Annotated in this window: 108 protein-coding genes, 3 tRNA genes, 1 pseudogene and 1 riboswitch (2 of these 113 cut by a window edge); of the genes and pseudogenes, 61 read left to right on the top strand and 51 right to left on the bottom strand. The window is 63.0% G+C overall.

Annotated elements, in window-relative coordinates; all coding sequences use genetic code 11:
• The 13 genes from SPICUR_RS06165 to acpS form a co-directional block, all read left to right on the top strand.
• Positions 1–182, top strand: the 3' portion of a protein-coding gene (locus SPICUR_RS06165) for an FAD assembly factor SdhE (protein ID WP_041381769.1). 82 nt of this gene lie to the left of the window's left edge; 182 of the gene's 264 nt are visible here — the last part of the coding sequence; the start codon falls outside the window, past its left edge; the stop codon is at positions 180–182.
• A gap of 22 nt (positions 183–204) precedes the next feature.
• Positions 205–561, top strand: coding sequence for a hypothetical protein (locus SPICUR_RS06160; protein WP_023367154.1), 357 nt, complete (start codon positions 205–207; stop codon positions 559–561).
• 84 nt (positions 562–645) lie between these two features.
• A complete protein-coding gene (rpoE, locus tag SPICUR_RS06155) occupies positions 646–1233 on the top strand; it encodes an RNA polymerase sigma factor RpoE (RefSeq protein WP_023367152.1) in 588 nt (195 codons plus the stop codon).
• Positions 1234–1238: 5 nt separating this feature from the next.
• Positions 1239–1829: a sigma-E factor negative regulatory protein gene (locus tag SPICUR_RS09565; RefSeq protein WP_023367150.1), complete on the top strand. Its 591-nt coding sequence runs from the start codon at positions 1239–1241 to the stop codon at positions 1827–1829.
• Positions 1813–2844 (top strand): MucB/RseB C-terminal domain-containing protein, encoded by a 1032-nt coding sequence (locus SPICUR_RS06145; protein WP_077176341.1) that lies wholly within the window; start codon positions 1813–1815, stop codon positions 2842–2844. The genes SPICUR_RS09565 and SPICUR_RS06145 overlap by 17 nt, the downstream gene beginning before the upstream one ends.
• Before the next feature lie 15 nt (positions 2845–2859).
• Entirely contained in the window at positions 2860–4302 is a 1443-nt protein-coding gene (locus SPICUR_RS06140; protein ID WP_023367146.1) for a DegQ family serine endoprotease, read from the top strand.
• 111 nt (positions 4303–4413) lie between these two features.
• Positions 4414–6210 (top strand): translation elongation factor 4, encoded by a 1797-nt coding sequence (lepA, locus tag SPICUR_RS06135; protein ID WP_023367144.1) that lies wholly within the window; start codon positions 4414–4416, stop codon positions 6208–6210.
• A 22-nt stretch (positions 6211–6232) separates the two neighbouring features.
• A complete protein-coding gene (gene lepB / locus SPICUR_RS06130; protein ID WP_023367142.1) occupies positions 6233–6970 on the top strand; it encodes a signal peptidase I in 738 nt (245 codons plus the stop codon).
• A gap of 16 nt (positions 6971–6986) precedes the next feature.
• A complete protein-coding gene (gene rnc / locus SPICUR_RS06125; RefSeq protein ID WP_418064540.1) occupies positions 6987–7685 on the top strand; it encodes a ribonuclease III in 699 nt (232 codons plus the stop codon).
• Positions 7678–8598, top strand: a complete 921-nt coding sequence (gene era / locus SPICUR_RS06120) for a GTPase Era (protein WP_041381768.1) — start codon at positions 7678–7680, stop codon at positions 8596–8598. Before rnc ends, era begins: the two co-directional genes overlap by 8 nt.
• Entirely contained in the window at positions 8595–9350 is a 756-nt protein-coding gene (gene recO / locus SPICUR_RS06115) for a DNA repair protein RecO (RefSeq protein WP_023367136.1), read from the top strand. The genes era and recO overlap by 4 nt, the downstream gene beginning before the upstream one ends.
• Positions 9325–10074 (top strand): pyridoxine 5'-phosphate synthase, encoded by a 750-nt coding sequence (gene pdxJ / locus SPICUR_RS06110; protein WP_023367134.1) that lies wholly within the window; start codon positions 9325–9327, stop codon positions 10072–10074. The genes recO and pdxJ overlap by 26 nt, the downstream gene beginning before the upstream one ends.
• A complete protein-coding gene (gene acpS, locus SPICUR_RS06105; protein WP_023367132.1) occupies positions 10071–10463 on the top strand; it encodes a holo-ACP synthase in 393 nt (130 codons plus the stop codon). The genes pdxJ and acpS overlap by 4 nt, the downstream gene beginning before the upstream one ends.
• Here acpS and SPICUR_RS06100 read toward each other — a convergent pair.
• A complete protein-coding gene (locus tag SPICUR_RS06100; protein ID WP_023367130.1) occupies positions 10460–13948 on the bottom strand; it encodes an FAD-dependent oxidoreductase in 3489 nt (1162 codons plus the stop codon). The genes acpS and SPICUR_RS06100 overlap by 4 nt on opposite strands.
• An 80-nt stretch (positions 13949–14028) precedes the next feature.
• Complete coding sequence (xseA, locus tag SPICUR_RS06095; protein ID WP_023367128.1) at positions 14029–15381, bottom strand: exodeoxyribonuclease VII large subunit; 1353 nt, start codon at positions 15379–15381, stop codon at positions 14029–14031.
• A gap of 116 nt (positions 15382–15497) precedes the next feature.
• Here xseA and guaB point away from each other — a divergent pair, with 116 nt between their 5' ends.
• The 6 genes from guaB to SPICUR_RS06065 are packed head-to-tail and all read left to right on the top strand — an operon-like array spanning position 15498 to position 22166.
• Positions 15498–16964 (top strand): IMP dehydrogenase, encoded by a 1467-nt coding sequence (gene guaB, locus SPICUR_RS06090; protein ID WP_023367126.1) that lies wholly within the window; start codon positions 15498–15500, stop codon positions 16962–16964.
• A 4-nt stretch (positions 16965–16968) separates the two neighbouring features.
• A complete protein-coding gene (gene guaA / locus SPICUR_RS06085; RefSeq protein ID WP_023367124.1) occupies positions 16969–18552 on the top strand; it encodes a glutamine-hydrolyzing GMP synthase in 1584 nt (527 codons plus the stop codon).
• Positions 18553–18555: 3 nt separating this feature from the next.
• On the top strand, positions 18556–19482 hold the full coding sequence (locus SPICUR_RS06080; RefSeq protein ID WP_023367122.1) for a glutathione S-transferase family protein: 927 nt from the start codon (positions 18556–18558) through the stop codon (positions 19480–19482).
• The gene (gene tadA, locus SPICUR_RS06075) at positions 19479–19970 is read left to right on the top strand and encodes a tRNA adenosine(34) deaminase TadA (protein ID WP_418064545.1); all 492 of its coding nucleotides are present in this window, start codon (positions 19479–19481) and stop codon (positions 19968–19970) included. The genes SPICUR_RS06080 and tadA overlap by 4 nt, the downstream gene beginning before the upstream one ends.
• Positions 19971–19978: 8 nt before the next feature.
• Positions 19979–21094 carry an alcohol dehydrogenase family protein gene (locus tag SPICUR_RS06070; protein ID WP_023367118.1) on the top strand — a complete coding sequence of 372 codons (1116 nt, stop codon included), beginning with the start codon at positions 19979–19981 and terminating at the stop codon, positions 21092–21094.
• The gene (locus SPICUR_RS06065; RefSeq protein WP_023367116.1) at positions 21081–22166 is read left to right on the top strand and encodes a proline racemase family protein; all 1086 of its coding nucleotides are present in this window, start codon (positions 21081–21083) and stop codon (positions 22164–22166) included. Before SPICUR_RS06070 ends, SPICUR_RS06065 begins: the two co-directional genes overlap by 14 nt.
• On the opposite strand, the gene SPICUR_RS06060 is transcribed toward SPICUR_RS06065, so the two are convergent.
• Positions 22125–23048: an HAD-IIA family hydrolase gene (locus tag SPICUR_RS06060; protein ID WP_023367114.1), complete on the bottom strand. Its 924-nt coding sequence runs from the start codon at positions 23046–23048 to the stop codon at positions 22125–22127. The genes SPICUR_RS06065 and SPICUR_RS06060 overlap by 42 nt on opposite strands.
• Before the next feature lie 72 nt (positions 23049–23120).
• A complete protein-coding gene (locus tag SPICUR_RS09920; protein ID WP_148291326.1) occupies positions 23121–23315 on the bottom strand; it encodes an ABC transporter permease family protein in 195 nt (64 codons plus the stop codon).
• 42 nt (positions 23316–23357) lie between these two features.
• Here SPICUR_RS09920 and SPICUR_RS06055 point away from each other — a divergent pair.
• A tRNA-Ser gene (locus SPICUR_RS06055) sits at positions 23358–23447 on the top strand.
• 203 nt (positions 23448–23650) lie between these two features.
• Here SPICUR_RS06055 and SPICUR_RS06050 read toward each other — a convergent pair.
• A complete protein-coding gene (locus SPICUR_RS06050) occupies positions 23651–24178 on the bottom strand; it encodes a YgjV family protein (protein WP_023367110.1) in 528 nt (175 codons plus the stop codon).
• A 462-nt stretch (positions 24179–24640) separates the two neighbouring features.
• Here SPICUR_RS06050 and SPICUR_RS06045 point away from each other — a divergent pair, with 462 nt between their 5' ends.
• From SPICUR_RS06045 to SPICUR_RS06025, 5 genes are read left to right on the top strand one after another with little or no spacing between them, the layout of a single operon-like run.
• A complete protein-coding gene (locus tag SPICUR_RS06045; RefSeq protein WP_023367108.1) occupies positions 24641–25708 on the top strand; it encodes an ABC transporter substrate-binding protein in 1068 nt (355 codons plus the stop codon).
• Positions 25709–25711: 3 nt separating this feature from the next.
• Positions 25712–26491: an ABC transporter ATP-binding protein gene (locus SPICUR_RS06040; RefSeq protein ID WP_023367106.1), complete on the top strand. Its 780-nt coding sequence runs from the start codon at positions 25712–25714 to the stop codon at positions 26489–26491.
• The gene (locus SPICUR_RS06035; protein WP_023367104.1) at positions 26488–27249 is read left to right on the top strand and encodes an ABC transporter permease; all 762 of its coding nucleotides are present in this window, start codon (positions 26488–26490) and stop codon (positions 27247–27249) included. Before SPICUR_RS06040 ends, SPICUR_RS06035 begins: the two co-directional genes overlap by 4 nt.
• Positions 27246–27656, top strand: a complete 411-nt coding sequence (locus SPICUR_RS06030; RefSeq protein WP_023367101.1) for a hypothetical protein — start codon at positions 27246–27248, stop codon at positions 27654–27656. Before SPICUR_RS06035 ends, SPICUR_RS06030 begins: the two co-directional genes overlap by 4 nt.
• Positions 27653–27991, top strand: a complete 339-nt coding sequence (locus tag SPICUR_RS06025) for a SaoD/DsrE family protein (protein WP_023367099.1) — start codon at positions 27653–27655, stop codon at positions 27989–27991. The genes SPICUR_RS06030 and SPICUR_RS06025 overlap by 4 nt, the downstream gene beginning before the upstream one ends.
• 58 nt (positions 27992–28049) lie before the next feature.
• Here SPICUR_RS06025 and SPICUR_RS06020 read toward each other — a convergent pair whose 3' ends face one another.
• Together SPICUR_RS06020 and SPICUR_RS06015 are read right to left on the bottom strand one after the other, a co-directional pair.
• A complete protein-coding gene (locus tag SPICUR_RS06020; protein WP_023367097.1) occupies positions 28050–29339 on the bottom strand; it encodes an NCS2 family permease in 1290 nt (429 codons plus the stop codon).
• Positions 29340–29442: 103 nt separating this feature from the next.
• Positions 29443–30351 (bottom strand): glycerophosphodiester phosphodiesterase family protein, encoded by a 909-nt coding sequence (locus tag SPICUR_RS06015; protein ID WP_051373299.1) that lies wholly within the window; start codon positions 30349–30351, stop codon positions 29443–29445.
• A gap of 173 nt (positions 30352–30524) precedes the next feature.
• Here SPICUR_RS06015 and SPICUR_RS06010 point away from each other — a divergent pair.
• Both SPICUR_RS06010 and SPICUR_RS06005 read left to right on the top strand, forming a co-directional pair.
• A tRNA-Arg gene (locus SPICUR_RS06010) sits at positions 30525–30601 on the top strand.
• A 205-nt stretch (positions 30602–30806) separates the two neighbouring features.
• On the top strand, positions 30807–31691 hold the full coding sequence (locus SPICUR_RS06005; protein ID WP_023367093.1) for an EamA family transporter: 885 nt from the start codon (positions 30807–30809) through the stop codon (positions 31689–31691).
• A 52-nt stretch (positions 31692–31743) separates the two neighbouring features.
• Here the strand turns inward: SPICUR_RS06005 and fsa are convergent, their stop codons facing one another.
• The 3 genes from fsa to SPICUR_RS05990 are packed head-to-tail and all read right to left on the bottom strand — an operon-like array spanning position 31744 to position 33274.
• Positions 31744–32394 (bottom strand): fructose-6-phosphate aldolase, encoded by a 651-nt coding sequence (gene fsa / locus SPICUR_RS06000; protein ID WP_023367091.1) that lies wholly within the window; start codon positions 32392–32394, stop codon positions 31744–31746.
• Between the two features lie 5 nt (positions 32395–32399).
• Complete coding sequence (locus SPICUR_RS05995; RefSeq protein WP_023367089.1) at positions 32400–32756, bottom strand: histidine triad nucleotide-binding protein; 357 nt, start codon at positions 32754–32756, stop codon at positions 32400–32402.
• 47 nt (positions 32757–32803) lie between these two features.
• A complete protein-coding gene (locus SPICUR_RS05990; protein WP_148291325.1) occupies positions 32804–33274 on the bottom strand; it encodes a hypothetical protein in 471 nt (156 codons plus the stop codon).
• A gap of 109 nt (positions 33275–33383) precedes the next feature.
• Between SPICUR_RS05990 and SPICUR_RS05985 the strand changes: the two genes are divergently transcribed.
• The 4 genes from SPICUR_RS05985 to katG all read left to right on the top strand — a co-directional run bounded on the left by SPICUR_RS05985 (position 33384) and on the right by katG (position 37068).
• Positions 33384–34046: a peroxiredoxin gene (locus SPICUR_RS05985; RefSeq protein ID WP_023367085.1), complete on the top strand. Its 663-nt coding sequence runs from the start codon at positions 33384–33386 to the stop codon at positions 34044–34046.
• Between the two features lie 142 nt (positions 34047–34188).
• Positions 34189–34521, top strand: coding sequence for a DUF1820 family protein (locus SPICUR_RS05980; RefSeq protein ID WP_023367083.1), 333 nt, complete (start codon positions 34189–34191; stop codon positions 34519–34521).
• Positions 34522–34557: 36 nt separating this feature from the next.
• Positions 34558–34640: transfer RNA gene (locus SPICUR_RS05975), tRNA-Ser, on the top strand.
• A gap of 250 nt (positions 34641–34890) precedes the next feature.
• Positions 34891–37068, top strand: a complete 2178-nt coding sequence (gene katG / locus SPICUR_RS05970; protein WP_041381764.1) for a catalase/peroxidase HPI — start codon at positions 34891–34893, stop codon at positions 37066–37068.
• Between the two features lie 81 nt (positions 37069–37149).
• Here the strand turns inward: katG and SPICUR_RS05965 are convergent, their stop codons facing one another.
• From SPICUR_RS05965 to rsgA, 6 genes are all read right to left on the bottom strand, one after another.
• Complete coding sequence (locus SPICUR_RS05965; protein ID WP_023367079.1) at positions 37150–38211, bottom strand: ATP-binding cassette domain-containing protein; 1062 nt, start codon at positions 38209–38211, stop codon at positions 37150–37152.
• 18 nt (positions 38212–38229) lie between these two features.
• Positions 38230–39249, bottom strand: a complete 1020-nt coding sequence (locus SPICUR_RS05960; protein ID WP_023367077.1) for an ABC transporter permease — start codon at positions 39247–39249, stop codon at positions 38230–38232.
• A 79-nt stretch (positions 39250–39328) separates the two neighbouring features.
• The gene (locus SPICUR_RS05955; RefSeq protein WP_041382344.1) at positions 39329–40291 is read right to left on the bottom strand and encodes a glycine betaine ABC transporter substrate-binding protein; all 963 of its coding nucleotides are present in this window, start codon (positions 40289–40291) and stop codon (positions 39329–39331) included.
• 239 nt (positions 40292–40530) lie between these two features.
• Complete coding sequence (locus SPICUR_RS05950) at positions 40531–41016, bottom strand: hypothetical protein (RefSeq protein WP_023367073.1); 486 nt, start codon at positions 41014–41016, stop codon at positions 40531–40533.
• A complete protein-coding gene (locus SPICUR_RS05945) occupies positions 41017–41511 on the bottom strand; it encodes a hypothetical protein (RefSeq protein WP_023367071.1) in 495 nt (164 codons plus the stop codon).
• Complete coding sequence (gene rsgA, locus SPICUR_RS05940; protein WP_023367069.1) at positions 41508–42395, bottom strand: ribosome small subunit-dependent GTPase A; 888 nt, start codon at positions 42393–42395, stop codon at positions 41508–41510. Before rsgA ends, SPICUR_RS05945 begins: the two co-directional genes overlap by 4 nt.
• Positions 42396–42468: 73 nt before the next feature.
• Between rsgA and orn the strand changes: the two genes are divergently transcribed.
• Positions 42469–43029: an oligoribonuclease gene (orn, locus tag SPICUR_RS05935; RefSeq protein ID WP_023367067.1), complete on the top strand. Its 561-nt coding sequence runs from the start codon at positions 42469–42471 to the stop codon at positions 43027–43029.
• A 13-nt stretch (positions 43030–43042) separates the two neighbouring features.
• On the opposite strand, the gene SPICUR_RS05930 is transcribed toward orn, so the two are convergent.
• Positions 43043–43879 (bottom strand): sulfurtransferase, encoded by an 837-nt coding sequence (locus tag SPICUR_RS05930; protein WP_023367065.1) that lies wholly within the window; start codon positions 43877–43879, stop codon positions 43043–43045.
• Positions 43879–46254, bottom strand: coding sequence for a phosphoenolpyruvate synthase (gene ppsA, locus SPICUR_RS05925; protein ID WP_041381761.1), 2376 nt, complete (start codon positions 46252–46254; stop codon positions 43879–43881). The genes SPICUR_RS05930 and ppsA overlap by 1 nt, the downstream gene beginning before the upstream one ends.
• A gap of 77 nt (positions 46255–46331) precedes the next feature.
• Here ppsA and ppsR point away from each other — a divergent pair, with 77 nt between their 5' ends.
• The 3 genes from ppsR (at position 46332) to SPICUR_RS05910 (ending at position 48124) form a co-directional block, all read left to right on the top strand.
• On the top strand, positions 46332–47153 hold the full coding sequence (gene ppsR / locus SPICUR_RS05920; protein ID WP_023367061.1) for a posphoenolpyruvate synthetase regulatory kinase/phosphorylase PpsR: 822 nt from the start codon (positions 46332–46334) through the stop codon (positions 47151–47153).
• A gap of 62 nt (positions 47154–47215) precedes the next feature.
• Complete coding sequence (locus SPICUR_RS05915) at positions 47216–47689, top strand: DUF1249 domain-containing protein (RefSeq protein ID WP_023367059.1); 474 nt, start codon at positions 47216–47218, stop codon at positions 47687–47689.
• A gap of 12 nt (positions 47690–47701) precedes the next feature.
• Positions 47702–48124, top strand: a complete 423-nt coding sequence (locus tag SPICUR_RS05910) for an Rrf2 family transcriptional regulator (RefSeq protein WP_023367057.1) — start codon at positions 47702–47704, stop codon at positions 48122–48124.
• 5 nt (positions 48125–48129) lie between these two features.
• On the opposite strand, the gene SPICUR_RS09915 is transcribed toward SPICUR_RS05910, so the two are convergent.
• The 5 genes from SPICUR_RS09915 to SPICUR_RS05885 form a co-directional block, all read right to left on the bottom strand.
• Entirely contained in the window at positions 48130–48804 is a 675-nt protein-coding gene (locus tag SPICUR_RS09915; RefSeq protein WP_023367056.1) for a response regulator, read from the bottom strand.
• A gap of 16 nt (positions 48805–48820) precedes the next feature.
• Positions 48821–49624 carry an amino acid ABC transporter ATP-binding protein gene (locus tag SPICUR_RS05900; protein ID WP_023367054.1) on the bottom strand — a complete coding sequence of 268 codons (804 nt, stop codon included), beginning with the start codon at positions 49622–49624 and terminating at the stop codon, positions 48821–48823.
• Between the two features lie 17 nt (positions 49625–49641).
• A complete protein-coding gene (locus SPICUR_RS05895) occupies positions 49642–50742 on the bottom strand; it encodes an amino acid ABC transporter permease (protein WP_023367052.1) in 1101 nt (366 codons plus the stop codon).
• Between the two features lie 4 nt (positions 50743–50746).
• Entirely contained in the window at positions 50747–51934 is a 1188-nt protein-coding gene (locus SPICUR_RS05890; RefSeq protein WP_023367050.1) for an amino acid ABC transporter permease, read from the bottom strand.
• A 90-nt stretch (positions 51935–52024) separates the two neighbouring features.
• A complete protein-coding gene (locus SPICUR_RS05885; protein ID WP_023367048.1) occupies positions 52025–53044 on the bottom strand; it encodes an amino acid ABC transporter substrate-binding protein in 1020 nt (339 codons plus the stop codon).
• A gap of 255 nt (positions 53045–53299) precedes the next feature.
• Between SPICUR_RS05885 and SPICUR_RS05880 the strand changes: the two genes are divergently transcribed.
• Genes SPICUR_RS05880 through SPICUR_RS05870 form a run of 3 tightly spaced genes read left to right on the top strand, consistent with a single transcriptional unit; the run spans position 53300 to position 56383 of the window.
• Positions 53300–54442: an iron-containing alcohol dehydrogenase gene (locus SPICUR_RS05880; protein ID WP_023367045.1), complete on the top strand. Its 1143-nt coding sequence runs from the start codon at positions 53300–53302 to the stop codon at positions 54440–54442.
• Between the two features lie 46 nt (positions 54443–54488).
• Positions 54489–55013, top strand: a complete 525-nt coding sequence (locus tag SPICUR_RS05875; RefSeq protein ID WP_041381759.1) for a TRAP transporter small permease subunit — start codon at positions 54489–54491, stop codon at positions 55011–55013.
• Positions 55013–56383 (top strand): TRAP transporter large permease, encoded by a 1371-nt coding sequence (locus SPICUR_RS05870; protein WP_041382337.1) that lies wholly within the window; start codon positions 55013–55015, stop codon positions 56381–56383. The genes SPICUR_RS05875 and SPICUR_RS05870 overlap by 1 nt, the downstream gene beginning before the upstream one ends.
• Positions 56384–56387: 4 nt before the next feature.
• On the opposite strand, the gene SPICUR_RS05865 is transcribed toward SPICUR_RS05870, so the two are convergent.
• Positions 56388–57470, bottom strand: coding sequence for a TRAP transporter substrate-binding protein (locus tag SPICUR_RS05865; protein ID WP_023367039.1), 1083 nt, complete (start codon positions 57468–57470; stop codon positions 56388–56390).
• Between the two features lie 116 nt (positions 57471–57586).
• Here SPICUR_RS05865 and SPICUR_RS05860 point away from each other — a divergent pair, with 116 nt between their 5' ends.
• Together SPICUR_RS05860 and SPICUR_RS05855 are read left to right on the top strand one after the other, a co-directional pair.
• Positions 57587–58150, top strand: coding sequence for a biotin transporter BioY (locus tag SPICUR_RS05860; protein ID WP_041381758.1), 564 nt, complete (start codon positions 57587–57589; stop codon positions 58148–58150).
• Between the two features lie 11 nt (positions 58151–58161).
• Positions 58162–59115, top strand: a complete 954-nt coding sequence (locus SPICUR_RS05855) for an MBL fold metallo-hydrolase (protein WP_023367035.1) — start codon at positions 58162–58164, stop codon at positions 59113–59115.
• Here the strand turns inward: SPICUR_RS05855 and SPICUR_RS05850 are convergent.
• The 4 genes from SPICUR_RS05850 to SPICUR_RS05835 are packed head-to-tail and all read right to left on the bottom strand — an operon-like array spanning position 59112 to position 62943.
• On the bottom strand, positions 59112–59909 hold the full coding sequence (locus SPICUR_RS05850; protein ID WP_023367033.1) for a hypothetical protein: 798 nt from the start codon (positions 59907–59909) through the stop codon (positions 59112–59114). The two genes, SPICUR_RS05855 and SPICUR_RS05850, sit on opposite strands and share 4 nt — an antisense overlap.
• Entirely contained in the window at positions 59906–60985 is a 1080-nt protein-coding gene (locus tag SPICUR_RS05845) for a flavin monoamine oxidase family protein (RefSeq protein WP_023367031.1), read from the bottom strand. The genes SPICUR_RS05850 and SPICUR_RS05845 overlap by 4 nt, the downstream gene beginning before the upstream one ends.
• Positions 60986–60996: 11 nt before the next feature.
• On the bottom strand, positions 60997–62541 hold the full coding sequence (locus tag SPICUR_RS05840) for a BCCT family transporter (protein ID WP_023367029.1): 1545 nt from the start codon (positions 62539–62541) through the stop codon (positions 60997–60999).
• 15 nt (positions 62542–62556) lie between these two features.
• Positions 62557–62943: a DUF2237 family protein gene (locus SPICUR_RS05835; protein ID WP_023367028.1), complete on the bottom strand. Its 387-nt coding sequence runs from the start codon at positions 62941–62943 to the stop codon at positions 62557–62559.
• Positions 62944–63047: 104 nt separating this feature from the next.
• Between SPICUR_RS05835 and SPICUR_RS05830 the strand changes: the two genes are divergently transcribed.
• Positions 63048–63410: a copper resistance CopC family protein gene (locus tag SPICUR_RS05830; protein WP_023367026.1), complete on the top strand. Its 363-nt coding sequence runs from the start codon at positions 63048–63050 to the stop codon at positions 63408–63410.
• On the top strand, positions 63411–64292 hold the full coding sequence (locus SPICUR_RS05825) for a copper resistance D family protein (RefSeq protein ID WP_023367024.1): 882 nt from the start codon (positions 63411–63413) through the stop codon (positions 64290–64292).
• On the opposite strand, the gene SPICUR_RS05820 is transcribed toward SPICUR_RS05825, so the two are convergent.
• Complete coding sequence (locus tag SPICUR_RS05820) at positions 64264–64857, bottom strand: YqiA/YcfP family alpha/beta fold hydrolase (RefSeq protein ID WP_023367022.1); 594 nt, start codon at positions 64855–64857, stop codon at positions 64264–64266. The genes SPICUR_RS05825 and SPICUR_RS05820 overlap by 29 nt on opposite strands.
• Positions 64858–64907: 50 nt before the next feature.
• Positions 64908–64998, top strand: a riboswitch (glycine riboswitch).
• 154 nt (positions 64999–65152) lie between these two features.
• On the opposite strand from SPICUR_RS05820, the gene SPICUR_RS05815 reads away from it, so the two are divergent.
• Positions 65153–66388 (top strand): D-amino acid dehydrogenase, encoded by a 1236-nt coding sequence (locus tag SPICUR_RS05815; RefSeq protein ID WP_023367020.1) that lies wholly within the window; start codon positions 65153–65155, stop codon positions 66386–66388.
• A gap of 6 nt (positions 66389–66394) precedes the next feature.
• Here the strand turns inward: SPICUR_RS05815 and SPICUR_RS05810 are convergent, their stop codons facing one another.
• Together SPICUR_RS05810 and SPICUR_RS05805 are read right to left on the bottom strand one after the other, a co-directional pair.
• Complete coding sequence (locus SPICUR_RS05810; RefSeq protein ID WP_023367018.1) at positions 66395–67108, bottom strand: glycosyltransferase; 714 nt, start codon at positions 67106–67108, stop codon at positions 66395–66397.
• Complete coding sequence (locus SPICUR_RS05805; protein ID WP_023367016.1) at positions 67101–68006, bottom strand: LysR substrate-binding domain-containing protein; 906 nt, start codon at positions 68004–68006, stop codon at positions 67101–67103. The genes SPICUR_RS05810 and SPICUR_RS05805 overlap by 8 nt, the downstream gene beginning before the upstream one ends.
• Before the next feature lie 129 nt (positions 68007–68135).
• Here SPICUR_RS05805 and SPICUR_RS05800 point away from each other — a divergent pair, with 129 nt between their 5' ends.
• The 3 genes from SPICUR_RS05800 to SPICUR_RS05790 are packed head-to-tail and all read left to right on the top strand — an operon-like array spanning position 68136 to position 71913.
• The gene (locus tag SPICUR_RS05800; protein WP_041382335.1) at positions 68136–69626 is read left to right on the top strand and encodes an aldehyde dehydrogenase family protein; all 1491 of its coding nucleotides are present in this window, start codon (positions 68136–68138) and stop codon (positions 69624–69626) included.
• Positions 69623–70804, top strand: coding sequence for an iron-containing alcohol dehydrogenase (locus SPICUR_RS05795; RefSeq protein WP_023367012.1), 1182 nt, complete (start codon positions 69623–69625; stop codon positions 70802–70804). Before SPICUR_RS05800 ends, SPICUR_RS05795 begins: the two co-directional genes overlap by 4 nt.
• Complete coding sequence (locus tag SPICUR_RS05790) at positions 70801–71913, top strand: mandelate racemase/muconate lactonizing enzyme family protein (protein ID WP_023367010.1); 1113 nt, start codon at positions 70801–70803, stop codon at positions 71911–71913. The genes SPICUR_RS05795 and SPICUR_RS05790 overlap by 4 nt, the downstream gene beginning before the upstream one ends.
• Here the strand turns inward: SPICUR_RS05790 and SPICUR_RS05785 are convergent.
• The 4 genes from SPICUR_RS05785 to recC are packed head-to-tail and all read right to left on the bottom strand — an operon-like array spanning position 71910 to position 81327.
• Positions 71910–72266, bottom strand: coding sequence for a thiol-disulfide oxidoreductase DCC family protein (locus tag SPICUR_RS05785; RefSeq protein WP_023367008.1), 357 nt, complete (start codon positions 72264–72266; stop codon positions 71910–71912). The two genes, SPICUR_RS05790 and SPICUR_RS05785, sit on opposite strands and share 4 nt — an antisense overlap.
• A 7-nt stretch (positions 72267–72273) precedes the next feature.
• Positions 72274–74172: an exodeoxyribonuclease V subunit alpha gene (gene recD / locus SPICUR_RS05780; RefSeq protein WP_023367006.1), complete on the bottom strand. Its 1899-nt coding sequence runs from the start codon at positions 74170–74172 to the stop codon at positions 72274–72276.
• The gene (recB, locus tag SPICUR_RS05775; protein WP_023367004.1) at positions 74165–77872 is read right to left on the bottom strand and encodes an exodeoxyribonuclease V subunit beta; all 3708 of its coding nucleotides are present in this window, start codon (positions 77870–77872) and stop codon (positions 74165–74167) included. Before recB ends, recD begins: the two co-directional genes overlap by 8 nt.
• Positions 77869–81327, bottom strand: a complete 3459-nt coding sequence (recC, locus tag SPICUR_RS05770) for an exodeoxyribonuclease V subunit gamma (protein WP_023367002.1) — start codon at positions 81325–81327, stop codon at positions 77869–77871. Before recC ends, recB begins: the two co-directional genes overlap by 4 nt.
• A gap of 222 nt (positions 81328–81549) precedes the next feature.
• Between recC and SPICUR_RS05765 the strand changes: the two genes are divergently transcribed.
• Positions 81550–82134: an IMPACT family protein gene (locus tag SPICUR_RS05765; protein WP_023366998.1), complete on the top strand. Its 585-nt coding sequence runs from the start codon at positions 81550–81552 to the stop codon at positions 82132–82134.
• A 20-nt stretch (positions 82135–82154) separates the two neighbouring features.
• Positions 82155–83048 (top strand): GIY-YIG nuclease family protein, encoded by an 894-nt coding sequence (locus tag SPICUR_RS09560; RefSeq protein ID WP_023366996.1) that lies wholly within the window; start codon positions 82155–82157, stop codon positions 83046–83048.
• Here SPICUR_RS09560 and SPICUR_RS05755 read toward each other — a convergent pair.
• Entirely contained in the window at positions 83018–84013 is a 996-nt protein-coding gene (locus tag SPICUR_RS05755) for an asparaginase (RefSeq protein ID WP_023366994.1), read from the bottom strand. The genes SPICUR_RS09560 and SPICUR_RS05755 overlap by 31 nt on opposite strands.
• Positions 84014–84133: 120 nt before the next feature.
• Between SPICUR_RS05755 and SPICUR_RS05750 the strand changes: the two genes are divergently transcribed.
• On the top strand, positions 84134–85129 hold the full coding sequence (locus tag SPICUR_RS05750; protein ID WP_041382330.1) for a helix-turn-helix transcriptional regulator: 996 nt from the start codon (positions 84134–84136) through the stop codon (positions 85127–85129).
• Positions 85130–85158: 29 nt separating this feature from the next.
• Here SPICUR_RS05750 and SPICUR_RS05745 read toward each other — a convergent pair whose 3' ends face one another.
• Genes SPICUR_RS05745 through SPICUR_RS05725 form a run of 5 tightly spaced genes read right to left on the bottom strand, consistent with a single transcriptional unit; the run spans position 85159 to position 92783 of the window.
• A complete protein-coding gene (locus SPICUR_RS05745; RefSeq protein ID WP_023366990.1) occupies positions 85159–86928 on the bottom strand; it encodes a response regulator in 1770 nt (589 codons plus the stop codon).
• Between the two features lie 25 nt (positions 86929–86953).
• The gene (locus SPICUR_RS05740) at positions 86954–87466 is read right to left on the bottom strand and encodes a putative pterin-binding protein (protein ID WP_202951824.1); all 513 of its coding nucleotides are present in this window, start codon (positions 87464–87466) and stop codon (positions 86954–86956) included.
• Entirely contained in the window at positions 87459–89597 is a 2139-nt protein-coding gene (locus SPICUR_RS05735; protein ID WP_023366986.1) for a response regulator, read from the bottom strand. The genes SPICUR_RS05740 and SPICUR_RS05735 overlap by 8 nt, the downstream gene beginning before the upstream one ends.
• A gap of 2 nt (positions 89598–89599) precedes the next feature.
• On the bottom strand, positions 89600–90721 hold the full coding sequence (locus SPICUR_RS05730) for an FIST signal transduction protein (protein ID WP_023366984.1): 1122 nt from the start codon (positions 90719–90721) through the stop codon (positions 89600–89602).
• Positions 90705–92783 carry an EAL domain-containing response regulator gene (locus SPICUR_RS05725; RefSeq protein ID WP_023366982.1) on the bottom strand — a complete coding sequence of 693 codons (2079 nt, stop codon included), beginning with the start codon at positions 92781–92783 and terminating at the stop codon, positions 90705–90707. Before SPICUR_RS05725 ends, SPICUR_RS05730 begins: the two co-directional genes overlap by 17 nt.
• Before the next feature lie 45 nt (positions 92784–92828).
• On the opposite strand from SPICUR_RS05725, the gene SPICUR_RS05720 reads away from it, so the two are divergent.
• The gene (locus SPICUR_RS05720) at positions 92829–93167 is read left to right on the top strand and encodes an Hpt domain-containing protein (RefSeq protein ID WP_023366980.1); all 339 of its coding nucleotides are present in this window, start codon (positions 92829–92831) and stop codon (positions 93165–93167) included.
• Here SPICUR_RS05720 and SPICUR_RS05715 read toward each other — a convergent pair.
• The 3 genes from SPICUR_RS05715 to SPICUR_RS05705 form a co-directional block, all read right to left on the bottom strand.
• Positions 93147–95849, bottom strand: coding sequence for a YhjD/YihY/BrkB family envelope integrity protein (locus SPICUR_RS05715; RefSeq protein WP_023366978.1), 2703 nt, complete (start codon positions 95847–95849; stop codon positions 93147–93149). The two genes, SPICUR_RS05720 and SPICUR_RS05715, sit on opposite strands and share 21 nt — an antisense overlap.
• 135 nt (positions 95850–95984) lie before the next feature.
• Positions 95985–97352, bottom strand: a complete 1368-nt coding sequence (locus SPICUR_RS05710; RefSeq protein ID WP_041381752.1) for a sigma-54-dependent transcriptional regulator — start codon at positions 97350–97352, stop codon at positions 95985–95987.
• Entirely contained in the window at positions 97349–98842 is a 1494-nt protein-coding gene (locus SPICUR_RS05705; protein ID WP_023366974.1) for a sensor histidine kinase, read from the bottom strand. The genes SPICUR_RS05710 and SPICUR_RS05705 overlap by 4 nt, the downstream gene beginning before the upstream one ends.
• Positions 98843–98994: 152 nt before the next feature.
• Here SPICUR_RS05705 and SPICUR_RS05700 point away from each other — a divergent pair, with 152 nt between their 5' ends.
• From SPICUR_RS05700 to SPICUR_RS10130, 5 genes and pseudogenes are all read left to right on the top strand, one after another.
• Positions 98995–99339: a DUF4168 domain-containing protein gene (locus SPICUR_RS05700; protein ID WP_041381751.1), complete on the top strand. Its 345-nt coding sequence runs from the start codon at positions 98995–98997 to the stop codon at positions 99337–99339.
• A 71-nt stretch (positions 99340–99410) separates the two neighbouring features.
• Complete coding sequence (locus SPICUR_RS05695) at positions 99411–99740, top strand: hypothetical protein (protein ID WP_023366970.1); 330 nt, start codon at positions 99411–99413, stop codon at positions 99738–99740.
• A gap of 152 nt (positions 99741–99892) precedes the next feature.
• Entirely contained in the window at positions 99893–100549 is a 657-nt protein-coding gene (locus SPICUR_RS05690) for a DUF3047 domain-containing protein (RefSeq protein WP_041381749.1), read from the top strand.
• 6 nt (positions 100550–100555) lie between these two features.
• Positions 100556–101992 carry a dihydrolipoyl dehydrogenase family protein gene (locus tag SPICUR_RS05685; RefSeq protein WP_023366961.1) on the top strand — a complete coding sequence of 479 codons (1437 nt, stop codon included), beginning with the start codon at positions 100556–100558 and terminating at the stop codon, positions 101990–101992.
• A pseudogene (locus tag SPICUR_RS10130) lies at positions 101989–102507 on the top strand (TVP38/TMEM64 family protein); the annotation flags it as partial. The gene SPICUR_RS05685 and the pseudogene SPICUR_RS10130, both read left to right, overlap by 4 nt.
• A 20-nt stretch (positions 102508–102527) precedes the next feature.
• Here the strand turns inward: SPICUR_RS10130 and SPICUR_RS05680 are convergent.
• From SPICUR_RS05680 to SPICUR_RS05670, 3 genes are read right to left on the bottom strand one after another with little or no spacing between them, the layout of a single operon-like run.
• On the bottom strand, positions 102528–103883 hold the full coding sequence (locus SPICUR_RS05680) for a bifunctional alpha/beta hydrolase/OsmC family protein (RefSeq protein WP_023366965.1): 1356 nt from the start codon (positions 103881–103883) through the stop codon (positions 102528–102530).
• Positions 103884–103911: 28 nt separating this feature from the next.
• Complete coding sequence (locus SPICUR_RS05675) at positions 103912–104577, bottom strand: TVP38/TMEM64 family protein (protein WP_023366963.1); 666 nt, start codon at positions 104575–104577, stop codon at positions 103912–103914.
• Positions 104574–106010: a dihydrolipoyl dehydrogenase family protein gene (locus tag SPICUR_RS05670; RefSeq protein WP_023366961.1), complete on the bottom strand. Its 1437-nt coding sequence runs from the start codon at positions 106008–106010 to the stop codon at positions 104574–104576. Before SPICUR_RS05670 ends, SPICUR_RS05675 begins: the two co-directional genes overlap by 4 nt.
• A 35-nt stretch (positions 106011–106045) precedes the next feature.
• Here SPICUR_RS05670 and abc-f point away from each other — a divergent pair, with 35 nt between their 5' ends.
• From abc-f to SPICUR_RS09880, 5 genes are all read left to right on the top strand, one after another.
• A complete protein-coding gene (gene abc-f / locus SPICUR_RS05665) occupies positions 106046–107902 on the top strand; it encodes a ribosomal protection-like ABC-F family protein (RefSeq protein ID WP_023366960.1) in 1857 nt (618 codons plus the stop codon).
• Between the two features lie 76 nt (positions 107903–107978).
• Positions 107979–108632, top strand: coding sequence for a MotA/TolQ/ExbB proton channel family protein (locus tag SPICUR_RS05660; RefSeq protein WP_023366959.1), 654 nt, complete (start codon positions 107979–107981; stop codon positions 108630–108632).
• Between the two features lie 47 nt (positions 108633–108679).
• The gene (locus tag SPICUR_RS05655; RefSeq protein ID WP_023366958.1) at positions 108680–109045 is read left to right on the top strand and encodes an ExbD/TolR family protein; all 366 of its coding nucleotides are present in this window, start codon (positions 108680–108682) and stop codon (positions 109043–109045) included.
• On the top strand, positions 109042–109449 hold the full coding sequence (locus SPICUR_RS05650; RefSeq protein WP_023366956.1) for an ExbD/TolR family protein: 408 nt from the start codon (positions 109042–109044) through the stop codon (positions 109447–109449). Before SPICUR_RS05655 ends, SPICUR_RS05650 begins: the two co-directional genes overlap by 4 nt.
• Positions 109446–110168: an energy transducer TonB gene (locus tag SPICUR_RS09880; RefSeq protein ID WP_077176331.1), complete on the top strand. Its 723-nt coding sequence runs from the start codon at positions 109446–109448 to the stop codon at positions 110166–110168. Before SPICUR_RS05650 ends, SPICUR_RS09880 begins: the two co-directional genes overlap by 4 nt.
• Positions 110169–110358: 190 nt before the next feature.
• Here the strand turns inward: SPICUR_RS09880 and panD are convergent, their stop codons facing one another.
• Positions 110359–110718: an aspartate 1-decarboxylase gene (gene panD / locus SPICUR_RS05640; RefSeq protein WP_023366952.1), complete on the bottom strand. Its 360-nt coding sequence runs from the start codon at positions 110716–110718 to the stop codon at positions 110359–110361.
• A 113-nt stretch (positions 110719–110831) separates the two neighbouring features.
• Between panD and SPICUR_RS05635 the strand changes: the two genes are divergently transcribed.
• Complete coding sequence (locus tag SPICUR_RS05635) at positions 110832–112574, top strand: ABC transporter transmembrane domain-containing protein (RefSeq protein ID WP_041381744.1); 1743 nt, start codon at positions 110832–110834, stop codon at positions 112572–112574.
• Here the strand turns inward: SPICUR_RS05635 and SPICUR_RS05630 are convergent.
• The 3 genes in view from SPICUR_RS05630 to crtI are tightly spaced (each overlapping or abutting the next) and all read right to left on the bottom strand, a layout consistent with a single transcriptional unit that may run on beyond the window.
• Entirely contained in the window at positions 112565–113719 is a 1155-nt protein-coding gene (locus SPICUR_RS05630) for a lycopene cyclase family protein (RefSeq protein WP_023366948.1), read from the bottom strand. The genes SPICUR_RS05635 and SPICUR_RS05630 overlap by 10 nt on opposite strands.
• The gene (locus SPICUR_RS05625; RefSeq protein ID WP_023366946.1) at positions 113716–114549 is read right to left on the bottom strand and encodes a phytoene/squalene synthase family protein; all 834 of its coding nucleotides are present in this window, start codon (positions 114547–114549) and stop codon (positions 113716–113718) included. The genes SPICUR_RS05630 and SPICUR_RS05625 overlap by 4 nt, the downstream gene beginning before the upstream one ends.
• Positions 114546–115343 carry the 3' portion of a phytoene desaturase family protein gene (gene crtI / locus SPICUR_RS05620; protein WP_023366944.1) on the bottom strand. 675 nt of this gene lie beyond the right edge of the window, so 798 of the gene's 1473 nt are visible here — the last part of the coding sequence; its start codon lies off the right edge, out of view — the gene reads right to left on this strand; its stop codon occupies positions 114546–114548. The genes SPICUR_RS05625 and crtI overlap by 4 nt, the downstream gene beginning before the upstream one ends.

The raw sequence follows: 115343 nt of genomic DNA, 5'->3' as shown, positions 1-115343 counted from the left end.
CGCCGCATGATGGTTGGGAAGGATTGGATGCCGATGGACGGGCCGATTTCGATCGTCTGCTCGCCTGTGAGGATGACCATCTGATTGACTGGCTGGTTAATGGCGAAAGGCCCACGGAGGGTGCCTTTGTCGACATCGTCAACCGAGTCCGGGGCGTCTCCGGTCTATCGACTCATACCTAGCCCAACGCTACGCATCCTGCTGTTGGCACTTCCCGGGTTCACGATCAGCGTGGTAGCGCTGACGGCAGGAATACCGGATGGCCTGCGATGGTCGGCCGTGCTGTTGACCCTGGTTGTGGCCGGCGAATCGATCCGGTCACATTGGCCGGGCCGGCCGGGTGCGGTCAGCGAGTTTGCGGTCCTGTCATCCGGCGATGTCTACCTGTGGCGGAATAACGGCGCTGAGGAGCGTCGGCGTCTCGAGGACGCCTTTGTTTCGCCGGCGCTCGTCGTTCTCTCACTCGGCGGTACGTTCCCGCGTCGGGCACTGGTCGTCCCGGCCGATGCGCTGGGTGGTGAGGGCCACCGTCGGCTGCGCCGCGATGTGGGCCGCCGCTGATGCGTTTGCCGGCTGACCGGGGATCGGATAGCCTCTCAGCGTCCCTGAACTTCTACCAGACTCACGAGTCAACGCGGAGGGTGAATGAGTACCGCTAATGCGGACAAGGAGTTGGTAGAGCGTGTTCAGGCGGGCGATAAGAAAGCCTTTGACCTGCTGGTCCTCAAATACCAGCACAAGCTCGTCAAGCTCATATCCCGCTATGTACACGATCACGCCGAAGCACTGGACGTCTCCCAGGAGGCGTTCATCAAGGCGTATCGGGCCTTGCCCCGTTTTCGTGGCGACAGCAGCTTCTACACATGGCTCTATCGAATCGGGATCAATACCGCCAAGAACTACCTGGTCTCGCAGGGCAGGCGGCCTCCCGATAGCGATATCGATGCCCAGGACGCTGAACGATATGACATCGAGTCGCGTCTGAAGGATCAGGAGTCGCCGGAATCGCTGGCGCAACGTGATCAGGTACAGGAGACGGTGGTGAGCGCGATTGAGGATCTGCCGGATGACCTGCGCACCGCGATCACGCTGCGCGAGTTTGAGGGACTCACCTATGAGGAGATTGCTGAGGCGATGGACTGCCCGATAGGAACCGTACGCTCGCGGATATTCCGTGCCCGCGAGTCAATTGACAAGCGGCTACGTCCGCTCGTATCCGGCACAGATGGGTGACAGTGATGCAGGACGATACATACCAACAGCTCTCCGCTTATGTGGATGGAGAACTTGGCCGAGACGAGCGCCGTTTTCTGGAACGTCGGCTTGATGCCGACCCAGCATTGAGGGAGGCGCTGGCCCGTTACCACTCGATCGGAGCCGCAGCGCGTCACGAGTTCATGCCAGAGGCCCTGGGGCTTGCCGACCGCGTTCGCGATCAGCTTGACGCCGAAGCCGCTCATGGCAGTGAGCAAGGCGGGTCATCCGCGAACTGGAAGCGCGCCTCGTTCATGGTGCAGCCCATTGCGGGTGTGGCAATCGCGGCCAGTGTGGCGCTCGCGCTGGTTGTTGCCTGGCCGATGGTCTCCGGTCCGTCCCGGCCCGATGCGGCGACTTCAACCGTTCAGATCGCCGCGGAGCCAACCATGGGGACGCTCTCGCGCGTCGGCGGACAGGCCGATCAGCCGGCGTTAAGCGGTGAGTCGATGGATGAACAGCTGCGCCGGCAGCTCCAGCCCTATTACATCGATCATAACGACCAGACCGCCACGCGGGCGCTCGGTGGCACGCTGGAGTCGGCCAGAATGATTGGTCATGACGCCGAACGCTAGTCCGGTCGGTTTATGCCGGTTGGTCTGCCGGCACATCGGGCTGGTGGCTGTGCTCGCGTTCATGGTCACGGAGGTGGCTGCACAACAGCCCCGGACCGCCGCGGACTGGATCGAAAAGGCGAGCCGCTCAGGTGAAAGCCACAGCTTTGTGGCTGACGTCGTCTACGAACAGGGCAGCCACATCGAAGCGCTGCGGCTCTGGCGCGAGGCCGGCGACAATACGCCCCTCCGTGAACGGCTCAGGACGCTCTCCGGCCCGCCGCGCGAAATACTGCGAACCGCTGACTCAACGACCTATTTGATGCCATCGGCGTCTGAGCCGCTCGCCCAGCGCTACTCGGCCCGCTCGCTTGATCTGCCTGGTCCCGATCAGATCGATCGCCTCGATGCACAGTATCGGCTCAACATCGAAGGCGAGGGACGTATTGCAGGCCGGCCCGTGCAGCGGATTCGGCTGATCCCCCGCGATCAGTTCCGTTATGGTTATGCGCTCTGGATCGACCGTCAGACCGCACTGGTGCTGCGCGCCGACGTCATCGATCAGGATGCCATGCCGGTCGAGCGCTTCATGATCGTTGACCTTGAGTTCTACGATGATCTGGATCCGGAATCACTGAATCCGGTGCTGGCGGATGACAGCGAATCGTTCGAACAGATCACCGACCGCAGGCGCGTGGACGGCGACCAGGCACTGGTTCACGCCGACTGGTCGGTGGGCGATCTCCCCGAGGGCTTTGAGCTCGAGAAAGACTGGGCGCAGATGCTTGCACAGCGGAGCACACCGGTTCGCCACATGCTGTTCTCTGATGGGATGGCAACGGTGTCCGTCTATATTGAGCGGCGCGACGCGTCAGAGCGAATCGAGGGGCCCATGAGTATGGGCGGCGTGAACATCTACGCCCGCACGCAGGGCAATGTCCAGGCCCTGGTGGTCGGACAGGTACCGATGGCGAACGTCCGCCGCATCGCAGACTCACTGGTACGTGCAAGCGACAGCAACGCTACGGGACAATAAGTTATGTCTACTCCAATGCCGACTCTACGTCCGCTCCGCGGGCTCATCGCCATCCTGACCACGGCCATGCTGATGGCAAGCACGGCGGCGGTCGCGCAGAATCTGCCCGAATTCACGGACATGGTGCGGGAAAACAGTCCGGCGGTGGTCAATATCAGTACCACGCAGTCGGTACCGGCCAATCACGGCGGGATGCGTGATATGCCCGGCATGCCCGATCCCGAGGATCTGCCGGAAGGGCATCCATTCCGGGACTTCATGGATCGCTTCGGGGGTGACGAGGGGCAACGCTCACCACGCCGCGATGCCCAGTCATTGGGTTCAGGGTTCATCATCTCAGAAGATGGTTACATCCTGACCAACAATCATGTCGTTGAGGATGCCAACGAGATCATTGTCCGCCTGAATGACCGTCGGCAGATGACCGCCGAGCTTGTGGGAGCGGATGATCGTGCGGACCTGGCGCTGCTCAAGGTGGATGGCGAGGACATGCCCACGGTCGAAACCGGGGAATCCTCGGAAATTGAAGTCGGTGAGTGGGTGCTCGCGATTGGTTCGCCATTCGGGTTCGAGTATTCAGTGACGGCCGGGATCATCAGCGCCAAGCAGCGTAGCCTGCCGATGGAGAACTACATCCCGTTTCTCCAGACCGACGTTGCCATCAATCCAGGCAATTCGGGCGGACCGCTGTTCAACCTCGATGGTGAGGTGATCGGCGTCAACTCCCACATTTACAGCCGTTCCGGTGGGTTTCAGGGCATTTCCTTCGCGATCCCGATTGAGCTCGCCATGGATGTCGCCGATCAGCTTCGCGACGGCGGTGAGGTGAGTCGTGCCTGGCTGGGCGTGGTCATTCAGGACGTCACCCGCGAGCTCGCGGAGTCGTTCGGGATGGATCGCCCCGAGGGCGCCCTTGTCGCGCAGGTTTTGCCGGATAGCCCAGCGGCCGCGGCTGGCCTTGAACCCGGAGATGTCGTGGTCGAGTTCAACGGGAATGATGTCGCCACTTCGGGCGCGCTGCCGCCGATGGTCGGTCAGGCGGCGGTTGGATCGACAGTGCCCGTGGTCGTGATGCGCGATGGCGAGCGCGAGACGCTCGATGTCACCCTCGCCCAGTTGCCTGAGGACATGGGAGAGGAAAGCAGTGAGCAGTCCCGTGCTCAGCCCGGTGTGTTCGAGGAGCTCGGCATGGCGGTCCAGCCGCTGGACGCGGAGCGTCGTGGGGCTCTCGGGCTGGATGAGGATGTGATGGGACTGGTCGTGGCCGGTGTCGATGGCGGGCCTGCTGCAGAAGCGGGTATCGAGGCGGGTGATGTCATCACCCGGATCAACCGCGAACCGATCGATGGCCTTGATTCGTTCAACGACATCATCGCCGGTCTGGAATCGGGGCAGAGTGTGCCGCTGCTGGTCCTGCGTGATCAGAGCCAGCGCTTTCTTGCCCTGCGGATACCGTGATGGGTATCGTACAGGGCTAATGGATCGGCGTTGCGCCGATACGGCCGCGGTGGCGTCGGGCTACCGCGGCTGATTTGTTTCCGCAACCGGCAAGCGCCGGATCAGGACCTCATGGACCAGATCAGAAATTTCTCCATCATCGCGCACATCGATCACGGCAAATCGACGCTTGCGGACCGGCTGATTGAGCGTTCGGCGCACTACCAGTCCCGGAAATCCAGCGAACAGATGCTCGATTCCATGGATCTTGAGCGTGAGCGGGGTATCACGATCAAGGCGCAGAGTGTGTCGCTCGATTACACGGCCGCCGATGGTCGGACCTACCAGCTCAACTTCATCGACACCCCGGGGCATGTGGACTTCTCCTACGAGGTCAGCCGTTCGCTCTATGCCTGCGAAGGGGCGCTCCTGCTCGTTGATGCCTCGCAGGGTGTGGAGGCTCAGAGCGTTGCCAACTGCTACACAGCGGTCGAACAGAACCTTGAAGTGATCCCGGTGCTGAACAAGATCGATCTGCCCTCCGCCGAGCCGGAGCAGGTGATCCAGCAGATCGAGGAGATTATCGGTCTGGATGGATCGGAGGTCGTGCCGATCAGTGCCAAGACCGGCGTTGGTATCGATGATCTGCTTGAGGCGCTGGTCGCCCATGTGCCGGCCCCGCAGGGCGATCCGGACGGGCCGCTTAAAGCGCTGATCATCGACTCCTGGTTTGACAATTATCTGGGTGTCGTCTGTCTGGTCCGGATTTTCGACGGTGTGTTGCGTAAAGGAGACCGGATTCGCGTCATGTCCACGGGGCGGGAATTCCAGGCGGATAATCTCGGCATTTTTACGCCCCAGCGGATGGCGTGGGATACGCTCGAGGCCGGTCGGGTTGGCTTTGTGGTCGCCGGCATCAAGGACATCGATGGCGCACCGGTCGGTGACACCCTCACCCACGCCAGGCAGCGGACTGAAAACCCGGTGCCGGGTTTCAAGCGCGTCCAGCCCCGGGTCTTCGCGGGCGTCTTCCCCACGAGCTCGGATGAGTATGAGGCGTTTCGTGATGCCCTCGGCAAACTGCGTCTCAACGATGCCGCGCTCCATTATGAGCCGGAGAACTCCGAAGCGCTCGGGTTCGGCTTCCGCTGCGGCTTTCTGGGGATGCTCCACATGGAGATCATCCAGGAGCGGCTGGAGCGGGAGTATGGCCTCGATCTGATCACAACGGCCCCGACGGTGGTGCACGAGGTGGTCGACAAGGAGGGTGAGACGTTCTTGATCCATAACCCCTCCGAACTGCCGCCGATCAATGATGTTGAAGAGATCCGCGAGCCCATCATCCACGCGAGTATTCTAGTGCCCCAGGAATACATTGGGGCGGTGATCAAACTCTGTGAGGAAAAACGGGGCGTACAGAAGGGGATGCAGTACGTCGGCAATCAGATGTCGCTCGAATACGAGATGCCCATGGGCGAGGTGGTGCTTGATTTCTTCGACCGGCTTAAATCCGCATCCCGCGGCTATGCTTCCTTCGATTACGAATTCCGTCGCTTCCAGACCGAACGGCTCGTCAAGCTGGATGTCCGGGTCAATGGTGACAAGGTCGACGCCCTGTCGGTGATCGTCCATCGCGATCAGGCGGAGTTTCGTGGGCGAGAGCTCACCGAGAAGCTCAAAGAAATCATTCCGCGACAGATGTTCGAGGTGGCGATCCAGGCCGCGGTTGGTTCCAAGATCATCGCACGCTCCACCGTCAAGGCGCTGCGTAAGAATGTGACGGCGAAATGCTACGGCGGGGATATCACCCGAAAGCGCAAGCTTTTGGAGAAACAAAAACAGGGCAAACGCCGCATGAAGCAGGTCGGTCGGGTCGAGATCCCGCAGGACGCATTCCTTGCGGTCCTGCAGGTCGATCACGACAAATGAGCCGGCGTGTGGGCCGATAGCAATGCTTGATTTTGAACAGTTGCTGGTCCTTCTCACGCTGGTGAGCGGTGGGGTCTGGGTGTTTGATCGCTTCCGGCGCAGACGCCGCTCGCCGGATGCCGCGGTGTCTTGGTGGGTGGATCTCGGCCGGTCCCTGTTTCCGGTGATCCTCGCGGTTCTGGTTATCCGTTCATTCATCATCGAACCATTCCGGATCCCATCCGGATCGATGCTGCCGACCCTCGCGGCGGGCGATTTCATTCTCGTCGACAAATTCAGCTACGGCCTGCGGTTGCCGGTTATCCATCAGTTGATCGTGCCGGTGGGCGATCCCTCGCGCGGCGATGTGACGGTGTTCCGTTATCCCGAGGATCCCGCTCAGGACTACATCAAGCGAATCGTCGGCGTGCCCGGGGATACCCTGACCTATCGGGATAAGCGCCTGATCATCAACGGTGAGCCGCTCGAGATCGAACGGCTCGGCGAGTGGAGCGGTGATGACGCGTTCAACCTTCTGCGCGAGCGCCTCGGCGGTGACTGGCACGAAATGATGGTGCACCAGTCGCGGGATGATCGGCAGTTCACTTTTACGGTGCCCGAGGACGAGTACTTCGTGATGGGCGATAACCGGGACCGTAGTAGTGACAGCCGCTTCTGGGGAACCGTGCCGCGCGACCATCTGGTGGGACGCGCCTTTTTCATCTGGCTGAGCTGGAACGGAGGCCCCAATTGGTCGCGAATGGCCGATGTGATCGAGTGATGGCGGAGCACATGACGTGATGAAGGGCCGTGATCGCCTTATCCAGCAGATCGACTGGACATTCAATGACCCGTCCCTGCTCGATCGCGCGGTGACTCACCGCAGCGCCGATGGGCCGAATAACGAGCGCCTTGAATTCCTGGGCGACGCCATCCTCAACTTTGTGATCGCCTCGGAGGTTTTCGAACGCCGTCCAGAGATGCATGAGGGCGAGTTGAGCCGGCTGCGCGCTGCGCTGGTCAATAAGAACGCGCTTGCGGAGATCGCTCGCGGTATCGATCTGGGCGCGCATATGGTCCTCGGCAGTGGTGAGCTCAAGACCGGCGGCAGCCGTCGTGATTCGATCCTTGCCGACGGGCTCGAGGCGGTCATCGGTGCCGTCTATCTGGACGGTGGCTACGAAGCCGGCCGAGGGCTGGTCCGGCGATTGTTCGATGATCACCTCGGGCGTCTACCGGATATGGAGGCGCTCAAGGATCCGAAGACCCGGCTACAGGAGTATCTCCAGGCCCGCCATCTCGAGCTGCCGAGTTATGATGTCGAGCATGTCAGCGGTCGTGCCCACCAGCAGACCTTCCGGGTCGGTTGCCGCTGCGAATCCCTGCAACTCGTCGGCGAAGGTAGCGCCGGCAATCGACGTCAGGCGGAACAGGCTGCGGCTGGCGATTTACTGGCGAAACTCGCCGCCGCAGACACAGGACAGACACATGAATGATTCACAAACCCCACCGGATGACGGTTTCGTCTCTGGGTTCGTGGCACTGGTCGGGCGCCCCAACGTCGGCAAGTCGACATTGCTCAACGCATTGCTCGGTCAGAAGATCAGCATCGCCACCCGTAAGCCCCAGACTACCCGTCACCGGATTCTAGGCATCCATCAGCGTGACGACGCCCAGATTGTCTATGTGGACACCCCGGGGCTCCATGAGGGCGGTAAGACCGCCATGAACCGCTACATGAACGATGCGGCGGGCAGCGCGCTCAGCGATGTCGACGTGGTCGTGTTCCTGATTGAGGCCGGCCGCTGGACCGAGGCTGATGAGCAGGTGCTCAGGCGGCTGCAGGCGATCGATACGCCAGTGATTGCGGTGATCAACAAGGCCGACCGGCTGCGGGACAAGAATCAGCTGCTGCCCGAGATCGAGCTGATGTCCAAGCGCTTCGGGTTCGCCGCTGTTGTCCCGGTCTCGGCGCTCAAGAGCGATAACCTGCAGGCGCTTGAGGGATCACTCATCGAGCAATTGCCGGCTGGACCGCCCCTGTTTCCCCGCGACCAGGTCACCGATCGCGATGAGCGTTTCATGGCGACAGAGCTGGTGCGCGAGCAGTTGACCCTGATGCTCGGTGATGAACTGCCCTATGCCAGCACGGTTGAAATCGAGGCCTTCGAGCAGGAGGGCCAGCTGCGCCGGATTGCGGTCATCGTCTGGGTCGAGCGGGTCGGACAGCGCCGCATCGTCATTGGCGAGGGGGGCGAGCAGGCCAAGCGAATCGGCGCGGCGGCCCGTCGTCAGATGGAGCACCTGTTCGGTGGTCGCGTCTACCTCAAGCTCTGGGTCAAGGTGCGTGAGGGCTGGTCGGATGATGCGCGGATGCTGAAATCGTTGGGCTATCACGCCGGTCAATGACGACCCAGCCGCGGGATGCCAGTCTCGAGCCGGGGTTCATTCTGCACACGCGCGCCTATCGCGACACCAGTCTATTGCTCGAGGTGCTGAGTCGCAGCCACGGACGGGTAGGGCTGGTGGCACGCGGTGCCCGCAGCCGGAAATCGAGGATGGCCGGGCTGCTCCAGCCCTTTCAGCCGTTGGCGCTATCCTGGCGTAGTCGCGGTGAGATGGGGGCGCTCAGACAGGTCGAGCCGGCCGGTCGCCCCTTCACGCTCAAAGGCCGGCGGCTGGTGAGCGGGCTCTACGCCAACGAGCTTCTGCTGCGGCTGCTGGGTCGCGAGGATCCGCATCCGGGGCTTTTCGAGCATTATCTCAATCTCCTCGAGGCCCTCGCCGAGACCGTTCCCGAGGCAGTCGCCCTGCGTGGATTTGAGCGGGATCTTCTGGGACTGCTCGGCTATGGTCTAGCGCTGGCTCGTGACACGGAGGACGACCCACTGGTACCGACGCAATGGTATCGTTACGATCCCACGCGTGGCGCGATGCCAGTGGCGGGCCCGGAGACGACCGGCCCGGTGGTGCGGGGTGAGACCCTGCTCGGTCTCGCCGAACCCGTGATCACCGAGGCGACCGCGCGGGCCAGTCGTGATCTGATGCGGGCGGCACTGCAACCGCATATTGGCCACCGCCCACTTAAAACACGCGAGCTCTACGGTCGCTATACAGCCAGGGGAGACCCCGATCATGGCCCATCATCAAGGCAGTCTTGAGCCGCTGCTCGGCGTCAATGTTGATCATGTTGCAACGCTGCGGCGCAAACGCGGCACGCGCTACCCCGATCCGGTCCATGCCGCGCAGGTTGCCGAGCAGGCCGGGGCGGACGCCATCACCGTCCACCTTCGCGAGGATCGGCGCCATGTGACCGACCGTGATGTCGAGATTCTCGCGCAGACGCTGCAGACCCGGATGAATCTTGAAATGGCGGTCACCGATGAGATGCTGGCCATTGGCGCACGTATCCAGGCAACGGATTGCTGTCTCGTGCCGGAGCGCCGCGAGGAGCTGACCACTGAGGGCGGGCTGGACGTGGCGGGCGATCCGTCGCGATGCGCCAATGCCTGTCGGGTCCTGACGGAAGCCGGATCGCGGGTGTCTCTGTTCATCGATCCCGAACCGGCGCAATTGCACGCCGCGGTAGAGGTCGGAGCGCCCGTGGTCGAGCTGCACACCGGTGCATTCGCCGATGCCCGCAGCGATAGCGACATCCACGCCCAGTTCCAGCGTATCCGCGAGGCGGCGGGCCTCGGCGCTTCGCTGGGGCTGCAGGTCAATGCCGGTCATGGCCTGCACTATCACAACGTCGCGCCCATTGCGGCCCTGCCCGAGATCACAGAGCTCAACATTGGTCATTCGATCATTGCCCATGCCCTTTTCGCGGGCCTCGATGGCGCCGTCAGAGAGATGCGGCGGCTGATCCGCGAGGCGCGTCATTGAGCATCATCGGTATCGGCACGGATATCGTCCGTATCGAGCGGCTCGAGCAACTCCAGCGGCGCTATGGCGATCGGTTGGCGGATCGCCTGCTGGGCCCGGCCGAGCGGCCGGTCTATCAATCGCTCGCCGATCGCAGCGGCCCGGCGGCGGCATTCCTGGCGCGCCGCTTCGCGGCCAAGGAAGCAGCCGCCAAGGCGCTTGGCTGCGGGATCGGTGCGCAGGCCCGATTACCGGAACTGCAGATCGAGCACACCCCCGTCGGGGCACCGGTGCTGACATTCACCGGTGCGGCCCGGCGTCGTTCCCTCGACCTTGGCGTCGCGCGAAGCCATGTGAGTATCAGTGACGAGCGCGATCAGGCGCTCGCCTTTGTGATACTTGAGGGCTAGCGTGGTTCGGCCTCGGGCAGGACCTGCTCGAGCCACTGCGAGTTGAGGCGGTCGCTCAGCCGGTTCTGCTGCTGGCGGGCCGAGAGATTGTCGAGATCAATCCAGGTCAGGGGCTGATCCTGGCCAGCGCAGGAGAAAACCGGCCGGGTCCGCTCACCGGTCTCCGGATCGACCTGCCACTGCAGACACTGCGCGCAGACGCCTTGCATCATGCATTGCATGGGACTGCCTACAGTGCCGAAGGCGTCACAGCCCTCGGCCACCCGCTCCGCGAGCTCGCCACGCACGGCCGTCTGAAAGCCCTTGAGCAGCCCTGTGCCTCCCATGACCATAATCCGGTCGACATCCGAGAGTGGTATTCCGCCCTCGCTCGGGCCGATATCACCCTCGTCATAACGCTTGACCACATCGATCATGTCAGTTGCCTGGATGCTGACATCCTGCGGCCGGCGTGCCTCGATACGCTCATCCTTCGCCGTGCACCAGATGATCTGATCGGCACCGGCTTCCAGCTCGTCCTGGTGATCCACATCACCGGCCGCGCCAAAGGCGGCGACATAGAGCACACGGTTGCCGGCGGCACGGAGCGCCGCCCCGATATCCAGCATCACCGCCGCGCCCCAGCGACCGGCGACCACCATGATGGTGCGTCCGGTCGGCATATCGGTGGGTGCACCGGTGGGCCCCATGAGCACCAACGGATCACCCGGGCGAAGCCGGCCGACCAGTCGTGGCCCGGCGCCCCACTGGAGCACCATCAGGCGGATGCAGTCGTTCTTCACCCCGGTCCCGGAGACTGTGATCAGCGGGATTTGTAGCCGGGTATTGTCGACCACCGGCGAGAGTGACTCGAAGGTCTGCAACCGGTAGAACTGACCGGCCCGGAAGTTACGGGCGGCCATCGGCGCCTTGACCCAGACCTCGACCATCGCCGGATTATCGTTACGCACCTCGACCACGCGCGCCGTGAGCAGATCATCCATGCGCATCAGGAAGTCGGTATGGGGCTCGTCACTACCGGGGACGTCATGCGCCATCGCGGCCATGACATAGGGGTAGGTCCGCATGCCCGAGGCAATCGCGTTAACCACGCTGCCGTGGAAGGCCGGATGCGTATCGCCGATGAATGTGACCCGGCGCCCGCCCTCGTTGTAGGACGTAAACGGTCCGAACACCCGGGACTTGCAGTGATCGGCGTCATCGACCGGTTCCAGACCCTGATCGGTGGCGTTGTGGGGCAGGAAGTGGTTGCCCTCGAGACGGAAGGTGTTCGGGTATTCGCGCTCGTAGATCGTATTGGGTACCGTGCCGGCGGCGATGAAGATCGCCCGCGCCGGTAGCCGGCGCTCGGCACCAGTAGGTGCCCAGCGGCCATCATGGCGCTCCAGTTCACGGCACACCAGCGCGCTGACATGCTCGTACTGATCGACCTCGGCATGCAGTGGCTCCAGCCCCTGGGCGTAATAGAGCCCTTCCTCGGTGGCCTTGATCACCTCCTCGTGATTGCGCACATAGGCGGGCGAATCGGTCATACCTTTGCGATAGGCGACGGTCACACCGCCCCAGGCGCGCACGAGTGGGTTGAAATCCGGTTCGCGCTCGGCCGCGGCGGCCGCTGCACGCTCTGTACGAATCGCTCGGCCATGCTCGAGGAATTCCGTGAGCGTGGCCTGGTCCTCGTCATTCATACCGGCAGTGACTGCGCTCTCACCCAGCCGCTCGGACAGTCGCTCATAGCGCTCGAGGATCTTTTCGACCTGCTTGACGTAATAGGCCTGGACCTCGGTGGCGGTATCAACGCCGGTCAGTCCGCCGCCAACCACCACCGCAGGCAGTCGCACCTGCAGGCTCGCCAGGCTGGACGCCTTGGCGGCACCGGTGAGCTGCAGCGCCATCAGAAAATCGCTCGCCTGACGCATGCCGCGGGCGAGGCTATTGCCCATGTGCACCACGCGCGGCAGACCGGCGCCGGTGGCGTTGACGACATGGTCGAAGCCGAGTGCCCAGGCATCCTCGAGGGTGACCGTGCCGCCGAGGCGGGCGCCCCCGAACACGCGGAAGTTATGCCGCCGCGCCAGGGTCAGGTAGATGAGCTTGAGAAAGTTCTTGTCCCAGCGCACGGTGATGCCGTACTCAGCGACGCCGCCGAAGCCCATGAGGATGCGCTCGTCGAGGTCTTCCTGCAGGTCCGCCCAGCGCTCTACCGGTGCCTCAAGCAAAGACGCCGGCAGCGGTTCGATCTTAAGGCCATCCACACCGACAACCGCGGTGCCATTCATGGTCAGGTGATGGGCCATGGTAAAGCCAGCCGGTCCCATCCCGGCGATCAGAACGCGGCGGTTGTTATCCGGCTGCTGAATGAACTGTTCACGGCGCAGCGGATTCCAGCGCGTCAGCAAGTGATAGAGCTCGACGCCCCAGCTCAGATCCAGGCTGTCGCCAAGCACTCGGGTCTCGATCTGGGGGATATCCACCGGATCCTGCTTCTGATAGATGCAGCCCTTCATACAGTCGTTACAGATTCGATGACCGGTGGCGGGCACCATGGGGTTATCGACCATGATCATCGCCAGCGCCGCGAGGTTGTAGCCGTCACGGCGCAGCACATGCATCTCGGAGATCTTCTCCTCGAGCGGGCAGCCGGTCAGCGTGACGCCCAGGGGATCGGCCTTGTAGCCAAGCTCGGGCTGGGCCTTTTTCTCGGGGAATCCGCGCGAGCAGAAATCACCCTCGTGGTCATGACAGTAGATGCAATAGTGAATCTCGCTCTGGACGTGACGGGCGTCCATACGGTGGTCGGTCAGCGAGAAGCCGTCCCGGGTGCGGCGTCGATCGGGTTCGGCCTGCAGACGCTCGACGCCGTCAATCTCCACCCGCTCGGCAGGGACGCGGTCAAAGTGATCGACCCGTTCGGGCAGTTTGAAGCTCGCCCATCCGCGCACGCGCGCTTGCCCGTCGGTGGTCTGGCGGGCGAGTTTGCACCAGGCAGTCAGGGTCTCGATGGCCTCGGCGTTGGCGGCCTCGTCCTCGAGCAGGGCCATGCCAAACTCGGCGATGGCGCGTTCCTCATCATCGCCGGCTTTGTCACCCAGACCGGCCCGTAGTGTCGCATCAAGTGCTTCGAATGACTGCTCGACCGGCCGGCGGTGGCGCTTGACCCGGCGTTGCACAAAAGCCTGCTTGAACTGCATGACTACATCGTTCGCCAGGATCGAGCGCCGCAGGGCGTCGAGCTCTGACTCGATGCCAAACAGCCGGCCGATAAACGCCTCGACATAGGGGCCGAGTTCGATCAGCAGTTCACTGTTCTGGGTGCCAGGTAGATCCGTATCGCGACCGCGATAGTCCTCGAGGCGCGCAGCCAGCTGCGGCGCCGCGGTTTTCAGCTCATCGAGAAACGCCGCATCGACGCGGCCGAGGCCGGCGGTCGTCTGCAGGGTGTGAAAATCAAGGCCGTACTGGCCGAGGCTGAGATCAAGATCCATACATTTCCAACGGATGAGGGTGGATGACGAACGCATCATGCGCCGGACAGCGCAGCGCAACAAGCCAGCCGAAATGGGGTTTAAGTCGTCTCGTCGTAGCCCTCGACGCGGGCGATCAGCGCGCCCTCGCTGAGCCGCGCCCGGATTGGATCGCCCACGGCCACATCCGCCGCCCGGTGTATCACCGCACCACTGTCGGCTGGCTGGACGATGGCATAGCCCCGCGCAAGCGTTCCAAGCGGACTCAGGCTCTCGAGCGTTCGCGCGCTCGCTTCCAGTCGGGCCCGCTCACGGCGGATTCGCTCGCGCAGGCCGCGCTCAAGCCGTTGATTCATCTGGACGGTTGAATCAGACAGCCGCCGGATGCGGACCCCCGGATTCTGCGTCTGTACCCGTCGCTCGAGACGCCCTATCTGTTGTGCGCGGGTCTCGAGGTGGCCCGTCATTGCCCTGCCGAGGCGCTGGTCGAGCTCGTCGAGTCGCTGGGCGCGATCGCGGAGCCGGCGACCTGGATGTTGCGCGCTCAGTCGCCGCTCCAGTCGAGTGATCCGTTCACGACGTTCGCCGAGGGTCCGTGCAAGCCCCTGGCGTAACCGCGCATAGCCCTGCTGGATCGCGCGGGCCAGCGCTTCGCCATCGGGGGACAGGCGCTCCGCCGCGGCTGACGGGGTGGCGGCTCGCTCATCAGCGACCAGGTCGGCAATGGTGATATCCACCTCGTGCCCCACCGCGCTGATCACCGGGAGCGTGCAGGCGTGGATGGCTCGGGCCACATGCTCGTCATTGAAGGCCTGCAGATCCTCCAGCGAGCCGCCGCCGCGACCAACGATCAAAGCGTCCACCTCCTGCCGGCGATCGGCGCGTTGGATGGCCTCGATGACCTCCGCCGCCGCACCCGTGCCCTGTACCGGCACTGGATAGATCAGGATGGGCAGGGCCGGGAAGCGCCGTTTCAACACACTCACGATATCGCGGATCGCCGCCCCAGTTGGTGAGGTGATGACGCCAATGCGCCGCGGCAGCGTGGGGATGGATTGTTTGTGAGCAGGATCGAAGAGGCCCTCCGTGTCGAGCTGAGCCTTCAACGCCGCGAATGCGCGTTGCAGGGCGCCGTCCCCGGCCGGTTCCAGATGCTCTGCGATGAGCTGATATTCGCCGCGCGGGGCGTAGAGGCCGATGCGTGCCCGAATGCGGACTTGATCGCCATTCTCGGGAGTGGTTCGCAGCCGTAGGGCGCGATTGCGGAAAAGCGCGCAGCGAACCTGCGAGTCGGCGTCCTTGAGCGTGAAATAGATATGCCCGGAGCGGGGGCGGGCCAGATTGGAGATTTCACCCTCTACCCACACCAGCGGCAGCGCCTGCTCAAGCAGAGCGCGCACGGTCTGATTGAGCCGCGAGACGGTGTAGACGTTATCCGCAGTCGGGGTATCCATGGCGAGAGCCTAGCAGCTGCATATACAAATGCCAGACGCGGTGATTGACATTGGCGTTCAGGTCCGATTCGGCCTATAATTGACGGTTAACTATCGCGCCAGAAGAGGACGTCATCATGCAAATCGCCCAGGAAGCCCTGACCTTCGACGACGTCCTCCTGCTGCCGGATTACTCCGATGTGCTGCCCAAGGCCGTCGACCTCACGACGCGTGTCACAAGGGGTATTCAACTCAATATTCCGCTGCTCTCCGCGGCCATGGACACCGTCACTGAATCGCGCCTCGCGATCCGGCTCGCCGAGCAGGGCGGGATCGGCGTTGTGCACAAGAGCATGAGTATCGAGGATCAGGCCCGCGAGGTCCGAATCGTCAAGAAATTCGAGAGCGGTGTCATTAAAGAGCCGATCACGGTCACCCCGGAGGCCACGATCCGCGAGGTCATCGCCTTGATGGGGCAGTACGGGATCTCCGGTGTGCCGGTGGTCGAGGGCCGCCAGCTCATGGGGATTGTGACCAGTCGTGACCTGCGCTTCGAGACCCGGCTCGACATGAAGGTGACCGATGCCATGACGCCCAAGGAGCGACTGGTGACCGTGCAGGAGGGCGCCGAGCGCGGCGAGATCCTGACACTGCTCCATCGCCACCGCATCGAAAAGCTTCTGGTGGTCAATTCACGCTTTGAGCTGCGTGGAATGATTACGGTCAAGGACATTCAGAAGGCCGAGGATTTCCCCAACGCCTGTAAGGATGAATTCGGGCGGCTCCGCGTCGGTGCGGCGGTCTCCACCGGCGAGGGCACGGCGGAGCGCGTCGAGGCACTGGCGGAAGCGGGCGTGGATCTGCTGATCGTCGATACCGCGCATGGCCACAGCAAGGGAGTGATCGACCGGGTCGGTTGGATCAAACAACGCTTCCCCGCGGTTCAGGTGATTGGCGGCAATATCGCCACCGGTGATGCGGCGCGTGCGCTGGCGGATGCGGGCGCCGATGCGGTCAAGGTCGGTATCGGACCGGGATCGATCTGTACAACGCGGGTCATCGCCGGCGTGGGCGTGCCACAGGTCACCGCCGTCGATAATGTCGCGAGCGCGCTGGCACAGACCGATATCCCGGTGATTGCCGACGGTGGCATTCGGTTTTCCGGCGATATGGCGAAGGCCATGGCGGCCGGCGCCCATTGCGTGATGATGGGCAGCATGTTCGCGGGGACCGATGAGGCCCCCGGCGAAGTCGAGCTCTACCAGGGCCGCAGCTACAAGTCCTATCGCGGGATGGGATCCATCGGTGCGATGTCGGGCAAGCAGGGTTCCTCGGATCGCTACTTCCAGGAAAACGCCCGCGATGCCGACAAGCTCGTGCCCGAGGGCATCGAAGGGCGGGTGCCCTATAAGGGCCCGATGAACGTCATCATTCACCAGCTTCTGGGCGGTCTGCGGGCCAGCATGGGCTATTGCGGCTGTGCCGACATCGAGTCGTTCCGCGAGCGGGCGACCTTTGCGCGCATCACCAACTCAGGGGTGCGCGAGGGGCATGTCCACGATGTGAGCATCACCAAGGAAGCGCCCAACTACCGGAGCGACTGACGCCATGACCGGCGATATCCATGCCGAGCGGATCCTGATCCTCGATTTCGGCTCGCAGTACACCCAGCTCATCGCGCGCCGGATCCGCGAGGCCGGTGTCTATTGCGAGATCCGCCCCTGGGACGTCGATCCTGACCGCATCCGTGACTTTGCGCCGCGGGGCGTGATCCTCTCGGGTGGCCCTGAGTCGGTGCACGAGGATGGCGAGCAGACCCCGCGGATGGCCGCGGTGGTCCTCGAGCTGGGTGTTCCGATTCTGGGGATCTGTTATGGCATGCAGACGCTCGCTCATGAGCTGGGCGGCGGCGTCGAGGCGTCCTCCACCAAGGAGTTCGGCTATGCCGAGGTCCGCGCCCGCGGCCACTCCACGCTGCTGCGTGATATTGAAGACCGCACCAATGCCGAGGGACATGGGCTGCTCGATGTCTGGATGAGCCACGGTGATCGGGTCGCGACGCTGCCAGCGGGGTTCAAGGTCATCGCCAGTACGCCCTCGGCGCCGATCGCAGGCATCGGCGATGATGCGCGCGGCCTCTATGGGCTGCAGTTCCACCCGGAGGTTACGCACACGGCGCAGGGAAAACGCATTCTCGAGCGCTTTACGCGTGAAATCTGCGGCTGTAGCGGCGAGTGGACCGCGGGCAATATCATCGATGACTTGGTTGGCCGGGTGCGCACAACGGTGGGCGACGATAACGTCCTCCTCGGGCTCTCTGGCGGCGTGGATTCCTCGGTCGTGGCGGCGCTGCTGCACAAGGCCATCGGCGATCAGCTCACCTGTGTATTCGTCGACAATGGGCTCCTCAGACTGGGTGAGGGCGACGAGGTCATGCGCACCTTTGCCCGCCACATGGGCATTCGCGTGATCCGGGTGGACGCCGAGAGCCGATTCCTTGACGCACTGGCCGGCGAGGCCGATCCCGAACTCAAGCGCAAGATCATCGGCCGCACCTTCATTGAGGTGTTCGACGAAGAGGCGGGTAAGCTCGACAACATCCAGTGGCTGGCGCAGGGCACGATTTACCCGGATGTCATCGAATCCGCCGGGGCCAGCACCGGCAAGGCCCATGTCATCAAGTCGCACCACAACGTCGGTGGGCTGCCAGAGCGCATGAATCTCAAGCTGCTCGAGCCGCTACGCGAGCTATTCAAGGATGAAGTCCGGCGGATCGGCCTGGAACTCGGCCTGCCCGCGGAAATGATCCACCGGCATCCGTTCCCCGGACCGGGTCTCGGCGTGCGCATCCTCGGCGAGATCCATAAAACCTACGCCGACTGCCTGCGCGAAGCCGACGCCATCTTCATTGAAGAACTGCGGGCCAGTGGCTGGTATGAAAAGACCAGTCAGGCCTTTGCGGTTTTCCTGCCGGTGCGCTCGGTGGGCGTCACCGGTGACGGTCGGCGCTATGAATGGGTGATCGCGCTTCGCGCCGTCGAGACCATCGATTTCATGACCGCGCGCTGGGCCCATCTGCCCTACGACTTCCTTGACCATGTATCGCGCCGGATCATCAACGAGATCGACGGCATCTCGCGAGTGGTCTACGACATCTCTGGCAAGCCGCCCGCCACGATCGAGTGGGAGTGAGACATGACCGATCTGATCCTGCACCACTACTGGCCATCGCCGTTCGCGCACAAGACCCGTATGGCGATGGGCCTGGCCGGCCTGCCATGGACGTCCGTAGAAATCCCGAGAGTCCCGCCTAAACCGCTCTTGCTGCCGTTGACCGCCGGTTATCGGCGAACACCCGTGCTGCAGGTGGGCGCGGATGTTTACTGTGACACACACAACATCGCCCAGGTGCTGGGGGACGCGGCGCCGCAGGCCGGCGAGCGCCTCTTTCCCGGGCCGTCCCGTGGTGCAGCGCTGGTGCTCGCCGAGTGGGTGGATCAAACGCTCTTTCCGCTCGCGATTCGGGTGGTGATGGCCGAAGCGCTGGATACGGCTCCGCCGGACTTCATCCAGGATCGGGGAGACCTGTATTTCGGTCCAGGCTGGACGCCGGAGGGGCTGCGTTCAGACGCGCCCGGCGTGATCCTTCAGCTTGAGGCGGCGCTCGGCCGCCTTGAGTCCTGGCTGGCCGGGCTCGGGCGTTGCGACTGCCGAGCGCTCTCCTATGGTGACGTGGCCGCAGCCTTTATCGCCTGGTTCCTGCGAGGGCGCTGGAGCCGCGGTGGCGAGGTGCTCGAGAACCATCCCTATCTCTGCGAGGTGGAGTCAGCGCTCGAGGGCTTGGGCCAGCAGCCAGCGCAACAGATTGCCGCCGAGAGGGCGCTGGCCATCGCCGCGCAGGCGGTCCCACAGGCACCGACCGGTATCCAGCGCCGGAGTGACCTGGCAGTCGGCCAGTCTGTCGGCATTCGCCCGTATGTGCAGTCCTCCGACCCTGAGGTGTTCGGGCGGCTGCGTGCGCTGACCTCCGATCGGATATCGATCGATCATGACGACACGGATGTCGGCGACGTCGCGGTCCATTTCCCTGTCGCGGGCTATCAGATCCGCCCTGTGGACTGAACGGCCGGCGTGACCATGTCGGCGATGGTGTGGGAGTGAACGATACGGTATTGATGGAAAGGGCCCTCCGCCTGGCGCAGCAGGCTGCTGAGGCGGGCGAGGTCCCGGTTGGTGCCGTGCTCGTCAGGCAGGCAGCGATCGTGGGCGAGGGCGCCAATGCACCAATCGAGCGTAATGATCCCAGTGCTCACGCGGAGATCGTCGCATTGCGCGACGCTGGCGCACGCCTCGGGACCTACCGCTTCCCCGGTACCACGCTCTACGTCACCCTGGAGCCCTGCCCGATGTGTGTCGGCGCCTTGATCCATGCCCGGGTGGAGCGGATTATCTATGGGGCAGCCGATCCAAAGACCGGGGCCTGCGGCGGAGCGACCCGGCAGCATGATGATCCCAGCCACAACCACCAGCTGTCGGTGACCGGCGGGGTCATGGCCGAGCCTGCCGCGACAATACTGAGAACCTTCTTTCGGGCGCGCCGCGAGCGCTGAGGGACAATATGACGTCGACCGAGCTCCCCTCCACCATGTCGGCTGTCCAGCTGACTCGCCACGGCGGGTTGGATGCCCTTACCTATCGGGATGACGTCCCGGTTCCATGGCCGGCTGCCGGCGAGGTGCTCATCGAAGTGACCGCCTGTGGGATGAACAACACCGATGTCTGGGTGCGACAGGGTGCTTACGGCAGTGATACCGATCCCGACGCGGTCTCTACCTGGCGCCGTGGGCGCTCGACACTGACCTTCCCGCGTATCCAGGGCACCGACAGCGTCGGCCGCGTGGTGGCGGTGGGGCCGGACGTCGCAACGTCGCGGGTCGGGGAGCGAGTGATCGTCGATTTCAGCCTTTATAACCGCGACGATGACAGCCTGGCCGATATCGACTACATCGGCCACGGCCGCGATGGTGGTTATGCCGAATACCAGTGCGTACCCGCCGATAACGCTCATGCCGTTGACACGACGCTGACCGACGCCGAACTGGCGACCTTCTGCTGCGCTTATCTCACGGGTGAACACATGCTCGAGCGGGCGGGCGTGGCGGCGGGCGAGCGAGTGCTGGTGACGGGCGCCTCGGGGGGCGTGGGTTCTGGCATTGTTCAGCTCTGTCGGGCCCGCGGTGCGATCCCCTACGCAATCACCCGCGCTGACAAGGCCGAAGCGCTGCAGGCGATCGGTGCGGAGGCGGTCATCGATCGGTCGGCATCGGATTGGGTGGCCGCCGTGGAGACGGCCACCGGTGGTCAGCCCGTTGATGTGGTCGCCGATCTGGTGGCGGGCGAGCACTTCAACGATCTGCTGCGCATCCTGCGTCCGGAAGGGCGGTATACGACCGCCGGCGCCATTGCCGGGCCCGTGGTCAATCTGGATCTCAGAACGATGTATCTCAAGCACCTGCAGCTGCACGGCTCATCCCAGGGTCGCCGCAGCGACTTCAGGCGGCTGCTCGGCCATATTGTCGCGGGTCGGATCCAGCCGCTCCTGCATGATACCTGGCGATTGTCGGACTTCCACGCCGCGCAGACGGCGTTTATGGACAAGGACTACGTGGGCAAGCTTGTGGTGGTGCCCGACCGGCACTGGGACACGGTTGGTGCACCGCATGTCCACGACTGATCAGGTCGCGCTGGAGTGGATGGACGTCGGCGTTGGAGGCGATATCCATCGCGTAGTCTTCGCCGGTGTGCCAACGGATACCAGGCTGAGTGTTCGCGAGCGAATGGAATGGCTCAGTGAGTCAGGCGACGGATTACGGCAACTGCTGATTGAACCGCCCTATGGGCAACCCAGTTTCTGTGTCGATCTGCTGACGCCCCCGGAAGCGGAGGACGCCGATGCCGCGTTCATCATCATGGAAGTGATGGGCTATCCGTTCTTCTCTGGCTCGAACACCATGGCGACCGCCTGTGCGCTGATCGAGAGCGGACGGGTGCCGGTTGATACACCGGATGGCTCACAGTGCCTGCGCCTTGAGACCCCCGGTGGGCGGGTGGATGCCCATGTCCAGCTTGCCGCAGGTCGGGTCATCGCCGTGAGTGTCGAAGGCGACGAGGCCTTCGTCCAGCGGGCTGACGCCCGCATTGAACTGCCCGGGATCGGCCCGCTCACCTACGACATTGCCTGGAGTGGCGGGTATTACGTCATGGTGGACGCCGAGCAGGTGGCGCTATCGCCCGAGGCCGCGGCTGGTGCGAAGGCACTTGCGCTGGCGGGGCGCATCATCGAGGCGGTTCAGGGTGACTTCGATGAGCACCACCCCCGCCTCGGCGATGTTGGCCGCCCCCGGTTTCTGCACTGGATGTGGCCTGAGATGGAGACGGCGCCCGGCTGCCTGGCGGCAACTGGGGGGACATACGGTCATCCGGGTGTGCTCTGGGACTGCCCCACGGGGACCGGCACCATCGCCCGACTCGCCCGACGCCTGCAGCAGGGGCGGTTGGATCCGGAAGCCACGCTGCGCAATACGAGTCCGGCGGGCACAACATTCGAGGCACGGGTACGCGGCACCGGCGATGTTGGGGGTTATCCGAGCATCCGCTCCCAGGTCAGCGGCGAACCCCGAGTGGTGGGGGAATGCCGTCTGCGCCTGTCCCCCGACAGCCCACTGATCGCCCATCGGCATCTGGCCTGGTTGTTCGGCGGGCTGTCAGGCCTGATCGAGAATCCAGTCCGGACGGATACCGGATGACTCAATCGCTGCATTGATGTCCATATCGGCAAGCACACCGGTGCGTGTCACCAGCGCGGTCTGGATCCCTGCCGTCAGCCCACCCAACACATCAGTATGGAGCGTATCCCCCACCATCAGCGTGCGGTCACGATCGATATCGGGGCCGAGGCGCTCCAGGGCCAACTCAAAGATATTCGCGAAGGGTTTGCCGTAGAAGGCCGGCTCAACGCCGGTTTCATCCTGGATCTGGTGGGCATGGGTGCCCGGTTCGATGGAGTTGCCTCCCTCCTGAGGCGCCAGAAGGTCTGGATTGGCCACCAGGAGTCGACGCGGATTCGCTGTCAGGCTCTTGATCAGGTGCCTCTGCCGGGCCGCCGACCACTCCGATGCGCCAACAAACAGGAAGCCATCCACCGCGTCGTAGTCGCGGATGTCGTCGCCGAGCAGCCGGTAGTCAAGGGGCGGAAACTCTTCGGGCCCGAACTGCTGGCCGGCGATTATCCCCCAGTGACGGGCTGGCTCCGCCTCGAGCTGGCGGACCAGCGTTTTACGACTGGTCACGACATCGTCCGTGTCAAAGTGATAACCGAGGCTTTGATACCGCGCCATGAGAGTCGCATGCGAAAATCCGGCCGCATTGGACACCACCATTACGCGCTTGCCCGACGCCTGCAGATCACGAATGCGCTCCGGAACGCCGGGGATTGGGGCCCGCCCTCGGTTGAGCACACCGAACGCGTCCACAAGCACGGTATCGAAGCCATCGGCAATCTCGCCGAGATGCACAGCCTGGCCGCAGCCGCCGCGTCGGTTGGAACTGGGGAGCCGATGGCGAATGGCCTCGTAGGCGCTAAAGCCAAGCGGGATGGCCGATTGAGGGGAGGGAGAGTCTTGATTCATGGGTATCCTGTTACGCGCAATCTCAATCGCGAATTATAGCGCGTCCGCATGAATGTCGGGCGGACATGCCCGTCAGATCACCGCGTGGCGCATTTTCGCGGAGACCCATTCGCTTACGATAACCGTGACCAGGATAAGGACCAGGATGACGCTCACCTGTCCCCAGGCAAGGGTGTTGAGTGAACCCTGCAGCTTCAGACCGATGCCACCCGCACCGACGAGCATGTACTTGGTGCTGGCTATGGCCGCTAATGCGGCATTGGCCATGTTTTCGCCCAAAGCAACAGATGTTGTACAATCCGCAATGTTGGAGAGGTGGCTGAGTGGTCGAAAGCGCCGCACTCGAAATGCGGTGAGTCCGAGAGGGCTCCGGGGGTTCGAATCCCTCCCTCTCCGCCAGACACAGAACAGGGGCCGTAGGCCCCTTTTTTGTGTCTGACTGACGGGGTTCGAACCCCCGGAGCCAGATAGATGGGGTTCGACCAATCGCCGGCTGGCGATTGGGACGCGTCGCGCAGCGATGCGCCCGAAGGGTGAGGCCCGGAGGGCCGAATCAATCCCTCCCTCTCCGCCAGACACAGAACAGGGGCTTCGGGCCGGCGCTAATCAGTGACCTCCGGGTGGCGCTGTGTCGCCTGATAGAGGCGATAAATCGTGATCGCGTTAGTCGAGAATACAAGCACTTCGGCCAGTGTCCCTCCCACCGAGCCAGCCAGGACATGACTGACCGTCCACGCTAAAGCTGCCATTCCCAGAAAGACCCGCATCGGGATTCCCCTGAGCAGAAACATACCCACCGTACCCAGCACCATCGCGACCATGGCGGGCAAGTCTGCCCAGCTCTGCCAGGTGAGCACCGAAGCGACGGCGCTTGCTGCCAGAACCATCGTCATTGCTTTCAGACTGCGCGGAAAGCGCCTCGCAAGTGCAATGCGCACAATGACCAGCAGTGACAACGCCGCCGCCGTCCAGCTCTCAAAAAACAAGAACTGTAGGACGAAGGCCACGTTCGCTGAGATCAGCAGCAGCAAGAGCCGATCGTCCTGCTTGTTGGAAAATGCCAGGACGCAGAGGATCAGTGACGCCAGACCAAAAAACTGACCGGCTAACGTGCTATAGCCTTCGTCCACGGGACTCCGTAGCCGTTATCAAGTGGGCACGCTCCAACCTGTCAGTCGCACGACGCGGGCCAGCGCACGAGGGTGATGGCGCCGCAGTCGTAGGGTGGCCCCCAGCTTTGCAGGCCCCGCTCAATGCGCTGGCTCGGGGTAGGGAGCCAGCTATATACCGGGGACTAACGGCACCCCACTGCAGCCGGTCAGCAGTACGAGTGTCGTCGCGATGAGTGCCAGGCGCTTCATGGTAGCTCCTTGTTGATGAAACATGGATACGGGTGTCCGCTTCGTCTAGTGAATTCCAAATGATCCAGCCCCTTCATTCGCTCACCTGGAGGATTCACCCGTCAATGGCTCTGATCCTCAAGCGTTGGTCGGCGGCATTTCTGGATATTATATAGGTATAACGTTTTATTCTTTGCCTGCATCAACGTACTCAGTACCCTATGAGGCCTATACAGATCCCTTGGAGGAACGATGTCCGATTGCTGCAATGATCTTGGCCCGCTTGGGCGCGAGGAAGTCGATGTCCTGCACGTCAGCCGGGGCGTTTCGAGGCGGGATTTCCTTCGCGGCGCGGCCGGTGCCGCCGGCCTGACAGCGATCGGCGGATTGGTCAGTCCGGTCTGGGGCCAGCAAAAGCGCGTTCGACTCGCCTTCTGCAGTCAGCTTCTCTGCGTGGTGCCGTATGAGGCAACACGTGCGGCCGGGTTCTTTGCCGAAGAGGGGCTGGACGTGGAACTGGTCTATACGCGCGGCGGAAGTGCTGCCCTGCAGGCGCTCAACGGCGGTGCGGTCGATTATGCGGCGACGTCCTTTGACGCGGCCCTGAATGCGTTTTCAAACGGCGCCGATATCGTTCGCTTCGCATCCACCGGCCGTCTCCCCCTGTTCGCACTGGCAACGAGTCCCGATCTCGCGGACGAGATCAAGGGCGTCGAGGCGCTCGAGGGGCGCACGATTGGTGTCTCTGCACTTGGCAATGCCGACCATGCCTTCATGCTCTACCTGCTCGAGCGTGCCGGCGTCGATCCGGACTCGGTGGAGTTCGCGACCGTGGGTACCAACCTCTATGACGCCATCCGCTTGGGTCAGCTGGATGCCGGCATGGTTCAGGAGCCCGCCCTGACGCTGCTCCAGGAGCGAGGCTCGCGCGTGCTGGTCAACGGCATGGATATCGACGATGCGAACGAGTACCTCGGTGGTGCCTACGAGTTCATGGGTGTTGCGACGCGCCGAGGCGAGCTCGAGGAGCGCAATGACGAGATGCAGGCCCTTGCCCGAGCGCTCGGCAAGGGGCTTCGGTTTGTCCAGTCGACGACCCCGGAGCGGCTTGTGGAGTCGCTGCCCTCCGAGATCATTACGGGTGGCGACCGCGATCGGCTTGCCAACACGCTCGAGCGCTATCGTGAGTCGCTCTATCCGACCGCGGTTGATATGAATCTGGACGCCATGCAGCGTGTGATCGACGTTAACCGCGCTGCTGGCGGGCGCGGCGGCAATGTTGATCTTGACCGTATCGTCGCGCCGGAAGTGGTCGGCTGATCCATGCTGGAACTCTCCGATGTCCAAATCAGTTATGGGGCCGAGCCGGTGGTCGAGGGCGTTGACCTGTCGGTGAGCGCCGGTGAGTTCGTCAGTCTGATCGGTGCCTCCGGATGCGGTAAGAGCACGCTGCTGAGAGCGGTCATGGGCCTGCAGACACCCTCTGCAGGTCGCGTCGAGCTTGCCGTTGACCGGGGCGAAGTCGGCTTTCTGTTTCAGGACGATGCGCTGCTGCCCTGGCGCACGGCCCGACAGAATGTTGCGCTCGGCCTGCGAAACCACGGTGCGTCGAAAGCCAGCGCCACTGAACAGGCGAACGAGTGGCTGGCATCGGTTGGGTTGAAGGGCTTAGAGGACCGTTATCCGCGAGAGTTATCAGGTGGCCAGCGTAAGCGTGTCGCGATTGCTCAGGTGCTCGCACTTCGACCGCGTTTTCTATTGATGGACGAGCCATTCGCATCGCTGGACGCGATTGTCCGTCATTACCTGACCGATGATCTCCTACGGTGGGTGGAACGTGACCAGCTCACCGTTCTGCTCGTCACCCATGATCTGGAAGAAGCGGTCGCGCTATCGGATCGGGTGATCCTGCTTGGCAGCGGCCCGCGCGCTCAGATCAAGGGACGCTACGAGGTCAATCTGCCACGACCGAGAGACTTATTGAAGGTCAAGGAAAATCGCGAGTTTGCCAGTATTGCCACGCGGCTCTGGAACGATCTGTCAACGCAAGTCCGTACGCCCGGGGTTCGAACAGAGCCTGAGTTGAAGGTAGTGAATCAGTGATCTGGCAGAAATATGGCCTCTATATAAGAAGGACGGCTGCACTCGCGCTGATTGCTGCCCTGTGGGAATTCGTGGTCTGGATGGGGTGGCTCGATCCCTTCTATGGACCGCCACCGACCGCTATTGCCAGTGCGGTCGGCGATCTGTTTGCGGACGGCGAGATCTATAAGCACCTCGAAGCGACTTTCAGCGCCGCCCTGCTGGGACTGGGGCTGGGACTGGTCGGCGGGGCGGTGCTCGGGTTCATTGCGGCGCTGTTGCGGCCGGTTGCCGAGCTGCTCGAACCGGTGATGGCCATGCTCAACGCCATCCCGCGGGTGATCCTGGCGCCGCTGTTCATCATCTGGCTCGGCATAGGGCTCGCCTCAAAGGTGGCGCTTTCGTTCATCCTTGTGGTCGTTCTGACTTTCTTCTCGGTTTATAACGGTATTCGCGATGTCGATCAGCGCCTCGTCGAGCGGGTCAAGACGCTCGGTGGCGGTCAATGGGTACTCCTGCGCGAGGTCTACGTACCCTCCGTGGTTGCCTGGGTAATGGGCAATCTCAAGGTCGCGGTTGGCTTTGCCTTCACCGGTGCCATTGTCGGCGAGTTTGTGGCCTCGAGCCGAGGCCTTGGTTACCTTCTGGCTTTTGCGCAGAGTACCTATAACGCGTCCCTGACCTTCGGCCTGATCTTCCTCGTCCTGGTGTTCGTGATGATCCTGTTCACGCTGGCCGGGATGCTCGAGCGGCACCTGCTCCGGTGGAAATACCGGTGATCACCACGCGTGATCCTGTCGGGCCGCCGACGCGTGACCTGCGGTTCCATGACTGCCTTGAACGCGGCATGGAAACGCGGCGGCGCCCCGCCATGCCCCTGCGAGGCCGGGCGATACGTGCCGCCAGCGGACTGGAGGCGAGTTTCAGTGCCGACGTTCGTCGCCACCGTATGCAGGCACTGCGGTTTGAATGCAGCACCTGCGTCACACTGGTGGCGTATTGCCAGGGGGTTGTTGACCTGCTGGAGGGTGAAGTTGCCGGTATGTCCGCGGTGCCGGCTCTCGACGAACTCGTCGCGTGCGTGCGGGGCGTTCCCGCAACGATGCAGGATCGGGCAGCGATCGCGCTTGGGGCCTACCGCGCCCTGATAACAACCATTTCATCCGAGAAACAGGAGGTTGAATGAAAGTTGCCTATATATTCGCCACCCAGCGGCACAACATTTCCTACGTGCTGGCGCGCATGATACTGCCGCAGCTTGAGGAAAAGCGTCATGGCGTTGAGGTGGTCGGTATGTTCTTTTTCGAGGACAACAATTACGTGCTGGTCGATGGCGATGTCATTGGCGAGCGTCTGCGCAAAGTGGCCGAGGAGCAGAATATCCTTCTGATGGGCTGTGATCAGTGCTGCTATGAGCGGGAGATCGCCGATCGTTTGATGACCGGCGTACCCATTGGCTGTTTCCCCGACCTCTACGGTGCACTGGCTGGCAATATGCCCGATCAGGTCATTACCCTATAAAGACAGCACCGTCTGCCATGGTCCGGGGGTCCCTCGGCCATGCGCCCCCCTGACGGCTTTAGATGAACACAAACCGCAGCACGAACAGGGTGGCAATCAGCCATACCGCCGGATGGACCTGCATGGGTCTGCCGGCCAGCGTCTTGCCAAACACGTAAGTGATGAATCCAAGGCCCATGCCATCAGCGATGGAATAGGTCAGCGGCATTGCAATGGCGGTAACAACGGCAGGTGCCGTATCCGTGATGTCATCCCAGTCCAACTCGGCGAGGCCGCGAACCATCATGCAAGCGACAAAAAGCAGCGCTGGCGCGGTCGCGTAACCGGGGATAGCGCTGACGACGGGCAGGAAGAAGAGTGACAGCAGGAACAGAACGGCGATGACAACAGCGGTCAGACCGGTGCGGCCCCCCGCGTTGATGCCGGATGCGCTCTCGATATAAGTCGTTGTTGTGGAGGTGCCGAACACTGCGCCACCGATGCTCGCCCCTGAATCGGCGACCAGGGCGCTTCGCAGTCGCCCAAGCCGACCATCGCGATCGAGCAGACCGGCCCGGTGGGACAGGCCGATGAGTGTGCCTGTGCTGTCAAAAAGGTCGACGAACAGGAACACCAGCACGACTGACACCAGGCCCAGCTCCAGCGCGCCAGCGATATCCATCTGCAGGAAGGTGGGGCTCGGATCCGGCGGCATCGATATCACACCATCGAATTCCGCGACGCCCAGTGGCACGCCGATCAGACTCACGACAAGAATACCGATCAGTACCGCGCCCGGGATCTCGCGGTAGCTCAATGCCACCATGATCACGAAGCCGAGCATGGCCAGCAGCGTCGGAATCGCGGTCAGGTCACCCAGCGTCACCAGCGTGGCATCGCTATTGACAACGATGGCGGCGTTCTGCAGCGCGATAATCGCCAGAAAGAAACCGATACCGGCTGAAATCGCCATTTTGAGTGACATCGGGATAGCGTTGATCAGCCACTCGCGGATAGGTAGCACAGAGATGATCAAGAACAGGATGCCCGACAGGAAAACCGCACCGAGGGCGGCCTGCCAGGCGATGCCCATCCCCAGAACGACGCCGTAGGTGAAATAGGCGTTGAGACCCATGCCCGGGGCCAGGCCGAAGGGATAGTTCGCGTAGAGGCCCATGATCAGGCTGCCGAGTGCCGCGGCCAGACAGGTGGCGACAAACACGGCGCCCCAGTTCATACCGGTTTCCGAGAGGATGCTCGGGTTGACCACAACAATGTAGGCCATGGTGAGAAAGGTCGTCAGGCCGGCAAGCAGCTCGCGACGGACATCCGTGCCGTTCTCGGCCAAGTCGAAGAAACGCTCCAGCATGGTGGATACTCCCAGGATACGCAAAACGCGATTATACCCAGCGAGCGATTATCTGCCATGTTATTGGAGCGCTTGCTTCATTCAACGCGCTATGACCATACCCTCAATCGACCAGGCGGATGAGGCGCGCCGGGAAGTTGGTGAAGACTCCATCAACGCCCCAACGCATTAACTGCTCCATCTCCGGGACCGCATTGATCGTGTAGATATGGACCAGCAGGTCGTTGGTCTGCGCCTGTCGGACGAAGTCGTCATCGATGACCTGATTACCCTGATAGGCGAGGTTACTGCCAATGCCGACGGCATACTCGCGTACGCTCTGGAAATCCGCGTCACTGATTGACTCGGGCCCAGGCGTGACGCCCGTCCATTCAACGAGTGCGTCGCTGTCATCGGATTCCGGGTAATACCACACGAGCTGAATGAGTGGCACGTCCGGATTGATGGCCTGTACCTTCTGGAGGCTTTCCTGTGAGAAAGACTGAATCACAACGGCGCCGGCTTCGATCAGGCCGCGGTCACTGAGTTTTTCCATCATCGCCGCCTCAAGGGTTGGATCGCGCTCTGCCGATTTGGTCTCAAGGTAGTAGCGGGTCTGGGTGCCGAAACGATCGATGACCTCATCGAGGGTGACCACTTCGGTGCCGACGAAATCCTGCCGGGCGCGATCCGGATTGGCATCATTGAACCAGCTGCCGGCATCGAGCGCCTTCAGCCCGGCGAGGTCGAAATCCTGGACGGCGCCTTCTCCATCTGTTGTGCGATCGACGGTTTCGTCGTGAATGGCGACCAGCACGCCGTCAGCGGACAACTGAATATCCAGCTCAAGGTAATCGGCCCCCATGTCATGGGCCATCTGAAGGGCCTCCATGCTGTGTTCAGGCGCGTGGCCACTGGCGCCACGATGGGCAATCACCTGGAAGTCCTGCAGCGCCTCCAGCTGTGTCTCGAGATTATCGGCGAGTGCGTACCCCGAGAAACCAATCGCCGCCACCGCGATGGCATGGGTCAAGTACCCGCGTCCTGAAGCAAAAACATTGACAGAGTGCATATTGTTCCTTTGATTGAATGGTCAATCAAAAACCTACAGGCCTTGACAGCCCCATTGCAACTGAGCGCCTCGCTCCCTCGATGTCGGTTTCTTGACGGTCCCCGTCGATTTCTCCATAATTTCGCTTTGTTGAGGCGCCTGTAGCTCAACTGGATAGAGTATCTGACTACGAATCAGAAGGTTGGGGGTTCGAGTCCTCCCGGGCGCACCATTCAAAGAGAAACCGGCTACGTGCCGGTTTTTTTATGCGCGGCGGGGTGCCCGCTCGGTCAGCACTGCCTTCAACCAAAATGACCGACTTGCTCATTATTCATCGTCGACCCGCCTGTTGATGGTGGAACGTAGGGTTGTCATTTTTGTCTTTCCATAGTCACCGCACGCTTTACCCTTTCAGCAGGTGACCGGGGACGTCGCCTATGTTGCTTCCGATCGCGCTTGTCATGGCCGCCGCGTTTCAATGGGGGCTTGCGGGTGGGTTGGCAGGGCAACTCATGACTGCGGGTTGGGCACCGGAGCTGCTCTCATTCTGGCGGCTTCTCGTCGGTCTTATCTGCATGCTGATCTGGGTGGCCATCATCCGCGTTCAGGGTTGTTCCCTGAATCTGACCAAACCGCTGATCGGCTGGTCGGCGCTGGCGGGACTCGGCGTCACCGGCAATCTCACGTTCTATTTCATCAGCATCAGCGAGGCCAGCGTTGCGGTCGCAGTAACGCTCATGTACAGCGCGCCGGTGATGGTGTACTTCGTGTCATTCGCGCGCGGCACAGAGCGTCCGACGTTACTCAAATTCGGCGTTATCGGGGCGATTATGGTGGGGGTGATACTGTTGACCGGGCTCTACCGTGCGACGCCCGGCGCCATCAACCTCTGGGGGGTTATTGCCGGACTGCTGTCCGGCATCTCCTACTCGGTGTTCATATTCGCTTTCAAGTCCGCCGGCTCACACGGCAGTACGCCGGTATCCCTGACCGTGGCGTTTCTCGCGGCCGTCTTCGCGCTGGTCTTTCTGGTTGACCCCGGACAGGCCGTGAGCGTCCCCCTGTCGCCTGATGCGCCGCTGTTCCTGCTTTTCGGGATTATCGGGGCGGGGCTTTCGTTTCTCTGCTATTTCATCGGCCTGCGCGGCGTGCTGCCCACCATGGCAGCGGTGGTCGCCATGATCGAGCCAGTGACCGCAACGCTCTACGGTGTCATCGGGCTCGGCCAGGCGTTATCGCTTGCCGAGGTCCTTGGGATGATCATTATTCTCTCGTCGGTGACGGCGCTGACAATTATCAGTCACCGCGAGTCAATCCGGTAGCGTTTCCGGCCGTCGTTGATTGCTAGCCAGCCAGGTTTCCCGATCAGGCCGTTCAGATGGACTGTCCGGTTGCCTGCCAATCGCGGATGAACTGATCAAGCCCTTTATCCGTGAGGATATGGCTGACGAGTCCACGAATCACGGCCGGCGGGATTGTGGCCACATCGGCGCCGGCGAGGGCGGCATCCTTGACGTGATTGGCGTTACGGATCGACGCCGCGAGGATTTGGGTGGAGAAGTCGTAGTTGTCGTAGATCGCCCGCATCTCGTTGATCAGCGCCATGCCATCGAGGTTGATGTCATCAAGTCGGCCGATGAACGGTGAGACATAGGTCGCTCCGGCCTTGGCCGCCAGGAGTGCCTGATTCGCCGAAAAGCAGAGCGTGACATTGGTATTGATCCCAGCACCACTCAAGCGCCGGCAGGCCTTGAGGCCATCGAGTGTCAGTGGCAGCTTGACGACGACATTGTCAGCGATCGCCGCAAGTGTGTGCGCTTCACGCAGCATACTATCGAAGTCGAGCGCCGCGACTTCCGCCGATACCGGCCCATCGACGATTGCGCAGATCTCGCCAACCACCGTCTTGAAGTCACGACCGGATTTCGCGATCAGCGACGGATTCGTTGTTACGCCATCCAGCAGTCCGTAATCGTTGAGCTCGCGGATATCGTCGGCCTGGGCCGTATCAACAAAGAATTTCATTCGCTTCAGTTCCCGGGCCAGGGGGGCCAGCCCATGCTTCGCCCGCCCATTAAGTGCAGATGGATATGCCAGACCGTCTGTCCGGCATCACGTCCGAAGTTGAAAATGCTGCGAAAACCCGACTCGGCAATACCCAACTCATTCGCCAGGCGCTTGGCGGTCAGGTGCATATGTCCGATGAGTTCGGCGTCTGCCGCCTCGATTTCAGTCATGCTTTCAATGTGCCGGCGCGGGATGACCAGCACATGAGTGGGTGCCTGCGGGTGTATGTCCCGGAAGGCGACAACCTGCTCATCCTGATGGATGACTTCAGCATCCATGCGGCCCGCAGCGATCTCACAGAAGATACATGGTTTGTTCATAGGGTGAGACTAAGGCGGAATTCCCGCGCAACGCAACCGCCGCGACGTCACTCGGTTAGAGCGTCGACCCGAGCCCGCAGGCTTTCCGCCAGTGCCTTTGCCTGTTCATTGTCCGCGGCATTGACCGGTGTCAGCCCTTCGCGACTGAGGAACGTGTCCGACCAGTGGTCTCCGGCCGCCGCAAAAGTGCTGAAATCACCCCACCAGAGGATCTGATAGTGCCCCGCGGTCACGGCGTTGTGAGCAACCCGGCTTTCCTCTTCAAGCCCGTAGACATCGACACGCGTGAGGATAGGCTCGAGCTCTGCCTTGATGGCGATGAGCGCAGAACCGCGGATGGCCCAGCGCTGGGGTTCCATCCGTCGAAGCCACTGTGAGATCTCGGGCATATTGCGGAACCACTGGAGCGCGGTATGCGTGCCGTCACTCGTGGCGCAGCCTAATTGGAAGCGACGCGGGTCTCGGCGCTGGGTGATTAGACGGATGTCGCTGAAGCTCTGGCCTTCCCAAGCGTGCATTATATTCCATCCAGATATATGAGAATAAGTAACAATTCTTTTCAATAAGACCGCGCCGGTCTTAATATGCGCAACATTGTAATGGAACAGTAGCCGATGGAGCGTTTCGATGGGACTGCGTATTGGAAGTATCGCGCCGGATTTTACCGCCAAGACCACTGAAGGCGAGATCCGCTTTCATGACTGGATCGGCGACGATTGGGCAATCCTGTTCTCTCACCCGAAGGATTTCACCCCGGTCTGCACGACTGAGCTTGGCTACATGGCACAGCTCAAGCCCGACTTCGACAAGCGTGGGACGAAGGTCATCGGACTGTCGGTCGACCCTGTGGAAAACCATGCCACCTGGTCGAGGGACATCGAGGAGACGCAGGGAACGGCGCCGAACTATCCGATGATCGGGGACACCGACCTGACCATCTCCAAACTCTACGACATGCTGCCCGAGGATGAGGGTGAGAACTGCGAGGGACGGACCGCGAAGGATAACGCCACCGTCCGGGCCGTTTACGTCATCGGTCCCGACAAGCGTATCAAGGCGATGCTGATCTACCCGATGACCAGCGGCCGGGATTTCAACGAAATCCTGCGTCTGCTCGACTCCCTGCAGCTGAATGCGCGACACACGGTGGCGACGCCCGTCAATTGGCGTGATGGCGATGACATCATCATCCCGCCGGCGGTCAGTGACGAGCAGGCACGGGAGAAATTTCCGGAGGGTTGGGACACACTCAAGCCCTACCTCCGTGTCGCCCGCCAGCCCGCCGACTGAATCGTTGATGGCCGGGGCGATGCCATCGCTCCGGCCTGACCCTACACCTCGCGCTTTGCACACCGTTCCGGTGCTGCGCCGTCCAGGCCCGATGCCGTGTTAACCTCTAGAGCCTTTGATAGCGAATACCGGCAGGTCTGCCATGGCGTCTTCCGAGCGCATTTACCGTGTGATCTTTCACAATCAGAGCAAGATCTACGAGATCTATGCCCGCAACATCTCTGATGGCGGCCTGCTCGGCTTCGTCGAGGTTGAGGAACTCACCTTTGGTGAGCGCACTCAGGTGGTGGTCGATCCGGCCGAAGAGAAACTCAAGAACGAGTTCGAAGGCGTCAAGCGCACCTATGTGCCAATGCACTCGATTGTCCGTGTGGACGAAGTCGAGAAGGAAGGCGCTCCCAAGATCTCCGACGCCGACGGCAACGTCACACCATTCCCGACGTCCGTCTATGGTCCCGGGCGTGGCACCGATTGATCCGTAGTCCGTCGTGAATTATCCTGATCGCTTATTGGAGAGGTGTCCGAGCGGTCGAAGGAGCGCGCCTGGAAAGCGCGTGTACGGTACCCGCCGGGTCAATCCCTCCCTCTCCGCCAGACATAAAACAGGGGCTGCAGGCCCCTTTTTTATGTCTGACAGTGCCCGGGGGTTCGAACCCTCGGTACAGGCAGATAATGGGTTCGACCAATCGCGTGAGCGATTGGGACGCCGGCGCAGCGAGCAAATAGCTGAATGCTTACTCATATACTCCGCCTATCCATTCTATCGGCCGTAACAAATTCCCTTTCACTCTGTGTCTGTTATAAATAGGACAGTCACAAAGCCAAAGAGCGGAGATCATGAACGATGGCAGCAGCTGATATCGATCAGACCGGTAAGTGCCCGGTAATGCACGGCGGGGCGACCAGCCAGAGCAGCGACAATATGGGATGGTGGCCTAATGCGCTGGATCTGGAGATCCTCCATCAGCATGACACCAAGACCAATCCAATGGGCGAGGACTTCAACTACCGCGAAGAGGTCAAGAAGCTCGACCACGAGGCCCTTTGGAACGACATGCGGGCGTTCATGAAGGACAGCCAGTCCTGGTGGCCGGCCGACTGGGGGCATTATGGCGGTCTGATGATCCGTATGGCCTGGCATGCCGCCGGATCGTACCGCACCGCGGATGGCCGTGGCGGCGGTGGTACGGGTAACCAGCGCTTCGCACCGCTGAACTCCTGGCCGGATAACACCAACCTTGATAAGGCCCGCCGGCTGTTGTGGCCGCTTAAGAAGAAGTACGGCAACCAGGTCAGCTGGGCCGACTTGATCATCCTTGCCGGGACGGTGGCCTATGAGTCCATGGGGCTGAAGGTGTTTGGTTTCGGTTATGGTCGCGAGGATATCTGGCATCCGGAAAAGGACATTTACTGGGGCGCTGAGAAAGAGTGGCTTGCCCCGAGTGAAGAGCGCTATGGCGATGTTGAAAAACCGGACACGATGGAGAATCCGCTGGCAGCGGTCCAGATGGGGCTGATCTATGTGAACCCCGAGGGCGTCAACGGGAACCCTGATCCGCTTGCCACGGCAGAGCAGGTCCGCGTGACGTTCGCGCGCATGGCGATGAATGATGAAGAGACCGCTGCCCTGACCGCCGGTGGGCATACCGTTGGTAAATGCCATGGTAACGGGGATGCCGAATTGCTGGGTCCTGATCCTGAAGCGGCGGACGTCGAGGAGCAGGGCCTTGGATGGAACAATCACACCACCCGGGGCGTGGGACGTGACACCGTCACCAGTGGCATCGAAGGCGCCTGGACGACCAACCCGGTTCAGTGGGACAACGGGTATTTCCATCTGCTGCTCAATTACGAGTGGGAGCTCAGGAAGAGCCCGGCCGGCGCCTGGCAGTGGGAGCCGGTGAACATCAAGGAAGAGGACAAACCGGTTGACGTCGAGGATCCATCGATCCGCCTCAACCCGATCATGACCGACGCCGACATGGCCATGAAGATGGACCCGGCGTATCGGAAGATCTCGGAGCGGTTCTACAACGATCCGGCCTATTTTGACGATGTGTTCGCTCGGGCCTGGTTCAAGCTGACTCATCGCGATATGGGGCCCAAGGCCCGCTACATTGGTCCGCATGTGCCGGATGAGGATCTGATCTGGCAGGACCCGGTGCCAGCCGGCAATACCGACTACGACGTGGATGCGGTCAAGGCGAAAATCGCGGATAGCGGGCTTGGCATCGACGAGATGGTAGCGACCGCCTGGGACAGCGCCCGGACCTTCCGGAATTCGGACCTGCGTGGCGGCGCCAATGGGGCCCGCATCCGCCTGGCGCCACAGAAGGAATGGGCCGGCAATGAGCCGGAGCGTCTCGAGCGCGTGCTCAACACGCTTGAGCCGATTGCCCGCGAGTCCGGCGCTAGCCTGGCGGATGTCATCGTGCTGGCGGGTAATGTCGGTGTCGAGCAGGCCGCCAAGGCGGGTGGACACAATCTCACCATCCCGTTCACGCCCGGCCGGGGTGACGCGAGCGAAGAGCAGACCGATGCCGCATCGTTCGATGTCCTGGAGCCGGAAGCAGACGGTTTCCGAAACTGGATGAAGAAAGACTACGTCGTCAGTGCTGAGGAGCTCATGCTCGACCGTGCCCAGTTGTTGGGTCTGACGGGGCCAGAGATGACGGTGCTGGTGGGTGGCATGCGTGTCATGGGCACGAACCACGCCGGGACGAAGCATGGCGTGTTCACGGACCGTGAGGGTGCGCTGACCAACGACTTCTTCGCCAACCTCTGCGATATGGCAAATACCTGGAAGCCGGTCGACAGCAATCGTTATGAGGTCCGCGACCGCCAGACCGACGAGGTTAAGTGGACGGCGACCCGGGCGGATCTGGTGTTCGGTTCCAACTCGATCCTTCGGTCATACGCCGAGGTCTATGCGCAGGACGATAACGAGACGAAGTTCGTTGACGACTTTGTCAGTGCCTGGACCAAGGTGATGGATAACGACCGGTTCGATCTGGTCGACTGATCGACTGCCTCGACTGAAAAACCCCGCTGCGGCCTCTGCGTCGCAGCGGGGTTTTTTTATAGAGATGCGGGACGGGGGCGGTCAGTAATTACCGCGGACGCCACCCTCAGCTGCACTGGTCGGCACCAATGCCTTGACCAGTGTCCGCATACTGATCACACCGATCTGCTCGCCATCCCGGACGACCCGATAGACGAGGTCCGTGTCACCGTCAGAGGCGGCGATCACGGATTCAAGATTAGTATCCTCGTCGACGTCTCCGGCGACAGGCCCATCGATCGCCTCACGCGTGTGCTTCATCACCGAGCGGACGCGAAGCACGCGGGCACGGTTGATGTCACTGATGAAGTCAATGATGTACGGATCGTTCGGGCGCAGCAGTATCTCCTGCGGCTCGCCCTGCTGCACGGTATAGCCATCCTTGAGGATCACCAGGTGGTCCGCGAGCTTGAGCGCCTCGTCGAGGTCATGCGTGATGAACACGATCGTCTTGTGCAGCTCTTGCTGAAGCTCGAGGAGCAGATCCTGCATGTCCGTTCGGATGAGCGGGTCGAGTGCGGAGAATGCCTCATCCATCAGCATGATGTCTGAGTTGGAGGTGAGTGCCCGTGCGATACCCACCCGCTGTTGCATACCGCCTGAGAGCTGGTGCGGATGCTGATTGTCGTTGCCCTGAAGGCCAACGCGTGCCAGCCACTTGCTGGCTTCGGTCAGAGCAGTGGACTTGTCCTCACCCCGCACAACCAGAGGCATTGCGGCGTTCTCGGCGATGGTGCGATGGGGGAGAAGGGCGAACTTCTGGAACACCATCGACATGTTCTCGCGTCGTAACCGGCGGAGCGCATCCTCGTCATAGCCGATCACATTGTTGCCATCGACCAGCACGTCGCCGGCCGTCGGCTCGATGAGTCGGTTGAGATGGCGGATCAACGTTGATTTCCCGGAGCCGGACAGCCCCATGATCACCGTGATCTGACCATCGGCGATGTCAACGTTGATGTCCTGCAGACCGAGCACATGACCGTACTGTTCCAGCAGGTCGGTTTTGTTGACGCCCGCCTTGACATGCTCCAGCGCCGTCTCCGGGTCGTCACCGAAGATCTTGTACAGATGCTGGATCGAGATCTTTATCTGATCGCTCATTGAATCGACCTCCTGTGATTACTGCTGCGACGTGTTGACGCGGGCCAGAGCGGCCTTTGTCACACGGTCGAGGATGACGGCGAGGAGGACGATGCCAAGCCCGGAGACCAGTCCGACACCCAGCTCGAGGTTGCGGATGCCGCGCAGCACCAGCACACCCAACCCGGGCGCCGAGACCAGCGAGGCGATGACGACCATGGCGAGGCTCATCATGATGGTCTGGTTCACACCCGCCATGATGTTCGGCAGTGCCAGCGGAATCTGTACGCCGTAGAGCTTCTGGCGATCGGTCATGCCATAGGCATCCGCGGCCTCGATCACATCCTTGTCCACCAGCCGGATACCCAGGTTGGTGAGACGGATGACCGGCACGATCGCGTAGAGGATGATCGCAATCCCGTAGAGCTTTGGCTCGGTGACGGAGAACAGGAAAATCAGCGGAATCAGGTACACGAACGGCGGAAGCGTCTGGAGCATATCCAGGACCGGCGTGATCCCTCGTTGGAGATTGTCACTGCGCGACATGGCGATCCCGATGGGTACGCCCAGTAATACGCAGATCAGCGAGCAGACGAAGATGATCGCGAGCGTCTGCATTGCGTAGTCGTAATGGTCGATGAACGCAAGGAATCCCAGCATCGCCGCGACCATACCCACCAGTCGCATTGACTTGGAGGCGATCAGCACCACGATCAGCATGAGTGGAATCATGATGAACCACGGCACGGTCTGGAACATGTTCAGCGCGCCGTTCAAAAACCAGCTCAGTGGCTGTGTCACCGGATCGAGTATGAACTTGAGGCTGTCCTTGACCGCCAGAAAGCCACTCTCCAGACCACTGGTAAGGTCTCGGGTCTGGGCAATGGCCGGGCAGGCGTCGTTGAGGTTGTCGAGAGACGGGAAGGGCAGTTCCCAGAGTGACGGTGCGGTGGTGTCCTGGCTTGCCAGCAGCTCGTCCATGCTCATGGACCCACCGCCGCGCTCGCCGCACCACTCTCGGAGTCCGAGTCCGTTAAAGATAAAATCGTAGGTCGCCATCGGCGGGTTCCTCTTATGGAATAAGAAAAGGCGCCGGGGAATAAATCCCCGACGCCCGCGCTCCCTGGGGGACCGCTATCTAGAACATGCCGGCGACATTGGCGCGGGCGTCCTCACTGAGCCAGCTCATCCACTCATCCTGATTGTTCTGCAGGTAGTAGACGACAGCCTCATCAACGCTTGCCTCGTTGTCGGAATGCCATGCAAGCATGCCATTCATCACGTCATTGTCGAATGTGACGTTCTGCATCAGCTGATAGGCTTCCGGCTCGCGCTCGGCGAGGTCAGCGGTGACTACATTGAACACGCTGGCGGAGGGGAAGGAGGAAACACCCACTTCGTCGCACTCAGGGTTCTGGTTGCAGTCATGCACATCCGAGTTGTAGGGACCCAGATCGATGCTGACGAAGTCATACTTGCCGAGCGGGGCGGTGGGGCCCCAGTAGTAGCCGAAGTAGGGCTCTTCCGCCTCGTAGGCCGATGCCATCGCGGCCTGCAGGGTCTCACCCGAGCCGTGGTTGAACACCTCGATGCCGTTGTCCTCCAGCTCGAAGGCCTCCTTCAGCGAGTCGTTGACGATCCGGCAGCCCCAGCCATCGGGGCAGTTGTGGAAGCGGGCACCGACCAGTTCCGGGTTGTTCAGGACACCCTCGATCGTCGCCAGTTCAGGATGCTCCTCGACCAGATAGCTCGGGACGAGCCAGTGCTCGGTACCGCCCTTGCTGAAGGCATCGGAGGCCTTCATGACCTTGCCTTCCTCGGCGAGCTCAAAGTACAGCGGCGCGGAGTTGACCCACATCTCGGGGACGATGTCCGGCTCGTTGTTCTCCGCCAGCGATGTGATGGCGGTCGTGGTGGCTGACGGCACGACGGTGACATCACAACCATAACCCTGCTCGAGCAGGAACTCGGTGACGCCGGTCATAATGCCGCCGGAAGTCCAGTTCATCTCCGCCACGGATACCTCGCCGCACTCGGCATTGGCCGCCATCGGCACCATTGCACCGGCGAGGGCCAGGGCGTAAAGGGGACGCTTACTCATGGTTAGCTCCATTATCTACGTTTCAACTAAAGGATTCGCCATCATTCGGTACGAGCACAGTCGTCCCCGGGGGTGACGCATTCCGCACACACCGTTGCGATGGTAAAGGGAGAGTCTGCCGCACCCAGCGTGCGGTCGAATGTCAGGCGGTTAATCGGGTAATGAATAACCCGGTCTCCGTATCCAGTGTGTCTTAACTATAGATCAACTTTTCTGATAACTGCAAACCCTGTAGTGGATCAGAGCCAGGCAAGGGCAATCAGACCGGCCATAGGCACGAGGATCATACTCACGAGCCAGCGCCGCCAGACAAACGGCCAGCCCAGGGTGGGCAGTTCAAAGGCGAGCGTGCGATGCAGGGCAACGCATGACCAGCCCGTGAGCAGCGCAATCAGTTGCGGCACGCCGACACCGGCACGCTCAAAGACGAGAATCAGCGGGAAGGCGACGACGGGCCCGCCGGGGAGAACGCCGCCCAGCACTGAGGCGATGAGGATCCCGATGAATCCCGAGTTCTCGCCAAGCCAGCGACCGAACAGGGCCTGAGGAATGAGCTCACCCAGAAAACTGGCCGCGATCAGGGCAATGGGTAGGCGGATCAACAACGGCGCGAGCTGTTGCCATGCACCCTGCAGCACCGCGCGATGCCGCACATGCTCATGCCGGTGGCCAAGCACGCCCAGCGCGAGGGTGAGGGCAAGCACACTGAGGTAGGCGTAGAGCATTCAGTGGCGCGCTGGATCGCCAAGCCATTGGCTGGCCATGCCGGCAATCAGTGGCAGGGGGAGCGAAACGATGAGACGCAGGATGACGAAGTCGGTGCCAAAAAAGGGCAGCTCCCAGATCAGGATGCGCTGAATGCCGAGCACAGACCACGCGGTGAGATAGGTGATGCATACGGGGAATGATGCCCCGATCGCCCGCAGCCCAACCACGAGCGGGAAAGCCATGAACGGGCCGCCGGGGGTGATCGCACCGGCGGCCATCGCAATGAAAAGCCCGCGCCACCCAGCATCGCGTCCCAACCATCGCTCGACGACGGCGCGTGGTAAAAGCGCCTGCGCGTAGGCGGCCATGACAATGGCGATGATGACCAGCGGCAGCACCAATGCCATCAGCTCACCGGCCGAGAGCACCGCCCCGATCACGGCATCGAACCCATGCCGATTGCTCAGCACCGCCCCGGCGACAACGGCAAGTAGCACAAAGAAGATCGTCATCCGCGGGTTTCCTGACGCAGCCGCTGCCAGCGTTGCAGGGCCTCTGGGTCGATATGGCCAGCTGCAAGACCCGCGCGGATACCGCAGTCCGGTTCGCTGCCGTGGCGGCAGTCATTGAACCGGCAGCGTCGGGTCGCCTCAGCGATCACTGGATAGGCGGCGTCGACGGCACCTGGCTGCAGATGATCAAGACGCAACGTGCGCACGCCTGGTGAGTCGATCAGGGCACCCCCGTCGGGGCGATCGAATAGCGTTGTCTCGCTGGTGGTATGCCGGCCCTGACCGCTGCTGGCCGATATCTGTCCGATTCTCAAGCTTGCTGTCGGGACCAGGGCCTGCGTGATGGATGACTTACCGACACCGGACTGGCCCACAAGAATCAGGGTCTCGCCACGGGTGGCGGTCCTCAATCGGTTCAGGGCCTCGGGATCGTGTGTACTGCCGGTCATCATCGGAATGCCCATGGCTTCAAAGCGTCGCTGGATCGCTCGCATTGGCATTGATTGAGCGCTCGAAGCCAGATCCTGTTTGTGACACCAGAGCATTAACGGGATATCGAGGGCCTCACTGAGGACGATATATCGATCCACCAGCAGGGCATCGGGGACCGGCTCGGGGGCGACGACCAGAACAATCCGGTCGATGTTCGCGGCCAACCCCCGCGGCCGCCCGCGAAAATCACCGCGCTCGATCAGATTACGACGGGGCTGGATCACGTCGATCCAGCCGTCGGGGGAATCGGCGCTCCACTCCACCCGGTCACCACAGACCGGTCGCGGATCACGGCGACGGCGGGGCCGGCAGCGATGCAGGCTGCCGTCGGGGTCGGCAACCAGACAGTGGTCGCCGCTGCCCATCACGACGCGGGCCGTCGATTCATTCATTGGTGTCATCATTCTGTTGGTGGAGGGCTTTGATAGACTGGCGGTTCCAGTCACTCAACCGGGACCCGTTTACATGCTCTATTCGGCGAATAACCTCATCTGGATCGATCTGGAAATGACCGGTCTTGACGTCGACAACGACCAGGTCATCGAGATCGCCACGATCGTCACCGATGCCGAGCTTAATATCCTCGCTGAGGGACCGGTGCTGGCGATCCACCAGCCCGAGCCGGTCCTTGACGGAATGGATCAGTGGAATCAAAGCCAGCATGGCGGTTCGGGTCTGATTGAGCGGGTCCGCCAGAGTCGCGTCGATGAGTCGGAGGCCGAGCGCCAGACACTGCGTTTTCTCGAGCAATGGGTGCCGGCGGGCGTGTCGCCGATGTGTGGTAACAGCATCTGTCAGGATCGTCGTTTCCTCCACCGAGTAATGCCCGAGCTCATGCGCTACTTCCACTACCGCCATATCGATGTGAGCACCCTCAAGGAGCTCGCGCGGCGCTGGATGCCTGCAGCGGTCGACAGTAGCCAGAAAAACGCCACCCACCTGGCGCTGGATGATATCCGCGACTCAATCAACGAGCTGCGTCACTACCGGTCACAGTTCCTCTGCGAGGCCGCTCGCGGCCGATGATCCGCAGGCGGTATCAGTCGTCTGTCGCTGTGCTGACCGGTCGGCTTGGATCGTTGCCCCATTCCGACCACGAGCCGTCATAGCCGCGCACCCTCTTAAAGCCCAGGGATCGCAGGACGACATAGGTCAACGCCGATCGATGGTGAGTCTGGCAGTGGGTGACGATCTCATGGTCAGGCGTGACGCCGAGGTCGGCGTAATCCTGCATTAAGGCGGCTGCGGGGCGCAGGCGGCCATCGCGGTCAGGATCGACATTGTCGGTCCACTCGAGGTTGACGGCACCGGGGATATGGCCATTGCGCTGTGCACGCACAACCTCACCACGGTATTCCGCTGGCGATCGCGCATCCACGATCATGACATCGGGGTCGTCCAGGTGGGCCTGGATATAGTCCGCATCCGCGCGCGCAAAGCCATGGTCCAACGCCGCCGGGTAAGGTGCCGTGCCAGTGTCTGTCTCTGGCGGGCCACTGACCAGCGCCCGCCCTTCAGCCTGCCAGGCGCCTAACCCGCCATCGAGCAGTGACCAGTGCCAGTGGCCTAGACAGTCGAGCGTCCAGAGCAGACGCGAGGCGGCGCCGCCGCCGCTGGCATCATACGCGATGACATGCGTTGATGGCGTGATGCCCGCCTCTCCCAGCACAACGGCCAGGTCTGATGCGTCTGGCAGGGCGCCACTGGCCGGTGGCCGGCGAGTGACGAGATCGCTATAGCGGATGCAGGTCGCGCCCTCGATATGGCCCTGGGTGTAGACCGCTCCGTCTCCGACGAAAACCACTTGCAGGTCGCTGTTACCGAGGTGCGCGACGAGGTGCTCCGGGGTGATCACCGGTGGCATGATTTCGGCCATCAAGTCGTCTCACCGCCGAGGTACAGCCAGGTCTCGACCACGCTGTCCGGATTAAGGGAAATGCTGTCGATACCTTCCTCCATCAGCCAGCGCGCGAGGTCGGGATGATCGGACGGTCCCTGGCCACAGATGCCGACGTACTTGCCCGCGCGATTAGCCGCCTGAATGGCCATATGCAGCAACGCCTTGACGGCGGGATCACGCTCTTCAAACAGATGTGCGATCAGACCCGAGTCGCGGTCCAGTCCCAGCGTCAGCTGAGTGAGGTCGTTGGAGCCGATGGAATAGCCGTCAAAGATCTCCAGGAACTCATCGGCAAGTACCGCATTAGACGGCAGCTCGCACATCATGATGACCTTCAGCCCATCCTTGCCTTTCTCGAGGCCATTCTGCGCGAGCAGATCCACGACCTGACGTCCCTCCTCGGGTGTGCGCACGAACGGAATCATGATCCAGACATTGGTCAGCCCCATTTCCTCACGGACCTTGCGCAATGCGCGGCACTCGAGTTCGAAGCATGGGCGGAAATCATCGGATATGTAGCGTGAGGCCCCGCGAAACCCGATCATCGGGTTTTCCTCCTCGGGTTCGTAGGCCTCGCCGCCGATGAGGTTGGCGTATTCGTTGGACTTGAAGTCTGACATCCGCACGATCACTGGCTGATCGGCGAAGCTTGCCGCGAGGGTGCTGATGCCCTCGGCGAGCTTATCGACATAGAAGCCGACCGGATCATCATAGCCAGCGATCTGGTTGTCGATCACCGCTTTGAGGTCATCGGACTGCTGGTCATATTCGAGCAGTGCGCGCGGGTGGATACCGATCATCCGGTTGATGATGAACTCGAGCCGCGCCAGGCCAACGCCGGCATTCGGCAGCTGAGCGAAATCGAAGGCCCGGTCGGGGTTGCCCACGTTCATCATGATCTTGAATGGCAGCTCCGGCATATTGCCGAGCTCGATGTTGCGTATCTCGAAATCCTGGATGCCGCGGTAGATGTAGCCCGTATCGCCCTCGGCGCTGGACACCGTCACCTCGGTGCCGTCGTGCAGGCGGTCGGTGCCATTCCCGGTCCCCACCACTGCCGGAATGCCCAGCTCACGGGCGATGATCGCCGCGTGGCAGGTACGCCCACCGCGATTGGTGACGATCGCCGAGGCACGCTTCATGATCGGCTCCCAGTCGGGATCCGTCATGTCAGTGACCAGTACATCCCCCGCCTCAACGGTGTGCATGTCGTTAAGGTCGTCCACCACACGGGCACGCCCCGCGCCGATACGCTGCCCGATAGCACGTCCCTCGACCATCACCTGGCCACGCTCATGGAGCTGATAGCGCTGGAGGCTCTGACCGCCGTCACGGCTTTTGACCGTCTCTGGGCGGGCCTGGAGGATATAGAGGCGTCCGGTCTCGCCGTCCTTGCCCCACTCAATATCCATCGGGCGGCCATAATGGGCCTCGATGGTCATGGCCTGCCGGCCGAGGGACTCCACCTCCTCATCGGTCAGACAGAATCGCATCCGGTCGGCTTCGGGGTTCTCGATGATCTGCACGGTTTCATCGCTGCTGGGGTCATCGTCATAGACCATCTTGATGGCCTTTTCGCCCAGCATCCGCCGCAGGACCGCCGGGCGACCGGCGGCGAGGGTGGCCTTATGGACGTAGAATTCGTCCGGGTTGACCGACCCCTGAACAACCGTCTCGCCCAGGCCGTTGGAGGCGGTCACGAACACCACATCGCGGAAACCCGACTCGGTGTCCATGGTGAACATCACTCCCGAGGCGCCGATATCGGTGCGCGCCATCTCCTGGATGCCAGCGGACAGTGCCACCTTGGCATGCGCGAAGTTGTGGTGGACGCGGTAGGAAATCGCCCGATCGTTGAACAATGAGGCGAAGACGTCGCGGATGGTGCGCATCACATCATCAAGACCGCGGACATTGAGGAAGGTCTCCTGCTGCCCGGCAAAGGAGGCGTCTGGCAGGTCCTCGGCCGTCGCTGAGGAGCGTACCGCCACCGATAGATCGGTTTTTCGTGCCCGTTCGACGAGCTGATGCCACGCGGTGGTGATTGCATCATGCAGCGGGGCGGGGAAGGGCGTCTCGATAATCATCTCACGGATCCTCGCGCCCACCCGGGCGAGTTCCTGGACATCGTCGATATCAAGCCCCTCGAGGGCGGCCTCAATCCGCGGTCTCAGGCCGCTCTCGTCAAGGAAATCCCAGTAAGCCTGTGCGGTCGTCGCGAATCCGCCCGGTACCTGCACGCCGGCATCGGATAGATTGCTGATCATCTCCCCGAGGGAGGCATTCTTGCCGCCAACGCGCTCGACATCATTCATGCCCAGCGACTCGAACCAGACTACGTATTCGCTCACTACCGCTCTCCCGTTAAAAGTTTTTTCCACACCGGTACACTGACCGCCGATTGTGGTCCATCAAGCTGAGTCCTGCCATGTCTGACCCGCGTAGCGTTTTCTTTATCTCCGATCGCACCGGCATCACCGCCGAGACGCTCGGCCAGAGTCTGTTGACCCAATTTGCGCTCGACTGCTCACCGGTCAGCATGCCGTTCACCGACAGCCCCGAGGCGGTTGATGCCGCGATCGAGCGGATCGAGGCGGCGGGGCGACGCAACCAGTCGCGGCCGATTGTGTTCAGCACGATCATCGACGCGGGTCTGCGTAATCGCCTGCGCCGGGTAAACGCCGTCGTGCTGGACTTCTTTGACACCTTCATCGGACCGCTGGAAAGTGAACTGGGTATGGAGTCGAGCCATACCATCGGCCGCAGCCATGGCATTGCTGACCCCGGGGCGTACAAGCTACGCATTGATGCCATGAACTACGCCCTCTCCGCTGACGATGGCGCGGCTGTGCGCCATTATGAACAGGCAGACGTGATTCTGGTGGGTGTGTCGCGCTGCGGCAAGACGCCGACCTGTATCTACATGGCGCTGCAGTACGGGATCTATGCCGCCAACTACCCGCTGACCGATGATGACCTGTTGAGTGGTCGGTTGCCGGAGGTGCTGCGGCCGTATCGCCAGCGGGTGTATGCGCTCACGATCCGGCCCGAGCGACTGGCCCAGATCCGGGCCGAGCGGCGCGCCAACACCCGCTACGCATCGCTGCGCCAGTGCCAGTATGAGACCGTCCGCGCCGAGGGGCTCTTTCACCAAGAGAAACTGCCTTTTTCGAACACAACGACCATGTCCATCGAGGAGATCGCCGCCATGATCATTCAGTCCCGCCAATTACCGCGGCGACTGTATTAAATTCGCGGTCGCATTGCCAGTCGGGGGCGTCGCCCGGTCAGTGCCTGTGCTACGATTCGCGCATGATGATGCAGACCGGCAATATCGTTGCGGAACGGCCGCCACACGGCAGTTTCGCGGCGCTGATGGAGCTCTACGAAAGCAACTATATCTATCTGCGCCGACTCGTCCCTCAGCTCGACGGCCGGCGCGATGCGCAGGTCTCGAGTGTTGACCGCGGGCCTGATCTGCACCTCGAAGTGATCGAGCGCTGCCCATATACGACCACGCTGATGCTGACCCACCGCTTTCCCCGGGCGGAGGGCGACGAGTCGTTGCCCGATCTGCAAGTCCGCATCTATCACGACGCCCGGGTGGCTGAGGTGATGAAGACCGACGCCGAGGTTTCGGCGCGGGGAGTGCTGGCGTGGCGCTGGGCGGCCAATCGCTTCCTCAATCGCTGGCTGCTGTATTGTCTGGGCGAGGGGCATGGGTTTCCCACGACCGAGGGGGATGCGGTCATCCTGCGGCCAGCGGCACGTCGCTGGTCGGTCTGAGGGGCACGGCTGATGCGTCTGTCCACGAAGGGGCGCTACGCGGTCACCACCATCATGGATCTGGCCCTGCACCAGGGGAATGGGCCGGTGACACTCGCCGATATCTCCCAGCGCCAGGACCTGTCGCTGTCGTATCTCGAGCAGCTTTTCGCTCAGCTGCGTCGGCACGGGTTGGTCCATGGGGTACGGGGGCCCGGCGGCGGCTACCAGCTGGCAATGGCGGCCGATCGCATCAGCATCGCGGCCGTTATCCTTGCTGTGGAGCAGCGCGTGGACACCACGGCCTGCGGCGGTGACGAGAACTGCGCCGAGGGCAATCGCTGTATCACCCACGATCTGTGGGCCGAACTCTCCGATCAGATCGAGGCCTTCCTGGGTGGGATCACGCTCGCTGATCTCGCCGCCGATCCGGCCCTCATCGCCGCCAGCGGATAATCGGATCAGGGTTCGAGATCGACGAGGCCGAGCTTGACCGCTGCGAGTGCTGCCTCGGCGCGGGTGGACACATTCAGTTTGAGATAGATCGACTTGATGTGTCCGGCGACGGTCGAGGGACGAATCACCAGGGCGTCGCCCACCCGATGCCGATCCCAGCCCTGGGAGAGGAGAGAGAGGACTTCGATCTCGCGTTGGGTCAGGCCTGCCGACCCGGCACTGGACGGCATTGACGGGTGACCGCCCTCAGGGTCGACGAGAGGGTGTTCGAACTGCTGCATCATCCGCCGCGTGATTTCCGGTGACAGTCCAGGCTCACCCTTGCCAATGGCCGCAATCAGCGCAGCGACCCCCTCACTCCCCTGATCCTTGAGAATGTAACCGCTCACGCCCTGTCGCAGTGCCGCCAGGAGGTGAGGGTCATCGTCGTGACGGGTCAGAAGCACCCGGGGGGAATCGGGGTAGAGCATGCGCATCTGCTCGATCAGCTCCAGGCCCGAGCCATCGGGCAGGTAGAAGTCTGTGATCAGCAGTCCCGGCATCGAGCGACCGAAGTGCCGATACGCCGCCTTGATGCCTGATGTGGAGACCAGATCAATCTGCGGCCACAGCGTGTACAGGATATGGCTGATGCGGCGCTGCTCACTTCCATCCGGGTCAATGATCAGAGCCCGCTTCATGCAATAACCCGTTTCCTCAGTGCTGGAGAATCTGCTCGAGAAATTCGCGCGTGCGCGGCTGTTCTGGATTCGTGAAGAACTGGCGGGGTGGGGCCGCCTCAACGATCTGGCCACCATCCATGAAGATGACCCGATCGGCAACCGTCTTCGCGAAGCCCATCTCGTGAGTGACGCAGATCATCGTCATACCACTGCCAGCGAGCTCGATCATGACATCGAGCACTTCCTTGATCATCTCCGGGTCGAGTGCCGAGGTCGGTTCGTCGAACAGCATGATCTTGGGCTGCATGCACAGCGCACGGGCGATAGCGACCCGCTGCTGCTGGCCGCCGGATAGCTGCCCCGGATACTTGTCGGCCTGCTCTGGAATGCGGACGCGCTCGAGATAGTGCATGGCCATGTCGATCGCTTCGGAGCGCGGGGTCTTGCGGACCCAGATGGGCGCAAGCAGGCAGTTTTCGAGCACACTGAGGTGGGGAAAGAGATTGAACTGCTGGAAGACCATGCCGACCTCGCAGCGGATGGCCTCGATTTTCTTGACGTCCTCATTGAGCTCGACCCCATCAATGACGATCTCGCCGCGCTGGTGGGCCTCGAGGTGATTGAGGCAGCGGATCAGCGTCGATTTGCCTGATCCCGACGGCCCGCAGACCACGATCCGCTCCCCCTTCTGGACATTGAGATTGACCGCGTTGAGGACGTGGAACTCGCCGAACCACTTGTTCAGATCGGTGACCTGGATGATGTTCTCATCGCTTGCCGCCGAGGCGACCGGCGCCCCGATCACATCGGCCTCGAGTGTCGCGCCATCGTCTGCCATGCCTTGCATCCTTTTGTTTACTGGCGGTGATCGGTATCGAGCTGTTTCTCAATGCGATGGCTGTAACGGGACATGCCAAAGCAGAAGACCCAGAAACAGAAGGCGACGAACAGATAGCCCTCCGCCATGACATTGTTCCATGCCGGATCACTGAGCGTGGATTTCACCGCGCCCAGCAGATCGAAGAGCCCGATGATCAGAACCAGCGTCGTGTCTTTGAAAAGCGATATGACCGTGTTGGCGATGCCCGGGACCACGATTTTCAGTGCCTGCGGCAGGATGATCAGCCGCATCCGGCGCCAGTAGCCCAACCCCAGTGCTTCTGCCGCTTCATACTGTCCCCGCGGGATTGCCTGTAACCCGCCACGGACCACCTCGGCCATATAGGCGGCCTGGAATAAGGTGATGCCGACGAGCGCGCGCAGGAGCTTGTCGAAGCTCACGCCGTCGGGGAGGAAGAGTGGGAGCATCACCGATGCCATGAACAGAATGGTGATCAGTGGTACAGCCCGCCAGAACTCGATGAAGACCACGCAGATGCCACGGATGATGGGCATCTCTGAGCGTCGGCCGAGCGCCAGTGCGACACCGATCGGCAGCGCCGCGATGATGCCGACGTAGGCGAGGATCAGGGTCAGCATCAGCCCGCCCCACTGGGACGTATTCACTGATTCCAGCCCGAACAGACCGCCGGATATGAGGATGTAGCCCGCGACCGGCAGGCCGGTGATGCCAAAGATGCCGGCCCAGCGACCCACTCGCGAGGGCAGTGGGAGAAAGGGGGGCACAACGGCGAGGGCAAAGAGCACGAAGGCCAGTGTGGGCCGCCAGCGCAATGCCTCCGGATAGAAGCCATACATGAAAAAGCCGAAACGCTCCTGGATGAAGATCCAGCAGGCACTGTTGGGATTGCAGGCCTCGACCCCCGCGCCGGTGAACACCGCGCTGAAGAATGCCCAGTCGATCAGGGGCACCAGGGTTGTCAGCAGGTAGTAGCCCACCACGAGCGTCACGATGCTATTAAGCCAGCTGGAGAACAGATTCTCGCGTAACCAACGGACAATGCCGCGCTGGACCACCGGTGCTGACTGGCTGGGGAGTGGCTGATGGGTGGCCATGTCTCTACCGCTCCTCGAGCGCGACCGCGCGATTATAGATATTCATCAGCAGCGAGATGCTGAGACTGATCGTCAGATAGACCGCCATCGTCATCGCGACGATCTCCACGGCCTGGCCGGTCTGGTTGAGCGAGGTGCCCATGAATACGTTCACGAGATCGGGATAGCCGATCGCGACCGCCAGCGACGAGTTTTTGGTCAGGTTGAGATACTGGCTGGTCAGCGGTGGAATGATGACGCGCAGCGCCTGGGGAACAACCACCAGTCGCAGCACACGCCGTGGTGGCAGACCCAGCGCCAGCGCCGCCTCGGTCTGTCCGCTGCTCACAGAGGTAATGCCCGAGCGTACGATCTCCGCGATGAATGTGGCGGTATAGATCGTGAGTGCGACGAGCAGGGCGCCCAGCTCCGGGATCGCTGTGATGCCGCCGGTAAACCGGAACGTACCAAATGTGGGGATATCCCACCCGATGGGCTGACCGGTGAGGAAGTAGACCAGCGTCGGCAGCCCCAGAATCAGCGCCAATGAGACCGGGAAAGCGGGGAAAATCCGACCCGTGGCGGCCTGGCGGCGTCGTGCCCAGATGACGAGCGTTGTGGACACGATCAGCGCGATCACAAGCGTCATGCCCATCCAGCCCGCACCGGATTCAAAGACGGGCTTGGGAATAATAATGCCGCGGTTGCTCAGAAAAGCGACTCCAGCGACCTCGGTCGCCTGCCGTGGTCCGGGCAGGTTGCCAAGCACAGCGAAGTACCAGAAGAAAATCTGCAGCAGCAGCGGTACGTTACGGAAGATTTCAATGTAGGCGAGCGCCAGTTTGGCGACCAGCCAGTTGGTCGAGAGCCGCGCGATACCGACAATAAAGCCGACAATCGTCGCGAAGAGGATGCCCAGTCCGGACACCAGGAGCGTGTTCGTCAGTCCCACCAGAAAGGTGCGGCTGTAGGTCATGGTCTCGTTGTATTCGATGAGACTCATGATGATGCCGAAGCCCGCGGTTTCGTTGAGGAACCCGAAACCCGTCTTGATACCCCGGCTTTCCATGTTGGTGATTGTGTTCTGGAAGAGCGTATAGCCGACCCAGGCGACGGCGGCCATCGCGATGATCTGGAATACCAGGGAGCGGACCCGCGGGTCGTTCCAGGGCTTGGGGTTTCCCGGCCTAAGCGGCCCCTGATCACTGCTCATTGATGCCGGCCTGTTCCCGTTATTCGGTAGTCTGGGAGATACCGGGGATCGATGATCGATCCCCGGTATCGTTCATGCGAACCGGTGCAATTACCGGAATGGGGGTGCGTAGAGGATGCCGCCCTCCGTCCAAAGCTCGTTGTTGCCCCGGTTGAGGCCGAGCGGCGTATCCGGTCCGACGTTACGCTCAAACATCTCGCCGTAGTTGCCCACCTGCGTGATGACTTCGACCATGAAGTCGTCATCAAGGCCGAGGATTTCGCCCATGTTGCTGGACTCGCCGAGGATGCGCTGAACGCTGGGATTGTCGGAGTCCATCATCTCGTCGACGTTATCCGCGGTAATGCCGTACTCCTCGGCATTGATCTGACCGAACAGGACCCACTTGACCACGTTGAACCACTCGTCATCGCCCTGACGGACGACTGGGCCCAGCGGCTCCTTGGAAATGATCTCGGGCAGGATCTCCGCGGATTCCGGATCGGACAGCTGCGTTTTCAGGGCCGCCAGCTGCGAGGTGTCCGAGGTGAGGACGTCACAGCGGTTATTGTCGAAGCCCTGCGCACTGGCCTCGGACGTATCGAAGACGATCGCGTCGTATTCCATGTCATTGGCCCGGAAGAAGTCGGCCAGGTTGAGCTCGGTCGTGGTGCCGGCCTGGGTACACACGGCTGCGCCATCGAGGTCATAGGCACTGTCGACGCCGAGCGCCGTCTTGATCAGAAAGCCCTGGCCGTCGTAGTAGTTCGTCCCGGTAAAGTTGAGCCCCAGCGATGCGTCGCGGGTGGTGGTCCAGGTGGTGTTGCGCGACAGCATGTCGATCTCGCCCGACTGCAACGCGGTGAATCGCTCGGCGGCCGTGAGTGGGATGAATTCCACCGCATCGGCATCACCAAGGACTGCCGCGGCGACGGCGCGACAGGTGTCGACGTCAATACCGCTCCAGTTACCGCTGCTGTCGGGTTGCGAGAACCCGGGAAGCCCATTGCTGACGCCGCAGCGCATTTCGCCCGCATCACGGACTTCCTCCAGCGTGGCAGCCTGCGCTGAGCCTGCGAAGGCCAGTAGCCCGGTGGCTGCGAGCCCCATGGTCATGATTGTCTTTTTCATTCCTGCTTTCCTCTCTTTTCAACGAGGGTGTGCAAAGCCAGTACGGCACTCATTAAGGACGCAAAGTCCATGCCAAGCGTGCCGTTTCTCCTCCTCAGGCACCCTCAGCCGGGTGTGCCGATCACCTTTATGTCATGGATGCACCATCCTGGACAAGGCTATCAGCCACTGCACCGATAAGGCGCGTTGCAGCGGCGTGGACGCTGCCTCGACGGCCTGCGAGCATATACGCTCATTTCTTTTGCGAGAGCGCCCATGGAGCTGGCCTTCGATCTGCATCTGCCCCGCCATATCCGCTTCGGCCGCGACGCCGCCGCCAGTGGCGCGGAGACGGTGGGTACCAGGGGTCAACGACCATTGCTTATTCATGGTGCGAACCCTCGACGATCGCAATGGCTCGTCGACGCGCTGACTGCCGCCGGTTGTCCGCCGATCACCTTTGCCTGCCCGCACGAGCCGGATGTCGCGCTCATCGAGGCGGCGGTCGCCACCGGACGTCGCAGCGGTGTGGATGTCGTGGTCGGCCTGGGTGGGGGCTCGGTCATCGACACCGCCAAGGCTGTCGCGGGACTGATCCCCGCCACCGGCGAGGCAGTGGACTACCTGGAAGTGGTGGGGAAGGGGGCCGCATTGGATGCCGCGTTGCTGCCCTTTATCGCACTGCCGACCACGGCCGGTACCGGCACCGAGGCGACCCGCAACGCCGTTATTGACGTCCCCAGCGCGCGCCGCAAGGTTTCGCTGCGCGACCCCCGACTTTTGCCCGCTGTGGCGATCGTTGATCCCGCGCTCACCGACCACACCCCCGCAGCGGTCACACTCCCGAGCGGTCTGGATGCCATCACGCAGGTGATCGAACCGTTCATCAGTTGCCGCGCCAATCGCTTCACCGATGCCCTGTGTCGCGATGCCATCCCGCTCGGGATTGATGCGTTGCGCACGCTCATGGCGCAGGAGGATTCCGCCGCGCGCGATACCATGGCGTGGGTGAGCCTATCCGGCGGACTGGCCCTTGCCAATGCGAAACTAGGCGCCGTGCATGGCCTGGCCGGACCGCTCGGGGGAATGACCGACATGCCCCATGGCGCGATTGCCGGGGCGTTACTGCCGGCCGTGTTGCGGGCGAATCGAGCGGCGACCGACGGGCGAACGGCCGACCGGATCGGGGAGGTCGAGCACTGGATCGCCAAGGCACTTGGCTGCGAGGTCCACAGCGCGATCGATCATCTGGCGGTCTGGGCGCGGGCGCAGGGTCTGCCCGGGTTGGGTGATGCGGGCCTGGATCCGGCGGAACTGCCGGTCATCGCTGAGGCGGCGGCGCGGTCCTCGTCGATGCAGGGCAATCCCGTGGTGCTGCCTGCAGAACGACTGGTGGAAGTGATGGAACAGGCGTGGTGATCCGCGCTTGTCGGCGCAATAGCGCTTCGCCATACTTCGCAGCCTGATGCGAGTATTGCTGCGTTTGTCTCGGGCCATCGACGCCCTGAACGATCGGGTCGGCATCGTCCTGCGGGGCGTGGCGCTGCTGCTGATCGCGCTTGGAGTGATTAATGTCGTTGGACGTTACCTCGGTGCCCGACTGGGAATGCAGCTCTCATCCAACGCTCTGCTGGAAGGCCAGATCCAGGCCTTTGCGATCATCTTCCTGCTCGGCAGTGCCTATCTGCTGCGCCACGATGGGCATATCCGGGTCGACATCCTGCAGACTCGGTTCAGTCGCCGATTACGCGCCTGGGTGGACCTGCTCGGTACGCTACTGGCCCTCGTTCCGTTCTGTGGGGTCATGATCGCGTATGGCATCGACTACGTCGCTCTGGCCTGGTCACGCCTTGAGGTCAGTCCCAATCCCGGTGGGCTTCCGCTCTACCCGATCAAAACGGTGCTCCTGATCGGCTTTACGCTGCTGCTGCTGCAGGGGGTCAGCCAGGCCATCAAGGCGGCTGCGACGCTACGTGAGCACGGGTCATGATGCTGATAGAGCTGTTGCCCCTGGCGATGTTCCCCGTCCTCCTCATGCTATTGCTGACCGGCTATCCGGTGGCGTTCGCACTCGCCGGGACGGGACTGCTATTCACGCTGATCGGTAGCGACTGGTTGCCGGGTCTGGGCATCAGCCTGCCCTGGGAGCCGCTGTTCCGAGTCGCGCGATTGAATATCCTGCCGCAGCGGGTCTATGGCTCGGTGATGGATAACTACACCCTGGTGGCCGTGCCGTTTTTCATTTTTATGGGCAGTATGCTGGAGCGATCCGGCCTCGCTGAGGATCTGCTGCAGACCATGGGGCGACTTTTCGGCCGGCTGCGCGGTGGCCTGGCCATCTCGGTGGTACTGGTCGGTATGCTGCTCGCCGCCGCCACCGGTGTGGTCGGTGCCTCAGTGGTGACCATGGGCGTGCTGGCGCTGCCGGTGATGCTCAAGTACGGCTATGACCAACGGCTCGCGACCGGGACCATTGCCGCGAGTGGCACGCTGGGTCAGATCATTCCGCCGTCGATCGTGCTGATCATCCTGGGTGATCAGATGGGCGTCAACGTCGGTGACCTGTTTGTCGGCGCCCTCATCCCCGGGCTGTTGCTCGGAGCGGCCTATATAGTCTGGATTGCCCTGGTGGCCTGGCGCCGTCCCCTTGCGGCACCGGCACTGCCGGACGGGGCGGATGACCGGGGTGCGGCGGGTGCGCTGTGGATCGCGGTCCTGCGCTGTCTGGTGCCGCCATTGGCACTGGTGGGGGCGGTGCTGGGGACGATCTTCTTTGGTATCGCCACGCCCACCGAGGCCGGTGCGATGGGTGCCTTCGGGGCCCTGCTGCTGGCACTCGCCTACGGCAAGCTGTCGTGGAATAACCTGTTTTCGGTCTCTGATACCACTGTACGGCTGACCGCAATGGTATTCACGATCCTGGTGGGGGCGACGGTCTTCGCCACGGTTTTCAGTGCCATGGGCGGCAAGTGGCTGGTGGAGGACTTCCTGCTCGCGCTCCCCGGCGGCGAACTGAGCTTCATCCTCTTTGTGATGCTGACCATCTTTGTGCTCGGCTTCTTCCTCGATTTCATCGAGATCACGTTCATTGTGGTGCCGCTGATCAGCCCCATCGCCGAGAGCTTCGGACTCAGTCCGCTGTGGTTTGCCGTGCTGATCGCAATGAATCTGCAGGCCTCTTTCCTGACTCCACCGTTCGGGTTCTCGCTTTTTTACCTGCGCGGAGTAACACCCGAGGCGGTGCCGACGCGGGCGATTTATGCGGGCATCCTGCCTTATATCGCCATTCAGCTCATGATGCTACTGGTCATTGTCGCCTTCCCTGGCCTCGTGACCTGGTTGCCGGGGCTTGCCGACTGAGCCTTCACTCGCTGTCGCGATAGATGAACTCACGGTAGCGGTAGCTGTTCACCTCATCCCAACCCCGCAGCCGATCCCGGAACGCCGACCAGTCGGCGTGGATACGGGCGTAGTCGGCGTTCTCCATGTCCTCGGCATGCACCTCGTCGGCACCCTCGCGGAAGGCGGCGAGGACCGGATCGGGGAAGTCGCGGACACTCACGCCATCGGCCTGGAGCTCCTGCAGGGCGATCGGGTTTTTCGCCAGATACTGGGCGGCCATCCAGTTATTCGCCTCGGCACAGCAGGCGCGGATCTGCGCCTGGATATCCGCCGGGAAGCGATTCCAGACATCGAGGTTGAAGTAGAAGCCGAGCATGGCGCTGGGCTCCGCCCAGCTTGGCAGGTAGTAATACTGGGCAACGTCCTGCATGCCAAGGATCTGGTCATCATAAGGGCCGACCCATTCGGCGGCATCAAGGGCGCCGCGCTCCATCGCGGTGAAGACCTCGCCGCCGGGCAGCTGCTGGATATTAACGCCGGCCTTGGCCATCGCCCGACCACCGTGCCCGGGAAAGCGCATCCTTAGGCCCTGAAGGTCCTCGGGTGAATTGATCTCGACGTTGAACCAGCCGCCGCACTGGGCACTGGTATTACCGCCGGGAAAGGCGATGAGATTGTCCTTGGCGTTGAGCTCGTCCCAGAGGGCCTGTCCGTTACCGGCGGTCATCCAGGCATTCTGCTGCTCCAGGGTCATGCCGAAGGGCAGGGACGTGAAAAAGCCGTGGGCAGGGTTCTTGCCAATGAAGTAATAAGGGGCGGTATGGCAGGCCTCAAACGCACCGCTGGAAACGGCATCATAGACCTCGACCGGACCAACCTCGGCGCCACCCGGAGAGGTCCGGGCGCGGACAGCACCATCGGTCATCGCCTCGATGCGACGGGCGAAATACTCCGCCGTCCCGTAGAGATTATCCAGTGACGCCGGCCATGAGGTGAGGAGGTTCAGGCGAAAGCGCTGCGGCTGTGCGATAACGGCCGGCGCATTCACACTGCCCGCCGCCACCAGTCCGGTACCCGCGCCTTTGATAAATCCACGTCGGTCCATGATCCCACTCCTCCGGTTAAAAGCGCAGGTTAATGCGGGCCCTCCGTCGCCCGCAATGGCTGACGGCGGGTCCCGGGTTTGCTACCGTTCCCATCAGATATTACAGGGAGTCCGTGATGACGACATACACACCGTCAATGGTGTCCGACTGGGCACGTGGCAATCGCTCGCGCCAGGTCGTCTCGGTGCTGGCAGGCACCGTCCTGCTGGCACTGTCGGCCCGGGTTGAAATCCCGTTCTGGCCCGTGCCTTTCAGTATGCAGACCTTTGTCGTGCTGGCGCTGGGTATGGTCTACGGGCCAACGCTGGGCGCCGCGACGGTCCTCGCCTATCTTGCTGAGGGACTGGTCGGGCTGCCGGTGTTCGTTGGCGGTGGCGGCCCTGCGTATCTGGCCGGTCCCACCGGCGGATATCTCCTGGGGATGGTCGCCGCGGCCTGGGTGGCTGGTTATCTGGCGCTCCACGGTTGGGCGCGGCACCCGCTGACAGCGATCGCCGCCGCGGCAATCGGTAATCTGCCGGTCTATCTAGTGGGGCTTCCCTGGCTGGCCGTCTGGGTTGGCGGTGTCGAGCAGGCCATCGTTGCTGGATTGGTGCCTTTCATTCCGGGTGCGATCCTGAAAGTGATCGGTGCCGGGCTCGTCGCTTGGGGCATGGCGCACATCACGCGCCGCCGCTAGGGACTAAGCCGATGTCGGCAGTGGCGATGGAGACGACCGGCGAGACCATTGCGCCGGGGTTGATCCAGATCGATACCGGGTATCTCCGCGCGGCGCACACGGCGGCCTATCTGGTGATCGAGGACGGCCATGCGGCGATCATCGATACCGGTGTCGGGCACAGCGTGCCGCGGATTCTGTCGTGTCTTGCCGGAAATGGCATCGATCGTGGCGCTGTCGACTGGGTAATCCCCAGTCATGTCCATCTCGATCATGCCGGCGGCGCAGGCGGGCTGATGGCGGCACTCCCCAATGCCCGTCTCGGAGTGCACCCCTCCGGTGAGCCGCATATGGTTGATCCGACGCGGCTGGAGTCCGGGGTGCGGGCGCTCTATGGCGATGCCTTCTTTGATCGGGAGTATGCGCCGCTGACGCCGGTGCCGCCGACGCGCATCACCGCACTCGATGATGGCGAAACGGTGGTGCTGGGCGGGCGACGGCTTCAGGTCATCCACACCCCCGGGCATGCCTGGCACCAGCTGAGCCTCTTTGACGAGGCATCATCGGTGCTCATTGCGGGTGATGCGTTCGGCGCCAGCTACCCCGGCTATGGCGAGGGTGATAGACCGTTTTTAGTGCCTGTCGTGCCGCCACCGCAATTCGATCCCGATGCCTACCGCGCTACCCTGGCACGGATCCGCACGCTGCAGCCACGCCGTGTGGCGCCGGCGCACTTCCCCATCATCGATGCGCCACTGGCCGCCGCGGACCGGCTTCAGGCCATGCTCGAGGCGGCCGTCGAGTGGAGCGCAGACGCACAAACCCCCGACGAGCTGCAGCAGTGGTTGGTCGAAGGCTGGGCGCAATGGCTGCCGGCCGACTGCGAGCAGCGGGCGTTTGAGCGGGACTTCGATCTGGACCTATGGCTCACCGCCGAGGGCTTATGGCACTGGCGGCGGAAACAGCAACGGCAGGCCGCGCGCTAGCCGCGGGTGACGCCGAGGATCCATCCCTCATAGGCGGCCACCGCCCGGGTTGAGGCATCCAGGGCGGGCTGCAGATAGCCTGCCAGTGCGCCGTCTCGATCGGTCTGCTGGAGCGCCCGGGCGACGCCATAGGCATCCTGCTGATCGGCTGTCCGCTCGCCGCGTGGAAAGTCGCCGGCCCAGATCGATGGATAGATCTCGGCGATCGCCGAATGGCCGGGCGGGATCGTCCAGCCATCGAACGGCCAGGCGTGCAGGCGTTGCCCCAGCCGTCGTCGCAGGTGGTCGAGCCAGGGCAGACCGGCATGAGTGGATTTGGCCACCGATCCGGGGACATCGAAGTGAAAGACCGACTTTGCGCCGACCGGCCGCTCGGTCAAACGCCGCCAGCGGGCATTCCCGGCCCGCGCTTTACCATCGCCGATCAGACCACGGCGGACCTGTTCGACAGTACAGTCCGTCTGGTCGGTGGGCCAGTGGACGCGAAAGTCGGCGAGAAACGCATCCCAGTCGGCGGCCTGTCCATACTGCTCGAACCAGGCCAGGGGAAAGGCAAATCCATGGTCGATGCCGACCAGCACGCGATCAGTACCTGATAGCCGGGTGATGAGCCACTCAGCGATGGCGCGGCGGCTCCAGTGACGTCGGCCCGCCGGGTCCATCCTGACCTCCCGGGCGGGCTGCGCCCCCTGTGCCTGATAGACCCGCAGCCCGGTCAGCCCCCGGTCAGGCGTCGCCGCCCCGGAATAGTCGATGCCGATGTAGGCGTCGAACTGCGGATCATCGTGATTCATGCGGCGTTTGAGCGCTGCGCGAGTGCCGCGTTAGCCGCGTTCTCGCCGGCCAGCAGGGCGCCTTCGATCAGGCCTGGGCTCTGATCAGCGGTCTCGGCCCCGCAAAACCAGAGACGGCCGTCGAGGTGGGACGATCGAAGGATCGATGGTCCCACTGAGGGATGGGCAGGCGGCTCATGGCGATCGGCCGTTGAACAGATCGCTGTATCCAGCGCCCAGTCCCGCAGGGCCACGGCGTCCGGCTGGGCCGCTTGCGGACCGAGACAGCGCGTGAGCTGGTCGATGATGGCCTGGTGCAGGGGTTCTGGATCGCGGTGCTCCGGCGGAGTTGATATGAAGCCGAACAGTGCCGCATCACCATCGGCGCTGGTATGGTCATGCGACTCGAACAGCGGCCCGATCCGACTGGCAATCCGACCCGAGAGCCCTTGCTCGCGCCAGAATGGTGTCGGATAGCGGATGACCGCCTTGGCCTGTGCGGCCATCCAGGTGGGCAGACCCGCCAGTGCCTGAACCACTGAGTGGTCGATGCCCGTCGGCAGCGTGATCCGCTCGGCGACAAGCCTTGGCGGTGCTGCGACCAGGACTTGCTCGGCCGTCACTATCGCACCGGCCTCGGTGTCAATCTGCAGGCGTCCGTCCGTGCGTGCCGTGATCGACCGAACACTCTGATGATAATGAATAGCGTCGTTGGCCAGCGGCGCTGCCATGACCTCCACCAGTCGGCTTGGTCCGCCGACGATCCGTGCCATACCGTGCTGCCCGGGGAGTTGGTGACGGAATGGCTGCGCCGCGAATCCGTCCAGTACCGCATCTCCCTGCTCGTATTGATCAAAGATCGGTGTCTCCAGCCGATCCAGCCAGCGCTGGACGCCAGGCTGGAAGGGCGGCCAGACCCAGGAGGGCCCAAGATCACCGATCAGTCGGTCATCGTCCGTTCGAAGTCCGTCAATACGCCCGCCGATCCGATCGCTGGCCTCGAGGAGCAACGGCGTGACGCCATGGGCTTTGGCGACACGCGCCGCAGTAACGCCGGCCAGACCGGCACCGATAATCGCCAGTGATGTTTCTGTCATGGTGTTGTTCCCTAACGAATGGGCTGGATATCCGTGCCCAGTGATTCGTAGCGCAATGCCCGCACAAGGCTGACACAGCAAACCACGAGGATGACCGCCACCGGCAGGCCGGCGGTCAGAGCCCCCGTCTGCAGGCCCTGCAGCGCGGTTTCACCGCCGACCAGCAGGAGCGTCGCGGCAACGGCGCCTTCGGTGATACCCCAGATCACACGCTGGCGCCGCGGAGAGTGCCTGGCACCCCGTGAGATCAGCGCATCCACCACGAATGTCCCGGAATCGGAGGAGGTGATGAAGTAAGTGGCGATGAGCAGTGTCGCCAGGGCCGAGGAAAGCGTTGTCCAGGGAAGCTCGGCGAGGGTGAGGTAGAGCGCCACTGTTGTATCCTTGCTGACGGCTGCTGCGATGCCGGCGTCGCCACCGAAGACCTCCATGTGCAGCGCGGTCCCTCCGAAGACGGTAAGCCACGCGAATACAAACAGCGTTGGCAGGGCGAGGACGCCGACGATGAACTCGCGAATGGTCCGGCCGCGCGAGATCCGAGCGATGAAAATGCCGACGAATGGCGACCAGGCAATCCACCAGCCCCAGTAAAACATGGTCCAGTCCTTGTGCCACTCGGTGCTCTTCATGGCGCCGGTGGAAAGGCTCATCCCCACCAGTTGCTGGAAATAACCCCCAATTGAATCGAGAAAGAAGCGAACGAGAAACAGCGTGGGGCCCGCAATGAAGATGAACGCGAGCAATAGCAGGGCAAGACCCAGGTTGAACATGCTCAACCACTTGAGCCCCCGATCCAGTCCGGAGATCACCGACAGAACGGCGAAACCGGTGATGCTGGCGATGATCCCGACCTGCCAGAGCGGGTCGATCGGCATCCCCACCAGCTCGTTGAGGCCGGTGTTGAGCTGCATTGCCCCGAACCCAAGCGAGGTGGCGAGGCCAAAGAGCGTGCCGAAAACCGCCAGCACATCAATGATGTGACCGATGGGGCCATAGATCCGGTCGCCGATCAGCGGATAGAGCACCGAGCGGATGGTGAGCGGCAACTGGTGACGGAAGCTGAAGTACGCCACTGACAGGCCGAGCACGACATAGACCGCCCAGGCATGCAGCCCCCAGTGGAAGAAGCTATAGATCATTGCCTGACTGGCGGCTTCGGGCGTGCCACCCGCGCCGGTCGGTGGGTTCTGGTAGTGCAGGATCGGTTCGGCAATGCTCCAGAACACCAGCCCGATTCCCATGCCGGCGCTGAACAGCATCGCGAACCAGGCCGAGAAGCGGAAATGCGGCCGGTCCCCGGGCTGGCCGAGGCGGATCGTTCCGAAACGGCTGAGGCCCAGCCAGATGAGAAAACCAACAAAAAACGTGACCACCACCAGATAGCCCCAGCCGAGATACTCGGTGATGAAGCCATTCATGAGCTGGAAGAGTGTCGTTGCCCGGTCGGGCTGGATGACACCGAAGGCAACGAAACCACCAATGACCAGGGCCGAGGCAGTGAAAACCGTCGGGTTGACGGTGGCGAAAAACCGGTCCTCCCGCGCTTTGCCCCGCATCAGTCGTCCGCCCGACTATCCGCCACTGTCACCGGATGCGGCATAGGCAGAGAGTGTCTCGAAGTCGATCACCGCCAGCGTTTCTTCATGGGTGGCCGTCAGGTCCACCGGTGGAGCAACGCCTGCGCGCTGCGCTTCAAGCCAGCGTCCGGCGCAGAGACACCATCGATCGCCGGGCTTGAGCCCCGGGAAATCGGCGAATGGCACCGGCGCAGTCAGATCGTTGCCGCGGCTGCGCGAGAACGAAAGGAAGGCTTCGGTGACAATAGCGCAGACCGTGTGCATGCCACCGTCGGCATGACTGGTGTTGCAGCAGCCATCGCGGAAGAAGCCAGTCAGTGGTTCCTGTCCACAGGCGTTGAGGGTATCGCCAAAAACATTGGTGCTGTTGAATTTTTCCATGGTTCAATTCTACGCGCGCCACGGATGGATTGCCTATGGAGGAACCAACGCCTATCTTTATTCATCAACGCATAGGGCGATTGATAGATGATAGAGGGATTTCAATGCATCCGATCCGGATCCTGATCCATTCAGTGATGCTCGCACTGGTGCTGATGGGCGGTGACGCGGCCGCTCATTCCATGATCAGCTCCAGCGAGCCCGCTGACGGGGCCACAGTGGCGGCAACACCCGACCGCGTGAGTGTCTCGTTTGATGCGCCGCTGCGAATCGTCAGTGCAACGCTGACCGACGAGGCGGGGCAGAGCTATGCGGTCAGCCCGCTGGCAGGTCGCTCCGCCGCTGAGACACTCACCGTCGAGCCGCCGTCGTTGCCAGCCGGGCGTTATGAACTGGAGTGGCGGGGGCTGTCTGAAGACGGTCATACGCTCTCCGATGCGATAGCGTTCACGGTCAGCGGCGATTGAATGCTCGAGGTCATTGCCGGGATCAATGGCTCTGACGGCCTCGGCATCGCGGTCAAGGCGGCAGGCTATGCGCTGCTGCTGATCGCTTCTGGATCCGTTCTCTGCCGATTGGCGGTGGCGGGTATGCCGCTGCAGGAACGACGCTTCCAGCAACGGCTGGCGGCAGCGATCGCGCCGGTTGCCCTGGCGCTGATCGGGGCGCGGCTGATGCTCGAGGCGGTCTTCCTTGCCGGGAACGACTGGGGCGCCGCCGTCGATGTCGGCCTGCTCTCTCTGGTGGGGAGCGGTGCGCTGGGGCAGACCCTGGCGCTTCAGGCCACCGGGCTGATCCTGATCGCTGCCGGGCTGGTCGGTAGCTGGGCGGGCAAGGCCCTGTCACTGATTGGCGTGATTGTGATCGCCGTGTCGTTTCCGCTCAGCGGGCATGTGACGGCGACCGCTGGATGGCTGGACGGCGCGCTGCTTGTGGTACACATGCTGTGTCTGAGTTTCTGGGTGGGGATTTTTGTCCCCCTCTACCGGCTGAGCGGTCAGCCCGGTGACGCCGCCGCCGTTGTAGCGGAGGACTTCGGTCGCAAGGCCATCGGCGTTGTGGCCGTGCTGGTGGTCGCCGGCTTGATTACCCTCAACAGTCTGACCGGCGGGCTCCTCGCCGCGCTCCAGACTGCCTACGGGCAGCTCTTCGCCGCCAAGCTTGGCGTGTTTGCCGCGGTGCTTGGGCTCGCTGCCATTAACAAGCGCGCCCTGACGCCGGCATTAGTCGATCACCGGCCGGAGGCGGGGCGGGCCATGCGCCGCTCGCTGGCTGTTGAGGCGGCGGCGATTGGCCTGATCATTGTGATCAGCGCCACATTCACAACGGTGACTGGCCCTGGCGGTTGATATAGGCCTCGATGCCATCGAGGGCGTCGGTCATGTGCTCGAACCGGTGTGAGCCGCCGGGGAACACCATTGCCCCGCCCAGTCCGGCATAGGTTTCGCAGGTCGCCTCGGCATCGAGCAGCTCGTCGCCGCTGTCGACGATCAGCAGCGGGGGGATCGTGTAATCCGCTGGATCGGCAGACAGCGCTGTGCCGGCGTAGGTATCGATGGTTGCCGCTGTCAATGTCCGAGGCGGCTCCTCGGGGAGCTTGTAGTTCTCCAGGGTGACGTCTCGATAGTGTGCCAGGGCCCAGTGCGGATCGCAGCTCGGGTTAACCATGATCGACGGTAGTCCGAGGCGCCGACCCATCACCGCAGCGAAATATCCACCCAGCGAGGTGCCGATGAAGGCAGTGGGCGGAGTGCGCACGCGCTGGGCATCAATGGCCTGGATGATGGCGTCGTGGGAAGCGAAGCTGTTGTAGTTAATCAGGTTGACCTTAAAGCGCGTGCGCAGCTCATTGACCTTGCCGTCGGAATCGAGCGCGGCGGAATTAAAGCCGTGGAGATAATTGAGCGTGATCATGGATCTCTCTGACGATTGCATTCGTTTCTGAAAACCGGGACACTTCAATTCTAGCGCAGGTGGGAGAGTCCGGCATTCGATGCCGGCGCCGAAGGAGCAACCGCCCCGGAATCTCTCAGGCCAACGGACCGTCTGCGTGGTGATCATTCCGAAAAGCAGCCGGCCGCAGGGTCGACTCGCCGAAGGAGCAAGCGGAGCGCTCACTGCGTTCCGTGAATCTCTCAGGCACCAGGACGGAAGGGGCACGGGTCGCGAACGCGCGACGGGTGCACACAACCTGACTGGGAGTAGATCGATGAAGCATATCGCAGTCATCGGCGGCGGAATCACCGGCATTACCACAGCCTACGCGCTGATCAATCGCGGCTTCGACGTGACGGTCTTTGAGCGACATCGCTACGCGGCCATGGAGACGTCGTTCGCCAATGGCGGCCAGCTGTCGGCCTCAAACGCCGAGGTATGGAACCACTGGCCCACCATCGTCAAGGGACTACGCTGGATGCTGCGCGCGGATGCGCCGCTGCTGGTCAATCCCAAACCCTCCTGGCATAAGCTGAGCTGGTTCGCATCGTTCGTCGCCGCCACCCGGCAGTACGCACACAACACGACAGAGACGGCCAGACTCGCCATCGCCGCCCGGGATTACCTGTTCGATTGGGGACAGCGCGAGGGCATCGACTTTGACCTCGAGCGCCGCGGGATTCTTCACATCTACCGCAACAAGGCGGGCTTCGATCACGCCACCGAAGTCACCCGTTTGCTGGCCGCTGGCGGACTGGAGCGACGCGCTGTGTCGCCCGAGGAGATGCGGGCGATCGAGCCGAATCTTGCCGGCGATTATTATGCGGGCTTCTATACCGAGAGCGACTCCACCGGCGATATCCACAAGTTCACGCATGGGCTGGCCCAGGCGGTCGAACGGCGCGGTGCGACGATGCGCTACGACTGCGCCGTTGAGGATGTCGGTGCCGCCGATGATGGCGCCTGGGTGCAGACCGCCGGGGATCGTGAAGCGTTCGATGGCATTGTTGTCTGCGCGGGCGTTGCCAGTCGTCCGCTGGCGGCGCGGCTGGGGGATCGCGTGAATGTCTATCCGGTCAAGGGCTACTCCATCACCGTGGATCTGCATGACGAGGCGTCGCGCAACGCCGCCCCGTGGATGAGCCTGCTGGATGACGAGACCAAGCTGGTTTCGAGCCGGCTGGGGGAGGGGCGTTTCCGGGTCGCCGGCACCGCCGAATTCAACGGTTATAACCGCAACATCCGTCATGACCGGATCGAGCCGTTGCTCGACTGGGTCAAGGACTGCTTTCCGGCGGTCAGTACCCGTCATGCGGTACCCTGGGCCGGTCTGCGGCCAATGATGCCCGATATGATGCCGCGCGTCGGCGAGGGCCGCCGGCCGGGCGTGTTCTATAACACCGGTCACGGTCATCTGGGCTGGACCCTGTCCGCGGTCACCGCCGAGCAGATCGCAGAGACGGTCGAGGTTGCATCCACCCGATCCTGGCAGGCGAGTCCTGCGCGCTAGGTCGTCTCAGGGGCGTCGGTACCAGAACCAGCTCAATCGCTTGAAACGTCCGGCCCAGGGAAATACGACGAACGTGGCGAGTACCAGGGCATGCTGCCAGGGTCGGAACCAGTCCATCTTGCGCGCCGAGCTGATCACTGGCGGTGCATCAAGGATCACGAAACGTCGGCCCTGCCGTCGCCCGGCTCGATCCAGCTGACGCGAGTAGCCGATCTCATCGCCGGCGTAGAGCTGTTCGCTGAACCCGCCGATCGCTGCATGCAGGTCGGCGCGGGCGAAGACAAAGCAGCCGGCCGCCAGCCGGCATCGACGCGATAGGCTATTCCAGGCCGCGAGCCCGATGCGCTGCGGCAACGACTGCAGCCGATCGAATCCGATGGCTGCACCGCCCCCAGCACACGATCGATCGGTTGCGGCGAGCAGGCATTCAAGATGCGCAGGCTCGATGCGGGTGTCGGCATCGACGAACAGCAGCCAGTCACCACAGGCTATCTCAGCGCCCGCATTGCGGACCCGGGCGATCCGGTGCTCCGGCTCGTGCACCACGCGGGCACCGGCGTCCGCCGCAATGTCAGCGGTGGCATCGGTGGAGTCATTATCGACAACGATGAGCTCAGCGCTCAGCGATTGCGTCTGCAACGATGCCTGCAGCGAGGCGAGTGTTGCTGGCAGATAGTCGGCCTCATTCCAGGCGGGAATGATGACGGAAAGCTCAGGCATGGTGGATCTCCAGCGTCGAGCGCAGCCAGTGCTCGAATGTCTCGAGCGGTCCGGTGAGCGGTGAGTCGGGGGGTCGGACCCACCAGTACGACTGCGTACCGGGTACCACGGTTTCGAGTAGCTGGACGAGCCGGCCGGCGGCGATGTCCCCGGCGACCATATGCCAGTCGGCGATGGTGACGCCCACGCCGGCGATCGCCGCCTCGATGGCAAGGTCCAGGGTGTCGAACTCAAACCCCTTGGTCGCATCCACGCCCCCAATGCCGGCCGCATCCAACCAGTGCGGCCAGGACAGGTATCGGCCCTCGCGTTTCAATACATGCAGCAGTGTCGCTTCGGTCAGTGATACCCGCGCATCATCGCGCGTCAGTGCCTGCCGGACGGCCGGAGACGCCACCGCGACATGTCTTTCCTGAAAAAGGTGGCTGCTGTGCAGCGCTGGCCAGTCCCCGGTCCCGAAGCGGATCGCCGCATCCAGCCCGTCCCGCTGCGAGAGCCGGTCCTTGGTCTCGGTACGGATTGATACGACCAGCGTTGGATCGATGGCCCGCAGTGCATGCAGTCGGGGCATCAGCCAGCGACTCGCCAGGGTGCTGGGGATATTCAGCGCCAGACGGCGCCGATGTCGTCCACCGCGCAGATCGCTGACCGTCTGGCGGACCTGCTCGAGCGATGAGGAGACCGTTTCCATGAGCATAACGCCGCTTGGGGTGAGACTTGCCTGACGCGGACCCCGGATCACCAATGCCTCACCGAGCTCGGCTTCGAGCTGTTTTAACTGCCGTGAGACCGCACCGGGAGTGACATGCAGCACCGCTGCCGCCCGGGTGATCGATCGGCAGCGCGCGACCACTTCGAAGGCCTTCAGGGCATTCAAGGACGGAAGATCGGTGGCCATGGTTTCGGCTCCCCTGAATGGAGTTGAGTAAAACGCAATCAGCAACTGCGATATTATCGATTGAAGGCCGATCAAGCCAGCTGATACACCTTGCAGCGTTTACTTCAGCGCAAGGGAAAAGCCGATATCATGAGCGCATCCGATCTCACTGACTGGCACGCCGCCGCCGCCGCGATTGACTGCCCCACTCGGGCCTTCGTCGACGGCGCCGAGCGGGCGCCGCGCCACAACGCCACATTCATTGCTGACAACCCCGCTACGGGCGAGGCCCTCGCCACAGTGGACGAGTGGACGGCTGAGGACGTCGATGACGCCGTAGAGATCGCCGCCGCCCGGTTTCATTCGGGTGTATGGGCGGATCTTGATCCTTCCGAACGCAAGACGGTCATGTTGCGGTTCGCAGCGGGCATCCGCGCGAACGCCGAGCAACTTGCACTGCTCGAGACCCTGGAAACCGGCAAGCCCATCAGTCAGACCATAGCCGTGGACGTCCCCGCCTGCGCCAGCACCATTCAGTGGTACGGCGAGGCGCTCGATAAGCTCTATGACGAGATGGCACCGGCCGGCAATGACGCAGTGATCAGTATCCGTCGCGAGCCGATCGGAACGGTGGCGGCGATCGTGCCGTGGAACTATCCGCTGATCATTGCCGGCTGGAAGATCGGCCCCGCGCTTGCGGCCGGCAACAGCGTCATCCTCAAACCGGCCGAGGAATCGACGCTGGCCAGCCTGCTGCTGGGCCGGATCGCCCATGAGGCGGGCGTACCAGCGGGCGCCTTTCAGGTCCTGCCGGGGCGCGGTCACATCACCGGTGATGCGCTGGCCGGCCATGACCGAGTGGATGCGATCGCCTTCACCGGTTCCACCGAGATCGGCAAACGCCTGCTGGTCCGGAGCGGTGAGTCGAACATGAAAAAGGTGGGGCTCGAGTGCGGTGGCAAATCCGCGCAGATCGTCACCCGCGAATGCGAGGACCTCGATGCCGCGGCCGAGGCCATTGCCTGGAGCATCTGGTACAACCAGGGTGAGACCTGCCATGCCGGTTCGCGCTTGATCGTCGACCGGCATGTTGCCGACGACCTCCTGGACCGCGTAGCGGCGATGATGCCCCAGTTCGAACCCGGCCATCCCCTCGAGGAATCGACGGTGATGGGCGCGATGATCTCAACCGGGCATCTCGAGCGCGTCCAGGCCTATCTGAACGGCGTCCGTCGCGACGGTGGTCGAGTGATCGGTGGTGAGCCCGTCGATCGGCCCGAGGGAGGTGCGTTCATGCGTCCAGCAATACTGCGCGATATCCATAACGACCTCGATGCCGCCCGTGAGGAGATTTTCGGTCCGGTGCTGGCGGTGATCGAATGCGATGGCCTTGAGGAGGGCATTCGCATCGCCAATGACTCCGACTATGGGCTTGCCGCGTCAGTATGGACGGACCGCCTCGCCGATGCCCATCGCGCCGCGCGCCAGCTGCGCGCCGGCACTGTGTGGGTCAACTGCTATGACATGGCGACGGTGGCCACGCCGTTCGGCGGTTATAAGCAATCAGGCATCGGTCGCGACCGCTCGCTGCATGCCTTTGATAAATACACCGAAATCAAGACGACCTGGATCGCCGTATGACTGCTCTCGATCTGGATATTGCCGCAACGCCACGCATTCTGGCCGGTGCCGATGCCCTGCAGCGTCTGAGTCAGGCCCTGCCGGCTACGCCCACGCCGGTGCTCGTGATCGCCGACGCCGGTATGGAATCGGCGGGTCTGGTGGATCGTTTCGAGGCGGCTCTGCCCGCGGGGCATACCTGCGAGCGCTGCATCTGCCCCAACGGCGAACCCACACTCGCCACCGTCAACGCCGGCGCGGAACAGGCGCGGGCGCTCGGGCATGCCGTGATCGTCGGGCTCGGCGGCGGAAGCGCGCTGGACAGTGCGAAGTTAGTGGCGAGCCTCGCCGCGACGGCGCTGCCGGCTGAGGACTTCGTCCTTGGACGCAACATCCCGCCGGCGCGCTGGCCCGCGGTGATGATCCCCACGACATCGGGGACCGGTTCGGAAGTCACCCATACCGCCATCGTCAGTGACGATAACGGCCAGAAGCTCTGGGCCTGGGCGCCCGATATGGCGCCGGACTCGGTTATCCTCGATCCGACACTGACCAGCAGCGTCCCGCCGGGGATGATTGTCGGGACAGGCCTTGATGCCTTTGTCCACGGTCTCGAGGCGTTGACGGGGCAGGGCGGCAGTGTGTTCACCGAGGCCTACGGGCTGGAGGCGATTCGTCGGGCGCGCGGCGCCCTGTCGACCTATCGGCATGATCCGCATGACATCCATGCCGCCGCGGACATGCAGTTCGCGGCAACGCTGGCGGGGCTCGCGATTGATGCGGGCGGTACCGGGATGGCGCATAACATCGGTCATGCACTGGGCAGTCTCAACCATGTCCCGCATGGCATTGCGGTGACCGTGGGGCTTCAGGCGAGCCTTGCCTGGAGTATCGATGCCGAGCCGGTCCGTTATCAGGCGGCGGCGAACGCATTTGGCGTGGCCAACGGCGAGGCGCTCGGTCTGGCCCGGGCCTTCGATGAATGGCTGGTGGAGGTGGATTTCCCCGCGATCGCGCGTCGTGTGCTGCCGGCGAGCCTTGACCCGAACGCCCTTGCGGCTGAAATGGCGGCGGAACCCAATCGCCCCATGATCCGCAACAACGCGCGGCTGGCGCGGGAGTCTGACCTCGCCATGCTCGCCGATCAGGTGGCTGCATACTGTCTTGACTATACCGCGGGCGGGGAGCGTGCATCATGAGCATCCGTGATATCCGTATCAGCCATCACCGGCTGCCGCTCGATCCGCCGTTCCCGGCCGCCTGGGATACCCGTCCGCGGCGTTTTTTCGGGGCAACAGTGGTGCGCGTCGAGGATAGTGAGGGTCGGGTTGGTATCGGCTCGGGGGATCCAATGCATGGTCTGCATGACTACCTGGAGCTGTTTCTGGGTAGGGATCCGCTGGCCCTGGCGCGTCACGCCGAGGTCCTTAGCAATATCGGCTTTCACGCCGGCCGTCCGTGGGCACTGGATGTTGCGCTGTGGGATCTTGCCGGCAGGATCGATGGGCGTGCTGCCTGGCAGATGGCTGGTGGCCGCGGTTCGTCGATTGGCTGCTATGCCTCGAGCGGTGTCCATCGCTCGCCCGAGGTCATGGCGGATATGGCCCGACATATCCATGCTCAGGGCCTGCCGGCGATGAAGATCCGCTTTGGACGGGCGACCCTCGCGGAGGATTTCGCAGTGCTTGAGCGGGTTCGCGCGGCGGTGGGTGACAATCTCACGCTAATGGTGGACTGCAACCAGGGCTGGCGAATGCCCTGGGATACCCAGCCACCCTGGGTGTATGAAAAGGCGCTCGAGGTTGCCCGGGAGCTCGAGCGTCATGATGTGTACTGGATGGAAGAACCCCTCCATCGTGGTGATTATGCCGGGATGACACGCCTGCGCCGGGACACGCGCCTTGCGATTGCCGGCGGGGAAATGACCCGTGAGTGGCACGAGTTCCAGACCCTGCTCGAGCGTGACTGCCTGGATGTCTACCAGCCCGATGCCGTGTGCTCGCTGGGAATGACCCATCTGCGGGCACTGGCCGAACAGGTGGTCGACGCGGGCTGCATATTCACTCCCCATACCTGGGGCAATGGCATTGGCTTGATCGCCAATGCCCATCTCACCGCTGGCAGTGTGGGGACGGACTTCATCGAGTTGCCCTATGATCCGCCGGAATGGACCCCTGAGCGCCGTGATTTTCCGCTCAGTACGCCGGTCCGCCCGGATGAGAACGGTCATCTGCAGCTCGGCGACGCGCCCGGGCTGGGGCTGGTACTGGACGAGGAGACGCTGGCACAGACGCGGGTCATGCCCTAGCGCGGCACCTCGCAGCGCTGATGACGCATCCGCCAGGCCGCCCAACGGTCATAGGCCCAGTTGCCGCACTGGAACAGCCCCGGCAGGCTCAGTGCGGCGGCGAGCCAGCGGAATCCGCCGCCAGCGATTCGCCAGTAGCCGAGTGAGGCGGGCAGGCCGATGCGCATCCGCGCACCGTCATGGAAATGCAGGCGCTCCATCATCGCGCCGAGCGTATAGCCATCGGGTGGCTCGAATGCCGGCGTGCTGATATCGACGAGTCGCACATGGGGCTGCAGCCGAGGGCGGAGGTGCTCGATCTCGCGCCGACACATCCCGCAGCTGCCATCGTAATAGAGTGTTGGCTGATTCATGGCCGCATTATGCGCGCGGATGGGCGATCACTGCACCTGAGCGTGCACGGGTCGCGGCGGTGTAGAGTAGTTCGGCGCGGGTCTGCGCCGGTCCGCTGGTGGGCAGCACCACCAACACATGGTCGAACTCCGAGCCCTGGGATTTGTGAACAGTCATCGCGAATACACTCTCGACGGCATCCAGTCGGCTGGGCAGCAACAGCCGGACGCTGTGATCGGCGAGCTCGAATGCCACCCGCAGTCTGGACGCCGTCTCTCCCGGCAGTCGAGTGGACAGGCAGATCCCGACATCGCCATTCATCAGTCCCAGCTCGTAGTCGTTGCGGGTGATCATAACGGGTCGGCCCTCGAACCAGCCGGTGGCTCGATCGATCAGCCCTTCGTGCTGCAGTCGCGCGGCAATGCGCTCGTTCAGACGGGCGACACCGAGCGGTCCATGGCGGATGGTCGCGAGCACCTGAAACCGCGTGAATGACCGCAGTACGATGCGCGCCCACTCGGTGATGGCATCGCGATCATCACCCAATGGCCGTGACTGCCTGAGTGCGGCCAGGTAGGGCTGATAGCCCCCGGTCGCCGCTGTCTCAATCGCCGAATCACTGTCATGGGTGAGGGGCAGTCGCTGGATATCCGGGTCTGGCCCGTCCAGTAGGGCCGCGGCGTGAGCCTGATCACCGCTGCGCACCGACTCGGCAAAGGCACCGATGCCGCTGTCGGCACTGAACCGCCGGCTTTCGCGGAGTTTGACGATGTGCTGCTGCAGCGCGGTCCCGGCGCCCTGCCAGGCGGCGATGTCGTCGCCGGCCATTGTCCGTACCCAGTCGATGGTTGCCGTGGTGTAGTGGCCGGCATCGGCCCCAGCGCAGAGTTCGCCGAGCACCGCGCCGGCTTCCACTGATGCCAGCTGGTCCTTATCGCCCAGCAGTACCAGCCGGGTCTCGGGGCGAAGCGCATCGAGCAGACGTGCGGTCAATTCCTGATCGATCATTGAGGCCTCGTCGACCACCACCAGATCAGCGTGCAGCGGGTCATGGCGATCATGGCGGAAGAGCCGGCTGCCCGGGCGCGGGCCGAGCAGACGATGCAGCGTGCTGACGCTGCGCGGAATCGCATCGCGGACCGATCCGGGCAGCGGCAGGGCATCGATCTCGGCACTGATCGACTCCCCCAGACGGGCGGCAGCTTTGCCCGTGGGTGCAGCCAACCGAATCCGCAGCGGCTTTCCGGGATGGCTATCCATGCGCTGTGACTGCAGTAATCCCAGCAGTCGCAGGACGGTGCGGGTCTTGCCCGTGCCCGGGCCGCCGGTAATGAGGGTGAACCGCGATCGGGTGGCCAGCGCGCAGGCGACACGCTGCCAGTCGGGATCGCGACCCGCCGGCGGGAAGAGGGTATCGAGGCGTTGGCGGAGGGCGGGGATCGCTGCCGTCTGGTCCTGCAATCGCTCGGTCAGGACCCGCTCGATGAGCTGCTCGTTCGCCCAGTAGCGACGCAGGTAGAGTGTGTCGCCATGCCGGACAAGGGGTGTGGTCAGCCGGGACTCAGTGCGACGGCTGTCAATGGTCTCCACCGCCGGGGAGCCAGCCAGCCGGTCGCGGACGGCATCAAGGTTGAGTCCGTCGAGCCAGTCGATCGGTGTTTCTATGCCTGGCGTCTGGGGCGGCGGGTCGCTCCAGAGCGTCAGTGGTTCACGGATGGCCTGGTCCAGCGCGAGCCGTGTGTGGCCATCGCCAACGATATGGCTTGTGAGTGCGGCGAGGATGAGGACCGTCTCATCCGTCTCGCCCCCCTGTTCAGCGAGCAGGGCGGCGAACGCTGCATCGATGCCGCGCAGCCAGTCATCCGTGAGCCATCGCTGGAGACGGTCAGGCAGGGTTGGGGCACGAAGCAGTGCGGCGTCAGGCATGATCGACTTCCTCGCTGAAAAGGGCATCCAGCTCCTCCACCAGCGCGCGGTCAGGACGCTCGGCATGGAGGCCGCCGCCGCTATGGCCGATCCCACGCAGGAAAAAGCAGACCGCGCCACCGACATGGGTGTCGTAGTCGTAATCCGGCCCTAGACGGGCACGCAGCAAACGATGGAGGGCGAGCAGGTAGAGGGCGTACTGGGCGTCATAGCGTTTGTCCATAACCGCTTGCCGGAGCGTTGCGGAGTCGTAGTGCATGTTGGACGGACCGAGGGCATTGGATTTGTAGTCGATCACCCAGTACCGGCCTTCATGGCGGATGACCAGGTCGATATAGCCTTTCACCATCCCGTTGAGGTCGCTTTCGCCCAGGCCCGGCCGACTCGCGCCGTCAAGGGTGTAGCGGCGGATAATGGCATCGATGCGACTCGCCCGGACGCGGCCCACTGAAATCAGGAATTCAAGCTCGGCAATGAACGCGTCCCCCGGCAGCGCGTTGAGCCGTATGGGTGTGGCGTTCGGCAGGGGCAGTGGCGTCTCGACGAGGGTTGCCAGCCAGTCACGCAGGAGCGGAGCCCAGTCGCGCCAGCGCTGCCCACGTAGGCCGCGCTCGACGATCTGCCTGAAAACCGTCTCATCACTCGCCGGGAACTGACGGTTGGCGAGTGCCTCGAGCAGGTAATGGATGAGGGTGCCCGTCGCGGGACCGGCGGGGATGGCATGCAGCGCGTCGGTGGCCGTCTCGCTGCGCGCGGCCGGTGCCTGGGTTGTCTGTTGACTCTCCTCGGCAAGGATGTCGGCCTGTGCCGTACCGGGGATAGCGGCACGCGGTCCATCCTCGAGGAGGGCGCTATAGCTTGCGATCCACCAGCGCTCTGCGCCAGGCGCCCGGGCGGTGTAGGTCCGGGCAACGGCCATCGCGGGCGGCGTGGTGGCAACCCGTGCCGTGCCATCCGATGGGGTGGGGCGCTCGACCGGCTCGCGGATGATCGCCGGACTGCGATTGGCGAGCGCCGTGAGAAGTGGACCCAGATCGGCCGCGGTCGCATCGCTCGGGCAGCCGATCAATCGGCCAATCGCGGATTCCTGCAAGTGAATCCCCGATCCCTTGGTTTTCCCAGCCTGCCGGATCGGTGCAAGACCCAGCCAGCAGGCATGCACCGCGCGGGTGACGGCGACGTAGAGCAGGCGCATGTCTTCCGCCTGCTGGCGGTCACGTGCGGCTTGCGTGTCTGCCTCGGTTGCCTTGAAGGCGATGACCGAGTCGTCACCGTTCTCGCGGATCAGCGGGGGAGCAGCCCTCGCGGGGCGATAGCTGCAGATGAACGGCAGAAAAACCAGTGGGTATTCGAGGCCCTTGGATTTGTGGATGGTGATCACCTTGATCAGCGCTGCATCGCTTTCCAGGCGCAGGATACGGTCGTCGGCCGGGGTATCTCCCTCGCGCTGCATTTCCTCATCGAGCCAGCGCACCAGACCCGCCGGCCCGTCCAGCGTAGCGGCGGTCTCCTGCAGGAGCTCACTGATCTGCAACAGGTTGCTCAGTGCCCGTTCTCCGCCGGGGCGCATGAGGAGTCGATGCGCGAGCGCATGGTCATGAATGAGCTGGCGCAGGGCGGGCAGGACGCCGCGGCGCCGCCAGCGATCGGCGTAGTCGCGGAACTGCTCGAGGACGGCCTCCCAGCGCGCGTCGTCGCTGAAAAGCCCATCCAGGGTGGCCCAGTCATAGGCGAGGCTGGCGGTGCCCACCGCGGTCCGCACGCGACGCTCCGATTCCGGCTCGGCCATGGCCTGTAGCCAACGAAGCACGTCACCGGCCTCGACGGTCTGTAGGACGTTGTCCCGATCCGATAGATAGACCGAGGCCAACCCGTGCTCGCGCAGTGCCGCGCGAATGAGCCCGGCCTCCTCGCCGGTGCGCACAAGGATGGCGATATCCGCTGGACGGACCGGTCGCTGATCGGCGCCATTGCCGAACCCGGCCTTACCCTCCTGCGCCTGATCGAGGAGCCGACGGATTCGCCGTGCGCCGATGGTCGCCATCTGTCGGCGGTAGTCGGCCATGGGCAGACCCTCGGGCGCCTCGTCGCCGGCCTGCAGCTGCCAGAGCGTCATCCCCGGTGCCGGTTGGCCGTCGATGGACAGTGTCTCGCTGCGGCCGTTCGCGCTGACCCGCTGGAAGTCGATGGCATCAGGCTGGAATGGCTCGGAACCCAGCGGGGATTGCCCGAATAGCGTATTGACCGCATCGACCATGCTCCTCGCGGAGCGGAAGTTGCGGGCAAGGGTATAACGCCGGGTCTCGGGAATGCGCCACGCCGCCTGCAGATAGGTCGCGAGGTCTGCACCGCGAAAGCTGTAGATCGCCTGCTTCGGATCGCCAATCAGGACCAGACCCGCGTCGGCATCCGGCGGGTAGATGGCCTGCAGGATTCGGTACTGGATCGGGTCGGTGTCCTGGAATTCATCCACCAGCGCCACTGGGAACTGATAACGGATGACCGAGGCCAGGCGCTCGCCGGCTTCGGGTTGCCGGAGCGCATCGCGCAGCCGGGTGAGCATATCGTTGAACCCGATGACGCCGCGCTGACGCCGTGTCGCCACAATCCGCCGTGCGACCCACTGCGCGGCATGCGCGTAGAACGGACCGGCGGTTTCGGCCAGTGCCGCCTGTGCTTCGCCCAGCTCGTCAGCGGCCAGCGCGATGGGGTGTTCGGCCAGCGCCTCCGGCAATGTATTGCCTTTCGTGACGCCTTTTTCGAGCGTCGCGCGCGCGATCTTGGCCGGATCGATCTCGGGCAGTCGCTGGGCCGGATTGCGCCGCCATGCCTCGAGAGCGGGCCTGAGGGCGTTCATCCAGGTTTTAGGGACAGGGTTTTTGCTGGCGGCGAGACGTTTGCTCGCCCAGGCCTCGGCGAGCGCCTCGTCAAAGCCCTCAAGATCGGCGTGGACGGCGGTTCGTAGTGACTCGATCGCCTGTGCCTGCCGTGCCGCCTGGCGCTCGATGACCGGGCCGGGGGGCTGTGAGGCGTCGACGCCCAGTTGCTCACTGCTGGCGAGCAGGGGCTTGAGGGTGTGGGCGAAACGCTTGATTGAGGGCTTCGCTCCATCCCCCCTGCCGCTCAGCGTCGCCCCCAGCGCCGCCAGCGCGTCGTCACTGAGTGGGTAAATCGTCTCTCGCCAGTAGTCTTCAATCGCCTCGCGGGTGATCAGGCCCTCATCATCGCTGAGCTCGAGGGCGAAAGGGTTGCCGGCGTCAAACGCATGCTGCTGGAGCATGCGGTGGCAGAAGCTGTGGATGGTGTAGATCGCCGCCTCGTCCATCCAGTCCGCCGCCGCGCGAAGATGATCGGCGTGGCGCTGCCTCGTCTCGGTGTCAGGATAGGCATCCAGCAGTCCGGTCAGGATGGAATCATCAGGATCGGGATCGCGGGCACCGACGAAGCAGCGCGCCGCCTCGGCAAGGCGCGCCCGAATCCGGTCGCGGAGTTCCCGGGTGGCATCGCGCGTAAACGTCATCACCAGGATCTCGGGCGGGAGCATCGGCCGCCGCTCTGGGTCAGTGGGATCATGGCCAAGGACGAGGCGTAGATAGAGCGCCGCGAGGGTGAAGGTCTTCCCGGTGCCGGCACTCGCCTCAATGAGCTGCTGCCCGTTGAGTGGGGTGGCCAGCACGTCAAGCGGTTGCGGATCGCTCACGATTCGTCCTCCTGCGAGAGCTGCTCGATGAGCGGTTGATAGAGTCGGTGAGCCCAGTGAGCGAGTAGGGGCCCCTTATCCGTCTGCGCTTCAAAAAGCGCCGCGGCGGTGGGAAAGCAACGCCGCAATGCGCCACTCCCCGCGTATTCGACCTCGCCGGTCTGGTGACCCGAGCCCTCGTAGTACGGTCGGGCGGCCTCCGCTGTCAGCGGCTTATCGGGATGTTCGCGAAGCAGCTTGAAGACCGTCCTGACGGGCAGCGGCAGGGGGCGTTCCAGTCCCGCATGCCAGCCCGCGAGTATGGCATCGAGGTGCGCCGCCGCGGTTGGGGCAGAGAGCGCCGGCAGCCGATGCTCGGCGTCGTGAGCAACGATGGTCGTCGGGCAGTACAGTCCACTGGCATTGACCGCCAGATGATGGAGCCAGTCATTGAGCAGGCGGGGATCGTGGGGGCGTTTATCCTTGAGCGTATCACCGGCCTTGAGGACCAGCCGCCGCCACTCCCCGTCCAGTCGGTAGAGATCAGTCGTCCAGTCCTCGATCATGAACCGCTGACCGCCGACGCAGCGTTCGAGACGCAGTTCCTGCGGTGGCTCACGCTGCGGATCTCTGGCCTGCCACGCCTGCCAGCGCTGGCCGGCTCGCAGGGCCTCGGCAATGGACCGATCCAGGGCAAGCCGACCCACTCCGGCCACGGGTAGCTGACCGCTGCGCTCGAGTCGGGCACCGGCGGCTTCAACAGCGGCCTGTGGATCTGCGCTTGCGGCGCCCTGACGCAGCGGGGTCAACAGGGCCTCGCGCACGCGGTGAGCCGCCAGCCCGGAAAGCTCGAAGGGCTCGCTTTCGGGGGTGGCATCACGCGTCTCATCGAAACGCAGCTTGAGGCGCTCGCCGATGAAATGCCGCGCGGCATCGGTGAGGAAGGCATGCAGATCGGCGAGGCCGACAGACTGGGGGTCATCAAGGTCGGGTTCCGCCAATGCCGCATCAGCGCTGTTGGGGGGTTCTCCGCACTGCCACTCGGTGGCGTAGGTGAAGTGCTCGCCGGCGCCGTCATAGATCGCACTGAAAGGCTGCAAGGGGTGATCCACCGTCAATCGATGAGTGGTGCTCTCCATCTGGTTGATTGGATCAGTGACCCGCCAGCCCCGGTCGAGATGGTCGCGCAGCTGGTTGACCAGTACCGATGGCGGCTGCTCGCTGTCATCGCGCGGATTCCGCCCGATCCAGCTAATGTGCAGATGCTCGCGCGTGGCGAGCAGTGCTTCGAGGAATAGATAGCGATCGTCCTCGCGTCCTGAGCGGTCGCCGGGCCGATATTGCCCCTTCATGGCCATCAGATCGAAATCCACCGGCGGTTGAGTGCGCGGGTAATCGCCATCGTTCATCCCCAGTAGGCAGACCTGCCGGAAGGGGATGCTGCGCATGGGCATCATGGTGCAGATGTTGACACGACCGGCGAGGAAGCGCTGTGCGGGTCCCTCATCCTCGAGGGCGTCAAGCCAGGCATCGCGGGCGACCGACAGCGGAATGGCCGCGTCGAAACCGGCCTCCTCGCAGGCGTTCAGCCACTCGTTGAGGGCCTCGTTGATCCGCGCCTCCAGTGCCAGCTCGTCATTGCCGCGCAGCTCGAAACAATCCGCAAGCAGCGTTTCCACCCGTCGCACCCAGTCCACCGGGCGGCCTGGCTGACTGAGGGCGTCAAGCTGGGCCTCGAGGGTGTCGAGCAACGCGCGGAGTGGTCCGAGGAGCGCGGCATCGAGACTGCCCACCTCGGGGTAGGGCTCGATCCCCTGCCAGGCCTCGCCGGTGCCGACCGCATAGCCCAGTAGCAGTCGGCGTAGCCCGAAACGCCAGCTGTTCTGCTCGAATCCGCTGTCGAGGTCGAGGTGCTGGCGCTGATTGCTGTCGAGCCCCCAGCGGACCCCGGCGTCCCGACACCACTCACGTAACACCACTCGATCGTCCTCACTGAGGCCGAACCGGCGCCGAAAGGCCGCCACTTCCAGCAGGTCGAGCACGTCCCCCAGCGTCAGCCGAGCGTTAGGCAGATCGGTGAGTCGCTCAAGCGCCGTTGCCACCGGCGCCTCGCTGCGGCTGCGACGATCGCCGATGGTATAGGGGATGTAGCGCGGGTCGTGCGGCTCGAGGGTGCCGAATACGGCCTCCACAGCCGGTGCGTAGGCATCCACATCGGGCACCATGACGAGGATATCCCGCGGGCGCAGGGGGTGACCGGCGTCGTCGGCACGCTGAAAGGCGTCGAGCAGCCGGTCGTGGAGGACCTCAACCTCGCGCTGGCGGCTGTGCGCCCGGTGGAAGCGGATCGATCCATCGGCCGATAACGGCCGTTCAGCGCCTGGCTGCGGTAGCGGGGTGAGATCGAAGATGTCCTGCTGGATCTGCTGGAGCAGCGGATGCTGGGAAATCGCGGTCGTATCGTTGATGGGCGGCTCGAAGGCATCGATGGATTGAAACCAGTCCCGGTAGTGGTCGGGGTCATCGATCTCGTTCAGCAGGGCGATGAAATCGCGGCCCTGTTTGCCCCAGGCGGCCAGCAGCGGCTGACCCGGCGTGCCGAAGTGGCGCTGGTGACGGCGCTGATCGAGCTTGAGCAGCTCCCGGTCCTCGACCAGATCAGCCCAGAAATAACCCGATGGATTCTGCACCAGTTGCAGGATCTGGCAGTGCTGGGAGAGGGCATAGAGCGCATCCAGTACTGGGCGTGGCATGGAGGTGACGCCGAATACGGTGATGCGCCGCGGCAGGGCCGGAAAAGCTCCCGGTTCAGCGGTTTTGAGGGCGTCGATGAACCGCTCCTGAATCCCCGGCCGCGACAGTCGCCGGGCATCGGGGCCGACGTCGCGATGGATGGCACGCCACAGCGCCGCCTGCCAGCGCAGCGTTGCGCCAAGCGGTGCGATCCGGTGGCGCGCATCACGCACCGTGTCATGGCCATCCAGCCAGTCGGCCAGCCAGTCAGGCCGATAGACCTGATACTGATCATAGAGGTCGGCCAGGCGGCCTGAGAGCTGATAGCGCTTACGCTGATCGATGTCATCGTCGAGGTAGTCACCGAGTGGCGCAAAGGTTTCGGGATCGACGCTGAGCTGATCGGGAATGAGTCGATGGATTCGCCATTTCAGGCGGGTTTTGTCGAATGGCGAGGTTTCGGGGACCTCACTGGCCCCCAGCACCGTCCGATAGGCCTGCCAGAGAAAGGACTGCGGCAGGACAAAGCGCTGGGCAGCGGCGATGCCGCTGCCGCCGCCGATATCGGCGGGGGGGGAAGGGATGTTTGAGCACTGCGCCATGCCGTTGGACTGTACCAGGAAGGTTTCCTGCTCGAGCGGCTCAGGGGGATGCGCATGCAGGTGACTGACGATGATGTCGCGCTGTGTCTCCAGCCGATTGGCATGGATGGCGGCGAACCCGGGCGTAAATGTCTCTGTCATGCAATCGCATTCCCTGCGGGGTGATCGAATGATAAAAGCTTAAAGCGCCTGCGCGACAGACGCTGACGGAGTGAACCGCCGTTGGTGAGCCGGAAAAGCGGTGCAGGCAGGCCGATGCTCATAAGATGGATTGTACGGATCGTTACAGGGATGCGCGCGACCCGGGATGCGAATCCGCGCACTGATCCGCATAATGACAGGGTTTTCACCGACTGATCAGTCATGCACCGCGTACCCACGACAACCCACACCACCGAGATCACCCTCAAGCGGAGTCGGTTCATCGCCGTTGCAGCGCCCGCAGCCGACCGCGAGGCAGCGCTTGCCGCGGTCGAGGCAGCGCGGCTCGGGCATCCGGCGGCACAACATCATTGTTGGGCCTGGCAGGGACGCAACAGTGCGGCGTCAAGCGATGATGGCGAGCCGAGTGGTACGGCGGGGAGACCGATACTGGGCGTCATCGGTCATAAGGACCTGGTCGATGTCGCCGTCGTTGTGACCCGCTATTTTGGCGGTATCAAGCTTGGCGCGGGTGGCCTCGTGAGGGCGTATGCGGGGGCCGCAGAGGCGGTTCTGTCGGCGTTGCCGAGCGGTATTGAGCAGCCGATGGTGGAGCGCTCACTGAGCATGGCATTTGCCGACGAGCAGCCGCTGCGTCACTGGCTGTCCGGCGAGCCGGCGGCCGATCTTCGGGCGATCGATTACGGCGAGGCGGTCACCGTAACGCTGAGGCTGCCCGAGACTGCATTGACTGAGTTCGAGGCATGGTGCGGCGCACGTGGCCTGTGTTGTCATTGCGCGGATTGATTCCTGGCAAGAGTGATTCATTGGCCGACGACAGCGCCTCGACCGATCCTGACCACATGCTGCCTTACTATGTCTATGAGCTCCGTGATCCACGCGACAACGGGGTGTTCTATGTCGGTAAGGGCACACGTGACCGCGTGGATTACCACGATGAGGGCGACGAGAGCGATAAGCAGCGCCGCATCGCGGCGATCAAGGCGTCGGGCTATGACGTCACCCGCGTGGTGATCGCCCGTTTCGAGACCGAGGCTGAAGCCTTCGCCGTGGAAACGGTGCTGATTAAGTGGAACTACGGCTTCGATCAGCTCACGAACGCCATCCACGGTCATCGCGCCAGCTTTGTGCGGCCAGCCACCGAATGGCGGCAACAGGTCTACACCACAATGCCGGGAATTGATGTCGAGCGCGTGCCTGCCGGGCTGCGGGATGGCACCTACACGCAGAATCAGCGCGACCAGATTCTTGATAACGGCATTGTCGAAAAACTCTGGGCGATCCACGACTATCTGCGTGGAGCTTTCGGCGACGATCGGCGTCATCACACCCACGAACCGGATCTGAGCGTCGCGCAGGATCCGCATGTACTGGTCAGTGGGTTCAGTACGGCGCTAAGGCTCATGATCCGCCTGCCGCTGAACGGCCGATCAATGCGGCTGCAGGCGATTCCGGCCCGCGGTGGCAGTCGCCAGGCGATGACAGAGGCAATGCAGCGAATCGATTCGACCTGCGCGATCAACAGCGGCACGTGTTATCGCTGCTACGCGCCGATCGGCCGTTCGTTAAGCCCCGAGATTGATCGCAAGGGGCAGCTCCCGATTGACGACCTGGTTGGGCTTGTCCGGGCAATCCGCCGGGTCACTGATCGGCTTCAGCGCCCAGTCGGTCAGCCAGCCCCTGGCCAGCCGCCGGCTTGAGTCAGTCCAGCCGCCAGCCCAGAGCGGGATGTGCCGGTTGATAGCATCATCATCATCAAAATCCGCGTCTGCCGCGCAGTGAGCGCTCCCGCGGGCAGGGCGCCCACGGCGATGATGGAGTCGAGACTGCCGGCGTACTCATACACCGCTCCGACAGGGCCCGATCCGGTGCTTGATGTCACAGCAATCGGGATGCCCGCGTCGCTGGCGCGCTCGATGACCGGCACCCAGTCAGGCGGTACCTGACCACGACCCAGGGCATCGATCACAAGCCCGCTGGCGCCATCGGCCACCGCCGCGTCGATCAGGCAGGCACTGCTCGCTGCCGCGGTCAGGATGTCAACGCGAGGCATGACTGTGCCCCGTGGAACGGGCTCGGCGGGACAGGCACGGAGTGCATAATTCAGCGCTGACCCATCGATCTGCCCGATTGGACCGAAGCCCGGCGATCCAAAGCCTTTCAGCCGATAGCTGCTCAGCTTTCGGACCAGCGCCGCGCTATGGATTTCTTCATCGAACACCACCAGCACGCCCTGTCCACAGGATTCGGGCGCACCCGCCACCCGGACCGCGTCCACCAGGTTCCGCGGGGCATCTGAGCCTGCCTCATGCAGGGCGCGTTGCGAGCCGGTCACGACCACGGGTCGGCGGCAGTCGCCGAGTGCCTGCTGAAGGAACCAGGCCGTCTCCTCGAGGGTGTCGGTACCATGGGTGATGACGATCCCTGCTGTCTCCGGTGTCTCCAGACTGGCCTCGCAACGGTCAGCGATGGCGCACATATCCTCGATCCCAATGGCGTTGCTGGGTTTCTGGAGCAGTGACTCGCTCCGGACGGCCTGTTCATCACCCATTGCTGTGCCGACCTGTGCGAGCAGGTGGTCAGCGCTGAGCGCACCGGCGACGTGACGGCCCTGGTCGCCGGGGGTGCTGGCGATGGTTCCGCCGGTGGTGAGTAGGTGGATCATGCAGTCGTCCGTTCCATTGGTGATGCGGGTTGGTGGCAGAGTATAACGCGGGGGATCGATACCGCCGGCACCCGGGCGTAGTCTATCTCCACTGAAACCCGATTCATGGATGGAATCGAGATGACCGATACCCTTTTGCGCCAATGGCTCATGCTCCGTCATATTCCGCGCCAGCCGCGAAAGATAACGGCCCAGGCGCTCCGCGACCGACTCGCTGATCAAGGCTATTCCACCACTGAGCGCACCATCCAGCGTGATCTGCTGCGCCTCTCGGGCGAGCTGTTCGGGCTATTGCTCGATGATCGCTCACGCCCCCATGGCTGGTCCTGGGATCGTGATGCTGGACAGCTCGATATTCCCGGAATGGAGCCGCAGACCGCTCTCGCGTTCAAACTCGCCGAGCATTTCTCTGGCGAGCTCATGGCACCGGCAACGCTGAACGCGCTCGCGCCCTACCTGCGCCAGGCAGCGAATGTGCTCGCGGAAACGCCCAGTCCGGTGCGGACGTGGCCAGACAAGATCCAGGTCGTGCCCCGTGGTCAGACACTAATGGCGCCGGTGATTGATCCGATGATCCTCGAGACCGTTTATGATGCGCTCTTCAATGACTGTCAGCTCGAGGCCCGGTATCGTCGCCGCTACGATGGTGCCCGGCGCGATTACATCCTCCATCCGTTGGGCATCGTCTTCCGCGACGGTGTGGTCTATCTCATCTGCACCCGCGACGGGCGCGATGGGATTGTTCAGATGGCGCTCCACCGCATGGAGTCGGCAGCGTCGGGTCAGGCAGCGGTGGAGCGGCCAGAAGGGTTCGACCTATCGCAATACGTCCAGTCCGGTGGACTGGATTTTCGGCTGTCCGAGGCGCCGCTTGAGCTGGCGTTGCTGCTCGAGCCGCGCACGGCCGTTCACCTCGAGGAAACACCGCTGAGCGAGAGTCAGTCACTCAGCGAGGCTGACGACGGTCGCATCCACCTGACGGCGACCGTCGCTGATACCGCTCAGCTACGGTGGTGGTTGCTCGGACTGGGCGATCAGGTCGAGGTGGTCGGGCCGGATCGGCTTCGTGGCGAAATCGCTGAGTACCTGGCCCAGGCGCTGCGTCAGTACCGCTGATGAGTCATCCGTTCGATGGGATCCCTGGATCAGGTGGCTAGATGGCGCTGGATCTTATCTTGCAGCTCGGCGATATCAACGGGCTTTTTGATGACCGCCTGCATCCCCGACTCGAGACAGCGCTGCGCATCCTCTGCGGTAGCGTTGGCGGTCATGGCAAGGATCGGCAGCGTCTCACCTCGCGCCCGTAGACGGCGTGTAGCTTCCAGGCCGTCCATCACCGGCATCTGCATGTCCATGAGAACCAGGTCGAATCGCTCGTGACCGAGATAGTCAAGGGCCTGCGCGCCGTCCGCCACAACACTGACGTCATGGCCGATGCGCGTCAGCTGCTCGCGGGCCACCATCTGGTTGACGGGATTGTCCTCGACCAGCAGCAAACGTGCATCGAGATCGGCGTTTTCCGACCTCGGTGGCTTGGATCCGGCAACGGGGTCGGTGCGGGGTAACGCTAATCGAAAGCTGAATCGGCTGCCTTTTCCGGGCTGGCTGTCGAGCTCGATGCGGCTGCCCATCGCTTCGACAAGCTCTTCGCTGATGACAAGGCCGAGGCCCGATCCCTGACGTCGCCGGGTCAGTGATTTGTCGACTTGGGAGAAGGGCTGGAACAGCCTGGCCTGAGCCTCGTCACTGATCCCGCAACCGGTGTCGATGACATCGAACCGGATCGCTAGAACATCATCCTGCGACTCGGCATCGACACTCAGCGTGACCCGACCGCTGTCGGTGAACTTAAAGGCATTGTTCAGCAGGTTCATGAGCACCTGGCGCAACCGATCGGGATCGGCGTCAACCGTCCCCAATGCCTCCGGTATATAGCATTCGAAGGCGGCGGAGCGCTCCCGCGCCTGTAACTCATACCCCTGGCAGAGTGTTCGCAGGAAATCATCAAGCGAGAAGGGACGCGGTGCGAGGGAGAGTTTGCCAGCCTGGAGGTGAGAGTAGTCGAGGATGTCGTTGACCACGGTGAACACCGCGTCGGTGCTGGCGCGGAGTGTCTCGAGGTAGCGTCGCGCCCGCGGCGTGTCGGCCACTTCATACTCGAGCAGATTGGTGAGGCCGAAAATGCCGTTGAGCGGCGTGCGAACCTCATGGCTCAACACCGCCATGAAGTCCGTCTTCGCCTGGCTGGCCTCTTCCGCTGCCTGGCGGGCCTGTTCGAGCTGGTCATTGGATGCGCTCAGCGCCGCCTGGCGGGATCGCAGTGATTTCTGCTGCTGACGGAGCTGACGAATGAGAAACAGACCCGCCACCATGGTGAGCGAGGCGAGGCTGAGAACGGCTCTAATCAGCGTCGCCTGTGCTTCCCGGTTCTCCTGGCGCTCACGTCCGAAATGCAGATTGGTTGCCACCACGAGGGTGCCGGTCCCAGCCTGGATCTCGCCCAATGCCTGATTGATCGGATCCCGCATCGATCCCAGCGTCTCGGCAGTCAGTCCGTGGATATCGTCGTCCAGCGCCTTGATGCTCGCAAGCAGGTCGTCAATGTTGTAGTCCCGGAGCTCGATCTGCTGGATCAGCTCGGCTACCTGTCCCGATTCGAGTACGCTGATCCGGCTGTAGAGGATGTCATAAGTCAGCCTGACCTCCGGGAGCGTCTCCGGCGTCGCGTCGAGGAGAGCGATCCGCAGGCTCTTGAGTTCCCGGTCGAGCTGGAAGGTCGCCCAGACCGCATCCTCAATGAGTAGATCATCCAGTGCCTGGAGTTTCAGTAGCGCAAGCGATCCCGCCCCCATCGAGGCCAGGATAAGCAGCCCCACGACCAGAAACGATGATACCCGCCCGGGAATCCACTGCACCCGCGTGATCCTCCTCTAGGGGTCCTCAGGGCACCTGAATACGATTCACCTGCCAGACAGAGCGGGAGATGATCGTTTCCTGGTAGAGCGCCGGATCACTGTCGAACGGATAGATGACGAAGATCGGCCCCCGATCCCTGACGCTCATCCGCTCCCCGTTCTGGTGGGTCGCCAGTATGACGTCATAGGTTGTGAAATCCTCGATGGGGATCTCGGACTCGTAATCATTCAGCGCCTTGGCGATGATGCGCTCACCCTCGGCATCAACGGTGTCAAGGAGTGACCGGATGAGGGGGCCGGTGAAGGTCTGTGTGCCGTCATGCCAGGGTGTGCTGGTTCGGGTGGTGTGGGTCCCGAGTGATTCGAGCATCTCATAGTCGAAAACGGCCTGATCCCCCTGATTGGTGACGCCGATATCGCCGCTGACGGTCAGTATTGGCGTGCCGGTTGGTGGCTCCAGTGCACCTGCGGCGCCGCTTCCGAGACTGAGCAGGATCAGGGCGAGCGCTATCGCCATTGCGCGCCAGTCATTATTCATTCTCAGAACCTTCTGGTTGCGTTTTGGAAGTGGCTGCGTGGCAGACACGATCGATCTCTTCCCTTAATCGCTCCGCTTTGAGCGGTTTGGCGACATACCCTTCCATGCCTTTGGCCGCATAGTAGGTCTGATCGCCGTTCATGGCGTTGGCGGTCAAGGCGATGATCGGGGTTCGGGCCTGTGCGTTGTCCCGTTCCACGGTGCGGATGCGCTGCGTTGCCTCCACACCATCCATCACTGGCATCATAACGTCCATCAGGATGAAGTCGTATCGGCACGCGTGAAAGCGCTCCAGTGCTGCCTCACCGTTGGTCACCGCTTCATACTGGATCGCGTTCCGCTCCAGTAGTTTTTCCGCGAGCATCCGATTGACCGCGTTATCCTCTACCAGCAACGCCTTGAGCCCCGCCAGACGCTGGCTCATTGGCGAGGCTGACGGGTCGTGATCGGTATCGTTTGGATCGGTTTGCCTCAGCAGCGCTTCGATATCGGTAATGGACAGCGGTTTGGTGATTGGCCGTCGCAGCCCGAGCTGATCGGTCTCGGTGGCGATATCGGCGTTCAACTCTGCTGTCACGAGGCGGACAAGCGTGCCTCGCGCCATGGCGCGCTCGATCAGGTTGTGTAGGTCGGTTGATTGATCACCGGCGATCACGCTGGCGTCGAGTATGATCAGGTCAAAGGCCCGGGACTGAGTCGCCTTGGCTCGCAGTATCTTCGATGCCTGCACGTTATCCTGAGCGTCAGTCGCATCCACGCCCAGTATTTCCAGAATCGCCCGCATGAGTTCGCGATCACGGCGGTCGTCGTCGACATACAGGACCTGCTGCTTTGTCCGGGGCAGGGGAGGCTGGCGTACTTCTGTGGTCTCAGGCGCCGCCGCGAGTGGCACAGCGACGCGCATCGTCGTGCCCTCACCGACTCGGCTGTGGGCGGACACAGTCCCACCCATCAACCTTGCCAGCTGACGCGTGATGGCCAGTCCGAGTCCAGTGCCCTCGAACGAGCGATTGCTGGCGTTGTTCGCCTGCTCGAATGTCTCGAAGATATGCGGTAGGCGATCCTCGGGGATACCAACGCCCGTATCGGTCACTGTCAGGATGACCTGCACCCCACGATCGGGCTGGCTGTTGGTTGGATCCCGATCGAGTTCGGCCTCGAGCTGCACATGCCCTCGGTCCGTGAACTTCACGGCGTTGCTGAGCAGGTTGTCTAGGATCTGCTGCATGCGGACAGGGTCGAGCGTGAGATAGCGGGGCAGCTCAGGGTCGAGCGAGCTGTAGAGACGGACGCCTTTGCTCATCGCCCTTGGTGTCTGTGCCTTGAGTATCTGCGCGATGAAGGCGGGAAAATCACGGACCGTCGGCTGCAGCTCAAGCTTGCCGGCCTCGATCTTGGAGATATCGAGCAGAAGGTTGATGATCTCGAGCAGGTGTGTGGCGCTGTTCTGCGCCAGGTCAATGTACTGCTGCTGATAGGTCTGAAGGGTCGTCTCGGAGAGAAGGTCGAGCATTCCGAGGACGCCGTTCATCGGTGTCCGGATCTCGTGACTCATTTTCGCGAGAAACTGACTTTTGGCGCGGTTCGCGGCCTCCGCCTGATGGATCTGGTGCTGCAGCTCGCTTTCATAGAGGCAGGCGCGGGCCGCGTTGGCGAGCTTATCCATCAGCCGCGCCAGCGACATGAAAAGACTATGCGTGAAGCCCGTCCCGCGGCGGCGCAACAGAAGGACGCCGAAATTCGGGAGCCCAAAGACATAGTCTTCCCCGTCGCCGGATTCATTCCCGACGCGGGCCGGTAGCCCGTCGTAGAACACATCCAGGGCGCTGTCTGTCGCCGGCAGGTCGATCCGGTCGATCAGGGACTGGAAATCGGACTGGCGGGTGAGCGTACGTGGCAGGGCGAGAGAGTAGCGCCAGAGAATGGTCGGCGGCCCATCGTCGCCGACCGGCGATTGACGGGTATACTGAAGCACACACCCACTGACGCAGTTGAGCACCCGCAGCATCTTGCGCAGGCTCTCAGTGAGCATCTCATCGAGCTGCAGGCTCTGGCCGATGGCGATTGAGATCTCGTAGAGGAGATCCGACTCGGCGATGGGGCTGGTATGACTGTCGCCGGTGTGACGCATGCTTACTCAAGGACGGCGAAGACGATGCTTTTGTTGAGGAAGTCGAGGTATTCACGGCCGCTGTTAGCGACTTCGCCAAGGGTGAAGGCGCCACAGACCGGGCGGTCACCACCAACGGCGCTCAGCTCCCGATGCAGATCGTCGTCAAGGAAGAGTACCCGTGATATGCAGTCAAAAAGCAGGCTGTGCGCACCCGAGCGGGTGCTGCCCTGCGGCATGACCTGGTCGCGTGCATTGCCGGCGGCCTGAATGAGTGTATTGGTATCACCGTTGAGCAGCCGGATCCGACAGCCGGCCGGTACCTCACCGACACACACCAGCTTGCCTTCCGCGTTCATCATCAGCGGATCGCGAACGACCACCTCTGCGCCGTAGCGAGCGATACCGAGTGGATAGGACTTGGCGATCGAGAAGAAATCGTCCTCAGTGACGATCTGGGCACTGTGTGCATAGACCTCCCGCGCATAAAGGTCAGCCGCGCGCTCCCAGTCAATCGACTTGACGGTGTTGCCGGCGCTCTCGGTGACGGTGAAAGTGTCGCTGATTGGTGTCCAGCCATGACTGACGCCGATCGAACTGGGTAGCGCCAGACGGGCGACCAGGGCCGCATCCTGATGGAGCCCGGCCGGTGTGATGATGCAGGGGCGCCGCTCGAGACTCAACGAACCGGCGCCGCCGCCGATGAAGTTATGCTCAAGACCGAGCCTGAAGAAAAGCCCCTCAATCAGGTCGCTGATCCGCGCCGCAAGGCCGTCAACCACCACGAAGTAGGTGCGATCCGCGTTGTCCTCCGGCCATTGATCGGCGAATTCACCGATGGCTGTCTCAAATGCTGTGTCGGGATTGCTCAGTGCCTCGACCACGCCGACATCGGGGGTGTGCTCCAGACCGATGAGCAGTGTCCCGCGTTCGAGGCTCTCGCTGTCGTAGGCGATTTGTGGGAATACCCCGCCCACCAGCGGCAGGGGTGACTGGCGGATAGCGGCGTTGGCGGCATCCGTCGACCAGACGTTCCCGTCCGCCGCCAGAACAATCGCCGCCTCGATCTCCGGATTTCCGGTGAGTCGATGGACCGCCTCTGTCAGTCCATCAGCGGTGCCGGTGCTGTCAAATGCCAGCCGCATTTCCCCTCCTCGAAGCTTTTTTCTGAAGCAGACTGAAGCAGTGGTCTGCATCCACAGGCTGACTGATGAGAAAGCCCTGGACTTCATCGACATCCAGTGCATCCAGGTAGTCGTGCTGTCGTTCGGTCTCGACACCCTCCGCAATGGTCAGAAGGCCAAGCCCTAGCGCAAGGGAAGTGATCGATCGAATGACCGCACGGTTCCGCCGGTTTTCCGCGACCGACGTGATAAACATGCGATCGATCTTGATTGTATTGATTGGGAACCGCAGCAGATACTCATACGACGCCTGTCCGGTCCCGAAATCGTCCATGGCCAACCGAAATCCGGCGGACCGAAGCTGTTGTAGCGCTCGGAGGGCCGCTTTGGGATTGCGCATCGCCATGTTCTCAGTGATCTCGAGTTCGAGCGCGCCGGGATCAATTCCGTGATGACTGGCGATTTCCATGATTCGCTCAGCGAGATTGTCCTGTTCGAACTGCTTCGCCGAGAGGTTGACGCCCATCGCAACTGTTACACCCGCACGCTGCCAGATCGCCAATTGACGACAGACGCTTTCAATCACCCACTCTCCGACCTCAATGATCAGGCCGTTTTCCTCGAGCATCGGAATGAACTGACCGGGTGAGACGATGCCATGGACAGGGTGGTGCCAGCGCAGGAGCGCCTCAGCGCCGGTGAACTCGCCGCTGGTAAGCGCTTGCTGCAATTGATAGACAAGGAAAAACTGATGATGCGCCAGTGCTTTGCGGATATCGTTTTCGAGACCGAGCAGCCCCGTGTCGTCGAACGCCTCTGTGTCCTGATAGAGAATCACTCGCCGTCGGTCGCGTCGGGCGCGGTTGAATTGCTGCGCGAGCTGCGCATTGCGGATGAGCACGTCCGCGTCGGTGGCATCGTCTGGATAGAGACTGGCACCGGCCGAGAAGTCAGTGAACAACTCCTGTCCTGCGATTGAGTGTGAACGTGCGAGCGGCGCGAGCCATTGGTGATGGCGCTCCATCAGTCGTTCCCGGTCATCGACCGGTGACGCAACAGCGAATGTGTCGGCCTCGAGGCGGGCGATGAGGTCATCGGCGCCGAGGCTCTGTCTGAGCCGCTGCGCGAATGCAGCGACGACCTGGTCGCCGGCCGCAATACCGAGGAGTGCGTTGACCCGAAAAAGCCCGGTGATGTCGATGACGGTGATCGACCAGGCCGTATAAGCGGCATTCGCCACGCGTTCGTTGAACAGGCTTTTAAAAAGCCGGCGGTGAGGCAGATCGGTCAGCTCGTCATGCTCGCTCAGGTAGTACGCCCGATACTCGAACTCACGCAGTGCGGTGACGTCCTGAAACGCGCCGATCAGTGTCGATTTCTCGGTCCTTACCTCGCTTTGCAGCCGAATGATGGCTGGCTGGGCCCCGCCAAGGTGGAGCGTGATCTCCACATCAACGCCCTGGTGATCGGCCGCCGCGGTGTTGAGTGCCTCCTCGAGACGGTAGCTATCATGCCCAGCCGTCAGGCTGATCAGCGCTTCGCGCGTATCGGGCAGGCGGGCGCATCCGAGGATAGCCTCCGCGCCGTCTGACCAGCTCAGCGCCGACGTCGTCAGATCAAGTCGCCAGAAACCGAGCCGCGCCATCCGACAGGCACTGGCCTGTTCCATCTGTGCATCGCGAAGCGCTGTGGCACGCGCCGCTGCGGCAAGGGAGTACTTGACCCGCTCGGCGAGGATCGTGAGGTTCACCGGTTTAGTGATGAAATCGGTGGCGCCGGCGGCGAACGCCCGGTTGATGGAGGTGACGTCGCTCAGGGCGGTTAATACGAGGATGGGCTTATCCTGATTGACGGTCCCCGCACTACCAGCGCGGACCGCTTCGATGAAATCGAACCCGTCACGCTCGGCCAGACTGACGCTTGCAAGAACCAGGTCCGGTGACGCCGAGATGACCTGTTCGATCGCCGTGTCCACATCCGTGGCCAGCACGGTCTGATAGCCCTGCTTGCCGAGTCCCGCTGACGTCATCAGCCGGATTGTTGGATCATCGTCGACGATTAGGATTGTCTGCGCGTCCATCATCGGGTATTCCTGTCATCTTTCACGGGCAGTGTAGACGGTAAACGCATGAATGCCGATGATTTCGACAAAGAGGCGGGTCTGGCTTGCGTCGAGGGCGATGAGGCGCTTTACGAAGCTGTTCTGACCGTCTTCCATCAGCAGATTACCGAGGAGTTCGCCGAGCTCCCGGCGGCGCTCCGTGATGGCCGGGATGCGCCGGTTGCCCGACAGGTACACACCCTCAAGGGATCTGCAGGGTCAGTCGGTGCGAAACGCCTCGAGGCTGCGGCGAGCGCTATCGACCGGCGCCTCAAAGCCGACCAATGGCCTCTGGAGGAAGCTCTGATTGACGAGCTCGATGCTGCCCTGCGATCCGCGGCGGAGTCACTCCGGCCAATGATCTGACCGCCACGCCTGTGTGTGGATGGCACGGGTCAATGCGGCACCGAACAGCACGATGAGCGCCGATCCATAAATCCATAGGAGCAGTACAACCAGCGAGCCGGCGGCCCCGTACGCCGATCCCGGCGCCATGAGCGTGAGATAGCTCGCCATCAATTGGCGGCCCGGCATAAACAGCACTGCGGTCAGAAACCCACCCGGCAGGACATCGCTCCAGCGAAGCCGGACGTCGGGCAGGATACGGAAGATGGCGGCGAACAGGACGGTCATGACCAACAGTGTGGTCGTGGTCTCGAGTTGTGAGAGCAGTACCGCGTTGAAGGGCAGCCAGTCCGAGGCGAAGCGGCCAATCGCGCGCAATACGACGGTCGAGATCAGTGATACCAGCAGGCTCAGACCGAAAAGGCCGACGATGAGAAGCGAAAGCAACCGGTTGCGGATTAACTCCAGCATGCGCCCATGACGGGGTGGCTGGTGGGTAACGTCCCAGATTGCATTCAATGATCGCTTTAGCTGTGCAAAGACCGCTGTCGCTCCCACCGTCATGGCCACCAGTCCAGCGACGGTGGGAATCCAGCCAGCGCGCTCAATACGGGTGTTGGCGACAATCTGACGGGCGGCCTGCGCGGCCTCTGGGCCGATGAACGTCTGTAATCGGGCGACGATGCGGCTCTCCGCGGCCTCGGGCCCGAGTACAACGCCGATGCCCGCGATCACGAAGATCAGGATCGGCGCGAGTGAGAAGAGTGTGTAGAAGGCGAGGGCGCCAGCACTCCCAAGGGCGTTATGGATCTGCCAGAGCCGTCCGGCCTCCACCACCACGCGGATCGTGTTGACGATCAATGTGGGTACCCCTGTCAGGCCTGGCATGTCCGCGCGCATGAACACGAGCGCAACGCCAAGGAAGCCGAGCCATCCGGCATACCAGAGGTTGGTGCCACCGGTGATGATCGCCATACCCAGCAGACCTGCAGCGATCATGTAATAGGCCATTGGGATCAGCGTCTTACGGATGACATCGCCTTCCCGGCCGAGGAGGCCGACGGTGGCCGAGGCTGCGACGACGTTATGGACCGTGACCATGTTGCCACCGGCACCGCCAACCGCCTGCAGCGAGACGACCATCGACGCGCCGAACGAGCCCAGACCGATCTGCTCGGCGGTGGAGATCTGGAAGAACGAGAACATCATGTTGCTGATGGTGTTGCTGCCTGCGAGAAAGGCGCCCAGTCCGCCGACGGTGGGCGCAAACAGCGGCCAGAGTTGCCCGGTCAGCGCGGCGACGCCCTGAGCCAGCATCTCCGGCATGCTCGCCACCCGATCGAGCGTGCCCAGGGCAATACCATTATCGAGTGCCGTCTGAATGGCGGTCACGGTGTCATGGCCATCAGGCGCGGAGTTGATGAACACCTGCACCATCGGCACCGCAAAGATCAGCGCCGATCCAGCCGAGACAATCGTGCGGCCGGCGGTCTTCCAGGCCCGCAGATAACTACCGTGATCCCACATCTGATGCAGGAAATAGGTGATCAGCGAGGTCACCAGCAGGATAAAGCCGGGAAGATACAGCGGCTGCGAGGCGGCCGTGATGCCGGAGCCAAAGACGTTGGGGATGGATAGCGTAACGGCGTCAGCCCGCAGTGCATCGGTGACCGGCGGGATGACGCGGGTCAGCACCAGCAGGACAGCGACAATGATGTAGGGCATCCACGCCTGGAGCTGGGAGAGCGGTTGACTCTCATCCCGCGCTGGCTGGGCCGCTTCCTGCAGCGTGCTGATCCACTCTGGCTGCCAGTGCTCACGGGCCTCGAAATCAAAGGTGTCCCTGGGCAGGAACCAACCGCGCCGCGCCGCGGGGATAACGATGGCCAGTCCGATCAGGCCGCCGAACAGCGCTGGAAATTCCGGTCCCAGCAGCGCGGCGACCGCATAGTAAGGCACCACAAAGACCACACCGGCGAACAGCGCGAAGCGCCATGCCCGCAGCCCCTCGATGAACGAGCGCTTCTCGCCGAAAAAGCGGGTGAGCATGCCGACCATGATCAGTGGGATGAACACTCCGACCAGGGCGTGGAGCATCGCGACCTGCATGCCGATCTGGTCGAGATACTGTGCGTAGGGCGTTCCCGCGGCTTCGACCATGCGATCGGTGACCGACTGGCCGGACAGCCCCGCGTTGACGCCGACGATGATCGGCGTACCGATCGCACCGAACGACACCGGCGTGGACTGGATGATCATGGCCGAGACGACCGCCGCCATGGCCGGGAAACCGAGCGCGACCAGTAACGGTGCGGCGATCGCGGCGGGCGTACCGAACCCGGATGCACCCTCGATCAATGCCCCGAACAGCCAGGCGACGATAATCGCCTGGACGCGCCGATCTGGCGAGATGTCCTCAAAACCCTTCTGGATCACGCTGATCGCACCGCTCTCACGCAGGGTGTAGAGCAGGAGGATGGCGCCAAAGACGATGAACAGAATGTTCAGCGCGGTGACAACGCCGTTGACCGACGCGCCGGCGACGATATTCAGATCGGTGCCCCAGAAACCGAGGGCGACGACCACTGCGACGCCGTAGGCGAGGGGCATGGCATGTTTCGCCGGCCAGCGCAGCATGACAAGGAAAACGGCAACCGTTACCAGGGGTAACAGTGCCATAAGAACGATCAGGCCCAGATTCACGGCGTGTTCTCCTCCGCCAGTCAGTCAGTGTCCGTTTCTACAGCGTCTTCGTTATTCAGAGATCATGTCGGGATGACCGTAATAGTTTGGACATGTTCCCAGAGCGGCGCAAACCCGCGCAGGCCGGTCCTCAACCTATTCCGAGTCGTCGAGTTTGCGGTACAGAGTGCGGCGGCCGATCCCGAGAATATCGGCCGCGCGGCTGCGATTACCGCCGACGGCATCCAGTACCTGGCGGATATGACTCGCCTCGACCTCGGCCAGCGTCGCAAAGGAGCGCTCCTCATGGCCGCGTGTCAGTGTCGGCGCATCGGGTGCCCGGCCGATCCGTCCAGGCAGATCGACTGCCTCGATCTGCTGGCCATTGGCGAACGCGAGGGCGCGTTCCATAGCGTTGGCAAGCTCGCGGACATTACCGGGCCAGTCATGCGCGGCGAGCTCGGCACGGGCCTCGGGGGTCAGCGCTGGCGGTTCGCGGCCCTGGCGGCGGGCCGCCGCAGTGAGGAACCCGACCGCGAGTCGATCAATGTCCGTACCGCGCTGGCGCAGCGGCGGCACGGTCACAGTGAATGTGTCGATGCGGTAGAAAAGATCCTCCCGGAAGTCGCCGTCGGCGACGCGTTGCGTCAGATCCCGGTTAGTGGCGGCGACAATGCGTACATCCACCTGGAATTCGGTGTCGGCGCCGACCGGCCGCAGTGAGCCGTCCTCGAGGACACGCAGCAGCTTTGCCTGCAAAGGCATCGGCATTTCGCCGATCTCGTCGAGAAACAGTGTTCCCGTGTCGGCGGCCTGGAGTAGACCGCGCCGCGCGGAATCGGCGCCCGTGAAGGCACCGCGGACATGGCCGAAGAACTCGCTTTCGAGGAGCTCGGCCGGTACGCCCGCGCAGTTGACGGCGATGAAGGGCTTGCCGGCACGCGCGCTTTCAGCATGGACGGCGGCGGCAACCAGCTCTTTGCCGGTGCCGCTCTCGCCATGGATGAGGACCGGGCTGTCGGTGGTGGCGATGCGCTCAATGCTGCGATAGAGCTGTTGCATGGGCGCGCTCTGCCCGACCATGCCATGAAAGCTTTCGCGGCCATGGAGTGCCTCGTAGCCGCTCAGACGCCGGCGTAACTGGATGTTCTCGAGAACACGGCCCACGCTCAGGCCGAGATGATCCAGATCGAGCGGCTTGGTCAGAAAGTCGTCCGCGTCCTTTTCCAGTGCATCGACGGCCTGCTCGATGGTCCCGAAGCCGGTGATCACGATGAACCCGATTTCGCGGCCGCCGGTGGCGCCACGGACATGCTCGAGCAGCTGAATGCCGTCGCCATCCGGTAGGCGCAGATCGCTGACCACCAACGCGGGTTGATGCTCGTCGAGCGCGGCGCGCGCTTCCGTCTCCCCCTGCGCGGTGACGATGCGATGGCCCAGGCGCTCGAGCTCATCGCGCAGCAGCCCTCGGAGGCTGCGGTCATCCTCCACGACAAGAGTGATGGCCGTTGATGGGTCGCTCAAACGGGTGCCTCCGTCTCGCGTCGCGGGAGCCGCATGACAAAGCATGCACCGGGCGGGTCGCCCGCCGATAGAGTGAGTCCACCCCCATGGCTGCGGGCGACGCCATGGGCCACCGCCAGGCCGAGTCCGGTCCCCGATCCGACCGGCTTGGTGGTATGGAATGGTTCGAAAAGCCGGGCGCGTTCCGCTTCGGGAATACCGGGGCCGTCATCCTCGACCCGGATATGACAGGCATCGGCATCAATGTGGAGGCCCACCCGGATCGTGCCGTGGGGCGTTGCCTGAACCGCGTTGCCGAGGAGATTGCAGAGTGCCTCCTCAATGCGCGGTCCGTCGATGGCGAGAACCGGTTCCTCCGCCTCGTCCAGCGCACCGTTCTGCTCAATGGTGACGCCAGCGGCGGCCGGATCCTCGCGGATGCGATCGACGGCACTGGCAATCACGCGGGAGAGTTGTGTATTGCGACGCTGCAGCGGGCGGCTGCGGGCGAAATCCATGAGCTGACGGACGGTCTGGCTGATACGCGTCACCTCAGTGCGCATATCCTCCAGTGTCTGCCGCGTCCGGGGGTCGAGATCGTCGCGCCGCAGCAGCCCCTGGGCGCGGCCATCGAGTACGCTCAGCGGCGTGCCCAGCTGATGAGCCACGCCGGCCGAGAGCTCACCCACCGCTGCGAGCTTGCGCGAGGCCTGCAGATCCGCCTGGAGGTCGGCCTGCGTGCTGCGGCGCTCAGCGATTTCGTCCGCCGCGCGCTCGATGCGATCGAGCATGGTGTTAAACCCCTCGCCGAGCTCACGGGTTTCGCGTGGGCCGGTGGGGTTGATCCGATAGTCCAGCTGCCCATCCGCGACCTGGTCCATCCCCCGCGCCAGGGTATTGAGCGGCGAGCCGATCGCGCGCCGATGACCGACGATGACGATCAGCGACAATAACAGCGCAAGGCCGGCAAGTGCGGCTGTGCCGGTGACACGGATGCGCCCGAGCATATGGCGGAGACTGTCCGGCTGACGGGTGATCTGGAGAATGGCGGCGATGCGGCCGCCCTGGGTGGTCAGTGGCAGAAAGTACGCATAGGTCGGGTCCTCGCCCAGGGCCGCATAGCCCTCGCTGCGTGGCTCCAGCGTGTTGAACGCCTCGGCGCGCTCGGTGCTGAAGCGGCGCTCGCCAACACCGGCACCGGCTAGCAGCTCGCCCTCGCGCCCGTAAATATGAGCGCCATAGACCCGCCCGAATTCAAAGGCGGAGCGCAGCGAGTCCTGCAGCAGGGCCGGCTCGCGTCGCCGGATCGCGCGGTTGAGTGGGCGCTGCAGGGTACGCGCGATAAGCTCAATGTCCTCGCGCATGCGTGATTCCGCCTCACGCTCCAGCCAGCCGATCCCCAGCCACCCGACCAGCCCAACGGCGAGCGTCACCGGCAGCACGATCAGTACGATGATCGCGGTACGCAGCCGCATCTCGCTGAAGCTCGGCCATTCTGGCCGTGTCAGCATGGCAGAGAGTGGGTCATTTCGGCACATATTCGCATGAGCGACCTCCTGAAAATCCCATCACGCCCAGTCTGAATCAGTTGGCAGGGTGTTTGCACTGTTTTGGGTGACCCGGATAGCCGGGCACGTTAATCCGCAAGATCAGGAGTCAACCAATGCGAATCACAACACCCCTCATGTCCCTGAGCCTGGCCGCCCTGATGGCGGCGTCAATGACAGCGGGTGCGCAGAGCGATGGCGGCACGGACTTCTCTGACGATCAGATTGATCAGTTCGTTGAGGCCCAGAACGAGGTTATGGAGATCCGCAACGAGTACGTCCAGCGCATCGAGTCGACCGAGGACCGTGAAGAGGCCATGGCGCTCGAGCAGGAGGGCAACGAGATGATGGTCGAGGCCGTCGAGGACACGGGTCTGAATGTCGACACCTACAGCTCGATCGCTCAGGCTGCCTCGGAGAATCCTGAGCTCGCCGAGCGTATTCAGTCGATGATGGACTGATCCCGCGCGCTGCTCAGGGGGGAGCGGCCCGGCGGTCGCTCCCTCATCGGCCTATAACCAGGAGTTGTTCCATGCATCACATGGCTCATTCAAATCGGCGCCACTGGCTGGCGCTGATTACGTTGCCGTTTCTGATCGGTCTCCCCCCCGTTGCATCGGCGCAGGAGGGGATCGTTGAGGAATGCCAGATCGAGGACTACAGCTACGAGGAACGTCGGGGCCAGCTCTATATCACCGGCGCGGCAACCTGCAGCGAAGCCAGGCTGGAGCTGACCGTTTACGACGATGCATCCGGTGAGGAACTGGCCAGTGATTTCACCTACATCATGGATGGTGACTTCGAGATTTCACTGAACGCGCCGGTACCGGAGGCGATCGTCGTTGAATATGTCATTGAGTAATGCGGGAGACTAAGCGCAGGGTGATACGAGCAATCACGTGATCCACAACGAAGGATCGTTGACATGAAAGCACTCGTTTTTCACGGCGCAAATGCCCGTCAATGGGAAGATAAACCGGAACCCGCTGTCGAGCGGCCAACCGACGCAGTGGCATGAGTCGCAGACGATTCGTTATCCGCGCGTTGACCGTCATCCTGTCGATCCCGGCAATCCTACCGACGACGGCACTGGCACAGACACCGACATCCTTCGACCCCGCGACCATCATCGGCTGGGAGCGCCACTCCTTCAGCGGCGAGACCGGCTACACGCTCTCGCAGCGCAACGCACATCGAGGCGTGCGCGCCGAATGTGATGAGGGTAGCGCGTCGGGACTCGTCTACCGCGAGGGGATCGACCTGACCCGCACGCCGATCATCGAGTGGCGCTGGCGTATTGTTGAACCGATCAGTCGCGGTACCCCGCGCCAGAAATCCGGCGATGATTATGCCGCACGACTCTACGCCGTGGATGAACACCCCATCCTGCGCTGGCGGACCCGGGCAATGAACTATGTCTCAACCACTCAGGCCGGAGTGGGCGATCACTGGTCCAACGCCTATGCCGATCAGGCGACAATGGTTGCCGTTGACGGCAGCGACGAGGGTGCTGGCTGGCGGACTCATCGGCGCAACTTACGGGAGGATTTCGCACGTTTTCATGATCGCGACATCACCGAAATCGATACACTGGCGATCATGACCGACTGTGACGACACCGACGATCGCGCCGAGGCGATCTACGGGACCATCCGATTACTGGGAGAATAACCCGCTATGGCCCGTGAACATGAATATGACCTGATCATCGTCGGCGGCGGCGTCGGCGGACTGGTCACAGCGAGCGTCGCCGGCCAACTCGGTCTTGATGTCGTGCTCGTCGAGCGTGGCCCTCGACTCGGCGGTGACTGTCTCCATCATGGCTGCATCCCCAGCAAGTCGCTCATCCACTCCGCGGCAGTGGCTCATGCGGCCCGCGACGCAGGTCGTCTGGGCATTGACGCACGGCTTGGTGAAACCGATCTGGGCGCGGTCATGGATCGAGTGCAGTCGGTGATCGACGAGATTCAGGTCCATGACGATCCAACCCGCTTCCGGGATTACGGGGTCGATGTGCGATTCGGCGAGGCGCATTTCATCGATGCACGCACCATTCGCGTCAAGGGTCAGCGCCTGCGCGCTCGGCGCTTTGTCATCGCAACCGGGTCACGCCCCCGCATCCCGGATATACCCGGGATTGAGACGATCCCGGTACTGACCAACGAGACGCTCTTCGCCGAACGCAGTCTCCCCGGCCATCTGGCCGTTGTGGGTGGTGGGCCGATTGGCACGGAGATGGCACAGGCGTTCTCGCGACTTGGCAGTCGTGTCACCCTGCTCGAGGCAGGACCGCAGATACTGCCTCGCGATGATGCCGGACTCGCTGCATCGCTGGCCGAGCACCTTCGCGGCGAGGGGGTCGATCTGCGCCTGTCGACCCACGTCAGTCGCGCTGAACCCATCGATGGCGGCGCGCGCCTGACGCTTTCCGGCAGCGCCGATGACACCACCGCGCTGGACGTCAACCGCGTCCTGATCGCCGCCGGGCGGCGTGCCAATACCGACTCACTCAACATTGAAGCCGCCGGCCTCGCCTGCGGCGACGACGGCCGTCTCAGCGTCGACCCGCGTCTGCGGACCAGTCGACATCACATTTATGCGATTGGCGATTGCGCCGGGCCTTATCCGTTCACCCACATGGCGGAATACCAGGCTGGCATCGTCATCAGTAATGCCCTGTTCCGGCTGCCGCAGCGGGTCGATTACCGGGCGGTGCCGTGGGTGACCTACACCGATCCCGAGCTGGCCCATGTGGGGATGAGCGCCGCCGATGCCAAAGCCGCCGGGATTGACTGCCAGTGCGTTGACTTCCCGCTCGCCGGTGTCGATCGAGCCATCGCCCAGGGGGCAACCACCGGTGAGCTGAAACTGGTGATCCGACGCGGACGGATCATCGGCGCCAGTCTGCTCGCCCCGCATGCCGGTGAGATCATCCACGAGCTGGCGCTCGCCATTGCCGCGCGCATTCCGCTGCGACGGCTCGCGGGAATGGTGCATGCCTACCCCACCCTCGCCCAGATCACCAAACGGGCAGCAGGTCGCCATTTCGCGACCCAACTGTTCTCGCCTGGCACGCGCCGACTGGTGCGCTGGATAAACCGGATCCTGCCATGATGAGTCGATCGGCACGCCGCGTCCTGCTCCTCGCCGGAGTCGCGATCGTTATTATTGCCGGCCTTTTGATGCGGGATAACCTGAGTCGTGAGGCCCTCACCCACTGGCTCAATGGCCTCGGCCCGTGGGCGGGTGTTGTCTTTATCGCAAGCTACGCCGCCGGCGCTGTCGCGTTTCTGCCCGGACTGGTCTTCACCATCGCCGGTGGTGCCCTGTTCGGTCCATTATGGGGAACGGTCTATAGCCTCATCGGAGCGACCAGTGGCGCCACACTCGCGTTCCTCGCCGCACGGCATGGCGTGGGAGACTGGGTAGCGCAGCGAACCGGTGCGCGCCTCGGGCGCTTACAGGCAGGAATCGATCGGGAGGGGTGGCGCTTCGTTGCTTTAATGCGCCTCGTGCCGCTGGTCCCCTTCAACCTCCTCAACTACGCGCTTGGCCTGACCCGGATCCGCCTTTCCGTGTATGCGCTGACCAGCTTCATCACCATGTCACCCGGCGCCCTTGCCTATGTCTGGGTGGGCCATGCGGGCCGTCAGGCCATCGCCGGTGGCGACAATCGACTCCAGGCTGGACTCATCGCGATCGCGCTGATCGCCACGCTCGCACTGCTGCCACGGATTATCCGCAGCATTCGCGGCGGCGATCCGGCGGAGCGCTGACGTTCAATATCGTCGATCAGCTCCGTGTCGATGACTATGCTCGATTCCAGCGTCCGGTGGACCGGGCATTTGTCGGCGATCTCGAGCAGGCGCTGACGATCCTCTGCGCCAAGATCGCCGCTCAGATGGATCCTTCGCTGGAACACGTCGACTCTTGCCCCGGATTCATCACAGTGATCGCAGTCGGTGCGATGTTCCTTATTGTGGGTGACATCGGTAAAGACGTGATCGAGAGCGATCCGCTTGCGTCGGGCATACATGCGGATCGTCATGCTGGTGCATGCGCCCAGTCCCGCGGCGACCAGCTGATAGGGGGAAGGCCCCTTATCGCTGCCCCCCATCTTGACTGGCTCATCCGCGGTCAGCAGATGCTGTCCGGACACGGTAATCGCCTGACGGAAACCTGCCGGATCCACCTCCGAGACCCGCGTCACTCCCTCCGGTGTCTCGGCGGAGGCGGGCTCCTGCGCCATCTGTAGGTACCGCACCGCCCAGGCGCCAATCACATCGGCGGCATAGTCAGCGTCGGTGCCGCGGGTGATCAGGTGATCGGCATGATCCAGGGTGATGAAGCTCTTCGGGTGCATCGCGCCCTGGAAGATTTCCGCAGCGTTGCGGATTCCGACCATCGTGTCCTGCGGCGAGTGGAGCACGAGCAGCGCGGCATCCAGGTGTTTCAGGGCATCGTCGAGCTTCGCTTCAGTAATATCCTCGATAAACTGCTGGCGGATACGGAATGGCCGTCCGGCCAGATTGACTTCGGCCTCGCCCTGCGCGTCGATTGTCGCCAGCTGATCGGCGAAAAGCTTGGAGACATGGCTTGGATCCGCCGGTGCAGCGATGGTCACCACAGCACGGGCGGCATCGATCAGGGGCGCGGCCTTGATCACCGCTGAGCCACCCAGGGAATGACCGATCAAAAGCTGTGGGGCGGCGACATGATCGGCGAGATAGCTCGCCGCACGCTGCAGATCTTCGACATTGGAGCTGAAGTTGGTGTTCTCAAACTCGCCCTCGGAGTGACCCAGCCCGGTGAAATCGAAACGCAGCACTGCGATGCCCTGGGCGGCCAGCCGACCGGCAATCCGGCGCGCAGCGGGGATGTCCTTTGAGCAGGTAAAGCAGTGCGCGAATAGCGCGGCGGCGCGGATCGGGCCATCCGGCACATCGAGTCTGGCGTTGAGGGTGTCACCGTTATGACCGGTGAAGGTGATTTTCTCAGTGCTCATGGGCGCTCTCCCGCGGGGGTGATCATATTCAGCGCTCCGCCGGATCGCCGCCGCGAATGCTGCGGATAATCCGTGGCAGCAGTGCGAGCGTGGCGATCAGCGCGATCGCGATGAGTCCAGCCTGGAGTCGATTGTCGCCACCGGCGATGGCCTGACGGCCCGCATGGCCCACCCAGACATAGGCAAGGGCGCCGGGTGACATGGTGATGAAGCTGGTCAGCGCATACACGGAAAGGCGGATCCGGGTCAGGCCAAGCGCGTAGTTGAGGAGGTTGAAGGGGACCAGCGGCACGAGGCGCATTAAAGCAACGAAGCGCCACCCCTCCCGATCGATTCCTGCCTGTAAGCGCCCGAGGCGCGCACCGGTTCGCTGCGCTACCCAGTCTCCCACGCCATGCCGTGCGGCGAGGAACGCGAGTGTGGCGCCACTGGTCGCTCCGATGAGGCTATAGACCGTTCCCCATAATGGACCGAACAGGGCACCACCGGCGATGGTGAAGACCAGTCCGGGCAGAAACGCGACAGCGCCGGCGGCGTAGCTTGCGATAAAGACAACACCCGCCCACGGGCCGAGGCCATTGAGCCAGTGGGTGAGGGCCTCACGACTCAGGTTATCCCGCATCAAAAGGCCGGCAATAATAACGATCGCGACTCCGGCGAGGAGCAGGACGCGGCGTGCCGATCGACTCATCATGGCAGGATCCGGTTTATCCAGCGCACCAGTCGGCGCGTGCCAGGCGAGAACAGTTGGGTCGCGAAATGGCGACCTGCTGCCCGTTTGGTGATCTGGGCGAGGGTGGGGTAGGCATGCACCATTCCCGCGAGCCGTCGCAGCGGAATGCGCGCGGCAATGGCGAGCGCCAGCTCGTGGATGATCTCACCGGCATGCGGGGCGAGCAGACTGGCGCCGATGATCCGTCCGCGTCGGATCACCAGTTTCAGCTCACCGGTGGTTGCCCCCTGGGCGATGGCTCGATCGACACCGGCGAGCGGGAAGTCAACGCACTGGCAGTCAATCCCGGCGGCTTTGGCATCGGCGGCGCTCATCCCCACATGGGCCAGCTCGGGATCGGTGTAGGTCACCCACGGCACCGCCCGGTAATCGACCCGCTGCGGCAGCCGGAACAGGGCATTACTGATGACGATGCCAGCCTGGTATTCCGCCATGTGGGTGAACGGATAAGGCCCGGCGCAATCGCCAATCGCATAAATGTGATGTCGACTGGTCCGCAGACGCGGGTCGACGCTGAGACGGCCGTCGTCGCCGCAGGCGAGGCCGGCGGCTTCAATGTTGAGTGAGTCGGTATTGGCACGCCGCCCGGCGGCGATCAGGACGCGGTTGACGTCCAGCGCGGTGGTGTCATCGGCGCTGCCGGAAAGCGTCAGGCGCGCGCCGCCATCGATGGGTTCAGCGCGACTGACGTGGGTCGACAGGCGCAGATCGACCCCCTCGCCGCGAAGGTGCTCGGCCAGCGATGCAGCGAGTCCGGCATCATCGCGAGGCAGTATCTGCGGTCCTGCCTCGAGCAGGGTGACACGACTGCCAAGTCGCGAGAACGCCTGTGCCATCTCCGTGCCAATCGGCCCACCACCCACAACGGCCAGATGGCCGGGGAGACTGCGTTCGGCGAAGAGCGTCTCGTTGGTCAGTACCGGGATCGTCTCAATCCCGGGTATATCCGGGATGCGGGGGCGTGACCCGGTTGCGATGACAAAGCGCCGAGCGCGCAGGCGCTGACCCTTGACGCGAATGGTGCGTGCATCGATGAAATGCGCCTCGCCGAATCGCACATCGACCCCGTAATCCCGGAAGCGGGTTGGATCGTCATGGACCTGAATCTCGTCGATCACCGACTGCACTCGATCCATGACCGCGCCCAGATCGGTTTCACCAAGCCGTGCGTCAATGCCCAGACGACCTGCGTCGCGGGCCGCATGAGCCACTGCCGCGGAGTGGATGAGCGACTTGCTGGGGATGCAGCCATGATGGAGACAGTCACCGCCGAGTCGAGGGCCACGCTCGACGAGCACGACATCAAGACCGAGTTGGCCGGCGACGCTCGCTGTGACCAGTCCGCCGACGCCGCCGCCGACGATGATCAGGTCATATTCATGTTCACGGGCCATAGAGTCTGATTCGCCTTGATGAAATCGAGTTTTCCGTGGGTGGTCCGCCGCTACTCCAGCACGCGTCACTGACGATTGAAGATCGCGAGCGCGTCTGTCTGGTCGGCCGCAATGGTGTGGGCAAATCAACACTGTTGCGCATTATTGAGGGGGTCATCGAGCCGGATGCCGGACGCGTCCAGCGTGGTGAGGCGGCCGGGGTGTCACGTCTCGAGCAGGCCGTTCCCAATCACCTCGAGGGACGGGTATTCGATGTTGTGACAGAGGGGCTGGGGGAGCTTGGCTCGCTCCTCTCCCGCCACCATGATCTCGCCATGGCGATTGGCGCCGGTGAGGGGGACATTGACGAGCTGACCGATCTGCAGTCCCGGATCGAGGCCGCCGGGGGCTGGCAGATCGAGCAGCGCGTCGATGCGGTGCTGACACGCTTTGGCCTGCCTGCGGACAGTGACTTCTCGAGTCTCTCCGGGGGGCTCAAGCGGCGCGTCCTGCTGGCCCGTGCCGTGGTCCCCGGGCCCGATGTCCTGCTGCTCGACGAGCCCACCAACCACCTCGACATCGAGGCCATCCGGTGGCTGGAAGGCTTCATGCGTGAGTTCGACGGCGCGGTCGTCTTCGTGACCCATGACCGCGCTTTTCTCCAGGCCGTTGCCACCCGCATCGTGGAGATCGATCGCGGTCAGCTCACCAGCTGGCCCGGTGACTACGCCAATTACCTGCGTCGCTGCGAGGAGCGTGATCACGCCGAGGCCGAGGAACAGGCGCGCTTCGACAAAAAACTCAAGCAGGAAGAGGCCTGGATACGCCAGGGTATTAAGGCTCGGCGCACCCGTAACGAGGGCCGCGTCCGCGCCCTCAAGGCCATGCGCAAGGAGCGCGCTGAGCGTCGCGAGCGCCCGGGCGAGGCACGACTGACGATGGCCGAGGGCGGGCGCTCCGGCAAGCGCGTGATCGAGGCCGAGCACCTCTCCTACAGCATTGATGGCAAGCCGCTGGTCAGCGACTTCAGTACCCGCATCATTCGTGGTGACCGGATCGGTATTCTGGGCCCGAACGGCGTCGGCAAAACGACGTTGATCCGGCTGCTGGTCGGCGAACTGGCGCCGGATAGCGGATCGGTCAAGCTCGGCACCGGGCTCCAGGTGGCGTATTTCGACCAGCACCGGGCCTCACTCGACGACCGCCGCTCCGCACGCGAGAACGTCGCCGGCGGCGAGGACTTCATCAACCTCGGTGACGGCAAACGCCGGCATGTAATGGGCTATCTGCAGGACTTCCTATTCTCGCCCGACCGCGCCAATGCGCCGATCAGCCGACTCTCCGGTGGTGAGCGCAACCGACTGCTGCTCGCTCAACTGTTCGCCCGACCCTCGAATCTGCTGGTGCTCGACGAGCCCACCAATGATCTGGATGTCGAGACCCTTGAGCTGCTCGAGGAGCGACTCGTGGACTACACCGGCACGCTGTTGCTGGTCTCCCACGACCGGGCGTTTCTGGATAACGTCGTCACCAGCGTGTTTGTCCCGGAGGGGGGTGGCCACATCGGTGAGTATGTCGGCGGGTATGCCGACTGGCTGCGGCAGACGCAGCAACCGGCTCAAAGCGAGAGCAGCCGCAAGCGAAGGACCGCCAAGTCGGCCTCTTCACCGAAAAAGCCCCGCACACTCACCTACGGTGAGGGCCTCGAACTTGATGAGCTCCCGGCCCGGATCGAGACCCTTGAAGCGGCAGCAGAGGCGGCACGGACCCGCGCGAATGATCCCGACCTCTACCAGCGCGATGCGGAAACGATCCAGACCACGCTGGAAGCCCTCGAGACGGCCGAGTCGGAGCTGTCCACCGCCTACGAGCGCTGGGAATACCTCGAGGCGCAGCGTGAACGCCTTGGTTAGTCCGGCTCCTTAGGACAAGCCATCAGTCTAACAGAGGCAATTTCATGACAGCGTCACGCTGACGTATGCTTTTCTCATGACAGCTATTGATCGATTCATCGCGCTCTATTCAGTGGGTGGTCCGGTGATCGCGATCCTTGTCGCGATGTCGGTGATCGCTCTTGGCATCGTGATCGCTAAATTCGGCCAGTTCGCATTCACCCGCAGCCATCGACTGGCCGCGGCACGAGCCGCCGTATCCGCCTTCACCAGCGGCGATCCAAGCCGCGCGAGCGATCTGGCAAGGACGGCCGGTACCCCCGTCGCCCGACTCGCCGGCCGCGCCATTGATGGGCTGCGCGACAGCACCACGGACGAGGCCCGGTTGCGTGAGGAAATCGCGCGGCTCGGCAATGATCAGCTACGCGCGCTCCGCGGCGGTCTTCGCCCGCTGGAGTTGATCGCCAGCCTGGCCCCCCTGCTCGGTCTTCTCGGAACCGTGCTTGGGATGATCGATGCCTTTCAGGCACTGGAGAATAGCCGCTCTGGCGTCGATCCGGCCGTGCTGTCCGCGGGCATCTGGCAGGCTCTGTCCACCACTGCGGTCGGCCTCGCAGTCGCAATCCCCGCGGTCGCCGCTGTGAGCTGGATCGAGGCGCGCATTCAGCGGCTTGGCGAGGAGATGGACAGCCTGATCACACAGATCTTCACGCAGCGCCCGGCACCGGCACAGAACCGCAGTGAGCCATGAGCAGTCCGCCACCGGCAATTGCTGCTCCCCGGCGTCGCGGCGTCTCGATGATCCGGTTAACACCGCTGATCGATGTCATTTTCATATTGCTGATTTTCTTCATGCTCGCATCAACGCTGGAGACACGGGAGCGGCTGCCGGTCGCGCTCGCCGCTGATGCCGACGGGACCGATTCCGACCCATCAACCGAGCGGGTGCAGCTCGAGTCATCGGCCGCGGTTGTCGGCAGCCAGCGCCTATCCACCGACCGCCTCGTCACCGTCCTCAACCAACGGCTGTCAGCGGCGGACGAGACAACCATCCGGCTGCAGCCACAACCGGGGGTCTCCCTTCAACGAACCCTGAACGTGCTGGCCACGCTCCGCGCATCGGGGCTGACAGTCTCACTCACCGGGATCGATGCATCGCAATGATCGGTCTGACTCCTGATAAGGCACTGCCCCGAAGCGATTCCGAGACCGGTCTACTGCCGCTGATCAATGTGGTTTTCCTGCTCCTTGCGTTTTTCCTCATCACAGCGCAGCTGACACAGACCGCACCGTTTCCAGTGGCACCGCCAACGCTCGATGGCGAGCCGCTTGCCGATCAGCCAGCAACGGTCATCCATGTGGCCGCGGACGGGACGATCGCCGTCGAATCGCAACCGGTCATCCTCGATGCGCTCGGTACGGCCATTGCTGAGCACGGATCTGCGAATACTCAGCCGCTTCGACTGATCGCCGATGCCAGGGCCGATGCAACCCGAGTGATCACACTACTCGAGCGCCTGAGGGAAGAAGGCCGGGAGCGCGTACACCTGACTACCCGCGAACCATGATGGGGGGACGTGCGGTGGGATGGATCGCGGCATTGCTGGCCGCCGCCGCGTTGCACGCCGCCGTATTCGCGTTTCTTCCAGAGACGCGGTCGCCGGCACAGCCAGGGACACGAAACGATACGCTGCGCATCCAATTGGGGAGCGTGCCGGTGGACACACCACAGACGGCGGAGCAGACACCACAGCCCGAGCGGCCGGAGCCGACGCAACCGGCTGAGCCGTCTGTACCGGAGACGGCCACTGCCTCAGCTAAAGCAATGGAGTCGCCCGTCCCGACTGAACCCGATCCGTCCGTTGAGGCGCCGGACGCAGGCGCTGCCACTGAACCGCAATCAAGCGACCCTCATCAGCCCACCGCACCACCAACGACCGACTCGACCGACTCGACGGGTGAGACAACGCCCGAAGCTGGCGATGCGGAGGCCAGGCGCGACTATCTGCTGACGCTGCGCGCATGGCTGGCGGAGCATCGGCGCTACCCGCGCCGCGCGAGGCTTCGGGGAGTGGAGGGCGAAGCAGTACTGACACTGCATTTCAATGCCAATGGTGCATTGACATCCGGTCATGTCTCACAGGGCAGTGGACATGCCAGTCTCGACAACGCGGTCAAGGCCATGCTCAGCCGGGCACGGCCACTGCCCTCTCCGCCCGATGATGCGGCGATCGCCGGACGCCATATCGAGATCCCCATCAGCTTCTCTCTCGCGAGCGATCGCTGAGGGTCCCCAGCGCAATGATTCAAAGCCCTGAATTTGACGCAAATCAATAAGGTGTCCGAACCTCAGAGGGTTAGCGTGGTCAATTCAACGGCAGCGGCGCACTCTGCACCACCGTGGTGCATATGCCCGATTGACCTGCCTCAGAGCCGGGCGTATCTTTCGTCATGATTCCAAAAGGAGGAAATCACCATCAGCCGTTGAGCGGTCTGGTCCGGTTATGGTCGTCCACGAATACTCGGACGGGCTCCCACGCCGACGCCTCGGCCGCATCAATCTGCGCATAAGCGGCGATGATGACTTTGTCACCATGCCCTGCCATATGCGCAGCAGCACCATTGATGGTGACTGCGCCGCTGTCTGCTGGTCCTTTGATGATATAGGTCTCGAAGCGATTGCCGTTGGTGATGTTGTAGACGTGCACATGCTGATGCGGCAGCAAACCCGAGGCCTCGAGCAGTGTCGAATCGATGGTGATGCTGCCCTCGTATTCGAGATTGGCGTCGGTCACCGTCGCGCGATGGATTTTGGCCTGTAGTACCGAAATCATCATTGCTGTCACTTGTCACCTTTTTCAGTGGATTACGATCTCATGGTAATGCACACATCCATGGCTGACGAGGTAATCCCTCTGCATGCCGCTGCAATCGTCGAGAGGGGCGAAAATTGACACGCTTTTCTGGTTTGCTGCGTCTGGCGGGCTATATTCGGCCCTACTGGCGGCAGGCGCTGATCGCCGGCACGGCGCTGATCGTAGCGGCTGGCAGTGTCCTGGCCATTGGTCAGGGCCTGCGTATGGTCATCGATCAGGGCTTCACGGGTGGGACCGGCGCTGCACTCGACCGTGCGTTGCTGATGACTGGCGTGGTGGTCCTGGTGCTCTCCGTCGCCTCGGCGCTGCGGTTCTACTGGGTGATGTGGATCGGTGAGCGGGTCGCGGCCGATCTGCGCCGCGACGTTTTCGCTCGGTTGCTCGATCTCGACCCGGGTTTCTATCTGCGAAACGGCGTGGGTGAAATCCAGTCACGGATGACCACGGACACCGCGTTACTGCAGAGCGTGCTTGGATCGACCTTCTCCATGGCCCTGCGCAACGCGCTGCTGCTAATGGGGACGTTGGTCATGCTGGTTGTAACCCAACCGGCACTCAGTGCCCTGGTGGTCATCGGAATCCCCGTGGTGGTTGCTCCCATGCTTATTGTGGGGCGGCGTGTGCGTCGGCTCTCCCGGCTCAGCCAGGACCGCATCGCCGATGTTGGCAGCTACGCTGGCGAGACACTCGGCGGCATCGAAACGGTGCAGGCGTTCGTGCATGAGCCGGTCGATCGCCAGGTGTTCGATCATCGCGTTGAGGATGCGTTCGCGATCGCCGTACGGCGGATCCGCCAGCGTGCGGGCCTGAATGCCGTCGCGCTGCTGCTCGCCTTTAGCGGAGTGGCATTCGTGCTCTGGCGCGGTGGCAATGCGGTCATTGCGGGAGCGATGAGTGCCGGTGAGCTCTCTGCGTTCATCTTCTATGCGGTGCTTGCGGCCGGCGCGGTGGGTGTGCTCTCTGAAGTGGCTGGTGAGCTCTTTCGCGCCTCTGGCGCGGCTGAGCGATTATTCGAACTGCTCGACGCCGTTGCCGCGATCCAACCACCGGCCAAGCCAGTGATGCTGCCCGATCCGGCGCGTGGCGAAGTCCAGCTGCAGTCAGTGGGGTTCTGCTATCCGACCCGTCCTGAACCGCCGGCATTGACCGGCGTTGATCTGAGCGTCAATGCCGGTGAGACCGTCGCCCTAGTGGGACCATCGGGCGCGGGGAAGAGCACGTTGATCAGCCTTTTGCTGCGCTTTTATGATCCGACCTCGGGCCGTATCACCCTGGACGGAGTGGATCTGCGCGATGCCGATCCGTCGGCGCTCCGCCGACGAATGGCGTTGGTCGCGCAGGAACCGGTGCTCTTCACCGGTACAGTGGCGGACAACATTCGTTTTGGTGATCCGTCAGCCGACGCCGAGCGCCTTGAGGCAGCCGCGGTTTCCGCAAACTGCCGGGAATTCGTCGACGCGCTGCCACAGGGTATGGCAACCCACATCGGCTCGGGCGGCGTGCAGTTATCGGGCGGCCAGCGCCAGCGTGTCGCGATTGCCCGGGCGATTCTGCGTAATCCCGCACTGCTGCTGCTCGATGAGGCCACCAGTAGCCTTGATGCGGAAAGTGAGCGGCATGTGCAGGTTGCACTGACGCGTTTGATGGCCCAGCGGACCAGCATTGTCATTGCCCATCGTCTGGCGACGGTGCGTAATGCCGACCGGATCGCGGTTCTGGAAAGGGGGCGGATCCGGGCAATCGGAACCCATGACCAGCTGCTCGAGACCGATCGCCTCTACGCCCACCTCGCTGCGCTGCAGTTTACTCAGGGCTGATCCAGGGTGACGGGGCGCCGGCGGCGGATGCTGTAGCGACCAGCCGCGCCCAGCATCGGCAGCATGGGCAGGGCCCGCAGAACATGACCGATATCGCCGAGGCGCGGACGACTCATCAGAAAGCGGGCCATTGACTCAGGGGGCGTGCACTCGAAGAGCCGATGGAACCGTGCCCCCGGCGCATCGGCATTGCCGCCGGCCCACAGTGATTCGAGAAACACCCCGTCCAGCCAGTCCATCCAGCGGCTGCGGGAAGGCGGAGAGGCGTTATTCCCGGCGATCAATGATCGGGCGCAGGCATCGGCCCAGCGCTGGATGCCATGGAACGCATAGCCGGTCGCCGGGCGCATGCTCCCCCCCGCCGTGCCCACGCGCATCCAGCCACTCCGGCTCGTGGGCGGTATCGGCGCCATCGGCAGATGGCTCGATTCCTCACGATCGATCGTATGAGTGGCCAGTCCGCGGGCATCCAGTAAGCGATCCAGTGATGTGCCGAGCTCCGCGAGCGATGGCCGTTGCGGGGCGAAACGCGTGAGTTCGATGAGTCGGCGCCCGTCGCTGATCGGGAGCTCATAGACAAAGGTCAGTAGCGGGGCATCGTCATCGATGAAATCCATCAAACGAACCGGGCCGGTCGCGGGGAGATCGGGGCCGACCAGCTCGCGGCCCACGAAGCTCTGCCACAACCACGGCCGATCAAGGCCAATGCCGGGCGGTCTTGAATCCATGACGCAGTCTGCGGTGATGGTCGCCCCGCTGCTGAGGCTGAGTCGCCAGTGGGCTTTTTCATACGTCGCCGTCTGTAGCGTCTGTCGACTGAAAAACTGCCAGTCGGGCCGCGATGCAACGGCGTCGAGTGCCCGCGCCTGCACCGCCGAGGCGCGCAGCATTTCATAGGGGATGTGGTCACTGCGGCACACGAGCTCGCGACCGCCATGACTCACCGCCCAGGCTGACCAGGTCTGTGCGGCCTGATCGGTAAAGGGATGATCCGCGAGGCGCCAGCCACACCAGGTCCGGTCGTCGCTGGGCAGCTCGCGTGGCTCGATGACCGCGACCCGACCCGGGTAGTCGCTGGCAAGGCGGACGGCCAGGCTCATGGTCGCAGCACCAAAACCGATCAGTGCGATATCGAAATGCGTCATGCGGACGGTTGCGGGGCGTTACTGGCTGGGCGGAGCAGGGTGCGTAGCGCGATCTGTCGGCGTTCCGGATGGCTGAGGGAGGTGCGTCCGAGCCAGTACTGGCAGCCGTCGTCTCGAACGCGCAGCCCGATGGCCCGATAGAGCCTTGCGGCGACGCGGATGGACAGGCGATTGCGCAGCGGGATCAGCGCAAAGCCGGTCTCGGCGAGGGCGTAGTGCTGTTCGGCGGTTTCGATCAGCCGGGCGATCGCTGTCTGCATCGCGCGACGATCGGCTGGATCGGCGTTCGCGATGGTCGCCGCGCTCCGTCCGTCAATCCACTCACCGGGCAGATACCGGCGACCACGCCCGGCATCCTCAAGCACATCGCGGGCGATGTTGGTGAGCTGCATACCAATACCGAGGGCCACCGCCGCGTCACGTCCGCGTACCGGATCGGCGCCCAGCAGTGGACACATCAGCTCGCCGACCGTGCCGGCCACGCCGTAGCAATAATCGATCAGCTCTGATTCGGATTCGATCAAGCGGCCGTAACGCGCCTCATGGGCAGCCGTGCGCGCCAGCGTCACCAACGGGTCAAGTCGCATCCGCCGGCGCTCGACCATCGCCGCGAACCCGTCGACCGGGAGCATCGCCGGATCGCCGGTGGTGAGTGCCTCAATAAAGGTGTCGATTCGTCCCGCACCATTCGCCGACTCGTCCGCGATGTCATCGATCAGTCGGCATGCGGCATAGAGCGTGGCGACGTCGTTGGCATCGTCGCGGCGCAGGAGCCGGCTCGCCATGTGGAAGCTGCTCCCATGGCGCGCCAGTACCTCACGTGGGTTCACGCCGCCTCCGTGCCCTCGGGGAACAGCCGTTCAAGGACCTTGGCGCTGGAGAGAACACCGGGCATTCCCGCGCCTGGGTGTGTGCCGGCACCGACCAGGTAGAGGTTGTCCAGACCCTCGGCCTGATTGTGGAATCGGAACCAGGCCGATTGCCGGAACAGCGGCGCAACGCTGAAGCCACTGCCGTGCACGCTCTGGTAGTTCTCCCGGAAATTGTCCGGCGTCATATGGAATTCGGCGCGGATATGCTGGCTCAGCCCAGGCATGATGGTTGCCTCCAGCGCCTCAACGATACGCGCCTGCAGCTTCGGCCCCTCCACTGACCAGTCGATGTTGCCGAGCTGGTTGGGCACCGGCGCGAGCACATAGAAGCTGTCATGGCCGGCCGGCGCGAAGCTCGAATCGGTCGCGGTGGGGCGGTGTAGATAGAGCGAGAAATCGTCCGAGAGGACGCGTCGGTCGAAGATATCCCGCAGCAGTTCCTTGTAGCGATCACCCAGCCAGATCGTGTGATGGGCCACATCCGGGTACTGGCAATCGGTACCAAAGTAGAGCACGAACAGCCCCATCGAGGTCTGCGCCATGCGACGCTTGATCCGGGCGGCCATGGGGGCCGGGTCCATGAGCTCACCGTAGAGATGCATGGGGTCGAGGTTAGAGATGAAATGATCGGCCGAGATCCGGCGGCCGTCGTCGAGACTCGCGCCAGTGATGCGTCGACCATCGCGGTGGACCGCGGTGATGCTCCGACCGTTCTCAACCCGGACGCCCTGACGTTCGAGAAGATTGGCAAG

The organism is Spiribacter curvatus (assembly GCF_000485905.1).
Classification (GTDB): domain Bacteria; phylum Pseudomonadota; class Gammaproteobacteria; order Nitrococcales; family Nitrococcaceae; genus Spiribacter; species Spiribacter curvatus.
Note: the sequence above shows the minus strand (reverse complement) of the source record. Positions and strands in the feature narration are given on the sequence as shown.

Coding starts and splice junctions, on each gene's coding strand:
- SPICUR_RS05800 (WP_041382335.1), top strand. CDS start 68,136: ATGAGCGCATCCGATCTCACTGACTGGCACGCCGCCGCCGCCGCGATT.
- SPICUR_RS05720 (WP_023366980.1), top strand. CDS start 92,829: ATGAATGCCGATGATTTCGACAAAGAGGCGGGTCTGGCTTGCGTCGAG.
- era (WP_041381768.1), top strand. CDS start 7,678: ATGAATGATTCACAAACCCCACCGGATGACGGTTTCGTCTCTGGGTTC.
- SPICUR_RS05990 (WP_148291325.1), bottom strand. CDS start 33,274: ATGCACGCTTGGGAAGGCCAGAGCTTCAGCGACATCCGTCTAATCACC.
- ppsR (WP_023367061.1), top strand. CDS start 46,332: ATGTCTGACCCGCGTAGCGTTTTCTTTATCTCCGATCGCACCGGCATC.
- SPICUR_RS06060 (WP_023367114.1), bottom strand. CDS start 23,048: ATGAATCAAGACTCTCCCTCCCCTCAATCGGCCATCCCGCTTGGCTTT.
- SPICUR_RS05995 (WP_023367089.1), bottom strand. CDS start 32,756: ATGAACAAACCATGTATCTTCTGTGAGATCGCTGCGGGCCGCATGGAT.
- SPICUR_RS05835 (WP_023367028.1), bottom strand. CDS start 62,943: ATGGAAAAATTCAACAGCACCAATGTTTTTGGCGATACCCTCAACGCC.
- SPICUR_RS05805 (WP_023367016.1), bottom strand. CDS start 68,006: ATGGCCACCGATCTTCCGTCCTTGAATGCCCTGAAGGCCTTCGAAGTG.
- SPICUR_RS05680 (WP_023366965.1), bottom strand. CDS start 103,883: ATGAGCACTGAGAAAATCACCTTCACCGGTCATAACGGTGACACCCTC.
- SPICUR_RS05825 (WP_023367024.1), top strand. CDS start 63,411: ATGCTCGAGGTCATTGCCGGGATCAATGGCTCTGACGGCCTCGGCATC.
- SPICUR_RS05750 (WP_041382330.1), top strand. CDS start 84,134: ATGACCGATACCCTTTTGCGCCAATGGCTCATGCTCCGTCATATTCCG.
- SPICUR_RS09920 (WP_148291326.1), bottom strand. CDS start 23,315: ATGGCCAATGCCGCATTAGCGGCCATAGCCAGCACCAAGTACATGCTC.
- SPICUR_RS06040 (WP_023367106.1), top strand. CDS start 25,712: ATGCTGGAACTCTCCGATGTCCAAATCAGTTATGGGGCCGAGCCGGTG.
- SPICUR_RS05690 (WP_041381749.1), top strand. CDS start 99,893: ATGAGTCGCAGACGATTCGTTATCCGCGCGTTGACCGTCATCCTGTCG.
- SPICUR_RS05830 (WP_023367026.1), top strand. CDS start 63,048: ATGCATCCGATCCGGATCCTGATCCATTCAGTGATGCTCGCACTGGTG.
- lepB (WP_023367142.1), top strand. CDS start 6,233: ATGCTTGATTTTGAACAGTTGCTGGTCCTTCTCACGCTGGTGAGCGGT.
- SPICUR_RS06020 (WP_023367097.1), bottom strand. CDS start 29,339: ATGCTGGAGCGTTTCTTCGACTTGGCCGAGAACGGCACGGATGTCCGT.
- SPICUR_RS05695 (WP_023366970.1), top strand. CDS start 99,411: ATGCATCACATGGCTCATTCAAATCGGCGCCACTGGCTGGCGCTGATT.
- SPICUR_RS05960 (WP_023367077.1), bottom strand. CDS start 39,249: ATGGCGACCTACGATTTTATCTTTAACGGACTCGGACTCCGAGAGTGG.
- SPICUR_RS05740 (WP_202951824.1), bottom strand. CDS start 87,466: ATGAATAATGACTGGCGCGCAATGGCGATAGCGCTCGCCCTGATCCTG.
- SPICUR_RS05765 (WP_023366998.1), top strand. CDS start 81,550: ATGCACCGCGTACCCACGACAACCCACACCACCGAGATCACCCTCAAG.
- SPICUR_RS05795 (WP_023367012.1), top strand. CDS start 69,623: ATGACTGCTCTCGATCTGGATATTGCCGCAACGCCACGCATTCTGGCC.
- SPICUR_RS05965 (WP_023367079.1), bottom strand. CDS start 38,211: ATGAGCGATCAGATAAAGATCTCGATCCAGCATCTGTACAAGATCTTC.
- SPICUR_RS05705 (WP_023366974.1), bottom strand. CDS start 98,842: ATGCTGACACGGCCAGAATGGCCGAGCTTCAGCGAGATGCGGCTGCGT.
- SPICUR_RS05900 (WP_023367054.1), bottom strand. CDS start 49,624: ATGGCAGACGATGGCGCGACACTCGAGGCCGATGTGATCGGGGCGCCG.
- SPICUR_RS05930 (WP_023367065.1), bottom strand. CDS start 43,879: ATGGCCGAAATCATGCCACCGGTGATCACCCCGGAGCACCTCGTCGCG.
- SPICUR_RS05655 (WP_023366958.1), top strand. CDS start 108,680: ATGATCCGGTTAACACCGCTGATCGATGTCATTTTCATATTGCTGATT.
- SPICUR_RS05910 (WP_023367057.1), top strand. CDS start 47,702: ATGCGTCTGTCCACGAAGGGGCGCTACGCGGTCACCACCATCATGGAT.
- SPICUR_RS05875 (WP_041381759.1), top strand. CDS start 54,489: ATGCGAGTATTGCTGCGTTTGTCTCGGGCCATCGACGCCCTGAACGAT.
- SPICUR_RS06070 (WP_023367118.1), top strand. CDS start 19,979: ATGACGTCGACCGAGCTCCCCTCCACCATGTCGGCTGTCCAGCTGACT.
- SPICUR_RS06005 (WP_023367093.1), top strand. CDS start 30,807: ATGTTGCTTCCGATCGCGCTTGTCATGGCCGCCGCGTTTCAATGGGGG.
- SPICUR_RS06140 (WP_023367146.1), top strand. CDS start 2,860: ATGCCGACTCTACGTCCGCTCCGCGGGCTCATCGCCATCCTGACCACG.
- SPICUR_RS05790 (WP_023367010.1), top strand. CDS start 70,801: ATGAGCATCCGTGATATCCGTATCAGCCATCACCGGCTGCCGCTCGAT.
- SPICUR_RS05725 (WP_023366982.1), bottom strand. CDS start 92,783: ATGATGGACGCGCAGACAATCCTAATCGTCGACGATGATCCAACAATC.
- SPICUR_RS05735 (WP_023366986.1), bottom strand. CDS start 89,597: ATGCGTCACACCGGCGACAGTCATACCAGCCCCATCGCCGAGTCGGAT.
- SPICUR_RS05895 (WP_023367052.1), bottom strand. CDS start 50,742: ATGGCCACCCATCAGCCACTCCCCAGCCAGTCAGCACCGGTGGTCCAG.
- SPICUR_RS05675 (WP_023366963.1), bottom strand. CDS start 104,577: ATGATGAGTCGATCGGCACGCCGCGTCCTGCTCCTCGCCGGAGTCGCG.
- SPICUR_RS05880 (WP_023367045.1), top strand. CDS start 53,300: ATGGAGCTGGCCTTCGATCTGCATCTGCCCCGCCATATCCGCTTCGGC.
- guaB (WP_023367126.1), top strand. CDS start 15,498: ATGCAAATCGCCCAGGAAGCCCTGACCTTCGACGACGTCCTCCTGCTG.
- SPICUR_RS05755 (WP_023366994.1), bottom strand. CDS start 84,013: ATGATCCACCTACTCACCACCGGCGGAACCATCGCCAGCACCCCCGGC.
- SPICUR_RS05850 (WP_023367033.1), bottom strand. CDS start 59,909: ATGAATCACGATGATCCGCAGTTCGACGCCTACATCGGCATCGACTAT.
- katG (WP_041381764.1), top strand. CDS start 34,891: ATGGCAGCAGCTGATATCGATCAGACCGGTAAGTGCCCGGTAATGCAC.
- SPICUR_RS06145 (WP_077176341.1), top strand. CDS start 1,813: ATGACGCCGAACGCTAGTCCGGTCGGTTTATGCCGGTTGGTCTGCCGG.
- SPICUR_RS05950 (WP_023367073.1), bottom strand. CDS start 41,016: ATGCTCTACGCCTACCTCAGTGTGCTTGCCCTCACCCTCGCGCTGGGC.
- SPICUR_RS05885 (WP_023367048.1), bottom strand. CDS start 53,044: ATGAAAAAGACAATCATGACCATGGGGCTCGCAGCCACCGGGCTACTG.
- SPICUR_RS06065 (WP_023367116.1), top strand. CDS start 21,081: ATGTCCACGACTGATCAGGTCGCGCTGGAGTGGATGGACGTCGGCGTT.
- SPICUR_RS05815 (WP_023367020.1), top strand. CDS start 65,153: ATGAAGCATATCGCAGTCATCGGCGGCGGAATCACCGGCATTACCACA.
- SPICUR_RS05820 (WP_023367022.1), bottom strand. CDS start 64,857: ATGATCACGCTCAATTATCTCCACGGCTTTAATTCCGCCGCGCTCGAT.
- SPICUR_RS09880 (WP_077176331.1), top strand. CDS start 109,446: ATGATGGGGGGACGTGCGGTGGGATGGATCGCGGCATTGCTGGCCGCC.
- SPICUR_RS05870 (WP_041382337.1), top strand. CDS start 55,013: ATGCTGATAGAGCTGTTGCCCCTGGCGATGTTCCCCGTCCTCCTCATG.
- SPICUR_RS05860 (WP_041381758.1), top strand. CDS start 57,587: ATGACGACATACACACCGTCAATGGTGTCCGACTGGGCACGTGGCAAT.
- panD (WP_023366952.1), bottom strand. CDS start 110,718: ATGATGATTTCGGTACTACAGGCCAAAATCCATCGCGCGACGGTGACC.
- SPICUR_RS05730 (WP_023366984.1), bottom strand. CDS start 90,721: ATGCGGCTGGCATTTGACAGCACCGGCACCGCTGATGGACTGACAGAG.
- recD (WP_023367006.1), bottom strand. CDS start 74,172: ATGCCTGACGCCGCACTGCTTCGTGCCCCAACCCTGCCTGACCGTCTC.
- SPICUR_RS05845 (WP_023367031.1), bottom strand. CDS start 60,985: ATGACAGAAACATCACTGGCGATTATCGGTGCCGGTCTGGCCGGCGTT.
- SPICUR_RS05650 (WP_023366956.1), top strand. CDS start 109,042: ATGATCGGTCTGACTCCTGATAAGGCACTGCCCCGAAGCGATTCCGAG.
- SPICUR_RS09565 (WP_023367150.1), top strand. CDS start 1,239: ATGCAGGACGATACATACCAACAGCTCTCCGCTTATGTGGATGGAGAA.
- fsa (WP_023367091.1), bottom strand. CDS start 32,394: ATGAAATTCTTTGTTGATACGGCCCAGGCCGACGATATCCGCGAGCTC.
- SPICUR_RS06100 (WP_023367130.1), bottom strand. CDS start 13,948: ATGGATCTTGATCTCAGCCTCGGCCAGTACGGCCTTGATTTTCACACC.
- pdxJ (WP_023367134.1), top strand. CDS start 9,325: ATGGCCCATCATCAAGGCAGTCTTGAGCCGCTGCTCGGCGTCAATGTT.
- guaA (WP_023367124.1), top strand. CDS start 16,969: ATGACCGGCGATATCCATGCCGAGCGGATCCTGATCCTCGATTTCGGC.
- SPICUR_RS05865 (WP_023367039.1), bottom strand. CDS start 57,470: ATGGACCGACGTGGATTTATCAAAGGCGCGGGTACCGGACTGGTGGCG.
- SPICUR_RS05890 (WP_023367050.1), bottom strand. CDS start 51,934: ATGAGCAGTGATCAGGGGCCGCTTAGGCCGGGAAACCCCAAGCCCTGG.
- SPICUR_RS05670 (WP_023366961.1), bottom strand. CDS start 106,010: ATGGCCCGTGAACATGAATATGACCTGATCATCGTCGGCGGCGGCGTC.
- orn (WP_023367067.1), top strand. CDS start 42,469: ATGCTCTATTCGGCGAATAACCTCATCTGGATCGATCTGGAAATGACC.
- SPICUR_RS06025 (WP_023367099.1), top strand. CDS start 27,653: ATGAAAGTTGCCTATATATTCGCCACCCAGCGGCACAACATTTCCTAC.
- SPICUR_RS06080 (WP_023367122.1), top strand. CDS start 18,556: ATGACCGATCTGATCCTGCACCACTACTGGCCATCGCCGTTCGCGCAC.
- lepA (WP_023367144.1), top strand. CDS start 4,414: ATGGACCAGATCAGAAATTTCTCCATCATCGCGCACATCGATCACGGC.
- SPICUR_RS05785 (WP_023367008.1), bottom strand. CDS start 72,266: ATGAATCAGCCAACACTCTATTACGATGGCAGCTGCGGGATGTGTCGG.
- SPICUR_RS05955 (WP_041382344.1), bottom strand. CDS start 40,291: ATGAGTAAGCGTCCCCTTTACGCCCTGGCCCTCGCCGGTGCAATGGTG.
- SPICUR_RS05985 (WP_023367085.1), top strand. CDS start 33,384: ATGGGACTGCGTATTGGAAGTATCGCGCCGGATTTTACCGCCAAGACC.
- SPICUR_RS05660 (WP_023366959.1), top strand. CDS start 107,979: ATGACAGCTATTGATCGATTCATCGCGCTCTATTCAGTGGGTGGTCCG.
- SPICUR_RS05915 (WP_023367059.1), top strand. CDS start 47,216: ATGATGATGCAGACCGGCAATATCGTTGCGGAACGGCCGCCACACGGC.
- recC (WP_023367002.1), bottom strand. CDS start 81,327: ATGACAGAGACATTTACGCCCGGGTTCGCCGCCATCCATGCCAATCGG.
- SPICUR_RS05630 (WP_023366948.1), bottom strand. CDS start 113,719: ATGACGCATTTCGATATCGCACTGATCGGTTTTGGTGCTGCGACCATG.
- SPICUR_RS05840 (WP_023367029.1), bottom strand. CDS start 62,541: ATGCGGGGCAAAGCGCGGGAGGACCGGTTTTTCGCCACCGTCAACCCG.
- SPICUR_RS05810 (WP_023367018.1), bottom strand. CDS start 67,108: ATGCCTGAGCTTTCCGTCATCATTCCCGCCTGGAATGAGGCCGACTAT.
- rpoE (WP_023367152.1), top strand. CDS start 646: ATGAGTACCGCTAATGCGGACAAGGAGTTGGTAGAGCGTGTTCAGGCG.
- rsgA (WP_023367069.1), bottom strand. CDS start 42,395: ATGAATGAATCGACGGCCCGCGTCGTGATGGGCAGCGGCGACCACTGT.
- xseA (WP_023367128.1), bottom strand. CDS start 15,381: ATGGATACCCCGACTGCGGATAACGTCTACACCGTCTCGCGGCTCAAT.
- SPICUR_RS05980 (WP_023367083.1), top strand. CDS start 34,189: ATGGCGTCTTCCGAGCGCATTTACCGTGTGATCTTTCACAATCAGAGC.
- SPICUR_RS09915 (WP_023367056.1), bottom strand. CDS start 48,804: ATGAAGCGGGCTCTGATCATTGACCCGGATGGAAGTGAGCAGCGCCGC.
- SPICUR_RS06045 (WP_023367108.1), top strand. CDS start 24,641: ATGTCCGATTGCTGCAATGATCTTGGCCCGCTTGGGCGCGAGGAAGTC.
- SPICUR_RS05945 (WP_023367071.1), bottom strand. CDS start 41,511: ATGACGATCTTCTTTGTGCTACTTGCCGTTGTCGCCGGGGCGGTGCTG.
- recO (WP_023367136.1), top strand. CDS start 8,595: ATGACGACCCAGCCGCGGGATGCCAGTCTCGAGCCGGGGTTCATTCTG.
- SPICUR_RS05685 (WP_023366961.1), top strand. CDS start 100,556: ATGGCCCGTGAACATGAATATGACCTGATCATCGTCGGCGGCGGCGTC.
- SPICUR_RS05700 (WP_041381751.1), top strand. CDS start 98,995: ATGCGAATCACAACACCCCTCATGTCCCTGAGCCTGGCCGCCCTGATG.
- SPICUR_RS05855 (WP_023367035.1), top strand. CDS start 58,162: ATGTCGGCAGTGGCGATGGAGACGACCGGCGAGACCATTGCGCCGGGG.